This window comes from Shewanella maritima (assembly GCF_043643735.1).
GTDB classification, from domain to species: domain Bacteria; phylum Pseudomonadota; class Gammaproteobacteria; order Enterobacterales; family Shewanellaceae; genus Shewanella; species Shewanella maritima_A.
Map to the genome: position 1 here is coordinate 389,576 of NZ_JBHZSM010000001.1, position 115,343 is coordinate 504,918.

General features: G+C 42.3%; 81 protein-coding genes and 1 pseudogene (2 of these 82 running past the window's edge). 34 read left to right on the forward strand and 48 right to left on the reverse strand.

Annotated elements, in window-relative coordinates:
* The 4 genes from ACHUGF_RS01640 to ACHUGF_RS01655 form a co-directional block, all read right to left on the reverse strand.
* Positions 1 to 415, reverse strand: the beginning of a protein-coding gene (locus ACHUGF_RS01640; protein ID WP_394129027.1) for a hypothetical protein. Its footprint begins 713 nt before the window's first position; 415 of the gene's 1,128 nt are visible here — the first part of the coding sequence; it begins with the start codon at positions 413 to 415; its stop codon lies off the left edge, out of view.
* An 8-nt stretch (positions 416 to 423) separates the two neighbouring features.
* Complete coding sequence (locus ACHUGF_RS01645) at positions 424 to 1,329, reverse strand: hypothetical protein (RefSeq protein WP_394129028.1); 906 nt, start codon at positions 1,327 to 1,329, stop codon at positions 424 to 426.
* Complete coding sequence (locus ACHUGF_RS01650) at positions 1,329 to 2,033, reverse strand: hypothetical protein (RefSeq protein ID WP_394129029.1); 705 nt, start codon at positions 2,031 to 2,033, stop codon at positions 1,329 to 1,331. Before ACHUGF_RS01650 ends, ACHUGF_RS01645 begins: the two co-directional genes overlap by 1 nt.
* Before the next feature lie 476 nt (positions 2,034 to 2,509).
* Positions 2,510 to 2,851: a zinc ribbon domain-containing protein YjdM gene (locus ACHUGF_RS01655; RefSeq protein ID WP_394129030.1), complete on the reverse strand. Its 342-nt coding sequence runs from the start codon at positions 2,849 to 2,851 to the stop codon at positions 2,510 to 2,512.
* A 308-nt stretch (positions 2,852 to 3,159) separates the two neighbouring features.
* Here ACHUGF_RS01655 and ACHUGF_RS01660 point away from each other — a divergent pair, with 308 nt between their 5' ends.
* Positions 3,160 to 4,182 (forward strand): lipid A deacylase LpxR family protein, encoded by a 1,023-nt coding sequence (locus ACHUGF_RS01660; protein WP_394129031.1) that lies wholly within the window; start codon positions 3,160 to 3,162, stop codon positions 4,180 to 4,182.
* A 103-nt stretch (positions 4,183 to 4,285) separates the two neighbouring features.
* Here the strand turns inward: ACHUGF_RS01660 and ACHUGF_RS01665 are convergent, their stop codons facing one another.
* Positions 4,286 to 5,341, reverse strand: a complete 1,056-nt coding sequence (locus ACHUGF_RS01665; RefSeq protein ID WP_394129032.1) for an alkene reductase — start codon at positions 5,339 to 5,341, stop codon at positions 4,286 to 4,288.
* Between the two features lie 153 nt (positions 5,342 to 5,494).
* Between ACHUGF_RS01665 and ACHUGF_RS01670 the strand changes: the two genes are divergently transcribed.
* Complete coding sequence (locus ACHUGF_RS01670) at positions 5,495 to 6,073, forward strand: TetR/AcrR family transcriptional regulator (RefSeq protein ID WP_394129033.1); 579 nt, start codon at positions 5,495 to 5,497, stop codon at positions 6,071 to 6,073.
* 52 nt (positions 6,074 to 6,125) lie between these two features.
* On the opposite strand, the gene ACHUGF_RS01675 is transcribed toward ACHUGF_RS01670, so the two are convergent.
* Complete coding sequence (locus tag ACHUGF_RS01675) at positions 6,126 to 6,386, reverse strand: TIGR02922 family protein (protein WP_394129034.1); 261 nt, start codon at positions 6,384 to 6,386, stop codon at positions 6,126 to 6,128.
* Between the two features lie 389 nt (positions 6,387 to 6,775).
* Between ACHUGF_RS01675 and ACHUGF_RS01680 the strand changes: the two genes are divergently transcribed.
* A complete protein-coding gene (locus ACHUGF_RS01680; RefSeq protein WP_394129035.1) occupies positions 6,776 to 7,504 on the forward strand; it encodes a YebC/PmpR family DNA-binding transcriptional regulator in 729 nt (242 codons plus the stop codon).
* Between the two features lie 243 nt (positions 7,505 to 7,747).
* Here the strand turns inward: ACHUGF_RS01680 and hpf are convergent, their stop codons facing one another.
* From hpf to ACHUGF_RS01695, 3 genes are all read right to left on the reverse strand, one after another.
* On the reverse strand, positions 7,748 to 8,104 hold the full coding sequence (gene hpf, locus ACHUGF_RS01685; protein WP_394129036.1) for a ribosome hibernation-promoting factor, HPF/YfiA family: 357 nt from the start codon (positions 8,102 to 8,104) through the stop codon (positions 7,748 to 7,750).
* Between the two features lie 538 nt (positions 8,105 to 8,642).
* Positions 8,643 to 12,983, reverse strand: coding sequence for an alpha-1,6-glucosidase domain-containing protein (locus ACHUGF_RS01690; protein WP_394129037.1), 4,341 nt, complete (start codon positions 12,981 to 12,983; stop codon positions 8,643 to 8,645).
* Positions 12,984 to 13,044: 61 nt separating this feature from the next.
* Complete coding sequence (locus tag ACHUGF_RS01695) at positions 13,045 to 16,047, reverse strand: TonB-dependent receptor (RefSeq protein WP_394129038.1); 3,003 nt, start codon at positions 16,045 to 16,047, stop codon at positions 13,045 to 13,047.
* A 410-nt stretch (positions 16,048 to 16,457) separates the two neighbouring features.
* Between ACHUGF_RS01695 and ACHUGF_RS01700 the strand changes: the two genes are divergently transcribed.
* On the forward strand, positions 16,458 to 16,895 hold the full coding sequence (locus ACHUGF_RS01700) for an OsmC family protein (protein ID WP_394129039.1): 438 nt from the start codon (positions 16,458 to 16,460) through the stop codon (positions 16,893 to 16,895).
* A 131-nt stretch (positions 16,896 to 17,026) separates the two neighbouring features.
* Here ACHUGF_RS01700 and ACHUGF_RS01705 read toward each other — a convergent pair whose 3' ends face one another.
* Positions 17,027 to 20,293, reverse strand: a complete 3,267-nt coding sequence (locus ACHUGF_RS01705) for a S41 family peptidase (protein WP_394129040.1) — start codon at positions 20,291 to 20,293, stop codon at positions 17,027 to 17,029.
* A gap of 232 nt (positions 20,294 to 20,525) precedes the next feature.
* Complete coding sequence (locus ACHUGF_RS01710; protein WP_394129041.1) at positions 20,526 to 21,251, reverse strand: 16S rRNA pseudouridine(516) synthase; 726 nt, start codon at positions 21,249 to 21,251, stop codon at positions 20,526 to 20,528.
* A gap of 148 nt (positions 21,252 to 21,399) precedes the next feature.
* Here ACHUGF_RS01710 and glnD point away from each other — a divergent pair, with 148 nt between their 5' ends.
* The 3 genes from glnD (at position 21,400) to ACHUGF_RS01725 (ending at position 25,339) form a co-directional block, all read left to right on the forward strand.
* A complete protein-coding gene (gene glnD, locus ACHUGF_RS01715; RefSeq protein WP_394129042.1) occupies positions 21,400 to 24,066 on the forward strand; it encodes a [protein-PII] uridylyltransferase in 2,667 nt (888 codons plus the stop codon).
* Positions 24,067 to 24,393: 327 nt separating this feature from the next.
* Complete coding sequence (locus ACHUGF_RS01720) at positions 24,394 to 24,897, forward strand: YcxB family protein (RefSeq protein ID WP_394129043.1); 504 nt, start codon at positions 24,394 to 24,396, stop codon at positions 24,895 to 24,897.
* Positions 24,898 to 25,063: 166 nt separating this feature from the next.
* Complete coding sequence (locus tag ACHUGF_RS01725) at positions 25,064 to 25,339, forward strand: hypothetical protein (protein ID WP_394129044.1); 276 nt, start codon at positions 25,064 to 25,066, stop codon at positions 25,337 to 25,339.
* A 69-nt stretch (positions 25,340 to 25,408) separates the two neighbouring features.
* Here the strand turns inward: ACHUGF_RS01725 and ACHUGF_RS01730 are convergent, their stop codons facing one another.
* Positions 25,409 to 25,792, reverse strand: a complete 384-nt coding sequence (locus tag ACHUGF_RS01730; RefSeq protein ID WP_394129045.1) for an MAPEG family protein — start codon at positions 25,790 to 25,792, stop codon at positions 25,409 to 25,411.
* Between the two features lie 790 nt (positions 25,793 to 26,582).
* On the opposite strand from ACHUGF_RS01730, the gene ACHUGF_RS01735 reads away from it, so the two are divergent.
* The gene (locus tag ACHUGF_RS01735; protein ID WP_394129046.1) at positions 26,583 to 28,106 is read left to right on the forward strand and encodes a hypothetical protein; all 1,524 of its coding nucleotides are present in this window, start codon (positions 26,583 to 26,585) and stop codon (positions 28,104 to 28,106) included.
* 89 nt (positions 28,107 to 28,195) lie between these two features.
* Here ACHUGF_RS01735 and ACHUGF_RS01740 read toward each other — a convergent pair whose 3' ends face one another.
* Both ACHUGF_RS01740 and ACHUGF_RS01745 read right to left on the reverse strand, forming a co-directional pair.
* Positions 28,196 to 29,008: a cobalamin-binding protein gene (locus ACHUGF_RS01740; protein WP_394129132.1), complete on the reverse strand. Its 813-nt coding sequence runs from the start codon at positions 29,006 to 29,008 to the stop codon at positions 28,196 to 28,198.
* 249 nt (positions 29,009 to 29,257) lie between these two features.
* Entirely contained in the window at positions 29,258 to 30,301 is a 1,044-nt protein-coding gene (locus ACHUGF_RS01745; protein WP_394129047.1) for a DUF2235 domain-containing protein, read from the reverse strand.
* 149 nt (positions 30,302 to 30,450) lie between these two features.
* Between ACHUGF_RS01745 and ACHUGF_RS01750 the strand changes: the two genes are divergently transcribed.
* Positions 30,451 to 30,993, forward strand: coding sequence for a hydrolase (locus ACHUGF_RS01750; protein WP_394129048.1), 543 nt, complete (start codon positions 30,451 to 30,453; stop codon positions 30,991 to 30,993).
* 43 nt (positions 30,994 to 31,036) lie between these two features.
* The gene (gene bla / locus ACHUGF_RS01755; RefSeq protein WP_394129049.1) at positions 31,037 to 31,780 is read left to right on the forward strand and encodes a subclass B1 metallo-beta-lactamase; all 744 of its coding nucleotides are present in this window, start codon (positions 31,037 to 31,039) and stop codon (positions 31,778 to 31,780) included.
* A gap of 43 nt (positions 31,781 to 31,823) precedes the next feature.
* Here bla and ACHUGF_RS01760 read toward each other — a convergent pair whose 3' ends face one another.
* On the reverse strand, positions 31,824 to 32,360 hold the full coding sequence (locus ACHUGF_RS01760; protein ID WP_394129133.1) for a DUF4442 domain-containing protein: 537 nt from the start codon (positions 32,358 to 32,360) through the stop codon (positions 31,824 to 31,826).
* 174 nt (positions 32,361 to 32,534) lie between these two features.
* Here ACHUGF_RS01760 and ACHUGF_RS01765 point away from each other — a divergent pair, with 174 nt between their 5' ends.
* Positions 32,535 to 34,238: an RluA family pseudouridine synthase gene (locus ACHUGF_RS01765; protein WP_394129050.1), complete on the forward strand. Its 1,704-nt coding sequence runs from the start codon at positions 32,535 to 32,537 to the stop codon at positions 34,236 to 34,238.
* Between the two features lie 82 nt (positions 34,239 to 34,320).
* On the opposite strand, the gene ybaK is transcribed toward ACHUGF_RS01765, so the two are convergent.
* Positions 34,321 to 34,791, reverse strand: coding sequence for a Cys-tRNA(Pro) deacylase (ybaK, locus tag ACHUGF_RS01770; protein ID WP_394129051.1), 471 nt, complete (start codon positions 34,789 to 34,791; stop codon positions 34,321 to 34,323).
* Between the two features lie 322 nt (positions 34,792 to 35,113).
* Here ybaK and ACHUGF_RS01775 point away from each other — a divergent pair, with 322 nt between their 5' ends.
* Both ACHUGF_RS01775 and ACHUGF_RS01780 read left to right on the forward strand, forming a co-directional pair.
* On the forward strand, positions 35,114 to 36,172 hold the full coding sequence (locus ACHUGF_RS01775) for a hypothetical protein (protein ID WP_394129052.1): 1,059 nt from the start codon (positions 35,114 to 35,116) through the stop codon (positions 36,170 to 36,172).
* 2 nt (positions 36,173 to 36,174) lie between these two features.
* A complete protein-coding gene (locus tag ACHUGF_RS01780; protein ID WP_394129053.1) occupies positions 36,175 to 36,747 on the forward strand; it encodes a LemA family protein in 573 nt (190 codons plus the stop codon).
* 123 nt (positions 36,748 to 36,870) lie between these two features.
* Here ACHUGF_RS01780 and ACHUGF_RS01785 read toward each other — a convergent pair whose 3' ends face one another.
* From ACHUGF_RS01785 to ACHUGF_RS01840, 12 genes and pseudogenes are all read right to left on the reverse strand, one after another.
* Entirely contained in the window at positions 36,871 to 38,544 is a 1,674-nt protein-coding gene (locus ACHUGF_RS01785; RefSeq protein WP_394129054.1) for an Ig-like domain-containing protein, read from the reverse strand.
* Between the two features lie 639 nt (positions 38,545 to 39,183).
* On the reverse strand, positions 39,184 to 39,591 hold the full coding sequence (locus ACHUGF_RS01790; protein ID WP_394129055.1) for a hypothetical protein: 408 nt from the start codon (positions 39,589 to 39,591) through the stop codon (positions 39,184 to 39,186).
* A gap of 388 nt (positions 39,592 to 39,979) precedes the next feature.
* Positions 39,980 to 40,144: pseudogene (locus ACHUGF_RS01795) on the reverse strand (cob(I)yrinic acid a,c-diamide adenosyltransferase); the annotation flags it as partial.
* 11 nt (positions 40,145 to 40,155) lie between these two features.
* The gene (locus tag ACHUGF_RS01800; RefSeq protein ID WP_394129056.1) at positions 40,156 to 42,201 is read right to left on the reverse strand and encodes a hypothetical protein; all 2,046 of its coding nucleotides are present in this window, start codon (positions 42,199 to 42,201) and stop codon (positions 40,156 to 40,158) included.
* 423 nt (positions 42,202 to 42,624) lie between these two features.
* Positions 42,625 to 42,939: a hypothetical protein gene (locus ACHUGF_RS01805; protein ID WP_394129057.1), complete on the reverse strand. Its 315-nt coding sequence runs from the start codon at positions 42,937 to 42,939 to the stop codon at positions 42,625 to 42,627.
* Between the two features lie 326 nt (positions 42,940 to 43,265).
* Positions 43,266 to 43,877, reverse strand: coding sequence for a cob(I)yrinic acid a,c-diamide adenosyltransferase (gene cobO, locus ACHUGF_RS01810; RefSeq protein ID WP_394129058.1), 612 nt, complete (start codon positions 43,875 to 43,877; stop codon positions 43,266 to 43,268).
* A gap of 90 nt (positions 43,878 to 43,967) precedes the next feature.
* On the reverse strand, positions 43,968 to 44,609 hold the full coding sequence (gene cobU / locus ACHUGF_RS01815; RefSeq protein WP_394129059.1) for a bifunctional adenosylcobinamide kinase/adenosylcobinamide-phosphate guanylyltransferase: 642 nt from the start codon (positions 44,607 to 44,609) through the stop codon (positions 43,968 to 43,970).
* A complete protein-coding gene (locus ACHUGF_RS01820) occupies positions 44,609 to 45,394 on the reverse strand; it encodes an adenosylcobinamide-GDP ribazoletransferase (RefSeq protein ID WP_394129060.1) in 786 nt (261 codons plus the stop codon). The genes cobU and ACHUGF_RS01820 overlap by 1 nt, the downstream gene beginning before the upstream one ends.
* A 107-nt stretch (positions 45,395 to 45,501) precedes the next feature.
* Positions 45,502 to 46,551 carry a nicotinate-nucleotide--dimethylbenzimidazole phosphoribosyltransferase gene (cobT, locus tag ACHUGF_RS01825; protein WP_394129061.1) on the reverse strand — a complete coding sequence of 350 codons (1,050 nt, stop codon included), beginning with the start codon at positions 46,549 to 46,551 and terminating at the stop codon, positions 45,502 to 45,504.
* A 118-nt stretch (positions 46,552 to 46,669) separates the two neighbouring features.
* Positions 46,670 to 47,728: a FecCD family ABC transporter permease gene (locus ACHUGF_RS01830; RefSeq protein WP_394129134.1), complete on the reverse strand. Its 1,059-nt coding sequence runs from the start codon at positions 47,726 to 47,728 to the stop codon at positions 46,670 to 46,672.
* An 11-nt stretch (positions 47,729 to 47,739) separates the two neighbouring features.
* Positions 47,740 to 48,555 (reverse strand): ABC transporter ATP-binding protein, encoded by an 816-nt coding sequence (locus ACHUGF_RS01835; RefSeq protein WP_394129062.1) that lies wholly within the window; start codon positions 48,553 to 48,555, stop codon positions 47,740 to 47,742.
* A 327-nt stretch (positions 48,556 to 48,882) separates the two neighbouring features.
* Positions 48,883 to 49,677, reverse strand: a complete 795-nt coding sequence (locus tag ACHUGF_RS01840; RefSeq protein WP_394129063.1) for a histidine phosphatase family protein — start codon at positions 49,675 to 49,677, stop codon at positions 48,883 to 48,885.
* Between the two features lie 307 nt (positions 49,678 to 49,984).
* On the opposite strand from ACHUGF_RS01840, the gene metH reads away from it, so the two are divergent.
* A complete protein-coding gene (gene metH, locus ACHUGF_RS01845; RefSeq protein ID WP_394129064.1) occupies positions 49,985 to 53,731 on the forward strand; it encodes a methionine synthase in 3,747 nt (1,248 codons plus the stop codon).
* A 545-nt stretch (positions 53,732 to 54,276) separates the two neighbouring features.
* Here the strand turns inward: metH and ACHUGF_RS01850 are convergent.
* Both ACHUGF_RS01850 and ACHUGF_RS01855 read right to left on the reverse strand, forming a co-directional pair.
* On the reverse strand, positions 54,277 to 55,401 hold the full coding sequence (locus ACHUGF_RS01850) for an alpha/beta hydrolase fold domain-containing protein (RefSeq protein WP_394129065.1): 1,125 nt from the start codon (positions 55,399 to 55,401) through the stop codon (positions 54,277 to 54,279).
* A 164-nt stretch (positions 55,402 to 55,565) separates the two neighbouring features.
* Complete coding sequence (locus ACHUGF_RS01855; RefSeq protein WP_394129066.1) at positions 55,566 to 56,498, reverse strand: LysR family transcriptional regulator; 933 nt, start codon at positions 56,496 to 56,498, stop codon at positions 55,566 to 55,568.
* A gap of 383 nt (positions 56,499 to 56,881) precedes the next feature.
* Here ACHUGF_RS01855 and ACHUGF_RS01860 point away from each other — a divergent pair, with 383 nt between their 5' ends.
* A complete protein-coding gene (locus tag ACHUGF_RS01860) occupies positions 56,882 to 57,763 on the forward strand; it encodes a TolB family protein (protein ID WP_394129067.1) in 882 nt (293 codons plus the stop codon).
* 195 nt (positions 57,764 to 57,958) lie between these two features.
* Here ACHUGF_RS01860 and ACHUGF_RS01865 read toward each other — a convergent pair whose 3' ends face one another.
* The 4 genes from ACHUGF_RS01865 to pbpG form a co-directional block, all read right to left on the reverse strand.
* Entirely contained in the window at positions 57,959 to 59,161 is a 1,203-nt protein-coding gene (locus ACHUGF_RS01865; RefSeq protein WP_394129068.1) for a GGDEF domain-containing protein, read from the reverse strand.
* 196 nt (positions 59,162 to 59,357) lie between these two features.
* Positions 59,358 to 60,032, reverse strand: coding sequence for a cupin domain-containing protein (locus ACHUGF_RS01870; RefSeq protein ID WP_394129135.1), 675 nt, complete (start codon positions 60,030 to 60,032; stop codon positions 59,358 to 59,360).
* Between the two features lie 666 nt (positions 60,033 to 60,698).
* Positions 60,699 to 61,706, reverse strand: a complete 1,008-nt coding sequence (locus ACHUGF_RS01875) for a cytochrome-c peroxidase (protein WP_394129069.1) — start codon at positions 61,704 to 61,706, stop codon at positions 60,699 to 60,701.
* Positions 61,707 to 62,191: 485 nt separating this feature from the next.
* Entirely contained in the window at positions 62,192 to 63,079 is an 888-nt protein-coding gene (gene pbpG, locus ACHUGF_RS01880) for a D-alanyl-D-alanine endopeptidase (protein ID WP_394129070.1), read from the reverse strand.
* 586 nt (positions 63,080 to 63,665) lie between these two features.
* On the opposite strand from pbpG, the gene rpiA reads away from it, so the two are divergent.
* On the forward strand, positions 63,666 to 64,328 hold the full coding sequence (gene rpiA, locus ACHUGF_RS01885) for a ribose-5-phosphate isomerase RpiA (protein WP_394129071.1): 663 nt from the start codon (positions 63,666 to 63,668) through the stop codon (positions 64,326 to 64,328).
* A gap of 89 nt (positions 64,329 to 64,417) precedes the next feature.
* On the opposite strand, the gene ACHUGF_RS01890 is transcribed toward rpiA, so the two are convergent.
* Positions 64,418 to 66,280 carry a methyl-accepting chemotaxis protein gene (locus ACHUGF_RS01890; RefSeq protein ID WP_394129072.1) on the reverse strand — a complete coding sequence of 621 codons (1,863 nt, stop codon included), beginning with the start codon at positions 66,278 to 66,280 and terminating at the stop codon, positions 64,418 to 64,420.
* 253 nt (positions 66,281 to 66,533) lie between these two features.
* Between ACHUGF_RS01890 and ACHUGF_RS01895 the strand changes: the two genes are divergently transcribed.
* From ACHUGF_RS01895 to ACHUGF_RS01910, 4 genes are all read left to right on the forward strand, one after another.
* Entirely contained in the window at positions 66,534 to 67,073 is a 540-nt protein-coding gene (locus ACHUGF_RS01895) for an RNA polymerase sigma factor (protein ID WP_394129073.1), read from the forward strand.
* Positions 67,070 to 67,795 carry a hypothetical protein gene (locus ACHUGF_RS01900; RefSeq protein WP_394129074.1) on the forward strand — a complete coding sequence of 242 codons (726 nt, stop codon included), beginning with the start codon at positions 67,070 to 67,072 and terminating at the stop codon, positions 67,793 to 67,795. Before ACHUGF_RS01895 ends, ACHUGF_RS01900 begins: the two co-directional genes overlap by 4 nt.
* On the forward strand, positions 67,792 to 68,769 hold the full coding sequence (locus ACHUGF_RS01905) for a DUF4097 family beta strand repeat-containing protein (RefSeq protein ID WP_394129075.1): 978 nt from the start codon (positions 67,792 to 67,794) through the stop codon (positions 68,767 to 68,769). The genes ACHUGF_RS01900 and ACHUGF_RS01905 overlap by 4 nt, the downstream gene beginning before the upstream one ends.
* A 304-nt stretch (positions 68,770 to 69,073) precedes the next feature.
* Entirely contained in the window at positions 69,074 to 70,075 is a 1,002-nt protein-coding gene (locus ACHUGF_RS01910) for a LysR family transcriptional regulator (RefSeq protein ID WP_394129076.1), read from the forward strand.
* Here the strand turns inward: ACHUGF_RS01910 and ACHUGF_RS01915 are convergent.
* On the reverse strand, positions 70,070 to 70,969 hold the full coding sequence (locus ACHUGF_RS01915) for a LysR family transcriptional regulator (RefSeq protein ID WP_394129077.1): 900 nt from the start codon (positions 70,967 to 70,969) through the stop codon (positions 70,070 to 70,072). The two genes, ACHUGF_RS01910 and ACHUGF_RS01915, sit on opposite strands and share 6 nt — an antisense overlap.
* A gap of 439 nt (positions 70,970 to 71,408) precedes the next feature.
* Here ACHUGF_RS01915 and ACHUGF_RS01920 point away from each other — a divergent pair, with 439 nt between their 5' ends.
* Positions 71,409 to 76,424, forward strand: coding sequence for a S8 family serine peptidase (locus ACHUGF_RS01920; protein ID WP_394129078.1), 5,016 nt, complete (start codon positions 71,409 to 71,411; stop codon positions 76,422 to 76,424).
* A 37-nt stretch (positions 76,425 to 76,461) separates the two neighbouring features.
* Here ACHUGF_RS01920 and ACHUGF_RS01925 read toward each other — a convergent pair whose 3' ends face one another.
* Positions 76,462 to 77,373, reverse strand: coding sequence for a LysR family transcriptional regulator (locus tag ACHUGF_RS01925; protein ID WP_394129079.1), 912 nt, complete (start codon positions 77,371 to 77,373; stop codon positions 76,462 to 76,464).
* 503 nt (positions 77,374 to 77,876) lie between these two features.
* Between ACHUGF_RS01925 and ACHUGF_RS01930 the strand changes: the two genes are divergently transcribed.
* The gene (locus tag ACHUGF_RS01930; RefSeq protein ID WP_394129080.1) at positions 77,877 to 82,781 is read left to right on the forward strand and encodes a S8 family serine peptidase; all 4,905 of its coding nucleotides are present in this window, start codon (positions 77,877 to 77,879) and stop codon (positions 82,779 to 82,781) included.
* A gap of 95 nt (positions 82,782 to 82,876) precedes the next feature.
* On the opposite strand, the gene ACHUGF_RS01935 is transcribed toward ACHUGF_RS01930, so the two are convergent.
* Positions 82,877 to 83,824, reverse strand: a complete 948-nt coding sequence (locus tag ACHUGF_RS01935; protein ID WP_394129081.1) for a LysR family transcriptional regulator — start codon at positions 83,822 to 83,824, stop codon at positions 82,877 to 82,879.
* A 417-nt stretch (positions 83,825 to 84,241) separates the two neighbouring features.
* Here ACHUGF_RS01935 and ACHUGF_RS01940 point away from each other — a divergent pair, with 417 nt between their 5' ends.
* Positions 84,242 to 89,233 carry a S8 family serine peptidase gene (locus tag ACHUGF_RS01940; protein WP_394129082.1) on the forward strand — a complete coding sequence of 1,664 codons (4,992 nt, stop codon included), beginning with the start codon at positions 84,242 to 84,244 and terminating at the stop codon, positions 89,231 to 89,233.
* A 99-nt stretch (positions 89,234 to 89,332) separates the two neighbouring features.
* Here the strand turns inward: ACHUGF_RS01940 and rsuA are convergent, their stop codons facing one another.
* The 3 genes from rsuA to ACHUGF_RS01955 form a co-directional block, all read right to left on the reverse strand.
* Positions 89,333 to 90,025: a 16S rRNA pseudouridine(516) synthase RsuA gene (rsuA, locus tag ACHUGF_RS01945; protein WP_394129083.1), complete on the reverse strand. Its 693-nt coding sequence runs from the start codon at positions 90,023 to 90,025 to the stop codon at positions 89,333 to 89,335.
* 176 nt (positions 90,026 to 90,201) lie between these two features.
* Positions 90,202 to 91,110: a hypothetical protein gene (locus ACHUGF_RS01950; protein ID WP_394129084.1), complete on the reverse strand. Its 909-nt coding sequence runs from the start codon at positions 91,108 to 91,110 to the stop codon at positions 90,202 to 90,204.
* Positions 91,111 to 91,172: 62 nt separating this feature from the next.
* Positions 91,173 to 91,616 carry a DUF4339 domain-containing protein gene (locus ACHUGF_RS01955; protein WP_394129085.1) on the reverse strand — a complete coding sequence of 148 codons (444 nt, stop codon included), beginning with the start codon at positions 91,614 to 91,616 and terminating at the stop codon, positions 91,173 to 91,175.
* Positions 91,617 to 92,293: 677 nt separating this feature from the next.
* On the opposite strand from ACHUGF_RS01955, the gene ACHUGF_RS01960 reads away from it, so the two are divergent.
* The 4 genes from ACHUGF_RS01960 (at position 92,294) to ACHUGF_RS01975 (ending at position 96,790) form a co-directional block, all read left to right on the forward strand.
* Positions 92,294 to 94,384, forward strand: coding sequence for a M13 family metallopeptidase (locus tag ACHUGF_RS01960; RefSeq protein ID WP_394129086.1), 2,091 nt, complete (start codon positions 92,294 to 92,296; stop codon positions 94,382 to 94,384).
* 332 nt (positions 94,385 to 94,716) lie between these two features.
* Positions 94,717 to 95,502 carry a RelA/SpoT domain-containing protein gene (locus ACHUGF_RS01965; RefSeq protein ID WP_394129087.1) on the forward strand — a complete coding sequence of 262 codons (786 nt, stop codon included), beginning with the start codon at positions 94,717 to 94,719 and terminating at the stop codon, positions 95,500 to 95,502.
* A 305-nt stretch (positions 95,503 to 95,807) separates the two neighbouring features.
* The gene (locus ACHUGF_RS01970) at positions 95,808 to 96,209 is read left to right on the forward strand and encodes an SMI1/KNR4 family protein (RefSeq protein WP_394129088.1); all 402 of its coding nucleotides are present in this window, start codon (positions 95,808 to 95,810) and stop codon (positions 96,207 to 96,209) included.
* A 71-nt stretch (positions 96,210 to 96,280) separates the two neighbouring features.
* Entirely contained in the window at positions 96,281 to 96,790 is a 510-nt protein-coding gene (locus tag ACHUGF_RS01975; protein WP_394129089.1) for a DUF4447 family protein, read from the forward strand.
* A 126-nt stretch (positions 96,791 to 96,916) separates the two neighbouring features.
* Here the strand turns inward: ACHUGF_RS01975 and ACHUGF_RS01980 are convergent, their stop codons facing one another.
* Positions 96,917 to 97,555 (reverse strand): glutathione S-transferase family protein, encoded by a 639-nt coding sequence (locus ACHUGF_RS01980; protein WP_394129090.1) that lies wholly within the window; start codon positions 97,553 to 97,555, stop codon positions 96,917 to 96,919.
* Positions 97,556 to 97,704: 149 nt separating this feature from the next.
* Positions 97,705 to 100,293: a TonB-dependent receptor plug domain-containing protein gene (locus ACHUGF_RS01985; protein ID WP_394129091.1), complete on the reverse strand. Its 2,589-nt coding sequence runs from the start codon at positions 100,291 to 100,293 to the stop codon at positions 97,705 to 97,707.
* A gap of 243 nt (positions 100,294 to 100,536) precedes the next feature.
* Between ACHUGF_RS01985 and ACHUGF_RS01990 the strand changes: the two genes are divergently transcribed.
* The 4 genes from ACHUGF_RS01990 to ACHUGF_RS02005 all read left to right on the forward strand — a co-directional run bounded on the left by ACHUGF_RS01990 (position 100,537) and on the right by ACHUGF_RS02005 (position 105,051).
* The gene (locus ACHUGF_RS01990) at positions 100,537 to 101,094 is read left to right on the forward strand and encodes a PH domain-containing protein (RefSeq protein WP_394129092.1); all 558 of its coding nucleotides are present in this window, start codon (positions 100,537 to 100,539) and stop codon (positions 101,092 to 101,094) included.
* A 113-nt stretch (positions 101,095 to 101,207) separates the two neighbouring features.
* On the forward strand, positions 101,208 to 102,578 hold the full coding sequence (locus tag ACHUGF_RS01995) for a serine hydrolase domain-containing protein (RefSeq protein ID WP_394129093.1): 1,371 nt from the start codon (positions 101,208 to 101,210) through the stop codon (positions 102,576 to 102,578).
* A gap of 86 nt (positions 102,579 to 102,664) precedes the next feature.
* On the forward strand, positions 102,665 to 103,129 hold the full coding sequence (locus ACHUGF_RS02000) for a YehS family protein (protein ID WP_394129094.1): 465 nt from the start codon (positions 102,665 to 102,667) through the stop codon (positions 103,127 to 103,129).
* Positions 103,130 to 103,362: 233 nt separating this feature from the next.
* Positions 103,363 to 105,051, forward strand: coding sequence for an NAD-dependent malic enzyme (locus ACHUGF_RS02005; protein WP_394129095.1), 1,689 nt, complete (start codon positions 103,363 to 103,365; stop codon positions 105,049 to 105,051).
* 136 nt (positions 105,052 to 105,187) lie between these two features.
* Here the strand turns inward: ACHUGF_RS02005 and ACHUGF_RS02010 are convergent, their stop codons facing one another.
* Entirely contained in the window at positions 105,188 to 105,619 is a 432-nt protein-coding gene (locus ACHUGF_RS02010; RefSeq protein WP_394129096.1) for a DUF3069 domain-containing protein, read from the reverse strand.
* Positions 105,620 to 105,914: 295 nt separating this feature from the next.
* Between ACHUGF_RS02010 and ACHUGF_RS02015 the strand changes: the two genes are divergently transcribed.
* Positions 105,915 to 107,792 (forward strand): tetratricopeptide repeat-containing diguanylate cyclase, encoded by a 1,878-nt coding sequence (locus tag ACHUGF_RS02015; protein WP_394129097.1) that lies wholly within the window; start codon positions 105,915 to 105,917, stop codon positions 107,790 to 107,792.
* Positions 107,793 to 108,177: 385 nt separating this feature from the next.
* On the opposite strand, the gene ACHUGF_RS02020 is transcribed toward ACHUGF_RS02015, so the two are convergent.
* Positions 108,178 to 108,948, reverse strand: a complete 771-nt coding sequence (locus ACHUGF_RS02020) for a substrate-binding periplasmic protein (protein WP_394129098.1) — start codon at positions 108,946 to 108,948, stop codon at positions 108,178 to 108,180.
* A gap of 331 nt (positions 108,949 to 109,279) precedes the next feature.
* Between ACHUGF_RS02020 and queG the strand changes: the two genes are divergently transcribed.
* Entirely contained in the window at positions 109,280 to 110,440 is a 1,161-nt protein-coding gene (gene queG / locus ACHUGF_RS02025) for a tRNA epoxyqueuosine(34) reductase QueG (RefSeq protein WP_394129099.1), read from the forward strand.
* Positions 110,441 to 110,536: 96 nt separating this feature from the next.
* Here queG and ACHUGF_RS02030 read toward each other — a convergent pair whose 3' ends face one another.
* Positions 110,537 to 110,869, reverse strand: a complete 333-nt coding sequence (locus tag ACHUGF_RS02030) for a hypothetical protein (RefSeq protein WP_394129100.1) — start codon at positions 110,867 to 110,869, stop codon at positions 110,537 to 110,539.
* 946 nt (positions 110,870 to 111,815) lie between these two features.
* On the opposite strand from ACHUGF_RS02030, the gene ACHUGF_RS02035 reads away from it, so the two are divergent.
* Positions 111,816 to 112,718: a LysR substrate-binding domain-containing protein gene (locus tag ACHUGF_RS02035; protein ID WP_394129101.1), complete on the forward strand. Its 903-nt coding sequence runs from the start codon at positions 111,816 to 111,818 to the stop codon at positions 112,716 to 112,718.
* A gap of 50 nt (positions 112,719 to 112,768) precedes the next feature.
* Here ACHUGF_RS02035 and ACHUGF_RS02040 read toward each other — a convergent pair whose 3' ends face one another.
* A complete protein-coding gene (locus ACHUGF_RS02040; protein ID WP_394129102.1) occupies positions 112,769 to 113,509 on the reverse strand; it encodes an HDOD domain-containing protein in 741 nt (246 codons plus the stop codon).
* Between the two features lie 414 nt (positions 113,510 to 113,923).
* Positions 113,924 to 115,343, reverse strand: partial view of a TonB-dependent receptor gene (locus tag ACHUGF_RS02045; protein WP_394129103.1) — the 3' portion only. Its footprint extends 551 nt past the window's final position; the window shows 1,420 of its 1,971 coding nt (coding positions 552-1,971); its start codon lies beyond the right edge, outside the window; its stop codon occupies positions 113,924 to 113,926.

Below are 115,343 nucleotides of genomic sequence, written 5' to 3' on the forward strand. Positions count from 1 at the left end.
GAGCTACGGTTTCATCATCACGAGTAATAATTCTAAAACGATTAATTCCTGCAAATTGGTTTTCCAACATCATCAATAAGCGTTGATCATCAAATGCGGATAAAGCATTAACGCCCTCTCCTTCACCACCTACTCGGGCAACATCAAAGTACATACGCACAATAGGTTTCTTTAATGGGCAGCCTTCATTTTCATTGTTAACATCAAAGTTGCACCGCTCTAATCCTTGAGTGTCGAAGTAAGAAGGTACCCTGATATCACTGTCTTTGAAGTCATATGCACTCTTTGCAACTTCGGCATTAGAAGCTCGGTTACTTACCTTTTTCACTTGGGTATGTTGGGCGGGTTTACTTTGACAGCCCACTAATAGTGCTGCCGAGAACAAAGAAAGAGAAGCAAATTTAAGCAGTTTCATAACACATCCTAATGACTATCTAACATCCATTGACTAATTGGGGATTTAACTTGGGTTTGTAATTGATCTATTGCCGATTGTTTGGCTTTTTTGACAGAGCTTGCCGTTGCTTGTGCAGTTAATGTATGACGATATAACTCCTTAAATGGAGGCTCTGGCTCAGTTATCGTCAAATGTAAATTCGCAAGCACTTTCGGTTTGACACTCTGCTTGTCATATTTCCAGGTGAGATTGGCTTTTAACCAAAGCACGCTTTCACCCGTTTGCGGGAGACTTTTGAGTATGCTTGACTTTATTGGCGCTAACTCTTGGCTAGCAATCACTCGCAAGGTCACTAAGTCGAGGGCTGTTCGTCTCTCTTTCAACAACGGCGTAAGTAGTGCTACATATGAACTTGTATCTTCACCGAGTAAATCAAGTACCCGAATACGCCGATTGGCATCGTCGAGCTCTTGACCATAACTCAACGCCCAAATAAAACGTTTATTGGGGTTCTGTTTCACAGGGGACAAGCGAGAAAGAATCGTAAGCCTATTGTGTAAGCCTGCAATTAAGGTGGTTTTTTTTATTCCTAAGAGTAAAGCGAACTGTTGCTCATCCTTAGCAGAATTAAGCTCTTCTATTCCTTCAAGAGAAAATGGAATTGAGCTCATTTGGCTGGATTGCTTAAAGCGAACATCAGCAACAGCGTCGTTTGCACTAATTAATTGCACTTGTTTAACACTAAAATCGATACTAAGTTGTGAAACGATTTCGCTCAAAGCGGCGCTTTTAGCTTCCGCTCTGTCACTCCCAACCCCTACACCTAAAATGTACTCTTCATTTTGTGGTGGGTTTAACACCCACTCAGGAGTAGCATTTACGGTGAGGGGAAGTGAAATTGCCAATACACAAGCAATAACTCTCAACATCATTAGCTTTTCGCTTCTTGCTCTTGTTGCAGTTGTTGAATTGCTTGAATTGTATTTTGTTCTAACTCAATGATCTCATTAGCCTCAAGTGCGAGTGATAATTGATCTTTAGCTTTTAATAGAGCAGAACCAATATCTTGAGGTGCGTCCTTTTCTTTATCATCGCTCATTAATGAACTAAACATCGAAGCACCCATATTTACAGCAGTCGCTTGAGCAACAGCTGTACCATGCTCTGATAAAATTAAAGCTGATTTAGCCACTTCAGTTGTAATCGTAACTGCCAGCTCAGAATTCTCACTTACAATGACTTCGTTTGCTTCCGAGTAAGCATTGATTTTAGGAGCAATTTTTTCTTCTTCACTCATAGCGCTTGCATCAAACTGAGCAATAGCCTGTGCTAACTCTTCAGGTGTAGCATCTTTATAAGCGAACAGAAATGCTTGTACATCTCGGTAATGATCCGTTTGCTTGCGGTATTCTCCTATAACATTACGCTGACGCTTTAATATTGCTGCGGCCATGTTTAGAAACTCATCAACACCTGGTTGAATCGCAACTTGGTTATAGCCAACCTCATCCATTTTAGTTGCTAGCTCGCTTACAAGTTGGTTGCGATCTACTGTTGCAGCTTTATCATCCGACGTTGAGGCACATCCAGTAAACAGAGGTACACAAACTAGTGCATATATAAGTGACTTCTTCAAAGTTCCTTTCCTTTTTTTATTATTAATCCTGATACGAACATTCCCATAAATTAATTATGCATAAAATGTATAACGCAATGCAGAATACACATAACAACCAAGAAACATCCTCAACTAAATTATTACAAATATTTCTAGATATTTGGATAGACACATCTCAAACTTTGCCATTTAGATACAAAATGACACGTTATAAGAACATAAACCATTAATGACAAAGAGTTTATCCAGCATCAATGTAAGTCAGGAGTTAACTTAACATTAACAGTTTGATGCTTATACAATTAGAAGTAATGCATTAAGTTTGAAGGTGTAATTAATAATTATTACTCACTTAGAATATGGTGTTTGATTATTTCGAATAATATTATTTAGATAGGACTTAAATAAAAAAGCCAGCATTAGTAAATAACTAATACTGGCTGTTCACTTTTAATACAATTGATGTGTAATTTCTACACAGCTAAAATTTAAATTTAATTCTGTTTACGAACAAACTTCGATTTCAGCATCATTTGGCCGTGGCCATCAACTTTACAATCGATGTCATGGTCGGCATCGACAAAGCGTTTGATAACGGCTTTAGTACCCACTTTTAATACCAGTGATGAGCCTTTTACTTTTAGATCTTTAATCAAAGTGACCTTATCTTCTTCAGCCAGTAGGTTACCTACTGCATCTTTTAAGATGATGGCATCTGGGTCTTCAATTACTTCATTCGGATTCCATTCATGAGCGCACTCAGGGCAGATTAATTGAGAACCGTCTTCATATACGTATTCTGATTCACATTTTGGGCATGGTGGGATATTGCTCATGGCAGACTCTCTTTAATTAATAAGGCTAAAACAATTAGATTGGTGCGTTTCAGCGAAAGATGCACATTATTATAAGTAAATTCTGATACAAGGGCTAGGTGAGCAATACTCGCGACATCACACTTCTATTAGTCGATGAAAATTATCCAATTTGTATTCATCAACCGGAGCAGTGCCCACTGCCAAGGCTTTCAAATGAGGCAATTCATACTCCGTCCTCCTAGTGATACCTATTGTAACAAGGCTTAACTTGTCTACCGCATGGCATATCATGATGATAGTGATAGGTGCCAAATAAGGAGGCTGTTATGGGATTAATGCAACGTCGTATAAAGCAACATTTAGCCATGTCATGCCTGTGTTTGTCCATCAGTGTCCTAGCAATGAGTGCTCTAACGACCAGTAAAGCTTGGGCCAATCATTGGTTTTTTAACATGGACAACGACATCATTGTCGGCAGTGATGGTGACTTTTCTAATGGCATCCTACTCGGGTGGCAAACTGGTGCGATGAATGAACTTGATCAGGCCAGCTGGTTAATTAAGGGATTAAGCTGGTTAACGCTATCTGACCGCAGCCAACACTATCAATGGGGATATAATATTCACCAGCGAATGTGGACCCCAATTGAAATTGAGCATGACTTTCCCCAAGCCTACGACCGCCCTTATGCTGGTACATTGGAGCTCAATAGCTATTTTGGCAGCTTTAGTGATGAATTCGCTCAAAAAGTACAACTCTCTCTGGGTGTCATCGGCCCAGCTTCAGGTGCAGAGAAAAGCCAAAGTTGGGTTCACGATATCACTAACTCAGAGAAACCCAACGGTTGGGACTATCAAGTTCAAAACCAATTTATTGGCCAATTAACCTATGAAGCCGACTATTTAATAACTCGCCAACCCTTTTTTAAGCATACTCAGTGGGATTTTGCGCCTTATGCTCAGCTCAGTGCGGGGAATTTTAGATCTCAAGCGCTGGGTGGATTGTCGTTACGCTGGGGCAGTAATTTGGCTAATAGCTTTGGCAAATTAACCAGTATTGACGGCGCGTTGCAAAACTTCAGTAGCGTGGCGCAAACGAGTGGTGATTGGCAGGTGTTCCATCGTATTCAAACCGGCTACCGATTCAATGATTTAACCCTTGAAGGAGAAATCAATTATGAATCAAAGGCTAATATCACACATCATCAAACCCAAGTATTAACCGGTGTCGTTTGGGCTACGCCTACATGGTCAGCCGAATTCACTGTGAAATACTACACCAGCGAGTTTGAAACCGATCCATCAGATTGGCACGGCTTCGGTTCGCTTAGTTTTAGCTACTTGTTTTAGTATTTTACCCAATAAAAAAAGCCGCAATAGTCATTGCGGCTGTGAAAACTAATACCATCTAATTTGGGGTTGATGAGATATCAGCACTACTTTAAAACTGGGTTTACACTAGCTCAGCTAGCATGGTTTCACTGTACTCAACTAGCTCTGCGCCCGATTGCACTTTCTCCACATAATCTGGATTTGCAATAAATGGTCGACCGATTGCCAGTAAATCAAAACGATTATTTGCAATGGCTTCACTGCCGGTTTGTGCACTAAAGCTGCCAACACCGACTAAGGTATGTGGATATTGCTTGCGCATATAGTCCGATGCTCGCCCACCTAGATGCTCAAACTGCATAGCATCATCAAAAATGCCCACGTGTAAAAAAGCTAATTTACGACTGGCTAATTGATCCAGTAAATAATCAAAGACATCGCGATCTCTTGCATCCACTTGCATATTAAAATAAGCGCCAGGTGATAAACGCAATGCGGTTCTATCAGCACCAATACGTGAAGTAATGGCATCAACCACTTCTAGGGCAAAGCGCGACATATTTTCTGGTGTTTGACCGTATTCATCTTGGCGACGATTGGAATCGTAATGCAGGAATTGGTCGATGAGATAGCCATTAGCACCATGAATTTCTACACCATCAAAGCCTGCGTCAATCGCATTGGCTGCGGCTTGTGCATAGTCAGCAATCAGTTGGTTAATTTGTGCAATACTTGCAGGTGTAGGTGTTTGATAAGTGAGTTCACGCATGCGTGGCACGCTGCCTTCAATGGCGACATCTGATGCAGATAACACATCGCCTTCACCACTGTCACCACCAAAGAAATGAGGATGCGCGACACGACCAGTGTGCCACAGCTGAGCAAAGATTTTACCGCCTTGCTGATGCACTGCATCGGTCACAACACGCCAGCCTTTAATTTGTTCTGGAGTAAATAAGCCCGGAGTATTGGGATAACCTTGACCATCAGGGCGAATAATCACCGCCTCACTTATAATCAAACCAGCTTGTGCACGACGCGCATAATAATCGGCCATTTGCTGAGTTGGCACTAAGTCATTGTCTGCCATGCAACGAGTCAATGGCGCCATAAGGATTCTATTTTGCAGTGTTAAGGTTTCGTTTAACTGATATGGCGTGAATAAATTGGCAGTCATCGGGCACTCCGTTGTTGAATGAGCATTCAAGATAATCTTATTTGAATGAGCATTCAACAAATTTTTGAATGCTTATTCAAAATTAGATAGACTGTTTAGCTATAAAGCGTTAACTATCTGCTGATATTGCTGCAAAACAAAAGAGATAACATTATGAGAAATGCCGAGTTTGATAGAGAGTCAGTGCTTAGAGGAGCAATGTGCGCTTTCACAACTAATGGCTATGCCAAAACCAGCATGCAAGATCTCACTAAAGCCACAGGGCTGCATCCTGGGTCAATCTATTGTGCATTTGAGAATAAAAAAGGGTTGCTGCTTGCTGCTATCGAACAATATCAGTTAGACAAAACTCAGCAATTTGACACCTTCTTCAATAATACCTGCGATGTACAAGCTAATTTGCAGACTTACTTAAACCACATTGTTGATGAGTGTGTGAGCGGTGACGCTGCGCGAGCCTGTTTGTTAGGGAAATCATTAAGTGAAGTGGGCGAACAAGATGCGCAAATACGCCATGTTGTTGAGCAACATTTTCAAGGCTGGGAGTCGGCTTTAATGCAAGTAATAGAGCAAGGCAAACAAACCGGGCAAATTACCAACACGCAACCAAGTGAGTTATTAGCGCAATATTTGATTATGGGGATTTTTGGTTTGCGCACTTATGCTCATACACACCCACAAAAGCAGATGTTGATGCCGCTAGCAAACAAGCTGCTGCAAGATATTATTTAATCGCCCTGCATTAAAAAACGGTGCACTCAGGCACCGTTTTGTTATCTCTGATTTATACCACTATTTTATGGGCATAAACCCGTTCACCTAACGCGTTTAGAATACGACATTCACCATCCAATACGGCAATAATCGATTTACCACGCCTGAATGAATCTGGGATCATCACACGTCCAGATGCGCCAATATCTAAATCTTTCAGCACTTCGTTATGCATCTCTAGACTGACAGGCTCTTCGTAATACAACACGGTTACGGTTGCCTTGCCTGTGTCATTGGTTGATGACAGTACTTGTTGGGGTTCAACACTCATATTAAGACTCTCGTTGCCAGTATTTTCTGGGTGAACGTTGGTTACTGCTCTTTGTACGAGGAGCAACTGCGTTTTCTTGTTATATTTTTTGCCTATGCAGCGTAAAGCTGTTTCTAGACTTGTGAGACGTCCATGCCATCATGCAGCTAACCATAAGCAATGTATGCAAATGCAAACAAAACACCTCAAAACGGTTAACTTTTTACGCAACGTACAGTTTACATAGTCACGATTTACAAACAAGTGTAAATTAACCTTCCTTTGATCTGGTTGGCTTTCCTCAGCACTTTTTGCCACTTTTTTGGTAATGACGCTAAACAGCCCTGACTAATCCTGCTAGAATCGATGACAATTTTGAAATTACAAATTAGAAAAATACGAGATTTAAGATGGGCAGAGCATATCAAAACCGTAAAGAATCCATGGCTAAGACAGCCGGTCAGAAAACCCGTTTATATTCGCGCTACGGAAAAGAAATATACGTTTGCGCCAAGCAAGGTGGTGTTGACCCAGACGGTAACTTATCCTTACGCAGTTTGATTGCACGCGCTAAAAAAGATCAAGTGCCAGCACACGTTATTGAACGTGCAATAGAAAAGGCCCGTGGTGGCGGTGGTGAAGACTACGATACCGCACGTTATGAAGGCTTTGGTCCTGGTAACTGCATGGTGATTGTGGACTGCTTAACCGACAATGGTAAGCGTACTTTCACTGAAGTTCGTCAGTCGTTTGTTAAAAACGGGGCGAAACTTGGTGGCCCAGGCACTGTTGCACACATGTTTGATCATCAAGCTGTATTTGTTTTTGAAGGTGATGATGATGAAGCTATTCTTGAGTTATTGATGATGGCTGATGTTGATGTCACAGACGTTGAACTTGAAGATGGCATGATCAGTGTATTTGCGCCAGTACCTGAATTCAATAAAGTGCGTAATGCCCTTATCGAAGAAATGCCAAACATCGACTTTAAAGTTGAGCATTTGTCATTCGTACCGCAAACCATGGCTGAGATCACTGACGAAGAAGACATCGAGATGTTCGATAAGTTTATCGCTGCGCTGGAAGATTGTGACGACGTACAAAACGTGTATCACAATGCAGATATCCAAGACCACTAAGCATTTCACTGCCAACGTGTTGGCAGATAGGCATAAAAAAACGCAGCAAATGCTGCGTTTTTTATGCCTGATACCAATTTGGATAAATAAGTGAACAGAGATTGCGTAGGAAAAATCACTAAGAACAAGGCTTAAATTGCAGCTAGCTAGTTGTTCTAGCTTCAAAATTTATAACGAAGTTATAAGCGATTTTAACCAGTAAAAATGATCACATACTTGTGCTAATTGGTATTAATATCAGGATTAACGTAAGTCCATCTCTTGGACTTTTTCATAAGCAATTTCTGGTGCAGTGACTTCTGGCTTAGCGTGCTTATCCGCTTTTAATTGGCCTTTACGATGCTTTAGTGCAGCATCAAGTTTTTTGTTTGCAGCTGCAATTGCTGGCCACATAACAGGATCTTTGCCTTTCGCGGCAACGCTTGCACCTTCGTAATGGGTGCGGACTTCAACTTCAAACTCACCATGTTCTTTAGTAATGGTGACATCTAGAGAAATAAGGGTTGGAAAATGGCTAGCAATTTTGGCAAATTTTTCGTCGACGTGTTGCTTTACAGTGTCAGTAACATCTACATGATGACCAGAAAGATTTATTTTCATAAAGTGTCCTTAGATTCAGCTTGCCTATTATTCGTTTCATACATTTGCATGCTCTCATGGATAGACATTGGGGCATGTTAATCACTTATCAAGAGGTTAACAGGAATATGACAACCACAATTGATGGTTAGTTCACACTTTTTAATTCCTTGATATACGAAAGTGTCGCTTTGTTAAAAACTTCCTAATTCAGCGGGTTGATAGGCTTACAAGATAAAAGCTTGCAGAGTGTCCATTCGTTGGACTCAATTTCAGTATAGCGGTAAAAATCACTGATGGTTTGCAACTTTTAGTCTGTTTGAACAAAAAACTAGCTAAACAGGGTGCTTGTGGTGATATTTCAGACAAATATTTGTTAATAAATCTACTACTTTGAACAATTTAAATAACAAGCTTCATTTTTTATTGAAGAAATAAAATCATAGAAAATGCCCAGCATTATTGCTGGGCATGGAGATTTAATGGGTTAATTGGCGTGATTAAACCTACTTTAGTGCTCAGTAGGTTTATTCAAATAAAAACCAATCTGTCATTTATGTTAGTTTAACTGCTCAACTGATAGCATCGGCGCGTCTAATGACGGGCCACTTACCGTAAAGCGATAAGTTGCATCGTTGGGGACATCAAGCTTGATATTGGCACCTTTTTTAGCCAGTGCTTTAAGCTCGCCTAACACCACATTTTCATCCCCCGCAATCGCACCATAATCAACTGTAGACCAGTCACTGCTGGCAATTTTAAACTCAGTCGCACCTGCCGTGAGTGCAATATCCACATGATAAACGGATGAACCTTGGTAACTTAGCGCATCAACTTCACCCCAGCCATTCATGCCGCCGCGGATATAAACGGTATTACCGGCAAACATATCCGTTTTATCTATGGTTAATGTCGGCTCATTACGGTTACTCATATCAAATGAAAAGGTATAAACCTCTTCAGAATCAAAGTTATGACTTAAGTTTGCTCCCTTAATGGCTAACACTTTAGCTGCACCAGTCGTCACAACACCATCAGCCTCACCAGAGCCATAATCAACCGTACTCCAATCTTCTGAGGCAATTTTAAATTCATGGGTGTTCGCAGTCACCATGATTTCAGCCTGATAAATACTGCCGCCCATGTAGGTCAATTCATTATCCGTTGACCAGCCGTTCATACCACCACGTAAATACACACTGGTGCCGACAAAAGGCTCTTCGTTATACACGGTCAATACAGGGTTATCTTTATCAGATGCATCCAATGAGAACACATAAGTCCCCGCCAGCGTTGGGGTGAAACTTAAGTTAGCTCCACTGCGTGCTAATGCCTCAGCGACATCTTCATCAACACCGGCTTCTGCTGCGCTCACACCACCAAAATCAACGGTACTCCAATCTGCAGATGCTATTTTGAACTCATAGGTTTCAGTATTAAGCGCAATGGCTGCGCGATACTCACCACTACCTACATATTCAAAGGCATCGACTTCACCCCAGCCATTCATGCCACCACGAACAAAGACTGTGGTACTGCCGTATGGCACAACATCTGGCGCACCAGCCGTTGCATTGGCACTTAGCCCTTCGCCTTGCATATCGCCCTGTGTTTTAACAAACACGCCAGTTGTGAGTGCAGGAACGGTAAAGGTGCCCTCACCTTCACCTTGGGTGAAGTGCGCGTCAGACATACGGCTATCCATAGAATTAGCGAGTGTTGGATGCAAACTAAAACCAACTGCAGTATTGACTGTAATGGATTGTGACTCGCTTGAGCCATTAACCATGACCACCATCGCATCGACCATAGGGTCGATATCAGCCCAAGCATCTCCATCATCCACACTCATGACAATCACGCCTTGGGTTTGGTTTTTACCAATATTGTGGAAACCCACTCGGTCAATGATGTCTTGTGCGCTGGTTAAACGCAGTAGCGGGCTTTGCTGACGAATGGATAGAAACTCATTAAATACGCTCGACGCAAACTGAATCTCACTCATAGATGCTGCAGAATTTGGGTTTCCTGACAGCGCGATGATTTGCTCCATTTTAGCCGCATTATCTTGCGCTAGAGGTAAACCTACATTCCAGTTATTACTGCTTTGCGTAAAGTCGACCCAGTTAAACCAATCGCCTGAATCATAGGTGTTACGGTCCATGGATTTTGATCGCATTAAGTCGCCACCCATTTGTAAAAATGGAATACCTTGGCTCATTAACGGAATCGTTGCCGCAATGTTCTGTACTCTAACGCGATCTTCAAGTGACAAGCTAATGTTGTTTGAATATTGCAAGATATCCCACAGAGTTTCATTATCATGTTTTGACACATAGTTAATGCTATCAGCGGGGTCTTTGGCATACGCTGTCGGTTGGCTGTTCCAACTGAAGCTACTGCCAACGGCGGTATTACCGTTAAAGTCTTTCAGGACATAGTTTTCGATATTACCAGCCATCGATAAACGCAATGTGTCTTGGTCTCGAAGGTAGTCATCTTTTTGTTCTTCAGCGAATAAAGCACCACCCCGCACCGCTTCACGTATACGGTCGTTAAAGGTACCCACTTCACTGCCTGCCATGTTGGCTTGCGTCGCTTGCTCAAACAAACGGTTGTCAGCCACTTCACCAAAGTTCCAGCCTTCACCATAGAAGTAATTATCTGGGTCTACCGCTTGCACGGCTTCACGTGCGGCCAGAATACTGCTTTTTGGCATGTGCCCCATCACATCAAAACGGAAGCTATCAAAACCATATTGCTGGGCTAAAATCACCATTGAATCTGAGACAAACTTGTCCATCATACGATGTTCAGTTGCAGTGTTATCGCAACAGGTGGATGTTTCAATTTTGCCGCTGATTTCGTTATATCTGTGATAGTAACCTGGCACGACTTTATCAAATACTGAGTTGTCCCACAGACCTGATGCATTAGTATGGTTATAGACAACATCAAGTACGACTCTTAAGCCCAGTTCGTGAAGCGCCTGATTCATCGCTCGCAACTCTTTAATACGCGCGATACCTTCTGCATCATTGGCATAACTGCCTTCAGGCGCAATGAAATGATGCGGGTCGTAACCCCAGTTAAAGCTGTCATAGCCTCGCATCGCATTCACGAGGTTTTGCGCTTCATCTGAGCCGGCTAAAAAGCCTTGTAAAACACTTTCAATGGTTGCTGAATGATCTTGTGTACTACACGCATCAGCATTGCCATCAATTTTGTCGCACAAAGTGCCCAACGTGTCAGTAATATCTATGCGCTCTGCGGCATCTTCATTCACACTGGCAATATCATTAACCGGTAATAAATGAAAATGGGTCACACCGTGCTCAGCTAATAAGCGCAAATGTTCAACTGGGGCGCTGCCTTGCTCAGTGAAAGCAAGGTATTTGCCTCTATTTTGCACAGAAGTTGATTCATCACGTGCGCTGAAATCGCGTACATGTCCCTCATAAATAACTGCATCTTCAATATTCGTGATCGTTGGGACGCTATGATTATCCCAGCCATCAGGCTTCAGGTCGGCGTCAGCTAAATTAACAAACTGACTGTAGCGGCCATTGGTTGATACATTGAGTGAATATGGGTCTGTGGTTTCAAGCACTTCAATATTACCTGTGACCGGATGATAAACCGTGACCTCAAATCGATAGAATTGACGATCAAGTTCACTGCCACCAGCATATGACCAAATGCCCGTTACGCTATCTTCTGTCATCACATGGCTAGCCGTTTCATTTTTAGCGGCATCATATACTTTCAAGCTGACACTTTGCGCTGTTGGCGCCCACACTTTGGAAGTGATTTTGCTGCCATCATAATGAATACCCAGCATGGCTTCATCAGCATCATTTTCAGCTTTGGTATAAAGATCATCCAACACTTTAGCTACTTGTACATTGCTGGCAGATACTGGCTTGTTATCAGCATCATAAGCAGCCATCACCAATTGTTGCTTGGCCAATGCTTTAGCTGTTTCCTCTGAAAACTGCGCTGCATAAGCTGGCCAATCTGCTAAATGTGGCACTAGGGCTTTTTGTGCATCTGAAAGCTCTGTCGCAACGACTTCAACTTGTTCACCGCCAATGGCCGATGCATCTTCATTCAGCGTGGCTTGTGCCGAAGCAGAATGATGCACGACAAACTTAGCCACGCCATCAGGTTCAGCATTCCAAATGAAGGTATTTCTATCTAACCAATGGGCACTGGCACCATCAATTGAGAATCCCACCTCTAATAATGGGTAATCATACACATCGCTTTCACCGTGAATGGTAAAGTTTGCACGGTCAAACTGTGCCTCCGGCGCGCTCGCATCCTCATAAGCTTTGAGGTTCATGATTAAGTCACCATCGCCTAGCGCTTTACCTGAACCTTCAGTACCGATATGAATAATAAAATTGGCGCATTCACTGTGACCTTCTTTTAAATCTAAGATCCAATAGGCACCATAATTGGGGTCAATACCATCGTAGGTATGCCCATTGGCCCAGTCTGTGGCATCAAACGGTGGCGCATAAGCATCACAAGTATCATTATTCCAAGTGTGCAGCTTATAACCTGGGTAGTTAGGGTTAGATTCTGTATTGTTTTTGTCTTTGATACGGTTGTAATACAACACCGCTTGATTAGCGCCCGCATACACTACTGGTTCTGGTAATTCTGGGTTATAACCCACAATACACGATTCGTTTTTTGCATCTGGGAATTTAGGTGCAGGACAGTTTAATGGCGGTGGTGGTACACATTCTGTGCCCGCTGCATTTGGAACATTGGGGACATCACATGTCAGCAACACTTCCCCTGACTCGCTACTACTGCCGCCACAACCTGAAAGCAGTAAGGCAGCAGCACTAAGTACTGATAATTTAAGGCCACTTGATATGCGCTGCATGTGGTCTCTCTCCCTTTTATTATTATGGCTGGCGTTATCTTGATTAACTGGCTGAAGTTGATTACATGACATAATTCACCCCCAGATAGATCTCACGGCCAAAGTATTGAATGGTGCCGGTTTTACTTTCGGTACCGAAGTAGCTTTTAGTGGGTTCATCAGTAAGGTTGTTGACTTGAAATAACACACCTAATGAGTCGGTTGCTTGATAAGACGCTTGGAAATCAACGACTGTCTCGCCATCAAAATTCACTACTTGCTCATTAATCGCGACTTGCTCAGAGACAAACTCATCTCGATAACGGGCACTAATGCGTGTTTCGAAACCTTCGTATGAGTAGAACAAAGTGGCATTGGCGACATTTTCAGATAAACCGGGTAAGGACTGAGTCACACTGCCACCACCGAGACTGGTGATCGATTCCACTTCTGATTGGGTATATGAATAGCTACCACTGAAACCGAGACCAGACCATGCTGATGGCAAGTTGGCAAATACATGGGTATAAGCTAACTCTAGGCCACGAATGTAGCCGCCTTCGGCATTGTTTACTGCGGTTGTATAAGTGCCATTGGTCGTGGCAATTTGCTCACCGCTGTCTTCATCAATGATGTAATCAGGGACATTGAAGCCATTAGCTTTAAAGTCGTAATTTTCAATAGAAAAGGTATCAATAAAAGAATCAATATCTTTGTAAAATAACGCTGCTACAAAGGCTCCCTCAGCAAAATAGCGTTCATAAGATAAATCATATTGATTAGCATAAAATGGCTTTAAGAAGGGGTTATTGGTACTAGAACCATTAATTTCACCATCATCATTCACCGTGGCGCTGATATCCCCAGCAAGACGGTTAATCGGTGGGCGCGACATCACCTTGGCTGCCGCAAATCGAATTTGTGAGTCTTCGGTAATTTTAAAGTTTAGATTCAATGAAGGTAGGTAATCGGTATAACTTACCCCTTGTACAGTACGCGCATAATTTTGATTAACAATGCCAATTTCATCTGTGATGTTCTGCGCACCCAGTGTTGGATCGCCTTCCACATTTTGCAGCATAGTCGCAGATTGATCTGTATGTACAACACGCACACCGAAATTACCTGTAATAGGTAAGCCGCCCAACTCCATGTCGATGTTAGCCATCACATAACCTGAGGTGACTTCTTCAAATACATCACCACTTTGCAATACTGACCAAGAATAGTTAGTGGTGTAACCCATAGGGTCGATTACGCCACCGGCATTACCCCAAGTTTGAACCGGTTGTGGTGTGCCATCAGGGAACCATGCATTCAACACACTATTTAAATCAACGGCAAGATAGGATGGGAAATAACTAAAGTCCCCTTCCCAATCAACCACTGTTGCCATATCTTCAGTTAATTGTAATGGCGGTTCTGATTTTGAAAATGCCCCATCGTTACCATATTCAAAAACTGAACGGTCATTTGAATAAGTACGATCGGAATAGCGCGCACCAAACTCGATACTCGAAATAAAGTCATTGTCTAACGCGTAATCAAAGTCGATACGGTAAGCGGTTAATTCATCCTCGTTAACATACGGGTAGATGCCGTATTTACTGACCATGACTTTATCAATATCAGTAAATGCATCTGCTTGATTGAATCCAACATCGGGTAAATCTAACCCATTTAGAAGGTATGAAATAGAGACGTTGTCATCAAAAATGGCAGGGGTAGCATTGGCATCCATGGCCACATTCGACCACAATAAACCGTTGCGAAAATTACTTTTAGCTGAAGATAAAGACACATCTACATTCACATTGAGGTTATCAGTAACCTGCCAGTCAGCATTAATGCCATAGTTGTCAACTTCGTCGAAATCTTGGTTATCGTCATTGACCAATTCCACACGGGTATAACTGCCCGTTGTACGATTGAACGTCCCCCCAATGACGGCATTGCCATCCAATACAGGATTTGCCACCGCGGCACTTGGGCCACCTAACTTCACCCTGAAACCACGAGCAAAAGCTTCGCTATCAAAACGAGAAATGAAGGTATCGGCTTTCAATACAAAATTATCTACAGGCGCCCATTCAATTGCCCCCATATAGCCATTGCGTGTCTCGACACCACCTAAATGCTGTAGTTCGAATCCTTCACTGATGTATTCTTTGTGGATATTACTATCATCCCCATCATCCCCGACAGGCCCATTAGTATCATTGTCTAGAAAATCGACATCTTTGAGATCGTTATAAGCAAGGCCAATAAATTGCGTTGCCACGCTAGGCTGCTCTAATCTGGCATAGCCGATGGCAACCCCAAGCGTGTCCTCTAGAAATTTTCCTTGATAGGAAAAGCTAAGCCTATGACCATATTCTTCAGCACCATAAACCTCACTCGCTCTGTCGTTATACATGCCCCGTACGTTAGCGACAAAATTATGGGTTTCATCTTTGCTAAGAGGGCTAACTGTCGCTAGCTCAACGGTACCTGCAACACCACCTTCAATCAGAGATGCTTTTGGTGACTTATACACTGCTGCAGATGTGATTAATTCAGAGGGGTATTGGTCAAACTCAATACTACGAGAGCCACTGGTAGAAACTTGTTCTCGCCCATTCAGTGTTGAGAAAACAAAGCCTCCAGACATACCACGAATATTGATTTCGGCGGCCTGCCCCCCTGTTCGCACAGCTGAAATACCCGGCAATCGGGTTAATGCATCAGCCATGGACACATCAGGCAAGGCACCGAGGTCGTCTGCTGACAATTGCTCAGAAACAGTATCACTGAAGCGTTTTGCGTTTATTGAGTCAATCAAGCTGCGGCTATAACCTTTCACCTGTATAACTTCAATATCCTCTGTCGCGACAATATCGGCTGTTTGAGCCTCATTTGAAGCGTCATTTTCAGTTGTGTTAGCTTGATTTTCAGAGGCATCGGCAGTCGTTTCACTGGCGCTTGTTTGAACAGACTGAGTTTGAGATTCTGCTTGTGCAGCACTCACAACAGAAGGAACGAACATCACACTCATCCCAGCCGCTGCAATCGCCACAGTCAACAGACTGGGTTTACAGTTAAGCATTGGTTTCCCCTCACCTTACATAGGCTTATGATTCCCCAATGCTTCTTCATACCACTCATCCTAATGAGGCTATGGGGGTTTATTATTCAAATATACTAAGCACCGACAAAGAGCCGGGACAACTTACTGCATACGTATTCATAACAAACCCGCAACATTAAATTGGGGGTTAAGAGGAAAAACTTTATAAGATTATCTTTTATAAACAGGTATATACGTAATAATTATTTACCAATTAAAAATCTATCAACAAGAATAAGCTCTGAATATCCTGTTTTGGAATAAAAAAGCTATAAATGATGTCAAATAATCATAAAGCAATCATCATTTAGGCTTACTTTTACAGTCATTTTTCGAGTACACTCTTTGCTCATTTATTCCCGAAGCCAAAGTGCAAACTGGAGAATTCAATGGGATTTAAGTTAACCACGAGCTGGCAAACATCACCGAGTAATGAAGGTGAGTTTAATCGTGACCACCAAATTGAATTTGGTAGCGGCCAAGTAATCCAAGCCTCATCAGCGCCGGAATACAAAGGCAATGCAGAAAAAATCAATCCTGAAGAAAACTTACTTGCGGCATTGTCATCGTGTCATATGCTCACGTTTTTGGCGATTGCCCACTTAAAACGTTTACCTGTTGCAAGTTACCAAGACAATGCTTGTGCTGAACTCGGCAAGAATGGCGCTGGGAAAATTGCTGTCACTAAGATGTGCTTACAGCCTGAAGTGGTGTTCGCAGAAGGTGTTGAAGTCAGTGATGAAGTCATTGACCGTATTCATCAAAAAGCGCACGCCAATTGCTTCATTGCCAATTCGTTAGCGTGTGAAGTAGAAATCAAATACTAGGAAATTAAGTAACTGGCCTGTTCGCCATTGTGCCCGCAGCCAAATAACTTATCCGTATTACTTAAAAAAATGCCTATGTCGACACATAGGCATTTTTTATTGTTCACTCTTTCTTCATCAGAACTTGTGCACTATTTTGCGACGATATCGTCAGCTTTACCCGTTTCAGGGATAGGTAATGCCTTCAATGGCGTTATAGGTTGCTGGATCAACTCTTGTTTCAAGTAGCTGATTGCCGCTTCCAGTTGCGCATCGTGCCCTGTGAATGTTGCATAAGGTAAATTATCAACTTCAATGTCCGGCTCAACTCCATGACCTTCAACTACCCAGCGGCCATCAATAGCATATTGCGGGTATTCAGCCACGCGCGCCATACCTTTGTCAGTGAGTGAATTACGGCCTGATAACCACACTCCAGCCCCCGCAGTTTGCTTACCAATTAATGGCGCTAAGCCTAACGCCTTAACACCTGCAGAGAAGGTTTCACCGTCTGAGTAGGTCATTTGGTCGGCTAAAACCACTAAGTGACCTCTAAAGGTTTGTTGCATATTGGCATGGCTACTACCGTGTGTTGGCTGCCAAAATGCCCAAGCTTTGCGTAAGAGTTTTTCAATGATCCAGCTATCAATGTTACCCCCGCGGTTACGGCGCACATCAATAATTAAGCCTTGCTTGTCGTAGTTTGTATAAAACTCACGTGCGAAGTTTTCAATATCATTCGCCCCCATGGCATACAGGTGTAAATAACCAATATCGCCTTTACCTGCTTGGTTCACTTTGCTGGCATTGTGGTAAACCCAGTCACTATAGCGCTTGTATGCATCATCGCGGTGACTGTATGGCACAACAACAGTATTGTGTTGGCTGCGGCCTCGTTGCAGGGTTAATAACACTTGCTGCCCAGCCTGATTGCGAAGTAATTGCGTCACATCTGCGACATTCTCAACCGGTTTATTGTTGATGGCGACAATAATATCGCCTAAACCAGCATCGACACCGATTTTAGCCAATGGTCCTGCAAAAGCAGGTAATTCTGGGTCGCTTTGGTAGATGTGATCAATTCTCACGCCTTTTTTCGTTTGGGTTAAACGTGCGCCCAAAGATGCAGGTTTAGGCTGATTAGGATCTTTGCTGATGTCTCCCCCACGCACTTGCGAGTGCAGTGAGTCGAGCTCTCCCATCATTTGCTCAAAGATATCATTGAGCTCACTACGCTCGGTTAAGCGGGTCAATAATGGTTGATATTTGGCTTTTGTTGCTTGCCAATCAAGGCCACGCATATTGGTGTCATAAAACGAATCTCTGTGCATTAACCATGCATCTTCAAACATTTGCTGCCATTCAAGTTGTGGCGATAAATGCAGTTGCCATTGACTTGTATTCACTTTGGCATGGTCTAGATCCTTTGGCATTTTATCGCCCGCTGGCACAATCAGAATTTGCTTAGCATCACTTTGCTTTTTCAGCATGAGTTGTTTGCCATCTTTAGCAAGTTCAAACTGGCTAACATCACCCGCAAACACTTCTGCTTTTGGTGATTGGTTGGTCATTTTAACCGTCATCAACTGCGTTGCTTCACCTTGATCGTCAAGCATATACAAACGATCTTCAGTCACTTTTAATCCGTAAAAGTTACCTTGTGCAACTGGCACTTGCCATAAGCGTTCACTGAGCCCTTCCCACTCAAGTTTTACCCGTGACGCTTCCTCACTATCACTGTTATTTGCTGCTTTCGATAATTCAGTTTTAGGCGCAAATGGGAACGTGGCGTTCGGGTCTAAGGCCAGCGCATATATTTCGGTACGCTTATCAAAAACAGGCCCCATATTGCGGTCGCCCCATGGCGAAGTTGGTGTGGCAGTAAATGCACGGTTTGATAAGAAATACAACCATTTACCATCGCGACTAAAGCTAGGCGAATAGGACTCATATTTATCGCTGGTGAGCGCAACTTCTTTATCTTGAGACACAGAATAAAGCACAATTTGAGGACGTTGTTGGCCAATTTCGGATTTAGTCAGCGCGATGTAGCGGCTGTCATGTGACCAAACTATATCTGGGTACTCACCTAAGCCTTCACCGTTTTCAATGATTTTATTGTTGCGCCCTGTTGCAGTATTAAGCAACCACACATTGCCATGATAATCGTCGTGGGCAATATACTTACCATTGGGTGATAAATGTAAACCTGTGCGAAGCGTCTTACCGTCTTTAGTTAACTGCTCAGCAGCGTTTTGGCCGTTAACAGGGTAGCGCCAAATTTCTTGCTCACCAGACGCATCACTAATGGCATACACAAAATTACCATCATCGCTGAGTACCGCATGACGCACCCGCGCATCTTTTGGTGTGTTAACTTCAATTAAGCGACTGCCATCATGAGTCGCTACAACGATATGACTTCTGGCGGTAATGACGACTTTGTCACCTTGATGGGCAAACCTTACTGCAGTGGCATAATCCATCGGGTTATTCACCCACTTCTCACGACGATGCGGAAAATCGGACGTTAATTTTATGTCTACAAGGCTCGTGGTATTTGCGGCAATGTCATAGCGTTTAATATCGGCACCTTGTTGGAACACAATATTACCATCATGTAATTGCGCATCTCGTACTTGCCAGTCAGTAAACTGGGTATGTTGAATGAAATCCCCACCCGTTAATGCCATTGACCAGATGTTGTCATTTCCAGATCTATCCGAAATAAAATACACGCGTTGCTGCGATACCATAGGTTGACGAACAGAACCTTGATGTGCAGATGTCAGTTGCTGCGCTTCTTGTTCGCTGCCTAACTTGTAACGCCAAATCTCACCTTTGGCTCCGCCGCGATACACTTTTGCGTTATCACCACTGGCTTGTAGGCCAAACTGGGTAAAGTAAACGTATTCTCCTTGACTGTCGATTGCGCCTTCAATGGCATCAGCAAGCGGAATATCAGTGACCATCAAATTATCAGGATTAACGGTTTTCAATACCCAATAGTTAGCTGGGCCAAACGCATTGTCAGTGGAATACAGCACTTGACCATCATGACTCCAACCTTGCAAGCGCACGCGGCTATTTTCAAAGGTCACACGTTTAGCGACACCACCATCAATGCTGATGACATACACTTCTTGTGCACCATCATAATCGGCAATATAAGCAACCCACTTGCCATCCTTTGAAATACTCGCATCGATTTCTTGTGCATCTTGTGTCGTTAGGCGACTAGCCGTTGGCGAGGTTAACGAGGTTTTCCACAAGTCGCCTTCAGCAGTAAAAATGACGGTTTGGTCATGAAGGGCTGGGGCGCGGTAGTAACCTTGGCTTGGATCAGCTAACACACTGGTAGATGTTGAAAAACAACCTAATGCCAGCAATACACTGGCGACGGAATGGCGAAGTTTCATGCTTTACATTCTCTTAACTGTAGGGTGAGATTAATTAACCCACGTTAACAAAAATTACCGACAGGTGTCAGTGTCAAAATGTATCCAAAAGTATCTCAGCTAATGAAAACTAAAAGAAAATTAAAAGAAAAGTAGCGCTGAGGGGTGAGGTTTTTGAGCTTTGACAGGCAAAGCACCTTGGATCACTGTGCGGATAAAGCGGCAAGTGGTGTATTAACAAATAGAATAATGGTTATTTTGGCTTTGCATTCTGCCAAACGGATTGCACTTCCTCTGGGGTCAACGCTCGCCAATGAGATTCAGGTAAATCGCCAAGCTGTATATTGCCAATGGCAAAACGATGCAATCCAACCACAGGGTTACGAAACCGGCCAAACATACGCTTTATTTGATGATATTTACCTTCTTGCAGCTCAACAATCGCTTGATGCTCAGAGACAATCTTCAATATTGCAGGTTGAGTAGTGATGTCTTCGAATTCGAAATACATGCCCTTAGCAAAGCCAGATACATAAGATTCATCAATTGGGTTGGCTAAGGTGACCAAATAATGTTTGCTGAGCTTAGCTTGCGGTGACATCAATGCTTGCGACCAACGAGCATCATTGGTGATTAACAAGGCGCCGGTTGAATGTAAATCTAACCTACCTGCAATATGCAGCATATCTTGCGCTTGTATACTTTCATCAAGTAAGGCCAATGCTGTTGGGTGCTGCGTATCTTTGGTGGCGCTCACTACGCCGTCAGGTTTGTGCAGTAAATAGTAGCAAGGACTGCGTTGCTGCAATACTTGCCCATGGCATACAACAGTATCAAACTCATCAATCTGCGTATCGGCGGCAAATACAACTTGCTCATTTAACACAACATGGCTTTCTCGCATCCATTGACGAACACGCTTTTTAGGCTCTTGTAAGTGCTTGGCAATAAACTGATCTAACCGGCCACGCTTAGCCATCTTGAGTACCTTTCATCCAGCGAGGTTTGAGTTGCGCCATAGAATACCTTACTCTGTAGGCGGACCCATACCACTTTATTTTCACTCATCCATTGCCATTGCAATGCCTAGTGATCCGCCGAAGCGGTATCTATGTACAAGGAGCATCATGTTTTCGCAGCCTGTCATCTCTCAATTGCGTTCAGGAATGACCACCTCTGAACTAAAGCAAGCCATTGCCTCATTGGATCAATATTTACAAGCGCATATTTTGGATTACTCCATCAATGAAACCCTCGTCAAACGTGCGAAGTTCTTTGATGAATTGTTGACGATGCTCTGGCAGCAGCTGCAATTTAATGAGCTGAGTATTTCACTGAATGCGGTAGGCGGTTATGGCAGACAAACATTGCACCCATATTCAGATATTGATATCTGCATTATTCACTCTAAGGCATTAACGAAAAGTGAAGCAGAAAAAGTCAGTCTGTTTTTAACTCAGCTTTGGGATCTTGGCTTAGATTTAGGTCATGGTGTCAGAACACTAAAAGATACTCACAAAGCCTGTAAAGAAGATGTCACTATCGCAACCAGCTTGCTTGAAATCCGTCATTTAGCAGGCAATGTCGATCACCAATACCATGTATTAGATGCCTTATATGGCAACAAGCTGTGGAGCAGTCAAAACTTCTTCTCTGCAAAGAAACTCGAACAAGAAGATCGCCATACCAAGGCTGGCGGCACAGCTTATAGTATTGAGCCGAATTTAAAGAATAGTCCAGGTGGCATACGAGATATCCAAACCCTGACATGGGTTGCACGTAAACACTTCAGTGTGGCTGATATGCACGCCCTTAGAAGTCACGGTTTTTTCACCAATGATGAATATGCCGAATTGATTGAGTGTCGCAATGTGTTGTATCGGGTCAGGTTTGCGCTGCACCAAGTGGCCAAGCGCCCAGAAAACCGGATGTTATTGCAGTACCAAGCTGATGTTGCGGAAATAATGGGCTTTGGTGAAAGTGACGGCAGTAATATCGCCATCGAAAAAATGATGCGCCAGCTGTTTAGAGCCATGAAGCGTATTCGTGAACTCAATCAATTGTTAATGGCCTATTTCGAACGGGCTATTTTGCCGAAAAAGTCCATTAAAACTACCCCGATTAATGAGCAATTTGAAATTGTCGATAACCACATTAACGTGTGTCACGATGATGTATTTATTGACCGTACTCAAATCATGGCTTTATTTGAATTAATTGCTATCCACCATGATAAAATTGTCGGCATCTCGCCAGAAACATTGCGCTTGCTAAGACAAGTTCGTCGCCGTTTAATGGCTGACTTACAAGATTTCGCGGCTTGTCGTGCCAAGTTTTTATCCCTGTTTAATCACCCTCAAGGCATGGGATTAGCAATTTCTTTGATGCACCAACACGGTATTTTGTCGTCGTATTTACCACAATGGCGCGGCATTGTCGGCCAGATGCAATTTGATTTATTCCATGCCTACACAGTGGATGAACACACTCATAAAGTACTGAAAAACATCTACCGCTATGACAATACCCCTTCGCAAGAAGACGCCAGTAATTTAGATAATGCCAGCAAATTGGCTAGCGATATCTACAAAAAAATGACCAATAAATCGACACTGTTATTTGCGGCATTATTTCATGATTTGGCAAAAGGCAGAGGTGGTGATCACAGTGAATTAGGCGCTGTAGATGCCAATCAGTTTGCGTTATTTCATGGCATAAAAACCTCCCAACGTCAGCTAATATGTTGGTTGGTTGAGCAGCACTTGTTGATGTCAATTACCTCGCAGCGCATGGATATCAGTGATCCAGACATTGTCACCCGGTTTGCTAAAGCCGTGGGCAGTCAAACCCGATTAGACGCTTTGTATTGCTTAACCATTGCCGATATTCAAGCTACCAATGATGATCTATGGAATGATTGGAAAGCCTCATTACTTAGGGAGTTATATTTTTCTACCCGTAAAGCACTGCGTAATGGTGTAGAGAATATTTTGCAACTGCGTACGCTGGTTAGAGAGCACAAACAAGAAGCCCTATCTGTGTTATGCCAAACTGGCGAATGTGAAGCCCAAATAAAAGCCTTATGGCAACCATTACCGATTTCATTTTTCAGCCAGGCAGAAGCTGACGATATCGCAAGATACACCCAATCCTTATTAGCCCATAAACAAACCTTACCCGATACCAATAACCCCTTTGATACGTTGATTACGATTGATGATGTGGTGGTGAAAGGTTGTAGTGATGTGTTTGTTTACACCAAGGATAGAGCAGGACTGTTTGTTAAACTTTTCAATACTTTATCTGCTTTGAAAATTTCGGTTAATCAGGCACAAATTTCACGAACTAAAGATGGATATGTGGTCGAATCTTTTAAAATACTCGATTTTAATGAAAAACCCATAGCCTCAGCACAGCGACGTGAACTGATTGTAAACAAGCTTAGAAGTGTATTAGATAACAATGCCAAACCACCGAAACTGCGTTTATCAAGACAACACCAAAGCTTTGATAATCAGCCTAATGTGGAGTTCTTATATTCACGGCACTCAACCCGCAGTTTACTTAATGTCTCAGCATTGGATACACAAGAGTTCATGGGTCAAATTGCCAGCGCGTTCCGCACAATGGATTTAAACATCCACAGTGCCAACATTAGCACCGTGGGCGAAAGAGCCGATAACGTATTTTTGGTGTCCAATCATCAAGGACAACAACTATCGGCAGAAGAACAACAGCAATTAACCGATCTACTGATTAACACCATCAGTGATAATGAGACAGCTGCTCATTAAAGTAAGCAATAAATTAGGATTTAATGGTAAGCATTGGCATTAATAGTTAGGCCTTTATCATTGTCTCTATCATTACTGGGGGTATTAATATAATCCGAGACAATTAGTAGCCGATGTTCAGTGTTGCTCATATTATTCAGTGTTGCTCCTATAGGTTTACTAACCAAGCGAGTGTACCTGTATGAGCAATGCTAAAACTCGTCCAAGTTATTTCCCCCTGTTAACACTTCATTTAAAGCATCAGTAAGACATTAGATTTCAGCGGTACTTGCCTTACTGACTGGCTATGCGACAATACCGCAATTGTATGATTAAGAGAGCTAGAACGTGACCACGCAGCCACCATTTAAAACTGAATTCACCATAGATAAAGCCTACTTTGAAGAATGCTTTGATCAAACGGCTAACCAAACTACCGAACCAAAAATGTTTACTAAAGCTGCAATTTTCGGCGTGGTAGGTTTAGCTCTCATTACGGTGATAGGCTCGAATGCATCCGCTGAAAACCGTGAGATGGTGTATTACCTTGGTTACTTTGCCATTGGTCTTGCGGTATTAGAGTTGTTAAGTATTAAATTTAAACGTACTTGGTGGCTGTGGCGACAACAAATGAGTAAAGCTGCCAACAATAAGGTCACTGTAACTATTGATGAAACGGGCATTCATAGTCAATCGCAATATGTTAACCAAATGGTCAATTGGCAAGATGTGTATCGGCTACATGAATCAGAGGTCGGCTTTACCCTTCAGTTAAAGCAAACCCAAAGTTATTTATCTAAACGTGGACTGTCTGAAGCAGCCTGTGATTTCATACGTCAAAAACTCAAATAAGCGTATTAAAGGATAACTTCCAGCACGTCTTAAAGCAGGTCTCGATTAAGAGAAAGTAATCACTTGGAATGTGAAAATGTCGCCAAAATGCGATCAAAATCGCTCGCAGTGCAAACAATTTTAGGCTAAGTTAATTCAACTTTTAAGTTCTCATTAGAGGAACACTATGTTTGTTTGCACTCAGCGTCACACTCAATTTTCAATACACCGCCCATTGACATTAAGCTTGTCAGCCTTGATTTGTAGTGCAGGGTTATTCTTGAGCTCCCCTGTATTTGCTATGCCTAGCGCACCACAAGCCACGGTCGCGGATTTAGCAAGGGCATGTGAACAATTGGCCAGTGAAGAACGCATACATAGTGAAGAGAAAGCACAATTTATCTTAGAGTGCGTGAATGACCAGCTCACGGAGCTAGGATATGCACGGATCAATTCGCTGTAGTTCTAGCATTAGCTCTAGTAATAACACCAAGCACTACTGCTAGAGCTAAAAATAAAACTAGAGCTAAAGCTAAAAGGCTTGGCAAAAGATTGCCAGTGACGCTCCCGTCGATACAAACCAAGTTAGCGAGCGAGCATTGCTTTTATCCATCAAGTACAACACATGGTAAAGCACTCTCGCAGCAACATGGGTGATGGCCAGCATAGAAGTAGTCTGGTTGACGCTCTCGCTCACCATCGTCACTATGCAGGCGATGCCAAAGATTAATAACGACTCAAATGCATTTTGATGAGCAGCCAATGCCCGCGCACCAAAGCCCTGCAATCTAGCTTGTTGCTCTCTAGGGTGTTGATTGTCATAGCCACCTAAGGCAACCATCGCCTTTGCGACAGGCACTTTGGCAATATATGGCAATAACATGGCAATCAGTAAGCAAATTAATACCGTTTGCATTCATTCTCCTTTAATGATTTTTATTATTTACCGATATAGGTAATATCACTGATCAACTACTAGCGTTCGTCAGTTCTGAATCAAAACCAATCGTTACTACTATCGCAATAAAACCTATTCATAATAGCAATTAATCTATCACGCCGATCTTTTTGTCCTTGGAAAATCAATAGTCAAAGAACGGGGTTAGTTAAAAACAAAGGCAATGTGAATCCAACAATAGTGTGATCTACCAATGATTGATTATATCGATACCTTATACGCAAACAGTCCAATTGTTAACCATAAGTAAACAAAACCAACTATCAGCATACAGCGTTATGTGATGCCGCCACCCCTTGCGTTTTAATTCATCAATGAAAGAACTAACTAGGCAGTTATTAGTGCGACTGCACATCGTCCCAGAAGAAGCCTGTGTTTAAAACATGCTTAATCAGTATCTTATGATATTTTATAAAAATTATGTCAACGGTAATCGTAAAGCCCTGATGCTGAATGAAAGCACGTCAAACTAATCTCAGCTTAGAAAAGCTTACAATGAAGACTGCTCTTATCAAAGATGCCCTCACCTAAATGTAAAACCTTTGACATACTTGTTAATTACTTGTTAACTTAGAGTCCCAGCTCAAAATACCACTAAAGTATGGGAAGAAATTAAGGTTAATTCTTCCTCAAAAATGCTAAAGCGGAGGAGTCATCAATACCATGTTACTGCAAAGGAAGTTCAGTTCTACAGGTATTGAATTGAGTGTTATTAGCAATAATTTTCAATTTAAGAGGATGCACCCAAATGTACAAAAAATGGATTCCAGTATCATTGCTTCTTTTTAGCTTGCCAGCTTCTGCTAAATCACTCCCCCCGATTCTTGACTTTTTACCTAGTTGCTCACCGATAGTGATTGAAGGCATTTATGTCGAAAAGAAAGTAACTGGTAGCTCTAATCAAAAATTTATTGAGAGTAGTTTCAACGAAGTACGTAAAAAAGCTAAAGAGAAACGTGTCGATGCTGTGATCATAACCAACCTTATCCAAACGGATAAATTGATCATTACGGCTGACTTAATCGATTATTGTGACGATGATGATAGCTTGTCCTCAATCAGTACCGCTTATAACCAGTTAAGCCGTAAACCGATTATGTTTGAGCGCAGTCGCACTGCAAAAACAACAAATACCCGAGTCGCATCAACTAATAAAGCCAGCAGTGCAAATAAGCGTGTTGCAAAACCGGTTAATCCAACGCCTACGCCTTATATAAAAACAGCTCGTGTTACCAGCAAGCCAAAGCCGGCTCCGGTTCAACAAACTCAATCTGCGTCAGCCAAAGCGAGTACCATCAAACGCTCAATATCACCATTAATGACAGATCTTGAGTTAGCGAAACTGGCTGCAAAAGCACAGATACCGAATACCAATGTCACCCTATCAGGCGCATATGGCGTAAACATCAACAATTCAAAACAATTTCTGCTGAGCGTATTAGGTCCAGCTAGCGCTGAGTTTACTCTCGATGCAAAAACAGAAGCGTGGCTTTATGGGCGCGACCTCTGGTTTTACATTGATAACGGTAAGGTGAAGAAGATTACTTATAAAGAACGTTCGTTGCTGAACTACGAAGGCAAGAATGCCATTCTTTATGATGAAGACTTTGACAACACGTGGTTGATAGACGACAAGGCTCAGTTCCGTGATGATGTAAACATAGTCACTCAGAAGTTAAATTACTTACAGCAAAAATCGACATCTGAATATACAGTTTCTAATCATAATAACTTGTTAAAATTAGACTTTTCTGAGTACTCATCTTATAACGATGATAAACCAGAGCTGTTACTCAGTGGATTTACTTTCCACTCGCGTGATTATTACAAAGACAACATGAAGATTGAATACTCGATCCTTAATGACCATTTATTAGACGATATTCTTGTGCCTAACGGTGGCAAGCCAAATATCAAAATTCAAGATGTTGTGGCGCAGTATGTACCGAATATCATTAACTACTCAAGCGATGGTAGTTGGGAGATTTTGTCTAAAAACATACGTGTGAAGCATGAAGACAGCAAAATCACCCAAGTGAAGCTGTCTGAGAGTATCAATCACCCGGTTGAGTCTAATCAAGAGTTCTTAGATTTCCTCAACCAAATTAATGTTCCTGCCACGCGTGAAGCCATGTTGAACTACTATGGTTCTCAAGCTGAAAGTTGGTCTGAGGTCGTTGAAGTGAATAATGATAGTTATGAATTAAAAGCGGAATTTGAGTCTGAAGATGACGATGCCATGCTAGTGTCATTAGAGGTGCAGTACCTGTAACAGCTCAAGTGCGAGTGTTATCACAAAAATTGTACGTAAGCCCTGAATTAACCCTCAGGGCTTTTTAATGTGATTGTTCAATCCGGATGTCATCGTGCCTTATCTATCGCTTCACACATTGCTTTCACGCCTTCAATTGATCGCGGTGATGCGCGATGAATAAGATCTGCATCAAGCTGGTAGATATGTGCATTAGCCACGGCGGGCAATTGCGGCCACGCCTGCCAATCAATACCTAAAATGTTGCCCTCATCTTGTGACTGCACAATAACTTGCGCTTGAGTCAGCAACACATTTTCGATACTTAACTGTGGATATTCAGTGGCTGCGTCGTAAAACACATTCTCACCCTGACAAACCTCAATGATATTCTGAATCCAACTGCCTTTCGCCACCGTCATTAAGGGAGAAGACCATAATTGATAAAAAACTTTCACAGGCACTTTTTGCTGATGTGCTGACTTGATGCTTTGTAGCTCGCTAAGGTATGTATCAGCCGCTGTTTGCGCTTGCGTTTGATTAGCTGTCAGTTCACCCAATGCAATAAGGTCATCAGCGACTTGTGCTAGGTTTTTAGGTGATGAATCATAAACTGTAAAGCCTAAGTCGATTAGCCGATTAATATCATCAAGCTTATTACCACCTTGCCACACAACGACCAAATCAGGATTAAGTTCAACAATACGTTCAATCTGCACCCCATAATAGCCGCCAATTCGAGTAATAGATTTAGCTTGTTCAGGGAAATCGGCATGCTCAGTGGTCGCCACTATTCTATCACCCACACCAATAGCAAATAGCATCTCTACACTGTGAGGCGATAAGGCCACAATACGCTGTGCGCCTTGATTTTGCGCTACTTTAACTTGCGGTTGAGATTCTTTGGCAAACGCTGAATTCATGCCCATCGCGAAACAAATAACGATCAACAATGAGATATATAAATTTTGAAACACTGAGATACCTTTTTATGTGTAGCATGACAACAGCAAGAAAAACTACTGCTAGCAATAACAAGCATGAATACAACAGATTGTACATCCGCAACACTGTTTTTAATACTGAAGAAGCTTCACGGCGCATTGATACTTTAATCGCTAAATCAGCGTCAGCTCATACATCAACAATGGCACTATCTAAATGGATGACATTTACTCAATCAGGTCATTCTGTGCAGGCCAGCCAAATTGCTTGATGTACTCCGTTAAGTTTTTAGGTCGATAGTTAACATCCTCGTCCCAACGCTGTTTAACTGTTTTATGGATGAGTATTGGGGCAATGTTTGGATCAAGCGCACGATAATATTTGCGCTTCAAGCGATAAAAGCTCCTTCTAGACGAATGTAATTTGGCATAGGGCGCCCAAACTAAGTTATCTCGCAAGTGTGACTCGATATCTAAGCCTGCATTGATGCACTGATGAATTAACCATATCAAAGCATTGTCAGACAGCATTTCGCCATTGGCGTCGGGTAAGTAACTCCCACCAATATTGCTGTGTGCGCCACTAAACCATACTTGCTGCATATCTGTCACATGACTAGGTTGCCAAATGGTCGGCTCAAAGTCTTGCCTATGTTCGTCAATGGCTAAAGCATGTCGTGCGACTTTCACATTACGGCCAATTTTGGTGTCGTAAAACTCATCTTTATCCGCAAACAAACCAAGAAAGGAGCTAGGGATCCCCATCGCCCCCACTGTGTCCCACACACCAACAAATGCAATTTCACGACTGTCATGGCTGTGTTGCTGGCGAAAGTGAATAGACTTATCACCCTGAGGGGCATATGCGGGAGCTTGGGTCTTATAGTGATCAAATGCTTTTTGAATGAGCTTCGCATCCGCTCGTTTGACAATGCCACAATTATTAATCAGCCCAGACAAGCAGCGCACAGTGTACGCACCACGACTAAAACCAAACAAAAATATTTCATCGCCAGCGTGGTAGTTCTGCACCAAATAGCGATAACAATCCATGATATTTTTATGCAGCCCTCGGCCTGTCGCACCAGCAATTACGCCATCATGGTAAGAGCCAATTCCCCAATCATAAAACACTTGTTGAGCCGTGCCATCATGTGCGATGGGACTTATTGCCCTAGCAAGACGCAGTACATTGGTTGCCTGATCTTTATCAAGATCTTGTTCAGGTCGATTCCAAGTACCATCTGCGCAAATTACAATCCGCTTTTTCATTGTCCTTATCACTGTCATTGCTCCATGCCGTCAAATAGTAAGCGTAATTCATCTACCAAAGTTAAGCGCTAGACTAATGGCGTATTTTTGATTGTTATCTCAGCCTTTACACTAAACAATCATCTAAAAAAATTATATAGGGGCATGGCATGTTTCAAGCTAACGATTCAGTACTTATGGTGGTTGATGTACAAGGTAAGCTTGCGCAAATTATGCAGCAAGCTAATGGCTTGCAGCAGCAATTGAATGTGTTAATTCAAGGTGCACAGTTGTTTGACATCCCCATTATTTGGTTAGAACAACTACCTGAAAAGCTTGGGAAAACTACAGCCGATCTGGCCAACCTTTTAGAAAAATCGACCTCCCCTATTAGTAAACAGCACTTTAGTGGTTGGCAGAGTGAGCAAGTGCAACAAAAGCTAAAAGAGTTAAATCGGCGTCATATTATTCTTGCTGGCATAGAAACCCATGTATGCGTTTATCAAACCTGCCAAGATTTACTCAGAAATCACTATCAAGTTCACGTAGCAGCTGACGCGGTATCTTCTCGCAGTGTTGACAATAAAGTACTGGGAATTCAAATGATGATCAACCAAGGGGCACAGTTGACTAATGTGGAGTCACTCTTGTTTGAGCTGCAGCATGAAGCTACTGGCGATCGCTTTAAATCATTAATAAAACTGATAAAGTGACGTATTTCACCTAACATATTTTGACTCTTATATGGATGAATTTATGCCAAAGTTTTATCAAGTTATCGTGATATTTTTACTAATCCATTTACCGATTAGTGCTGCACAATCGAAACCATCCGATTTACAAATAAGTCAGTTAACTGAAAACTTGTATCTACATAAATCTTACCAACTGACTGATAGTTTCGGCCTAGTCAGCTCAAACGGTTTGATTTATATCGCAGCGGATCAACAGTCAGCCTATCTGATTGATACTCCATGGAGTGAAGCCGACACAATTAAGTTAGTTGAGTGGCTAGATGAACAAGGCTATGAGCTCAAAGCGAGTATCTCAACGCATTCACATGATGATAGAACGGCAGGAATGGGTTATTTAAATAGCCTTGGTATTAATACGCATGCCTCAACGCTCACCAATCAGCTGTTAACTCAACAAAATAAACCCACCAGTGTCAGCAGTTTTAATGGTAATAAACTTAACTTGCTTGATGAGTATGTCGAGGTCTACTTTGTAGGCGCCGGACACACTATTGATAACTTAGTTGTGTGGTTTCCTAAAACTAAGCTGCTATACGGCGGGTGTATGGTTAAAAGCATCAACAGTAAGTCTTTAGGTTATATTGCAGAGGCAGATTTACAAGCATGGCCGCAATCAATTGCCACCTTGAAGCAACAGTTTGGGCAGGCCAAACAAGTCCTGCCTGGGCATGGGAAAATAGGTAATACCGAGTTACTTACCCATACTCAAAAACTGCTTAAAGCACATAAAAGCATCAATCAATGACATCTTCAATCAAAAAAATCATCGACCAAAAACAGATTAAAACTCATGACTGAGTTTGCTCAGCCCGTTGTTGACGCTTTAGTTTGTAGTGTTGCTTGGTGGAGATATAAATGGTTTTACTGACTTCACAATATACCTTTGATTTATCTTTATTAGTGAGTTGTGTCAGCTTAATAATATTAATTTCTTTCTCACTCTCCACACGCTCAATAATGTCCTGCAATTCTGAATCTGTATAAACAAAATCGGCATATAGCTCCTCTCTTGCTGGCGCTTTAAAGGCGATTTCAGCTGATTTATCCCACACAATATATTGGTTATCGAGAATATTAATCAGCTGCACCATAGGAATTGGGTCGACAGCTGAAAACATACTGCCACCAAAAATTGAGCCGACATAGTTACGATTGCGATAACTAATAGGTAAGCGCATCTCAACTTTATGAAGGTCTTTAGACACCTTGGTTATTCTGCCTGTGCTGCGGCGATACATGGGCAACCAATTAAACCCATATTTAAATAAAGTATCACGGCCAAATATCTTGGGGCCAACTTTGGCAACCTGCTGATAAATCGTCATCAAAAAACACTCCATGTAGAATTAAAACACTTGTTTAAACCTAATCAAAACAGTGGCAAGAGTAAACGATTTTCGAAATTTAGATAAAAAATGTCTGAACGAGACTGATTAGAGCTGTTAACAGCATAGCCTTAGGGTAAAATAGCCCGCTTTCTAGGGGGAACAGAGTAAAGCATGAAAAATAATGATGCGTGTTTTAATCACTTTGAAGCAAGTGTTGAGCATATTCCCTTGCCAGATAAGTTTACCTTCCCGTTTTACTATCAAGCGCATCCATTGTGCCAATTAGCTGCGCAACAGCTGCAAGCCACCCTAGAGCAAAACCCATGGCAGCATAACTTTGGTTTACACAATACTGATATACAAGCTGACGCCATTGGCAAAATGTTTGGCGTATTAGTGGTAAAAGATAACCAGCAAAAGCTCGGCTTTTTGGCGGCTTTTTCAGGTAAGTTAGCTGATGCTAATCATCAAGCTCCCTTTGTGCCGCCCGTTTTTGACATGCTGCATCAAGACAGTTTCTTTACCCAAGAATCGGCTGAAATCAATCAAATTAATCAGCAAATAACCCTGCTTGAACAAGATGAACATCAGCGATTTTTACAACGCACTTTGATTGAGAATACCCAGCAAAGCCAGCAGCAAATTCAAGCTATGCAACGATCAATGGTAACGCAGCGTAAGCAACGTAAACAGCAGCGCCAACAAGCCCAACAACAACTTTCACAAGCACACATCACCCAATCTGAATTTGATCAACTGTCTATCGAATTGAGCCGTCAGAGTGTGCAGCAAAAACATCAGCTCAGTCAGTTAAAAGCGCATTGGCAACGAGAAATCAGCACGATTTCGGCAAAAGTCGCTGAGCACGATGCGCAGCTGGTTAAATTAAAACAAACGCGTAAGCACTTATCACATCAACTGCAACAACAGCTGTTTGCCCAGTATCGATTTCTCAATGCTAATGGTGAGATTCAGGATTTATCTGCTATTTTTGCCCAAAGCCCTAATCAGCAGCCCCCGGCAGGCGCTGGCGAATGTGCTGCACCCAAATTACTCAATTACGCCTATCAGCATGATTACCAACCAATTGCCATGGCCGAGTTTTGGTGGGGAAAGCCGCCTAAATCAGAAGTAAAGCAGCATCGAAACTTTTACCCAGCCTGTCATAGTAAGTGTCGACCTATTTTAGGCCATATGCTTCAAGGTTTGGATGTTGATCCCGATCCGCTACTTATCAATACTGCAGCAGATAAAGATATTGAAATTGTCTATCAAGATGATCATATTGTGGTGATCAACAAACCAGCAGACATGCTTTCAGTGCCAGGAAAACAGATTGCTGATTCAGTGCAACTGAGAATGAAACAGCGCTTCCCTGAAGCCACAGGGCCATTAATTGTACATCGTCTCGATATGGCCACATCAGGTTTGATGGTGATTGCACTTTCAAGTGCAGCCAATAAAGCATTGGTGCAACAATTTATTGAGCGTACTATTGAGAAACATTATGTCGCGTTAATTGATGGTGTGCCTTTGCAAAGTGCGGGTGATATTGATTTACCGCTAAGGGTTGATTTAGATGACAGACCCAAACAGCTGGTTTGTTATGAACATGGCAAAACGGCTCAAACCCATTGGCAGTTAGTCAAAGTAATAGCCAATCAAGCCTTGCTGAACTTATACCCCAAAACAGGTCGAACTCACCAATTACGCATGCATTGCGCACATCATCTTGGGTTAGGTATGCCTATTGTAGGTGATGATTTATACGGTAAACAGGCTGATAGACTGCACTTGCATGCCAAGTCATTACGCTTTCTCCACCCTCATAGCAAACAACAGATGCACTTTGAGGTCCCTGCAGCATTTGAATAGCCGAACGCATCTTAATTCAAATCCATGATGATTATACGTTGAGGCTTGTAGAGTCATTGAAATAGAATCATTGAGAATGACGTCATGGAGACTGTATATCAGCAAATTGTGCACGGGTAAGCGAGGCAAGATCGCCAGGGGCAAGTTCAATTTCTAGGCCGCGTTTACCCGCACTGACATGTATAGTTTCAAACTGCTGTGCACTGGCATCAATCACGGTTGTGAGTAATTTCTTTTGCCCTAACGGACTCACTCCGCCCATCACATACCCCGTACTTCGCGATACCGCTTGTGGCTCAGCCATTTGTGCTTTTTTTGCCCCGAGTGCTTTTGCTAATAATTTAAGATTCAGCGACGTCGCCACAGGCACGATGGCCACGACTAACTGTTTTACATCAACATTCACTACCAATGTTTTAAAAACCTGTTCAGGATTTAAACCCAACTTCTCTGCAGCCTCTAAACCATAGGATTGCGCTTGAGCATCATGCTGATATTCATGCAACTGGTAGTTAATGTTACTGCGCTTAGCAGCCATAATCGCTGGGGTCATGAATCCTACACTTACTATCGAGTGTTAATGAATAGCTGCTAAGTTAAACGTAAACTCATTTGTTAATCAACAGACTGAAAAAATAAAAAATGCACATTCAGGTCCTTTGCAATATACCAAGTTTAACAGTGAAACCTGTCGTTAAAACTACATCACAACGTCTTTTATTAGTCATAATTCTGAAATAAAACACCAACGAAACGCCTCTCAGATCACACTTTACAACATAGTGTTTCTTTATTGAACAATCAATTAAAACAATACTTTACATAGAAAGTCCTTTTCGTAACATAGCCAACATCATTCGAATCTAGGTTTAAAAATGTCTACAAATGAACCATCAACGGTGAAAGAAAAGACCATCGATAATAGTGCCCTCAACATCTTTATTAAACAGCTCAACGAAAAGGTCACTAACTCTGAAAATATTGAGGCCGTTAAAGAGTCTCTTGATGAGGTAATCAATTTTCCACATCAAATAAAGTTCAACAATATGGGGTTAATTCTTACTTGGATTGGTGCCATTTTGTTTGGCTGTGGTTATGTCTACTTTAAATTCCAACAATACAGGCCGCAATTTGACACACCAGACTTTGTGATTTTAGGTATTTGTTTTGTCACCTTCTTAACAGCACTAGGCTTTATTAGTTCGCGTAAGGAGAAAATTAAAAAGCTATCGACCTTATTTCGTAATGAAACCCTAAAACATCTCTACCGTTTGGAAGATTGTGACAAGAGCTTTCTTGCTGAAGCAGACAATAAATATGCTGACTTTCAACGTGGTAACCACTCACGTGCTGTGGAATGGGGTAAAGACATTGATTTTAACTCTCCAACGGGCTTGTTACGTGCCTCGATAATTCATCACCACTATGTTGATAAACGTGTTGAAACTTACACAGACTCGAAAGGTAAAACCAAAACCCGAACTGTGTATGATCATTACCACCGTGAAGGGGTCATTTTCCCACCCATTAACAAAACCAACTGCCTAGTGATCAGTACAATTCGTACCTCAAATCGCTGGGGAGATTCTTACATGCCGGCATCGAAAGAGTTTGAGCGTTTATTCTATGTACAAGCAGACTCTGAATTCACTGCTGCTAAGTTCCTAGAGCCTTCAGTGGTAATCGCTTGTGAAGAAGCAGCCAAACAAATCGACAAACTCACCATTGAATTTGCACAAGATGGCAGCCTATTGATTAACCAAAATAATGCCAATTTGCTTAACCCTGCAATGGATTTCGACATCACAGAGCCTGAGAAATTTAAGCATGAACTGCTAAACGATACCTCGCTATACACAGTTAATCGAATTTTTGGTTTTGTTAGCCAAATTATCCAACATACCGCTCCATCACATAAATTAAATAAGGAATAACCATGGAATACAATCTCATTATTGTAGGGGTCGTCGCCCTCTTCATTGGCTTAACTATCTTAGCCAAATATAACTTAATCGTTAGAGAATATAACTCAGTGACCCGTGGCTGGGCGGACGTGTTGACCCAAGAAAGGCAACGTAGCCGCATCATCCCTGAGCTAGATCGCGTATTGCAAGATCACAAAGATTACGAAAGTGAATTATTGCCAAAAATTACTGCATTACGTCAAGGTATCAATGCATTAGAAGACAATAACATTGATACAAAGCTACAAAGCGAAGTCGACAAAGCCTCGCAAGATTTAATGAAAGGCATTAATGTTGCTGTTGAAGCATACCCAGAGCTGAAAGCCTCTGAGTCGTTTTCAAAGTTTATGTATGAAATTACTGAGCAAGAAGAAAACGTGGGTGCAGCAGTACGTATCTTTAACCAAAATGTAGCTCACTTTAACTCTTGCATTCAGTCGTTCCCAAATAACATCGTCAATGCAATGATCAACAAGAAAAAAGTGATTGAAGTCTTTACTGACTCAAAAGCCGCTGCTGAATTTGAATATAAGCCGAACTTCTAAGTTACCTAAGCTAACGATAAAAAGCACTGAAGCGAGATAAGCATTCAGTGCTTTTTTAGTACTATTTAGTTACATTTACCTTTATCAAATCAATCAGTTCCAACCTCCTTAAGTAATCACACCTTACTTATGAATTTTAGGTAACATAGCAGCTTTATCAGCATAGTCATCATGGCATTCACCACAAGAATATTGCGCGGTAGACCATGGCATTTGGAACTTACCGTCTGTAGTGAACTGCTTAGCACTTGGATCTAAGTCAATAGTGAAGAGATGAGACCTAACATCACCAAACTTAGTTGTGCCATCTTTACCTAAGTGAGTCAGTGCACTTTTCGCCAGTTTAGGCATATGACAACTGGTACACTCGGCAATAAAGTTGTGCCCGTATGAACCACCGCCATCAGTGAATTCCTTGGTATGACAATCAGTACACTCTTTCACCGCACCTGAATGAAGGCCATCAGTACTTGCTTGATTCACTGTAGATTTATGTGAATCATGACAAGTGGTACATGCCATATCCTGCTTAGGTCCAATTTCGTCCCCAGCGCTATAGCTACCATGATCTTCTGGCACAACACCCAGTAATTCATCACCAGTTTGATGGTGTTTAGAAATACCACCACTCGAGATGATTCTGCCTCCAACCTTACTTCCATCTGGGAATGCAGCATTGTATGCACTAATGTAAGTCGGATAATCCTTCTCACCATCACGCGTATGACATTCAGCACATGTCACCGCTTTACCAAAGCCCATATCATCTGCTAAGAAATCTTCAGTTGTACGCGCTGTAGCAATTTTAGTGATATTAGTTTTGGACGGAGAGCTAACGTGTTCGCTACCCGCACCATGACAAGCTTCACATTGAACGCCTTGTAGTGCGAATGTTCCCCCCATTCCAGGAAGATTATCTTGGCGATCAGGATTACGAGTATCACCATCTTCTGTGGTTGTTCGCTTCCAACCAGTAGTATGGCAATTACCGCATTTGTATTGATAATTTATCTCTGTTGACTTGTAATCCCCCATCACATCAGGGTCAGTCAAATGATTTTCAGGAATATTCAGCGTGCCATCAGCATTACGAATGTTATATTGCACATTTTGTCCCGTCACAATATAACCATCAGCATCTAACCAGCGCATTTTCCAATGATAACCACCCACAACGTAAGACACCTCGTCATAGCTGGTTGGAGCGCCTAAAGCATTGTTAGTTGTGCCATCACCATCAGGTCCTGCAAATTGCAATAAATCAATTGCACCATCGATAGTCGTTTCTGGTGTGTAAGGAAAACTAGGCAGCTCACTGTTAGTGATTTTTTGAATTTTAAAGTTATGACCGCTTTTGCTGAAGGAATCGTGCTGACCGCTATGACACGTCGCACATGCAGAACTTCCCACATAACTTAATGGTTCCGGTTCTGGCGGCAGCTCAATGGTCACTGTGACTTGCGCCGTCGTTTCATCGGTGCCGTCACTAATGGTGTAATTAAACGATTCTTCGCCAGCGTCATCCCCTGCTGAAAAATCAATTTTGCCATCTTTAATCACGGCCATATCTGAATCAACCGACACAATAGTCAGACTGTCGTTATCTGCATCGCTATCATTGGCAAGAACATCGATTGTAACCATCTCATTGACCAGTACGGTCGCGGTATCAGCAACAGCTACTGGCGCGGTATTTTCAATCGGTGTAGTGGAGGTGTCATCATCGCTGCTACAAGCAAATAGCATTGTTACCATGCTAGCTACAACAAGCTTTTTATATGGAATTGAAGTATTCATAAGTTCATCCTTAATATTAAATCGCCTGATATACCCGAGTAGGCGATGGATATGTCTCTTTGGACATGTTCCCAGTATTAAAGACGTACTACTAAAGAGATAGATAAAGACAATTCACTAAAGCGTTACTTCTGTGAAGAATAGTTATCATAAAAACACTATTCACTTGTAATAATTGGCTTTTTTAAAAATTACAAAGTGCAAAACTATTTAGTAAAATGATATGGCTTTGTTAAAATTAGTGATGCACGCCTCATTTTGTAACCAACTGATGTTATGAAGGGAAAAAGCAATAGTGCATTTACAAGCGTTTGCTGACTCAAAAGCTGCTGCTGAATTTGAATATAAGCCCAATTTTTAAAGGCAACTTAAAACTCATTGATTAAAATTGCCACTAGTTCATAAAAATTGCCACTAGGCCACTGAAATAATCAACTTTTCATTGGCCTTTTTGTGTCATCTCTTAAACAAGTAAAACTTAGGATAGGACTACTTCTCAAACGAGTGTGAATATATATTTAGGTGACGTAGTGAATTTCAGCACTGCTGCTGTAATGCAACAATACCGCGACAGCAAAACTAACGGCCCTATGTTTAGAAGCGCTAGGTTTAGAAGCGCTAGGCCTAGAAGCCCTATGTTTAGAAGCGATAGTTCACACCAACGCCGGTGCCTAACTTGAATTTAGTATCATCGTGTAGTTGTAGTGCTGGATTCACATGTCCATATAAGCTCCAACCTTTGGCAAAGTGCCAATCTAAACCGATAGGCATTCGCACCCCAAAGTCATCGTCCCATTGCACGTAACCACCCACGCCAACAAAATAAGACACTGGTGCGTTTTCTGAGAGCCTGCCACGTTTAAAGTGGTAATCAAAAGCCGCACCATCATTACCTGCAAAAACATGATAGGTATTGTCAATTCTTACGCTCATACCTAAACCTTGATCAACGCCAAAACCGAGCTTTACTGCTGCATTAGCAGTTGCAGAAAGTGCTGTGCTAGACAATAGCAGAGCCGCTAGTGATAGTGACAACTTCTTGTTCATTCAAAATACCTTATAATTCGAGCACCGCAATGCCATCTTCTAATATTCAAGCTAATGGACGCACAATATATATAGATCCAATGAATTAGAAAAATTAAATATTTTAAATGATGGCTTAAGCTAAATTTAATAAACATGTCCCACAAAATATACTTGTTAAAAAAGCAACAACTAAAGCTAGCTTTGCAAAATGCCGACGCTCACAAAGGTATCATTAAACAATACTTACCATCCTTGCGATTCACGCATACTGATGGCAGATTGGTCTACCCTTTTGACTTGATAAAAACATAATAAAAAACCTCTTTAGATAACGCTCTAAAGAGGTTAGCTGCTTAATTCACTAGCCATAGTCCACTAGCAATAGTCCACTAGCGAGAATTAACAGTTAATAATCAAAACCTAACTGTGCTTTTACGCCGTCATTAAAGGCGTGTTTGATGGGTTGCACCTCACTCACCGTGTCAGCAAGTTCTATAATATCGCGATGGCAGGCACGGCCTGTAATGATCACATGCTGCATTTTAGGGCGTTTTTTCAAGGCTGTTAATAGATGAAATTAATTCACAACTCTTCCATGAGTTTTTTGGCTTGTTCAAAACCCGCATCGGCACTAAGTTGAATTAATCTTCTTCCTTCTTCAACATTTATACTTCCACCCACACCGCTAATAAACAGCTTGCCCAGTTCAAACTGTGCTGCAGGTAACCCTTTATGCGCTGACTTTTGAAACCATGAAATCGACTTTACTAAATCAACATCCACTCCTGTACCATCACGGTATATTTCCCCCAGATTGAACATCGCATATTTTGAGTTCAAAGAAGCAGATTTTTCGTACAATTCAATTGCCTTTGCAATATCTTCATCAACACCATAACCAAACCTAAATATTTCACCAAGGTTATTAATAGACTCAGCATGGTTATCTTTAGCTGCTAATTCAAAATAGTATTTAGCACGTTTATAATCTCTATCAATATCTCTTCCACTAAATAGCTTTCGAGCAATGTAATAATTAGAGTCCAATCCCTTTCTATTAGCTGTATCAGTAAAGTAAGCTAATGCTTTTTTTTCATTCTTAGATACACCTATACCGTTAAAATAGAAAACAGCTAAAACTTCTTTCACAACATCATTGTCTAACGCTAAAGCCCTTTCATACCATTCCACTGCTAATGAAGGCTGTTTGTCATCAGTCGAAAAATAATATAACCACCCAAGGTATGCAGCTGCATTGGAATTGCCTTGACTATAAGAAACTTCAAGATAATGAATTGCTTTTTCTTTATCTTGTGGAATTGCAGAACTTTCATAATATATCTTACCAAGGTAATAACTGGATTGGTTATAACCTGCAGCTGATGCTTTCTCTAAATACTCAATAGCTTTATAATGATTTTGTTGTACACCTTCCCCTTTATATAGCATTTCTCCCAAATGTTTATTGGCTTTGTAATAGTCCAATTGAGCAGCTTTCTTAAAGTAATTATATGCGAGTTCAGAATTTTTACCGGTACCATTTCCAAACCTATATATAACCCCCAAATTCATTAAGGCATAATCATTATCAAGCTCCGCAGCTTCTGTATATAGTTTAATCGCCTTACTTTTATCTATAGGAACTTCTATACCATTAAAGTAAAATGTTGCAAGATTATTGAGTCCTTGAGCATTTTTTTGTGCAGCTGAAAGCTGATACAAATAAAATGCCTTAGAAAGGTCTTTTTCAACTCCGTTTCCGGATTCATATTTATATCCTAAATCGGCTTGCGAAGCTCCATCTCCCAATGCCGCAGCTTCAGTGTATAGAGAAATAGCCTTCTTTAAATCTACAGGGACACCCCAGCCATTATTATAAATTTTAGCTAATCGCGCATAAGCTTTTCTGTAGTCTTGTTGAGCTGATAACTCTAGGTACTCTATGCCTTTTGGTACATTTTTTTCGACTCCTTCACCTAATGTATAAAATAGTCCTAAATAATATTGAGCTTCAGGTTCACTTAAATTTGCAGCTTTAATATACCAAGGAATACTTGACTCTATATCACCTTTTTCAAAATCATATATTACACCTATGTTTAAATAACAAGTTGGAAGTTGATACATAGCTCCTTCAAGTGAAAGAGACATGGCGAGTTCTACATTCTTATATTGACCTTCTCCCAGATACAGATCTGCAAGTTCACATTTACCATCTTCATAGCCCCCAGAAATTGACTTTTCATAGTATTCAATAGCTTTGTCATAGTTCTGCGATACATATTCGCCTTCTCGATAAAAAGCTGCCAAATTATAAAAAGCTTTTGCTTGGTTATTTCTAGCTGCCTCTGAGTACCACTTAAATGCCAGCTTATTGTTTTCAACCAAACCTAAACTACCGATATCGTATCGAAAGCCAAGTTCTAACTGGGCTTCAGGAACACCAGCTTCTGCTGATTTCTTTAGTAACTTTAGTGCTAAAACTTCATCTCCTTTATTTATTGCCCGTAAATAGGGACCTAACTTTTTTTCTGATTCTATGTCTGTTTTATACATAACATGTTGGTTAGTATTTGAACAAGCCATTGTGATAATGACCAAGCAACAATATGTTAATTTTCTTATCATCATTCTTCCAAACAGGTTTATATAATCCATTTATTAAAATTTAAATACATTATCAATTATCGTTTTAACACTTAAATCACGGGTATCAACGACATAAAACATGAATTCCGTATTGATTCACCCCTTCTTTAAAACATAGTTCCCTTTTCACACAACCTCCTTATTGTTTATGTTCTTAATTAAAAAATTGCTAAACTTAGCAGCAATATAAAACCAACCAAAAACTTTTAAATCATTGATTATCGTGATATATAGACTGAGTTATGTAAAATAACCTTCAATACGGTTTACTTACATGCTTATAGGCATAAAACTGTAAACTTGATATTCAATATCAGCCAGCAAAGCAAATATAAATTCCACTGCAAAATCAAAAAATTAAGATTATTACACCAATAAATGTGACACCACTTGTTTCACCAACTAATAAACCCCTGCAGAAATAGTATTGCCAACAGCCAATTTAGATAAATAAAAATCGAAGAGTAAATAAGGAGGAAGAGTAAAGCAGCACAAGCACTTTATATTGCAGTTATTGTTTCCTGAGCCAAGTAGGTTACTTGGAATACTCGCAGATAAGTATAACCAAAACCCTAGGTTGACCAAGATAATGACAATATTCCAGGAAAATTCAGTAAAGAATGGTACGCTAATCAAAACTACCGAAGTAAAACCAAAACTCAGTAACATAAAAGTATTAGTAAGGTAGTGTTCCGAAAACTCTTTCAACCAATCCATTAGTTATCCTTTTAGTAAGTCATCCTACTTACCAATTATAATTATTTCATATTATCGAACATTTCGATAAACCTTGTTTTCTAAACTGATAAATCACAATTTTTAATGAAGAATTTTATTAACTTAGCAGCCCTTTTTGGCTTGTTCAACTTTAATCTAAAAGAGTAAGCTCATTTATATGGTATGAAAGAATGTAAATACACCATCACGGCATCGGGCCTTAAAGCTCGCTGGTTAACATTTTTGAAAAAAACCTCTTTAGATAATGCTCTAAAGAGGTTGGCTGCTTAATTCACTCGCCATCGTTCACTAGCGATAATTAACAGTTAATAGTCAAAGCCTAACTGTGCTTTTACGCCGTCATTAAAGGCGTGTTTGATGGGTTGCACCTCACTCACCGTGTCAGCAAGTTCAATAATATCGCGATGGCAGGCACGGCCAGTTATGATCACATGTTGCATTTTAGGGCGGTTTTTCAGGGCGGTTAATACCCGTTCAAGTTCAATGTAGTGGTAACTTACCATGTAAGTTAACTCGTCTAATAAGACTAAGTTAATGGTGTCATCTTGCAGTAACGTTTCAGCCTGCTCCCACGCTTCCATGGCCGCTTGCGTATCTTTTTCTCTATCTTGGGTCTCCCAAGTAAAGCCTGTGCCCATGACATGGAATGCTACACCGGCTTTTTCAAGTAAATTTCGCTCACCGCACGCCCAAGTACCTTTAATAAACTGCACTACAGCCGCTTTTTGATCATGACCAACAGCGCGGGCAACAGATCCAAATCCCGCCGTCGACTTGCCCTTACCATTACCTGTGAGCACCACTAATACACCCTGCTCTTTATCTGCTGCGGCAATTTTGGCATCTACGCCTTGTTTTACTTTTTGCTGTCTTTGCTTATGTCGCTGCGCTTTTTGCTGCTCACGTTCCTGTGTCATGGTGTTTCCTGTATACGTTTAATTATTCTCTAAATAGCGGCCGCATTAGCTCACTTTAGTTTTTTGTCACTTGCTTATTTGGTTATTAGTTTATTGCTCATCAATGCTAGCGGCTTTTAACTGCAGCGGCATGCCTGCTACCACCAATGTGACCTCATCTGCCAGTTGAGCGATAGCTTGATTTAGCCAACCTGCTTGATCAACAAAATCTCGGCTCAATTCCCCTAAAGGCACGATGCCGCTACCGACTTCATTACTCACTAGCACCACATTACTTTGTAACCTGGGTAGTACCGCTAATAATCGGGATTTCTGTTCTTCCCAACTCACACTCAATGCATCAAATTGGCCTTGCTGAGCAGCATGGGATGTCGCGGCATCATTTAGCCAGCTTGATAGTTGATCATCCTGACCATCGCGGAGCAAATGTTGTGTTAATAATAAGGTGAGACAATCAACAAAAATGGTTTGATTGGGCGCATCAATCGCTTGCAGTGCTTCGGCAATAAACAGCGGTTCTTCAATCAATTGCCAATCAATCTTACTCTTGGGGTCAATCACATGGGCGCGATCATATTGATGCTTTGCAATACGTTGGCGCATTTCATCATCATTCCCAAGCGCCGTTGCCACATAAACACAGTGTTGGCCTAAACAAGCAAACTCGGCAACCACTGACTCGCCATAACGACTTTTACCACTACGAGCACCACCTAAAATGAGTTGGATCATTAATTAAACCCCACAAGCAATATAATTAAGTAACAGGCTAACTCGCCCACTTGTTGTGCTGCACCTAGGGCATCCCCAGTGTAACCACCGATTTGGCGTTTAAAGAACCAGCACAAACTAAACTTGATTCCAGCTAAGGCAATTAATAGCACAAAAGCCAATACGCCATCGACGACAGCTAACACCAATAATGCGGTCAACAAGAGGATAAATAAGTCACTCACATGCTGCTGATTCGCTACAGGCCGCACTTTACTGGCATCTGTATCTTGTACATATTGTTGCGAAAAAATCATACTTGAAGCTAAAACGCGGCTTAAACAATGCGCAATCACCAGCCCCGATGCAGCGACTAATGGGCTATATAGAGCAAGTTCCACCAGTAATTGCCACTTCAATAATAAGGCCAATACCAGCGCTAACGCACCGTATGTGCCAAGGCGAGAATCTTTCATAATGGCCAGCTTGGCCTCTACCGTCCAACCACCGCCAAATCCATCAGCAGTATCAGCTAAACCATCTTCATGAAAGCCACCCGTAACCAATACACTGGCTATCATTGCCAGCAATATCGCAACGCTAATCGGCAATACTAACTGACTCAGCCAAAAAACCGCGGCACTGATTGCCCCCACCAACAGGCCTACCACACCGAAATAGCGACTGGCACGATTAAGGTTATCATTGTCAAAACTCACCCAACTCGGAATAGGGATCCGAGTGAAGAAGCTAATGGCCACTAATAATAAGTTCAATTGCTTAAAGCGGCTGGCAGTGGTGGTCATCCATTTCCTTATCAAGTTATTGGTAACAATTTGATGTCAGTTGCATCATCGATTACTCAAACTTAGTTTGTGCTATCTAAGCATTCTAGAGCAGTTATATTGCGCTATTAAGATACGTTTTGTACGCCGGCTTGATCAAAACTAGCCATGTCGTTATAAAAATTAACGGCTGCCTGAACAAGCGGTAATGCCAGTGCTGCGCCTGTGCCCTCGCCTAGCCTTAAGCCCATAGATAATAAAGGCTTAGCCTGTAAATGCTGCAGCATCAATTTGTGCCCATGCTCTTCTGATTGATGCGCAAAAATCAAATATTCGCGTACATTGGAGTGCAGTTTTACTGCAACAATGGCAGCAGCCGTGGCAATAAAGCCGTCGACTAATACCATCATTTTTCGTTCTGCAGCGGCTAAGATTGCGCCGGTCATTTGCACGATTTCAAAGCCGCCTAAATAAGCTAAAACGTGCACAGGCGAAATTAAATGCTGCTTGTGTAATTTCAGCGCTTCATTAATCAGCGCCGCTTTACGTTCAAAAGTTTTATCATCAATGCCAGTGCCACGCCCCACACACTTATGCACATCAAGTTCTAATAACGATGCCATAATCGCCGCTGCAGATGACGTATTACCAATACCCATTTCGCCTAATGCGATTAAGTTACAGCCAGACAAGTGATGCCTTTCAACTACGTCTTCTGCAAATGCAAAGCCGTCTCTTAATTGTTCAAACGTCATAGCAGGCGCTAAGTGGATCGCTTGAGTGCCATTACCTAAACGATTATTGGTTACCCCTTTCTCGCCCACTAATGCTTGCTTAATACCGCAGTCAATCACTTCTAGTGCAAAGCCCATTTGTTTACAAAACACATTGATTGCCGCACCGCCGGACACAAAATTTTGCACCATTTGCGTGGTGACTTCGCTCGGCGCTATCGACACACCATAAGCGGCAATGCCATGGTCTGCGGCAAAAACCAACATAGCGGGCTGATTAATACTCAACTTTCGTTGGCGAGGCTCTGTGGCCAATTGCACTCTGGCAATTTGCTTTGCAAGTGTTTCTATTTGTCCAAGTGCACCTACTGGTTTGGTTTTTTGATTAATTTTATGGTCGATATCATCATCAAATTGATGACTCACTGGATCTACTGCAAACATCTTATCTCCACTACTTCAGGATAAACCCGCTGACATAATTGCAAGATTAATAAACACAACTTATTCGCTGACACACATGACAGTGAGCGTCATTTATCATGTGTTCAACACGTAAAACCTAATGACGGCCACGTAAAATAAATAGAAAAAATACACTGCCGATTGCTGAGGTAATAATACCCACTGGCAATTCTTGATTGGCCAGCATACATCTCGCCAGCACATCAATCCATAACATAAATAAGCCACCAACGATGGCAGTTAACACCAAAGGTTGTCGACCGGGCAAACACAGTCTCACCACATGGGGGATCATCAAACCGACAAAACCTATACCACCACAGCTGGCAACTAATACCGCAGTGATAAGCGAACATAACAGCAGCATATTGAGGCGCATTTTAGCCACGTTCACCCCTAAGGTATGCGCCGTTTCGTCACCCGCTTGCAGCGCAATAATATGACGTTTATTCGCCACGATTATGCCTAAAGCAATAAGCACTACTGTGGCAGGAATAACCAAGCCAGCCCAGCTTGCTTTAGCAAAGCTCCCTAGTGTCCAAAACAGCACAGAAGCTGAAGCTTGCGGACTTGAAAAATACAGCACTAAACTGGTCATCGCGCCAAACATAAATGACACAGCAACCCCAGAGAGCAACATGCGCTCAACCTGATGGTTCACACCCAAACCAGACAATGACAATACCAATAACACAGAAGCTGCTGCGCCAATAAATGCCCCTATTGGCAACACAAATTGTCCAAGATGCCATTGATTAGCACCTAGCTGAGTTAGTGCATTAATATCAAACAAACTGCCAAACACGGTAAACACGATTACCGCGCCAAAAGCCGCTCCGGAGCTAATGCCGAACAGGTATGGATCGGCCAATGGGTTGCGTGTGACCAGCTGTAATACGTTACCTGCAATGGCAAGCCCTGCACCGGCAATAAAGGCCAATATGATTCTCGGCATGCGCAGTTCAAATACAATACGCTCAGCAATTTGTTGCTCAGCGTTTGCTTGCACATCACTGGCCACAAACAAGTTTTGTAACGCTCGAAAAACATCAGCAAAACCTATGTTTGCCGCGCCCATGCCGGCTGATAACCAAGGACTGATAAGGGTTATCACGGTTAAGACAATGCAACTAATGACAAAGTTTCGTGAAGACATCACAGGAATATTCAAGATGCCTCCCCTTGCAAAGTTGTTGTGTGCGTTTGCTGTGACTGATAACCATAAAAGTACTGGATACATGGATTACCATGCTGCGGATGCGGCGTAACCTGACAACACACATCAAATACCTGAGAAATTTGAGTTTCAGTTAATACCTGCTCAGGCTCACCTGTCACCTTCAGTGTGCCTTGCTTGAGCAGCAAGAGTTGATCACACATAGCACTGGCAAGATTTAGGTCATGGATTGAGGCAATCACCGTGATGCCAAGCGACTTCACTAGTTCTAAAATTTGGATTTGGTAACGAATATCTAAATGATTGGTGGGCTCATCTAAAATCAACAATTGTGGGCGTTGCACTATTGCTCTAGCTATCAGTGCACGTTGCTTTTCACCACCTGATAATTGATTGAATTTTTGTTTTGCTTTATGGGTCAGTCCCACTTGCTCAAGGGCATGAGTGATTAATGCATCATCGTGCGCTGTTTGCCTTGCAAACATAGCTTTATGAGGCGTGAGCCCCATGGCAATTAATTGCTCGGTGGTGACATCTAAGGTGACAGGCGTGTCTTGCTGCACTACCGCGACATGCTGCGCTAATGACTGTGCAGAATAATCCTCAAGCGGTTGGCCAAATATCTCAATACGGCCTTCAGTTGGCACAATAAAACGATATAAACAGCGTAATAAGCTGGATTTACCCGCCCCATTAGGGCCAATCACACCTAACATACTGCCTTTATCGACAGTGAAATGAATATGCGACAACACTTGTTCATTGGCAACCTGCCAACTCAAGTTAGTCACGCGTAACGCTAACATAATTTTCTCCCCTGAGTAGACCCGCTCAGGTATTGAATCGTCACACTTTACACTGGTATCTGACTAAGCAAATTAGTTATTGCATCACAGTTGCGGGTACAGTTCGGGGTTGCCCGATTCCCATTATGTAAAGTGTTTATTAAAGGCTAAGCCTTGCATTTGACTTGAGAGTATACCCCAAGGCAATCGGCAAAAATGTTTTTTACAGTAAAGATTTGTACCATATGAGAAAATACACTTTTCATACAAACACCTGACTCATCTTTGCTGTGGTTCTAGCTCTGTTTTCATACATGGTCAGCTGGCAAACGTGGCTAATGATCAATCTTAACCAGTTATCAAACTGGGCCAGTGCAATTGAAACTGCAGCCCTTGCTTGGCAAAAAACTGCGTGTCTTCAATTTTGCTAGCTGCTTGAACACCCGACATCGCGTTAGTTTCATCGCTTAAATGAAGCTTAGACTCAGACATAATTGATTCATCATAAAACACATCAATTTCAAGCTGCGCAGCATACGGCAAGCTTAACTGACTGAAAAATGAATTACTTTCACCTAAGCCTAATAGTTGATTCATTAACAGCTTCATCACCCCACCATGAGTCACCAATAAGAGGGTTGGCACCTTATCCATGGTGGGCGGGTTTGAGCCCCCATTTGCATCTAATGCTGAGTTGGAAAATAAGTCGTTATCAGCAAAGCACTGTTGCAATAATGTCGTAAAACCGTGTGTCACCCGCTGAGCAAATTCAACCATGGTTTCTGCATTATTTGGTGTGACAGCCTTTGACCAAGGCTCGCGCCAGAATAGCTCCACCTCATCAGGATAGTCTTGATATAAGGCATCAAATTCAACACCATCCCAATCGCCAAAATCCATCTCAGATAACCAGCTCAAGGCTTGGGCTTGAATAACATGTTGCTTTGCATAGACTTGTGAAACCTTTGCACAGCGCTGCAACGGAGAGTGGTAAACCTTAGCAGGCACACAAGGTAGCGAATGCAATGCATGCTGCATTTGTTGCCAACCTTGTTCAGACAAAGCAACATCGGTTTTACCACGTAATATTTGCCCACCTTGGCAATGACCGTGGCGCAATACCCACAACTTTAATTGTTTCATTCGATTCACTCTTGCTCTTGGGCTAGTATCTCGCTTATTATGGACGTCTATACGTATATATGTCCAAACGTTAATAAGAATTCACAATCATCACTGTGTTGTTTCATTCGAGACAGTGAGATTGACAGGGTAACAAGGTTTTTATTCAAGTTGAGAATTAACACGGGTATTTTTCATCAGTTTAATGCCCATTAAAAACCAATAAACGCTATGCTGTCTTGCAGCCCAAACAGGCTGCTTTGCGATACATACAACAAGGTCATGTTACCCCACGACACGCATTAGATTATAAAGAAGGTCATCCGTCATGGTAAAAACGACTTCCCAAAGTCAGGTCACGCAAGTTCAAGTAGTGAACTCTCAAGCAAGTGAACAACTCACACAAGTATTACAACAGCGCTGTTTAATTCTTGATGGTGCTATGGGAACCATGATCCAGGATTACCAGCTTGACGAAGCTGCATTCCGTGGCGAGCAATTCAAAGACTGGCATTGTGACGTAAAAGGCAATAACGATATGTTAGTGCTCACTCAGCCTGACATCATTAAAGCGATTCATAAAGAATACTTATTGGCCGGCAGTGACATCATTGAAACCAATACTTTCAATGCCACCACTATCGCCATGGCCGATTACGACATGCAAGACTACTCGTCCGCCATCAATTTGCACGGAGCAAAGCTTGCCCGCCAAGCGGCAGATGAAGTGAGCCAAGAAACTGGCCGAGCTTGTTACGTTGCCGGTGTGTTAGGGCCCACTAACCGTACGTGTTCCATTAGCCCTGATGTTAACGACCCTGGTTACCGTAATATCCATTTTGACGACTTAGTTAAAGCGTATGTTGAATCGACAACAGCCTTAATCCAAGGCGGCGCCGATATCATTATGGTTGAAACCATTTTCGATACCCTCAATGCCAAAGCTGCGTTATTTGCCGTAGAAACCGTTTTCGACCAAGTTGGTGAGCGCTTACCTGTGATGATTTCAGGCACCATTACTGATGCATCAGGTCGTACACTTACCGGTCAAACAACCGAAGCTTTCTACAACTCATTACGCCATATTAAGCCATTATCGATTGGTCTTAACTGTGCACTTGGACCAAAAGAATTACGCCCGTATGTAGAAGAGTTATCGCGCATTGCTGAATGCTATGTATCTGCCCACCCAAATGCGGGTCTGCCTAATGAATTTGGCGGCTATGATGAAACCCCAGAAGAAATGGCTGAGGTTATTCAAGAGTGGGCGCAATCAGGCATGCTCAATATTGTCGGTGGTTGTTGTGGTAGCACCCCTGCGCATATTCGTGCGATTGCCGATGCAGTTAAACTGCACCCGCCGCGCAAACTGCCAGATATTCCCGTCGCTTGCCGCTTATCAGGTTTGGAACCGCTGACTATCGATGGCAACTCGCTATTCGTTAACGTGGGTGAGCGCGCCAATGTGACTGGCTCAGCTAAGTTTTTGCGCCTAATTAAAGAAGAGAAGTTTGAAGAAGCATTAGATGTGGTGCGCGAACAGGTTGAAAACGGCGCGCAAATTATTGATGTCAACATGGATGAAGGCATGCTCGATGGCGTGGCTTCAATGCAAAAGTTCCTAAACCTGATTGCCTCTGAACCTGATATTTCTCGCGTGCCCATCATGATTGACTCTTCAAAATGGGAAGTGATTGAAGCAGGGCTTAAATGTGTTCAAGGTAAATCCATCGTTAACTCGATTTCGATGAAAGAAGGCGAACAAGCCTTTATTGAGCAAGCGACCTTAGTGAAACGTTATGGCGCTGCCGCCATTGTGATGGCATTTGATGAAGCTGGCCAAGCTGATACCCGCGAACGCAAAACAGAAATTTGTAGCCGTGCTTATCACCTATTGGTCAACGAAATCGGCTTTGCCCCAGAAGACATTATTTTCGATCCTAATATCTTTGCCATCGCCACAGGTATTGATGAACACGACAACTATGCTGTGGATTTCATCGATGCCATTAAAGATATTAAAGCTAACTTACCTCACGCCATGGTGTCAGGAGGTGTGTCGAATGTGTCTTTCTCGTTCCGTGGTAACAACCCAGTACGTGAAGCCATTCATGCGGTGTTCTTATACCACGCTATTAAAGCGGGTATGGACATGGGTATTGTTAATGCGGGTCAACTTGCGATTTATGATGATATTGACCCCGATTTAAAGCAGAAAGTTGAAAACGTGGTACTCAATTTACCTTGCCCTGTGGCAGATTCAAATAATACTGAGCAACTGCTCGACATTGCTGAGAAGTTCCGCGGTGATGGTAAACAAGCGGCCAAAAAAGAAGATCTCGCTTGGCGCAGTTTGCCAGTTAATGCGCGTCTATCTCATGCATTGGTGAAAGGTATTACTGAGTTCATTGATCAAGATACAGAAGAAGCACGTCAACAAGCCACTCGCCCACTGGATGTGATTGAAGGGCCATTGATGGATGGCATGAATGTGGTTGGCGATCTATTTGGCGAAGGTAAAATGTTCCTACCACAGGTGGTTAAATCTGCCCGTGTAATGAAAAAAGCCGTGGCTTACCTCAACCCGTATATTGAAGAGGAAAAAGTAGAAGGTGAGTCAAACGGTAAAGTGCTCATGGTCACCGTAAAAGGCGACGTACATGACATTGGCAAAAACATTGTCGGCGTGGTACTGGCTTGTAATGGCTTTGAAGTGATCGATCTCGGTGTGATGGTGCCAGTTGAGAAAATCATTGACGTGGCCAAAGCGGAAAAAGTCGACATTATTGGGATGTCAGGGCTGATCACCCCAAGCCTTGATGAAATGGTGCACAATGTGAAAACCTTTGAACGTGAAGGTTTATCTGTCCCTGCCATCATTGGCGGCGCTACCTGCTCAAAGATCCATACCGCAGTGAAAATTGCCCCGCATTATCCACATGGCGCTATCTACATTGCTGATGCTTCACGTGCAGTGCCAATGGTGTCAAAACTCATCAATAAAGACACTCGCCAAGCGACCATTGACGCAGCTTATCAAGAATATGATGTCATGCGTGAAAAGCGCCTGTCGCAAACCAAGCGTAAAACTATCGTTTCCATTGCAGATGCGCGCGAAAATCGTTGCCGTCACGATTGGGATAACTACACCCCATTCACACCTAACAAGCTAGGTAAACAAGTCTTTGACGATTACCCATTAGAAGATTTAGTCGATCGTATCGACTGGACGCCTTTCTTTAGAAGTTGGGAGTTACATGGTCGCTTCCCAGACATTTTAGAAGATAAAGTGGTCGGTGAAGAAGCGCGTAAGCTCTTTAAAGATGGCAAAGCCATGCTTAATACCATCATTGAAGAAAAGTGGCTCACCGCCAAAGGCGTGATTGGCTTATTCCCAGCCAATACCGTCAACCACGATGATATTGAACTCTACACAGATGAATCACGCTCAGATGTTTTGATGACCACACATCATTTACGTATGCAATTAGAGCGTGTCGGTAATGACAATTTCTGTTTATCAGACTTTGTCGCCCCCAAAGACAGTGGTGTTGCCGATTACATGGGTGGCTTTGCAGTCACTGCAGGCCACGGCATTGATGAACATATTGAGCGATTTGAAGCTGCCCATGATGATTACAACGCCATCATGCTTAAATGCTTAGCTGACCGTTTAGCAGAAGCATTTGCAGAACGTATGCATGAACGTGTGCGTAAAGAGTTCTGGGGCTATGACGCAGAGGAAAGTTTAGATAACGAAGCGTTAATTCGTGAAAAGTACAAAGGCATTCGCCCAGCACCAGGTTATCCAGCTTGCCCAGATCACACCGAAAAAGGCTTGTTGTGGGATTTACTCAAACCTGATGAAACCATTGGCTTGAACATCACTGAAAACTACGCCATGTTCCCCACTGCAGCAGTATCAGGTTGGTACTTTGCTCACCCACAATCACGTTATTTTGGGGTGACCAATATTGGTAAAGATCAGGTTGAAGACTACGCCAAGCGTAAAGGCATGACGGTTACAGAAGCTGAAAAGTGGTTAGCACCTGTGTTGGATTATGATCCTGAGTAATCATAAAGTTACTCTATTTCCAAACTTCGTTTGGATGTTGATCGCAGGGTTCCACCCTGCACTGGCCAAGAGGGGATCAACAGCAATCCCCTCTTGGATCTCCCTTGCCGCCCCAACCAAGTTATTCTTTCAAAGCGAATAAGCTTCATACTTCAATAAAAAGACCTTATACGGCACATCCATGTGCCCCCGAGCTTTAACCATCATCTGATAGGCAGGATGTCTGAATGTCTTGAAGTGCATGGATGCACGAGAAAGACCATGATGGTTATACGGTATTTTTATATGCGTATTTCAGCAACTTGGAACGGGGAATATTGGAGGCTGCAGCGGTGTTTTATCATTAAGGGTTATAAGTTTACTCTGACCCCACTTAGTTGTGAATGTTCTCATTGAATTGAGGCCGCAAAGAAAGTGGCGTTACTTTTAGCTTTTACTTAAGTTTACTCTGACCCCAATTAATTTTAGCTTTTACTTAAGTTTACTCTGACCCCACTTAATTCTCGTATCTTGCATATATAGGCCTACTTCATGCAAAATTTGTATCAGCGACCTTCTGAAATCATTAGGTTTTCAAGGTTAAAAGTTGCATTAACCTCAGTGGGTGCAACTGCTGAATATCGAGCAAGGTGCTTATCAGAGAAGCGGTTCATTTCACCGTAGAAGTTTGTTCTATCCTTACCTGGGATGATGTAGAAACCATGGGAATGCCCCTCATAAATATGCAGGTCCGCCTCAGAGCCCGCATCGCGGATAGCGCGGTGCAGAAGCACTGTGTCACTCAGAAGTAGGTCGCGGGTGCCGCTGACTAAAATCGTTGGCGGAAAAGCGATGAACTCCCCATAAATCGGTGACAGGTAGGGGCTTTTCGGGTCTAAGTCTGCAATGTACTGTGCAACACTTGCCTCTGGGATGCCGTTCCAGCTTCCAAGGATAGCGTCAACACCATCATTAATGTGACGGCTATCGAGTGTCTCAACCAGATCGACCGAGGGTGTGCCGATGAATAGTGCCCCTGGTGTCGGCATATTAAGATCTTGCATTCGTAGTGTTGCAGCCGCGGTTAAGTTGCCCCCCGCTGAGGTGCCTCCCATCATGATGGAGTCAGCTTGACGCTGTTGAATTAACGTGTCCCAAACTGTGATGATGTCATTGAGTGCCGCTGGTGCAGGGTGAGCCGGAGCCTTACGGTAATTGATTGAGATAACGCTCATCTGTAGTTTGTGCGCCGTCAATGCCGCCTCTCGAAGGAGTGAGTCGCCTCCACCGAATAACCACGCGCCGCCATGGATATGGAGAAAGAGGTTATTTTTATTCTCCTTAGCTATAGTGGACGGAGTTAACTGGTATACCTCTACACCAGCAATGTGTGTGACTTTGTACTCTACATTGAACTCCTTAGCCACACTTCGGCCCTGTTCAATTCCATTACGATCGAACTCAACCACAAAATCTTTCCACTCTTGCTCTGTCTTTGGCAGGTTCACCTGTTTTGCCGTTTCTCGGCTTTGGGGAGCTGGCGCAACCTTCAATAGGTTTTGAATCGACTCCGCTGCATGGAAAGGAATTGGCAAGGACTTTTCGGATGTTAGCAATGGGTTTTGACCGCTTGCTAATACAGACAGTGGCATCAGTGCAATCAAAGTTACAAGTAGTGATCTCTTTTTCATAATGGGCCTCTATTGACTAAATTAAACTGCGATAAGGGAGAGTGAACTCATCAGTTATCGCGTCGATAGAGGCATTATGTCGATCCTATAAAATAATCCTATGAATTGGAGAAATTCATATCTGCATAGCGTTGCAGTCAAGATTGGGTTAGATAAGCTACTGGTTAAGGCTCGGGTTGAATAACTCCATCAAAAAATGTCTGCACTGTTTGGTGCAGTAGCTGGTTTAAGGGAAAGCCCCGCTTAGTTTGTAGGTAGCCACCGTTAACTTGCAGTGAGCGAAGCTCTTTGGGAAGTAAAGGTAGAGGATAGGTCGATACTTCAGGATCGAGTGTGCCCATATAGCTGCTACCAAACATGATAGCATCTGAGTGTTTTAGCTGGTTAAGCAGTATCCGCACACTATGGGTTACTAGGGAAAATTGAGCTTGATAACCTTTACTCTGATACAGCGCTTCAATAGGGGAGTGTTTGGAGTTAACACCATCGATGATGAGTCGCGTCACAGGCAGGTGGTGGATCGCTTCCCAGTCACTGGAGATAGAAAGCACAGGGTGCTCCCGCCTTGCGACTAAGCCCAGTGTTATCTCATGGAGTTTATGTTGATAAACTTCTTGAGGAAGCGGGAACTTAGCAAAGTGAATAAGATAATCGACATGACCACTAAGCACTTCAGATAAGGTATCTTCCTGCCAATAAACCATCTTCACGCTAGCGTTAGGCAGTGCATGCTTTATTGCAGAGAAAAGTCCATCACCAAATAACTCCAAAAAGTAGATATTCATGGCGACAGTGACTTCCCCATCGAATGCTAATGGCTCAAACTGCTGATAGGAATCGAGCACTTTTTGTAGCGGCGTCAACATCTCATCTGCGGCCTCGGCAAGCTTTTCGGCTAACTCAGAGGGCTCTACGCCGTGGGCTTTACGAATAAACAACTGATCGCCGAATGTTTCACGTAGCTTTGCAAGACCTCTACTGACACTGGTTTGTGAAATCCCAAGTTGCTCTGCCGCACTGTGTGTATTGCGGGTTTCGACAACGGCTTTTAGTAATTTCAGTAGGTTGAGATCTAACTCACTTAGTTCGTTTTTCATTGCGTCCTGCCTTAAATAAGTGGGGTCAGAGTAAACTTAATTATCCCTCCTAAAACTAAAGCACTCGGTGTTAATTCAAATTGAGTTTAAATAAATTCCGACTTGAGTTAATTGCAAAGCAATATCTGAATGCACCGAGGCAAATTTCCACAAAACAAAACATGAATCAAAATTCACATTTGTGTAGATTTTTACAACAAACATAGGTATTCTCCTGCGCCAACAACCTAAATATCACCCCGCTTTAGCTTATTCGAACGCACTGAGAGCGAGTAGAAACCATTACAGACAAGCTTCTGAGCTGTGCAGGTTGGTTCTATGGATTGTAAAAGTGTTATTGAGTTATATGCAAGGGGAATTCACAGTGAAAAGGAAAATTGACTATGTTCAGAGTATTGTTGGTGGCTTTAGTTTTAAGCTTCAATCTACAAGCAAGCACACTGCCCTACTTTAATGCAGCTGCAGAAAACCAAGCGGTAGAATTTGCACCTGATGTGATTTCAACTAAAGATCATTTTGAAATCAACACAGTGTTTAACCAAGCAGGTGACAATGTCATTTTTGCTCGCTGCCATGATGATTTCAGCATGTGCACCATGATGCAATCTGATTACAAAAATGGTCAATGGCAAGCACCCACAGCGTTAAGCATTTCTGGTGATTATCTCGATGCTGACCCTTTTTACAGCAGTGATTATAGTCAACTGTATTTCGTCTCAAAAAGGCCTATTCCCAATACCACTGACGAAGCCAAAGAAGTGAACATTTGGCGCTCTACAAAGAAAAATGGTCAATGGCTAACAGCGGAATACTTAGCGGACATAAACTCAGAAGCGATGGACTTATACCCATCATTAACAGATAGTGGCGATTTATATTTCCCGTCTTTTAGAAACAATGAACGCGCTATGTATGTGGCAAAACCTAGCGCAACTGGCTTTACAGAACCTAAAGCTCTGCCATCACATATTTATGGCGAAAGTGGCAGTATAGGTGACTCAGCAGTATCGCGTGATGGCAATACGATTATCTTTAGTCTCAGAGGTCGTGCCGATAGTGTTGGTAATGGCGACTTATATATTTCAACCAAAACCAACGGCCAATGGTCGGTTGCGAAAAGCCTAGGAAATAAGGTCAATACGGCCGAACATGAGTTTACCCCGATCATTTCACCTGATGGCCAATACCTATTTTTTACTCGAATTGAAAATGGCCGTGGCAACCTTTATCAAATAAAACTAGCGAGCCTGCTAAACGCACAATAAGCTGCTTCTAAATCAAACAAGGCCATGCAGACATTGCATGGCCTTTTTATTAGCTTTCTTCTTTGCCCGCAGATTATTACTAACGGGCTTTCTCACTTTCTGGCTTTCTTATGGGTTTTACTAACAGGTCTTTTTATAAAATTAGGGGCAGGAAAGCAGTACGCGCTACCTGAAAAAACCATGACTATGCAGCCCTTAAGTACACGCTAGCTTGTCGAGAACTAAGGCATCATCACCGTCATGAAAACTAATTTGGTTTCGTCCCTGCTCTTTAGAGTGATACAAGGCAAGATCTGCTCTATGTAGTAGTTCTTCCCAGTGTGGATCTTGCTGGTGCTGCACCGCGATACCGATACTCACCGTCATACTGATCGCTTCACCACGATATATCAAAGGCGAGCGTTCCACTCTTTCTTGCAGCCTTTGGGTCATCATATTCAAAGTCACTCTATCAACACCTGTAAACATCACTAAAAACTCTTCTCCGCCATAACGGAAAAAGTAGTCACTTTCGCGTAAAGATTGTTTAGCCAGCTGAGTGATGTGCTTGATTGCCATGTCGCCGCATTTATGGCCATAGTTATCATTGATTTTCTTAAAATGATCGACATCAAGCATCACCAAACTGAATTTATGCGTAGGGTCTTGTTTACCCATATCAAAAGCTTGTTTAGCAATGTCGGTTAACGAGCCCCGATTCATCCACCCCGTGAGTTGATCTGTGTTTGAAGCCAGTCGTAATGCAATCTCTTGCTTACGAAATACAATCAATCCGCAAGCCATATTGGTTAAGCTTAAAAAGGCCAAAATGGCTAACGTGCCAGAAGTTTGCAAAAACTCATTGCCCGCGCTGGTCAATGGCAGCTGCTGATCAAATAACACCATTAAAAAGCGCACAAACTGTTGCGAGAAAAACAACACTTCAGCAAACATCAATGGAAAATACGCTAGACGATATTCTGGCGACTTAGCAGTGGCTTTGACTAATACATACACAGTCACCACATTGATGATCATCAACAGTGGATACATGAACATTAACCTTGCTGATAAGGTAATGAGTAACCCTGGCACAAAGTGACTAATGAATATCAACATGGCGAATAATCTTGCCATACGCCAATGTGCAGTTAATTTGAGGTGACGCCTTACACCAATCAAAATACCGATATGGGCTAAAAAATAAAAGATATTCGCTAGACCAGGGCCAATGATATAAGGCACAGGGCTATAAAAAGCCCATAAGTTGATGCAACTATTGAGAAAGAAAAGGAAACCCGATAATGACCAGTCGAGCAGGCAGCGCTCTTTCGTGCCTGATATATATAAGGTTAATAAACTGAGAAACATGATGGCACTGGTCAAAGCCGTTGCCACATTTAAGGTATAAGCATCCATTGCCTAGTATTATTTCCTTTATTTGATAAGCCAACACTGCCTATATTTCAGTGCTAAACGTGGCATAACATAAACGAGGTACAGTTTATTTTCAAATGGTTTGCGCTTATCGCATCACTTAGTAAAAGTAATCACTGCCCTGCTTTGAGCCCATTTACATGCGCCCTAGCTTCCTCCAGTTTTATAAGAGCTCCGTTTATAAGTGACCGACTTTAACCCAAATTAGCGTATCTTGTTCAACATAAGGGTTATGTTCACTTAAGTGCGGATTACGAAGCCAGCTGCCTTGTCGATAACGGCCAAGCTCATCAATAAACTCGCCTTTGATGATGTAAATTTCTTCACCACCAAAATGCCTGTGCCGTTTAAATTGACTACCAGCAGGCCAAAAGACTAATGCGGTAGATTCAGTTAAATGCTGATGTAACGGCATCACCTGTAAAGGTTCACCAGCGCCTTCACTATAGCCTTGCTGCCAAGGCGCATGCAGAGTATCAATGCGAAGTTGTTGCGTATCAGTCGCTTGAAACTGATGCAACTTAACTAACAACTCACAACCTTGTTTACTAAAGGGGGCGTGACTAAATCCTTCAGGATTTCGAATATAACTGCCTTGTGCATAATCGCCGGTGTGATCTGAAAATACACCAGACAAAACCAGGATTTCTTCACCGAGTGGGTGCGGATGACTCGCAAACTTGGCACCGGCTTCATACTTCACAATACTAGTGGCATGGCCTGTTTCAGCATCTTCTCGCGCTAAACGTTTGCGCCAAACGCCTTTTGCTGGACTTGGCTGCCAATCCATTGATTGTGTATCAATGGCAATCCGCTGACTAAAATCCATATTCAAATTGTCATTTTGATTCATATCGATCCCTTGTAATCGCTCATAGTGAGTAAAAGCTTGAACACGATAGCCGGCAAGCCGCCAGTTGAATAAGCTATCTGCAGATATAGACCTCATAAGCAGTAGTTTTGGCACAACAGGGTATCTATAACACAAAAAAAAGCCTACTTATCAAGATAAATAGGCTAAACGTTCAACAAATTTTGAAAAAGTGATGGAGTAAAGTATGACAACAGCGAAACTGGATTGTGGAACAAGCAATACCAATCACTGCTGCCACCATACTTTAAAAACTTTGCTTAACACCGCTAGATAACTACTTAAAACAAGCAAATGTATTAAATGCACCTGTACTCAAAAAAAGCGTTAAGCATATAACGAATACCTTGGCTAACAGCCACAGGCACGAAACGCATAAGGTGATGAAGCTTATTCGAAACGGCCAATTATCATCCCTCGTCACCATCCTTGGTGACACCATCAATGGTTTATCTTCCATCATGCTAACCTTTTTAATCAGATTAGCTCCTTGTTGTGACTCCTTAAAGGCAAAGCCTAATCCTTGTCATAACTGCAGCGGCATCCTTTGCTTATATTGCTGACTTTGCTGGCATGCACCCACAAAGTCAGACTATTTCATTCACCATGAGCTTGGTATTATGACCACTCTCACTAGGTGCCGTTACCTTACTTAAATGGCACAGGGCGCGGTGTATTGGCATTTGATGGTGGCAAAATCGGCAATACAATTTGCGGCTGCTCACCCGTCAGGGTCTTCATAAACTCAACAACCTGTGCAGTCTCTTGCTCGTTGAATAGACGACCTAACTGAATGTCAGACATGGTGTTAACCGCTTCTTCCATGGTCCATACACTGCCATCGTGGAAGTATGGGTAAGTCAGTTCAATATTACGTAACGTAGGTACCTTGAACACAAACTTATCTGAATCTCTACCTGTGACCGCTTTACGACCAACAGATGGATTGTCGGTATGGAATGGCTTCACTAGACCCATTTTCATGTACATGGTGCCACCCACTGCTGGGCCGTTATGACAACTGACACAACCGCGATCTTTAAATAAGGCGTAACCCGCTTTAGCATCTTCTGAGATGGCTTTTTTGTCGCCCTCTAAATACTGATCAAAAGGGCTATTTGGTGTCACTAAGGTCTTTTCAAAAGTGGCAATCGCATCAGTAATACGGTCGATGTTCACTTCGTCAGTGCCATACACATCTTTAAAGCGCGCGACATAAGCAGGCATGGAAGCAACGGTATCAACAGCTAGCTCATGGGTGTAACCCATTTCCATTGGGTTAGCAATTGGGCCTGCAGCTTGCTCTTTTAAGTCTTTAGCACGACCATCCCAGAACTGCGCCAGCATGAAATCAGCATTTAACACTGTTGGTGAGTTAATTGGGCCTTGCTGCCACTCATGACCAATTGAAGTTGGCAATGCATCGACACCACCAAGAGAAAGGTTATGACATGAGTTACATGAGATAAAACCAGAGATTGATAAACGTGGTTCAAAGTACAGCATTTTACCAAGCTCAACTTTCTCAGGCTCAGTGATCACTGCAGGTTTAATCACAGAAATTGGCTCACTTGGGCTGGCAGTAGTTTTCACGACAGCAGTAATACCAACAATGGCTGTCAGGGCAACGGCGATGGTAGATAATGTATGTTTCATAACAACCTAATAACCTTATAATACGTGTGGGATTGACTGCATCTTAGACGTTGGTACTTTCTAGGTAAAATGACAAAATACGATTAGGTCAATCGCAAGTTTAGATGGAGGAAACAAGACGCAAGTCACTGAAAATTATTAACTAAATGCTAGGGTAGCTCGCCAGCGTGACCTAGTTCACCATTCATTGCTGAATACGGCTAAATAATGTGAAGCACATCACTATCAAACAGTCCGCTTTATCGCACTTTTCCAGTTAGAAACCACTTTTTTGATTGAAGATGATGAAAATGATTTTTATCGACAGTCACAAACCGCAACCATTATGACGGATAGATTACTGATATATATAGTTTGTTACTTGGAAAGGCACAGTAAAGCACTGACAACGAGTGGTAAGCGATTCACTGTGCATAATGAGAAAGAAGAAACTCATGACCTATAAATTAATGACCGAAACTCATCGCCTAGCTTAGCGACTGAGGCTATTGACTAAAACTGGCTTGTTTTTCAGCTTTATATTTTTTAGCCGTGGCCGGGACAACGGATACTTCTCCTGTTTCTAAATAACGCTTAAACCGATTAGCATCAGCTAGGTGAGTATATTTTCCATAAGCATCGAGTACCACAAAGGCCACATCTCGGCCGTTCATTTTAGCTAACATGACTAGGCATTGACCTGCTTTGCTAGTAAAGCCTGTTTTGGTCAATGCGATATCCCATTCATCTTTAGCCACTAGTTTATTTGTGTTATGAAAGTCCAGCTTATAGCGCGGTTTACTAAAAATCACATGACGCTTTGGCATTGCACTTAGCCTTGCTAGTTCTGGATACTGTTGTGCAGCTTTAAGCAGCTTCATCAAATCAGCGGCACTAGACACGTTATGCTCTGATAAACCCGTTGGTTCAAAGAAATGGCTATTATTCATACCTAAAGCTTTAGCTTTGGCATTCATTGCTTTTATAAAGGCGTTATAACCACCTGGGTAATGATGCGCCAATGACGTTGCAGCACGATTTTCTGACGCGATTAAGGTCATGATCATCATGTTTTCACGGGTGACTTTACTGCCAATTCGAATACGAGAATGAACGTTCCTCATAGTAGGAGACTCAGACACATCAACGCTGATCCGCTCAGTCAGCGGTAACTTAGCATCTAACACCACCATAGCTGTCATCAACTTTGTCACCGATGCGATAGGCGTAATATGCTGAGCATTTTCTGAGTGAAGTACTTTGCCAGACAGTAAGTCGACAATTAGCGCACTGTGAGCAGCGAGTGGTTGGGCAGATATAATATCTTGATTGTTTTGCGCTTTGGCTTCAGAAACGTGAATGAATAAGCAGGTAATCAGGCAAATAATCAGCAAAGGTCGAAACATAACAAATAGAAATAATAATCAATAAAAGCCAAAGTATACGACAATACTAACACTAATTGTGTGATTTATTCATGCCAATGACTTATCCCCTTTGGATTATTGATAACAAGGGCTCATCTGGTTAAATCGCGTGATAGTCATCAACTAAACGCAATTGAAACGCAAAAGTTAACTGACTAGCAACTTTTACATAGGGTCTATTGACCTTTGCTGATTAGATTTTGTTCGAATTAAAAGCACTTTAATCGCGGCGTGAGCGATGATGTCTAGTCACCTAAACCTGTGGTTTATAACCACAGTGCTCACAACAATCTGGCCCCTTAACTAAGAGCCTGGCGCTTTTAAACGAACCTTGCAGGCAGTACTTGTTGTCATTACTTCGGCGTTAACGACTTATCATGTGGAATAACCACACATCAAAGTCGTTGCCTTGCATAAATATCCAACAAGTCACTGCAAAAATAATCATGAAAGATCAACAGACCCTAACAGTTGCGCTATAATCTCTGCAGATTTTGACTATCCAGGTTTTTTGATTACCTAGATTTTTGATTACAAAAATGGAATCCAGATCATGACTCAAGATGAAATGAAAAAAGCCGCGGGTTGGGCTGCACTAAAATACGTTGAAGAAGGCGACATAGTTGGCGTAGGTACAGGCTCTACCGTCAACCACTTTATTGACGCTTTGGCGACAATGAAACATGACATCCAGGGCGCAGTATCAAGCTCTGAAGCTTCTACTGAAAAAATGAAACAATTAGGTATTGAAGTATTTGATCTGAACAATGTGCCTGAATTATCTGTATACGTTGATGGCGCAGATGAAATCAATGATCGCATGGATATGATTAAAGGCGGCGGCGCGGCATTAACCCGTGAAAAAATTGTCGCGGCAGTTGCTGATAAGTTTGTGTGTATTGTTGATAACACCAAGGAAGTACCTATTTTAGGTGAGTTTCCATTACCTGTAGAAGTGATCCCAATGGCACGCTCTTATGTGGCGCGTGAATTAGTTAAATTGGGCGGCGACCCAGTTTACCGTGAAGGTGTCGTTACCGATAACGGTAACGTGATTTTGGATGTGTACAACATGAAAATCATGGACCCAAAAGCACTTGAAACGCAAATTAACGCCATTGTGGGTGTAGTGACTAACGGTTTATTCGCTAACCGCGGCGCTGATGTATTACTCGTAGGTACACCAGATGGTGTGAAGGTTGTAGAACCTAAGTAGTTGCGAAACCTACATTGCAGCAACAAAGAGGCCTAACATCAAGTTAGGCCTTTTTAGTTCATATATGACAGAATTGATGATTAGGGCTGTTATACCTTAAACTGGCTGACCGCATCACTGAGCACTTGCGCACGTTGACGCATGTCTTCAGACGCTGCAGCATTTTCTTCAGCGGCTTGAGATGTTTCTTCTGCAATGTCACTGATCACCACCACGTTTTTATTCACTTCTGCAGCCACCATACTTTGCTCTTCAATGGCTGCGGCGATTTGGGTATTCATATCCATAATATTGGTCACATCATCATTAATTTGCGCCAATAAGGTACCCGCCTGCGCAGCTTGCTCAGCACTTTCACTGCCTTGAGTTTTACTGGTATCCATTAACTGGACAATTGAGTGCGTACGCGCCTGCAAGTTTGAAATAATCCCCGAGATTTCTTCAGTCGATTCTTGTGTTCGCATGGCAAGACTGCGCACTTCATCTGCCACCACCGCAAAACCACGCCCTTGCTCACCAGCCCGAGCGGCCTCAATCGCAGCATTTAATGCAAGTAAATTTGTTTGCTCGGCAATGCCGCGGATCACATCCAACACACTGCCAATGGTTTCACTGTCTTTCTCTAGCTCAGCAACCACTTGCGATGAATCATTAAGCTGATTGGCCAGTTGGCCAATTTTACTAATGGTTTGTTCAACGCCACGTTGGCCGTGGTCGGCATTATCATGGGCTTGGCTCGCTTTAGATGCTGCAAGCTCAGTATTCTTGGCAATTTCATCAATAGTAGCGCCCATCTCAGTCACTGCTGTGGCAACCATACTGGTTTCATTGAGCTGTCGGAAAACCCCTTCTGATGCTGTGGTCGCATTTTTAGACAGTTCATGGCTAGAGTGATGCATAGCGGATACTGATTCGTTTACCTGAATAATCAAACCTTGAAAACTTGACAGCATCATATTCAAGTCCCGAGCAATACTAGATAATTCATCTTTACCGCTCTCATCGCAACGTAGCGATAAATTTTTTGTACTTTCTATTTGGGAAATGACTGCCGTAATCTCTTCTACTGGTCGAATAATGCTGCGGATAATATAGAAAGTGAAAATCCCCATCGGTATCGAGATAATGATGAAAATGACTATGCCCATAATGGTGCTATTTCTTTCGGCATCTTCAATTTCGCTAAGTGTTTGCTCACGGATGATTTCAATATCAGCATCAGTACGGTAAATGGCGGTGCGCAGTTCACCTAGTTTGCCGTCATTTTCAGTCAAACCAAGCTGTGTTTCTTTTTCGACTAAGGAATTAAAATCTTTTTGATATTGGGCGACTTTTTGTTGTAGCTCAGAGATAACATGGCGAGGTAATTCAGAGTTAACGATAGCTTGCTGTAAGCCGTCAATATTATTGTTAAAGCGATCGACATATTTCGCATCACGGCGCAGCATGAAGTCTTTTTCGTTACGGCGCAGCTGCAACATTTGTACAGTCAATGCATCTTGATTGTATTGCTTTAATATTTCTTCCACCCCATGAACAGCTGCACGCAAAGTGCCATATAATCCGGTTGTGGGAGTGAAGCCAATCTTTTGCTGCAGTTGAACCAATTCTGAAAATTGATCGTGGTACTGCTGAATGTTGTTCAATAAACTATTTAATGCAGTGTCTGAGATGTTTCTTTCTCTCAGCACTGCAGCAACTGAGTTGATATGACCGGTTACGTCGTCAAGATTGATTTGATGACGATCGACATACTTCATATCTAAACGACTTAAAAAGTCTTTCTCTTCTTTCCTAAGTTCCATCACTTCTTTTTCGATGGCGACAATGTTTTCTGCTGCTTCAGAAAATTGTGCGTGGATGGCAGTTGTGTATTGCATTAACCCGAACATGATCACTACAGCAACAACTGACACAGCGGCATTCAGTAGTAGTTTGGACTTAATTAACATTGGCTCAACCTTTCTTGTTATTTGTACTGCACCAAATCATTTAATTAGCATGACTGACGATAGAAATATCCATATTGCTATATTACTTCTAAAACATTGATTTCAATCTTAATAGAAACAGGTTTAAGTATAGTTCGAGTTTTACTGTAGGGTACAAATTGTCAAAAACTTTATTTCTCGATAAACCTTTTATCGGCGTGCTAGTGTCTAATCTTTAATACTGATTAATTTTTTGGAAGTGTTAACAAAACGAATGGACACTGCAACAGCCGAATCCGCTGATGAATTACAGCTGATACAACAAGCCACACAAGGCGACAAATCTGCATTTCAAGCCTTATATCAACGCCATCATCAGCGGGTATATGCCTTATGTCTCAGAATGGCGGCAAATACAGAGTTGGCTGATGAGCTATGTCAGGACTGCTTTGTACGGCTGTGGCACAAGCTAGCGATGTTTGATGGCCGTAGTCAATTTAGCACTTGGTTACATCGTTTATGCGTCAGGCAGATCCTTAATAGCCTTAAAGCTCACCAACGATTCTGGCAACGATTTTTACCTGAAGACACGCTCAGTGCTGAACAAGTTGAGCAAATGCAAGTGAGTGAGCCTTATCATCAACTTGATAAATTGATCATGCAATTACCCGAGCGGATGCGCATGGTTTTCGTATTGTCAGCCATGGAAGGTTACCAGCACGATGAAATTGCAGTACTACTCGACATTGCTGTCGGCACCAGTAAAAACCAACTTTTTAAAGCGAAACAACAATTACAGGAGATGCTCAAATGAACAATAAAATGCCAGCAGATTCTCCATTAAAAACAGCAGAGCCTGAGCAAACGCTACAACAATTAATAGACTCCGCGCCACAGAAAATTAAGCCGAAGCGTGACTTATGGTCGGCGGTTGAACAACAAATATCAGACTCAGAGCAAAGTGCAGTCAACAGCAACGTGGTTGAGTTAGCAACCAAAAAGAAAGGCAAGCCTTTTAACGGTCAGTCACCCGTTTGGAAACCTTTAGCACTGGCGGCCAGCGTGGGGTTAGTGGCGATGTTTACTTGGCAATTGTCAGGACAACGACCTGTTGATAATAACCTTAATCAACAAGCCCAAATCCCCTCTTCTGAAGCGGACATGGGTATAGAAGGCGTGTCTGCTATTGGTGCTGAGCCTAATACGCAGCAGCTCCCCGCAGTGAATCGTAACTCCACGGCCTCTCTCACCGCTGTGGTGATTGATATTGCAAAGGCACATCAGCAGCAGATCGCACAGCTAGAAACGAGCTTACAACAGGTCGCTTGGCAAAGTGATGATGCGTTATTCCAAGGGATCAATGAGCTGCGTTTAGCCGCCGATAAAACCCAGCAAGCATTAATGTCCCAGCCTGAAAACCAAGGGCTTTGGCAGCTATGGCTTTGGTTACATCAACGCGAAATAAACTTACTGAAACAACAAACTCAATACTTACAATTTAAACATCAACAATCTACACAAGGAATGACTATATGACGCTTTCAAAATTATCCATGCCCGCGATGAACGTGGCAAAATCAGCCCAGTGCTTGGTTTTATCAACGCTATTGTCATTGGCTAGCTTTAGCGCAATCGCGTCTCAAAATGTGTCTGAATCAGCCAATGTAGATGCCAATAGCCGTATCGAATTAAAAGTACAGCGTGGCCAAGTTAATATCAGTACATGGAATAAAGATGAAGTCACTGTAGAGGGCACACTGGATGCGCTTTCTGAAGGATTTATCTTCAAACAAAGCGGTAATAAGCTCATCATCGAAGATAAGTTACCGCGCCGATATCAGAGTAAAAATGAACCCGGCTCAGATCTCACCATTAAACTGCCAGCCAATATCAAGCTTGAAGCAGAAGGCGTATCGGCAGATTACCGCGTGAAAGACATAGATGGCACGGTGAAATTTGAACTTGTTAGTGGTGATATAGAAGCGAATAACCTGTCGGGAAAAGTGAAAGTCAGTACCGTTTCAGGCGAAATCAAAGCCAATTCGCTAAACGGCAGCATTGAGTTAGAAACCGTCTCTGGCAAAGTATCAGACAAAAATAGCCAAGGTGAAATTAGCTACCGCCTAGTGAGCGGCGATCTTTCTGCAAAATCTTCTGCAGATAATGTCACCATAGATCAAGTGTCAGGTGAAGTTGATGCCAGCTTTGTAAAAGCCACAGAAGTTAAAGCAGTAATTGTCAGTGGCGACATAGAACTAGAACTTGGCGCAAATCTACAACGTGGCCGTATGGAATCTGTCAGCGGTGATATTGAACTTGAATTTACAGGCAAACCATCTCTACAAGTGGATATTGATGGCGGTCCAAGCGGTGATATCAAAAATGAACTCACCAGTGATGTACCATCGAAAGCCAAGTACACATCTCAACAACGCTTAATGTTCACCATAGGTGATGGCAGCGGCAAGCTAAACATCAACACCATCAGCGGTGACATTGAATTAAAATAACCTGAGAACGGGACAATAAATGGGTTGCTGACGGCTACTTTTGATTGTCTATTAGTAAAAAGAGGGGGGAAGCTACTTGCAATAGACTCGCTATTGACACGCAGCTTCGCCTTGAACTAAACAAAACTATCTCGCAAGAAACATAAAGCGAGGTTAAGTGCACGTGGGCTGAAGCATTGTCGGCACTTCTTTACCCCGAGTACAGGTTAAAATAGTGTTGATTATTTAAGCTTTGGTTAAACTACAACTGCTAAAGTATTAAGTCCATACAGTAGTTTAGCCAAAGTTAGCACCATTTCTCATTATGAAAAATACGCCATTTGATGTTTTAAACTTAAATTTAATCAAAGTCTTTCTGTCTTTATATGAAAGCCTGAATACACATCGAACGGCCGAGCAATTAAACCTCAGCCAACCTGCTATTAGTCGCCACTTACAAAAGCTCCGCGATGCCTTTAACGACCCATTATTTGTCAAAGTTCATAAAGGTCTGAAGCCGACAACGAAAGCCCATTTTTTAGCTGAAAATCTGCCCAAGATTTGGCATGAACTAGAAGCTGTGATTAATCATGAAGATGAGTTTCAGCTGGACAAACTTTCTGGAAAAATAAACATCGCTTTACACCCAGTATTCATCGATTTGCTCAGTGATAAACTATTTATGAAACTCAAGCATCACGCGCCTGATGTTGAGTTAGTGATATCAGTGTGGAGTAAAGATACTCAGGCCCAATTATTAGCAGGTCAGCTTGACTTTGGCATCACGATTGAGCCAATGGATTTATCAAAAGAATTGAGTCAACGTGCTTTACCAAAGCTATTTGCCAAACTCTATCTAAACAAGCAGCATCCTTTGATTAATGAGCAAATTAATCAGCACACTTTCTCAAAATACTCTTTGGCTATTTTACATGTGCCCGGTTGGAACGAGCACATTACGTTTACCGAGCGCTATTTATCTCGCTTTGGTGTATCGCCAAAGATTGAATATCGTAGTCCTCATCCTAATTCAATTTTAAATGTGGTGTCTCAAACAGAGTTGATACATCCCATCATTGCAAACTATCAGGATTTATCTGCTGATCAGGTCAGTAAGAAGTTCATCTATGTCGATGAGTCTCCCGTGATGTTAGAAAGCGCATTTTGCCACCATTACCGCCACCGAAACTCGCCTTTATATCAATGGTTTTACACTGCCATCACCGAGATGCTTGAGCATGAATATCAGCTTGATCAATCTCACTTAGATGAGAACATTCCACATGAGCAGTTTGCCCAGACTTCACATCGAGCAAACTGCCTATAAGGTTTGTTGAATATAGTGTACGAACGCTTTTTCAGATGGAAGAAGCTGTCTGTGCTTCAAATGCACAATACTAAATGACGCTTGAATAGCAGGCATGTCATAAACCGGTAGCACCATTAAATGACCTTCTTTAATATCCTTGGCAACAGAAATGTCTGGGGCTAAAGCAATTAAGTCACAATTATCTAGTGAGTCTTTAATCGCTTGAAATTGTTCAAACTTTATTAGACCTGAAAAACCTTCTCTCGTTTTCAAAAACAAATCATTGAACTGCTCTGACACTGTTCGTGGCATAGCACTAGGAATGGCTAATGGAAAGCGTTTTAAATCATCTAATGAAACCTGTGAAGACTGGGCTAATGGATGTGATTTTCTCACACAAAAGATGACATTAAATGGCGGTAATTGGATTATCTCTACATCTGTTTTCTTATCCAGTTCAGTGGCCTTGGTTTCTGCAATAAACAAGCCTATCTCAGCTTTACATAACTGGCGATATAAACTGTGCCATTGGCCCACCTTCAAATCGACACTCACTTTGGGGTAGGCTTGAATGAACTGGCCAATAACAGGCCCAACAATACTATTAAGTGGAATGGCACTTGCGCCAACATTTAACTCTCCACAATTGACTCCCTGTATTGCTTGTACTTCAGCTTTCATAAACTCAACATCCCGAACGATTCGGGTACCATGCGACACAACTATCTCTCCCATTGGCGTTAATGTCACAGATCTAGATGAGCGTTCTAATAATTTAACGCCTAACAACTCTTCCATTTTTTGAATACTTCTAGAAAGTGAAGGTTGCGCTAAATTTAATTGCATTGCTGCTTGGTGAAAATGTTTTGACTGAGCAACTGCCAAAAAGTGTTTTAAATGTCGCAGTTCCATCCATCCCTCTCAATAAATATGCAAATGGAATATATATTAATTACCGATTGATAACATTTACGACAAGATACCCAAATACAAAAATTAATCAACCACTGCAAAACAAATTAAAACCTAGCAATCAAAAACTGGTAAAAACAAATAACAAATAATAAATAAAATACAACACAAAACACATGCAAACCATTGTTTTTAAACAGTTAAAATGAACTACCGATACGTATCAAATCGTATCAATCATAATTAATACCATTAATTACCATTATTAATTGCTGCGATTACAAAAACAAATCAATCACACCAACCAATAAATCTAATTAATTACAAAATAGCATCAATAAGAGACGAATTATGCATTGGATATTCTTGTTACACGATTGTAATAATACCCGAGGGAAAATAACTTCCTGTACCCATAATAATAAATTAGGAATCATCCATGAAACTAAAGAAGCTCACATTAATGACACTGGCAGCAATATATGCTGCTGGTGCCGGCAATGTCGCAGCGAGTAATCATGCTACGACAAATGATGCCAAAGTGAATTTACAGTCTGTTGATATAATGGAACTATATCGCGTTCAACAAGAGTTAAAATCGCATCAAGTTGATGAAAATTTTAAACCTCTTCGTCGCTCGAATATGACAAACATTCAGTTTGCTCCCAAAAAAACAGAAGACAAAATAAAGCTAGAGCCCAATTTAACCGGTACTCATACTTATATTATTCGTCTGCACGGTAACTCTGTTGCGACTTATGACGGTGCGTTACCCGGCTTACCAGCAACCAAAGCAACAACGAATGGTAAGCGCGGTAAGCTATTCACTGCAGGAAAAGCAAACGGCGCACTATCGAGCGCCATTAATGCTTACACCAACCACTTACTCAATAACCAAAAAAGTGTTATTCAAAAAGCTGGCATCCAAGCCAAGCAGCAATTTACATTAGCCGCTAATGCAATTACCGCTGAATTAACTCAGTATGAGGCAGCACAAATTGCAGCCATGTCTGAAGTTGCTTATGTTCAACGCTCAAAAGTGTACCAATTACACACAGATATTGGCCCTGAACATGTGGGTGCGATGGGTGTTTGGGATGGCACTAAAACCAGTGATGGCGGAGCATACCAAGGCGAAGGCATGGTTGTCGGTATCATTGATACTGGTGTGAATACAGATCACCCGTCTTTTGCTGCAACGGATGCTGACGGATATACCCACACCAACCCATTAGGCAGTGGGAATTATTTAGGGGACTGTGCTTTAGAAGAATTTGCCAATCGCTGTAACGACAAGTTAATTGGTGTATATACTCATAAAGATGTCACTGATGAATTTGTTGATGAATGGGGTAATCAATTAGCACCTAAATTTGGTGAAGATTTCCAAGGTCATGGTAGCCACGTAGCCGGTACAGTAGCTGGTAACGTACTCTATGACGTTGACGTAGTAGGTTCTGAGCTTGGTGGTGGTACAGGCCATCCAGTTGGTGTGAAAATGCCGCGTATTTCAGGTGTTGCACCTCGCGCAAATATCATTTCATATCAAGTGTGTATGGTCAGTGGTGGCTGTTCAGGCGATGCGATGTTATTTGCCATTGAACAAGCGATTAAAGACGGTGTTGATGTGATCAACATGTCAATTGGTGGCGCAGAAAGCTTTCCTTGGGATGACGCTTTTGAAATGGCATTCCTTTCAGCACGTGAAGCTGGCGTAGCCGTTGCACTATCAGCAGGTAACTCAGGTGAAGCTTTTGGTAATGACTCACTGTATACCGTCGATCACACCTCTCCTTGGGTACTGAATGTTGCTGCAACCACCCATGCTCGTAGTATCAAAATTGCAGACAAAGCACTGGATAATTTCTCTGGTGGTGACGCCGCATTAATACCAAGTCGTTTAGATGGTGCAGGTATTTCTGAAGCTTTCACTGGTGAATTTGTATTAGCTTCCGATTACGGTGATGCCCGTTGTAATAACCCTTTCCCAGCAGGCACATTCTCTTCCGATCACATTGTTGTTTGTGAACGCGGAGACATTGCACGTGTTGAAAAAGCTGTGAACGCTGCAGCAGGTGGAGCTGGTGCATTTGTGTTGTATAACACTTGGGAAGAAGGCGACAGTATTGTTAATGATACCTATGCGATTCCAGGTATCCACATCACTGCCACACAATGGTACGGCAACTGGCGAACTACAGGTTTGCAACCTTGGTTAGCATCGGGTACAGGCCATCAAGGCACAGTGACGGCGTCAAATGTCAGCCGCGAGATCAACCCAGATGATGCAGATTGGCTAGCGAATTTCTCATCACGTGGACCATCAATCACAGTTGATGAGATTTTCTCACCGGGTATCGCTGCACCGGGTGTGGATATTTTTGCGCCTTGGAATGATGAGAACCCACTCAACCCACAAGCGGATACCCGTAACTACAATGCAATTAGTGGTACCTCAATGGCGAGTCCACATATTGCCGGTATCATGGCGTTAGTACGTCAAGCCAATCCAGATTGGACTGCTTCAGAAGTGCAATCAGCACTGCAAATGACCGCTGACAACCAAGCAATTAAAACCACACACCCACTTGATGGCAAAGTGGAAGTTGCCGGCCCTTACCGTGCTGGTCACGGTTTAGCTAATGCAGAACGTGCCATCAATGCAGGTTTAATTATGGATGAGTCGGCTGATAACTTTCGCCGAGCAAACCCTAAAAATGGTGGTCAAGTTCGCGAGTTGAATCTACCACAATTAATCAATAAAGACTGTGGCTTAAGCTGTAGTTGGATTAGAACCGTTACAGCCACTAAAGATGGTACTTGGAACGTCAATACAAACTTTAGTGACCGTAGCCCGTTATATTGGGACTTTACTCTGGACCCAACAGCAAAAGTGACCGTAACACCATCAACATTCACACTAAAAGCGGGTGAGAGTATTGATTTAACGGTACATAGTTTCTTCAAAGAATCTGACATGGCATGGTATGAGGGCACAGTGCAAACAACAGCTGGTCACATCGAGATTGTTGCTGATGATGCTAGTATTCCTGATTCACACTGGCCATTTCTAGCGACTTATACAGGTAAAACACTACCAAGTACCATCAACATCACTGCGCACGATGATCAATCGCGCCACGTGATTGCAGATGTACCATTTGGCGCGCCAGCATCAAGTTTAAGCGGTATTGTTTATCAAGCTGTTGAAGCGCAAACTAAGGCTATTGTATTGCCTCGTTATCAGTTCGGAGACATCGTTATTGATGACGAGTTTTACTGGAACTTAGATTTACCAAACATTCATACCACTGAAGTGACAGTACCTGAGAACACGGCAGTATTTCGTGCAGAATTGCTGGGCAGAATAAGTTCAGAACAAAATAGCCCTTTAAATCAGTATCTTGATACCAGTATCTATATTTTTAAAGATTACAATCAAGATGGTCGTTTGCACCAATCTGAAGCCATATGTGGCTCAATGAACGGTCAAACCACTAAAGGGGAGTATTGTGCACTGGAAAACCCTGATGCCGGTGAATACACTATTTTGGTCATGAGTGCGTATCCTCTGTTCCCATGGGACAATGTTGACACCATTGAAATGGCACATGTGATTATCCCTAAACAGGAAACAGGTGATATTACGCTGCAATTTGATGATAGCGCTGAGCGTAACTCTGATCTGACTATTGATTGGAATATGCCGATGGAGCAAGGTAAGCGTTACTACTCTGCTGCAGCCATTACTGCAGGTGACAATGCAGAAGGCTCACTTGCATTAGTACCATTGCAAATCACTCGTGGTGTTGACAGTGTGTCAATCGATAGCTCTCAAGATGCAGCGCGTGTCGGTGACATAATTAATGTCGATGTGGTTATTCAGCCTAACCTTTCAGGTAGTGATCGCAATGTTGAATTGACGGCAATGCTTTCAGACGGCTTACGTTTAGTGCCTGACTCTATCAAAGAAATGGAAGGATTAGCCATTACAGAAAGTGGTTTCTCATTACTGACATCTCAAATCAACACTGCTGATATGGCAACAAACTACAAGGTCACAACAAGCCTTGAAGACGCTATGTGTCGTACGCCACTAGATATAAACTATCCTGATGGCGAGCCAGTCAACGGTGGCTACTTGAATCTGTCGCGCTTTGGCATGGATGTCTCTTGGGGTAGCTTCTTTGAAGTCAACGAGTGGGGCTGGGGTAACTGGGTACATGATGTTGAAATCCCAGTTGCAGCAGGTGAAACCACACTACTTGATAATGCTGACTACTTCACTACAGATAAACTTGTTTTAAGTTCGAAAGGTTGGTTACAACTGGATTACCTACAGTACAACCCATGGGACTTCATACCGATGAACATGTACTTAGAACTGCCAAATACTGAGTACTCTACGCCACCTGATTTCATCGTAGCGCCTTTCTGGGGGGGTAAAGATGCCATGGGTGATATTTTTGGAGACCAAAAGTGGAACTTAGCCATGTACGAGCCAAACTGGCAGTTATCTGAGTCTAAAGGTGTCACACTCGCCTATGCTGATGACTACACCATTATTGAATGGAATAAAGCTGGTACACATGATCAGAGCTGGGATGAAAACTGGAATGAGACAATTACTCCTCGCGGGGATAGCTATGACTTCCAAGTATTCTTGAAAGCCAATACCGATCACAAACCGGGTCAGTACGAGCTGATCATGGCTTATGACAACATTGATTTTGCGGGTGAGCCTGGTGAAGGTTCTATTGGTGTGCGTGGTTACCATGGCCCTCGAGGCACGTATGGTCCATTACGCGGTCACACTGGTGTGAGCTATGCCTTCAATGACTTAACAGACAAACTGCAAGATGACTTAATTGTGTGTTATGACATTACCGGCCCAAGCGAAAGTATGATTGTGGTCAGTATGCAGGCTGAAGTGACTGACTCAGCATTAGGTATTGATCAAAGCGTGACACTGACAGGTGAAGTGGAAGGCATTAGCAATGCTAATCAGACGCAAACAATCACAGTTGCATCTAATATTGTTATGGCTGAGATTGCTGATCATGTCATGGAGGAGAACACGACATTGACTGGTATTAGCGTTAGCTATGCTGACAACGATGGCGGTTTATCAGGCAACACGATTACTGTGACCGGTGATAATATCTCTACAGTAGTGCATGGACATATTTCAGGCTCTACATTTGATATCACACCAGATGCTGACTTCCATGGTGAAACAATGGTAACGGTGACGGTTGCAGATAACATCTACCCTAATGATGCTGCAAGTACCACATTTATGTTAACGGTGAATTCAGATGGCATTGAGCCAGCTCCTGAAACGCCAGATACACCAGAAGTTGAACAACCTGAGTCTGACTCAGGTGGTCACATCGGCATGCTAGGCTTATTATTACTAGGCTTAGTTGCGGGTGGTCGCCGCAAGCTTCATTAATCGATTAATGTGAAAAAAAGGGCCTAATGGCCCTTTTTTAATGGTGTGAAGCTACTGTCGATTGCACAAACTCAATGAACTTTCTAACAGGCTCTTTGGTTGGCTTTCCTTTCATTGTCACAATGCCATACTCAACATCAATCTTCGGCATATTTTGAATGTCTAACAGCGCCAGTCGACCTTCTGCCACTTCCTGTTTGATGATCACATCGGGTAACAAGCAAATCATGTCACTGTTATACAAAGAGTGCTTAATAGTGTGGATCTCTTCAAAACGAACTAAGCCACAGAAATTGTCTCTTTCAGTATCAAATAAATCGTCAAACGCATCTATAATTTCCGAAGGCGTCCCTCGCGGTAAAGCAATTTGATAATCATTTAATCTGGGAGTGAACAGGTACTTTTCACTCATTAATGGATGCTCAGGCCGACAACAAAATACTGCTTTAGATTCACAATAAGGAATGATGTCAATATCTGGCATACTTTTCAGTTGCGTAATCTTGGTCTCAGCCAAAAAAACATCAATCTCACCTTTGAGCAATAAACCATAGAGCTCTTCAACATATCTGTAGCACAGTTCGACATTAAAGTTTGGATATTGCTTAGTAAAGTCAACCAAAATACTGTCATAAACATGTGATGCAACTAGGTTACCACCACCTAATACGATGTCATTGACCACTTCATCACGAGGTAGCTTGATTTCAGCCTCAAGCTCGTTTACTGATGAAAGGATTTTTTCACTGTGTTTCAGCACCACATTGCCAAAATAGGTCAATTTCACAAAGCGAGAGTTACGTTCCATTAGCTTCGCTTCTAATAAACATTCTAAGCGTTGGATGCTTCGCGTTAAAGATGGTTGTGAGATATTGAGCTCATTGGCTGCAAGGCTAAAGCTTTTAAATTCAGCCAGGGTTACAAAATGCTTGAGATGCCTTAACTCCATATCCGCCCCTATAATTTAATCAATCTTGTAATTGTATCAAGTCAGAGTTAAGCCCACCTTAAGTAACAAAGCTCAAGTAACCAACATATGGATTACCGACTTGTAACAAGGTGTCTCTTTGTCTGGGCTATTTCTCCAGCGCACAAAGTACAAAATAAAACTCCCACCAGCAAGCTTGCCCCTAGCCAGATGTAACAGTTTGCATCAATTATGTTGCACATTTGTAAAGCACTATTAACTAAATAATCTTAAGCTTTGATCAAACCCAAGCCTTTCGCGCTTTCTATAACATAATTAAGTCGAAAACAAAAACACAGTGTTCGCAAAATACCTTCATTACATCAAGCTATACCCTTTCCCTATTGGATTGTGCTGATACAAAAGCTTAACAATCTAGTAGCTGCCCACTCACTTTTGCAGCAAAAAATTAACGCAACTTTTCACAGAAGTACGTTTAATTCAAAAACGGGAAGGTTTTAATGAGAATAAAAAAGATAAGCCTGATGACCATAGCAGCAATGTATGCTGCTGGTGCAGGAGCTGCAGCCATTGCTACGCAGCCTAATGCTCCGCTTGCTTTGGCAGACATGGAAATAAAAGGAGTTGATATTTCAAATGAGGAATATCAACAAATGCAGCAAATCGCCAGCGAGCGACTTAATCGCCAAGGTATCACCTTAGGCCCTAACCAACATCGCGCAATAAGTACTGATGCAAAAACGCCGTTTCATTTTGAGGCTGATTTAGCCGCGGGTGAACATACATATATTATTCAACTTGCCGATCAGCCCGTTGCAACCTATGACGGTAGCATTGCAGGCTACTCTGCTACAGCACCTGCCATCACCACACAACAGTTTGGTAAGCAGACCAAAGCCAAAGTAAATACACAATCAAGTGCAAGTCGCAGTTACGTAAACTACCTGCAAAACCAACAAGCCAGTATCCAATCTGAAATTAGCACTAAGATTGGTGTCGCTGCCGATATCCGCCAATCATACAAATACGCATTCAATGGTATGAGTATGCAATTAACCCAAGCTCAAGCCGCTAAAGTTGCGAACTTAAACGGCGTTAAAGCCGTAACCCGCTCTATTGTTCAAGAATTACATACAGATGTCGGGCCGCAGCATATCGGTGCTGACCAAATCTGGAATGGTAATGTCACTGAGGGCACTGAGTTTACTGGTGCAGGCATAAAAGTCGGTATTCTAGATACTGGCATTAACTCTAACCATCCATCTTTTTCCGCAATGGGTGACGATGGTGTTGCCATTGTGAATCCGATGGGTTCAGGCAACTATATCGGTGATTGTGAGCTCGAAGAATTTGCCGACATGTGTAATGACAAGCTAATTGGTATTCGCTCTTACACTGAAATTACTGATACTTATGGTGACCCTGCATTTAAAGGTGAAGGCTGGTGGGGAAGCTGGGATAGAGCCCGCCCAGCAAATGGTGAAGACTATAACGGACACGGCTCACACACCGCATCAACGGTTGCTGGTAACGTGTTATTTGATATCGCATACCAAGTTTCAGAAGCGGGATACGGCGATGAGATTACAGGTCGTGACACTGATCTTGTTTTCCCTCGCGTATCAGGCGTAGCCCCCCATGCAAATATCATTTCATATCAAGTGTGTTGGGCCGGTGGTGGCAACGCACCTTACTCTGGTTGTCCTCAAGAAACGACTTTGAAAGCCATCGATGATGCGATTGCCGATGGCGTAGATGTGATCAACTACTCTATCGGTGGTGCAGAGCAATTCCCTTGGGAAGCGCCTACCGAACTCGCATTCTTAGCAGCCCGTGAAGCGGGGATTTCTGTCGCGACATCAGCAGGTAATGCAGGTGACTACTGGATGGATCATGTATCACCTTGGGTTACCACAGTTGCCGCTACAACTCATGGTCGTGTTATTACCTCCAACCCAAAAACCATTGATAATTTTGAAGGTGGTGATGAGAGCCCTAGCCCCTATGGGCCTATGAGTGCGGCATCAATCACTGGTGCATACACAGGACCTGTCGTATTAGCGGCCGATTACAACGCCGACAATGCAAGTTGTGATACACCTTTTGCTGCAAATACCTTTACCGCTTACCCTGATGGCAGTGCATTAACAGAGATGCCAATTGTGGTATGTCAACGTAGCGACCAACCTAGAGCAGCAAAAGCAGATAACATTTTGGCTGGCGGTGCAGGTGGGATGATCCTGTATAATATCCAACAAGATTGGGAATTTCCTGTCTACGAAGCCATTAAAGTAGAAGATTTCTACCCATTACCAACTGCACATGTTGGCGCTAATGACGGGACGAAACTTCTTAACTGGTTAGCTTCTGGTACTGGTCATCGTGCCAGTCTAAGTGATGCGTCACTTTATACTGAAATGGGCGAAGCAGATTTACTTGCTGGCTTCTCATCACGTGGACCAAGCACAACTAACCCAAATGTGATGGCGCCGACCGTTGCAGCCCCAGGTGTAGACGTGTTTGCCGCTTACGCGAATGACCGTATATTTACGCTTGATGGTTATGGTATGAACTGGGCAGCGATTAGCGGCACTTCAATGGCATCACCACATGTTGCTGGTGCAATGGCATTAATTAAAAATGCCCACCCGGATTGGACCCCTGCGGAAATTCAATCCGCACTTACCACAACCGCAACAGAATCTAACTTTAGTTACGATCAAGGTGGCGCTGGAGTCATTAATGTGGCCGCAGCAGTTAATGCGACCTTATTGCTTGATGAAACCATTGAAAACTACACCAACGCTAACCCAATGGCTGGTGGTGACGTATCAATGCTCAACACGCCATATATTGTTAATCGTGACTGTAAAGGAAGCTGCAGCTGGTTCAGAACAGTTACAGCAACCGAAGATGGTAGTTGGAATGTGACTGCAGAAGAAATGGGCTATATTGGTGCTTCATTATTAGACTTAACCGTCACTCCAGCAAGTTTCTCCCTGCAAGCAGGAGAAACCCAGCGTATAATGGTGACGGCTAAATTACCTGATCTTGATTTTCAATCAGATTCACCACTCGGCGCGGGTAACAGCGATGGTTATAATTTTTACGGTAAATTAACCTTATCACCTAGTGATACTAGCAAACCTGTTCAACGTATCCCGGTGATCACCACCTATAAGAAAGCTGACATGCCTGTAAATGTTCATGCAAAATTTGGTCGTGAACAAGGCACTATGTTGACAACGGATATGGTGTTACCAGTTTCATCGTCGGTAGCCGCCACCGTCTATGGTATGAGTATGGGTGAGTCAAAAGAATACCACTTAAAAATGAGTGAACTATGGCCATGGGAGCTTGAAGATTCATTACCTACTGCAGAGACTCAAATGGGCTACCGTATGTTTACGGTACCGGAGGGGACTAAGCGACTCGTGGTAGAAATCACCGATGAGGATAATGAGGTCAGATACGCATCTCGATTAGATCTTGGTCGTGATGTCAATAATGATGGCAAAATCCACTGGGGCAATGAGGCAATCTGTATCTCAGATTGGCGTTTACGAGACTACTGCGCCATCAATAACCCAGAGCCCGGTCAATACTGGTATACCGTGACTAATATGAAATGGGGCCAAGGTTGGTTTGACCCATATAATAAAGCGAATCGCATTGTGACGAACCTAGTCATGGTCAGTGACGAAGTAAGCTCTGAAGTCACCATTGATAGCGTTGAATCTAATGGTTTTGACCCAGTTAACCTAGCAATTAATTGGAACATGCCAGATGCTGCTAAGGGCGATATTTATCATGGTGTTATCGAATTAGGAACGGACTCTGCAAACTTGGATGACATTGGCATGTTACCATTGCGCCTTACCCGAACCGAAGATGAAGTGATACTAAATAGCAGTCATACAGGTGCTCAAGTTGGTGATATTGTCGACTTTGAAGTTGTTCACGAAGCTAACCTTAACGGTTTAGAACGTGAAGTGAACCTCAATGTAATGCTTCCAGAAGGCATGACCTTAATCGCTGACTCAGTGCGCGGTAATGAATTCTTTGAAACACTTGAAACCACAGTAGAAGCAAACCAAGTTTCTATTAGCGGTATCCAAGCCTCATCAAGAGATTCTGAACGCCGTTATGAGTTCACCACTAGCCTTGAAGATGAAATGTGTCGCCTACCGTTTTCTGATGCAACCCATTTCCTTGACTTGCAAGCTATTGGTGTTGATCAATTGCCAGGATTTAGTAATCAGTGGGACCAAAGTTTTGAAGTGCCAGACTATATTGGTTATGACAAATACTTCCCACACATTCCATTATATGGTGTAGCAGCTGAAGATACCGACAACATCATCACCATTCAAGGCGATGGCTTAATGAGATTTGATGCGCATGCCCTATTCTCATTACCTGGTGAGTCTTTGAAATGGGACGGTGCACGTGACTTATTGGTTGCTCCGTTCTGGTTCAAAAATGGAGTAACCATCAACCAATCTGGAATGGACTTGGCTACCTTTACTCCATATGAGTATGGCGTTTACGCTGCTGCACTTAATCAAAATCAGTATCTAGCTATCCAATGGAAACGCATGTATGGCTCGATTCCTGGTCCATGGGGTAATGAAGTCGATTACAACACCCACTATGAGTTCACCATGTTAGCGTCAGCAGACATTGATTTCACGCCTAACACGTATGAAATTATGTTCGCGTACAAAGACATGAATGAGGATAAGGGTAAACATACTGTAGGCCTTAAAGGTTATGAAGGTGTACGTGGTTTCTACTACCCAGTTAACGGTTATAACTTTGATGAATACGCAGTCAATGAACCAGAGAAGTTAGCCAGTGATATGGTGGTATGTGCTAACTACCAAGGTCCTGAAAGTACCCGTCTGGTAACACGTTTCTCAGCAATGGTGAACAATGCAGCAGTTGGTAGCGACAATGAAGTTAGCTTAACTTCAACGTTAACTGATGCTAACACTGTCATGCAATCGGTAACGGTTCCTGTGAGCAGCAACATTACCGTATTTGAAATGGCTAACCACACCATGGCTGAAAATACCGTGATGGAAGGATTAACCGTTGAATACATGCACAGTGAAAACCGTGCGGTTGCGATGATGGCATCGGGTGATAACGTATCAATCGAGGTTGATGATATGAGCTTTACTATCACACCAGATACTGATTGGTATGGTGAAACTGAAATCACAGTAACAGTGATGGATGCCGCGAACCAAAACGATCAGGCCAGCACTAGCTTCATGCTAACAGTGACCTCTGACGGTGTTGAACCAACAGCACCTGTGACACCTTCACCAGAACCTGAAACTGATTCAGACTCTGGCGGTAGCCTAGGTTGGTTAGCATTAATGATGCTGGGTTTAGTGGGCGTATCACGCCGTAAGCACTAAGCTAAATCTGCAATCGCAATTAACCTGAGTTAATTGACAAAGAATCAAAAAGGGCTTTCATTTGAAAGCCCTTTTTATGTATTTAACACTCAATACTAAGCAACGGACTCATTAGTTTCATTGGTTAGCGTATCTCTAACACTGGCAGCCTGACACAGTAAACATTCAATAAACTCTATTGCTGGCGCAGTTTGTTTTTTCCCTCGAAGTGAAATTACACTAAATTCGGCATAAATCTCTGGCATCAACAAAGGCGATAATTGCACCAAGCTTCCTTGTTCAATGAGGTTTCTCACTGCGATTTCAGAGGTCAGTGCCACAATATCACTATTTAACATGGCATCTTGTATCGTTGGGAAGTGTTCAAATCGCACTAACCCAGAAAAGTCATGACGCTTAACATTGAATAAATCACCAAACTCTTGCTGTACTGCCAGCGGTAAATGTTTAGGAATGGCCAATGGGTAGTCACGTAATGCAGGCAAGAATAATCGCTTTTGCCCAATTAAGGGGTGATCACGGCGGCAACTAAACACAGCTTTGAATGGAGATAATGGTGTGATATCCAATAAAAAGTCATGCTCAAGTTGAGTGACTTTGCTCTCTGCAATAAAAAAATCTAACTCGTGTCTCAATAGCATTTGGTAAAGATCTTTACCATCAGCAACTGAAACATCAATACTCAAGTTGGGGAAAGCCTGCATAAAACTGCCAACAATTGGCGCAACGAAATTATTAGCGGGTAAAGGACTTGAGCCAACTCGTAAACAGGCATCGTGAACACCATGAAATAGCGTCACCTGCTCTTCGAGTTCTTGCGATTCTTTTAGTAATCGTTGTCCATGCTTTAGCACGACAATGCCTAATGTCGTCAGTGAAACAACTTTTGCATTTCTCACCAGTAGCTGCCCACCAACCAAGGTTTCTAACCGCTGAATACTCCTTGTTAAAGTAGGCTGGGTGATATTTAGGATCCGTGCCGCTTTGTTGTAATGCTTTATTTCTGCTAACAGCACAAAGTGTTTAATCTGACGCAGCTCCATATATTGATTCCTCAATCACAGTGTTAATACATGCCATTGCAAACTTTTAATACATTTTCATTCGGAACTGAAACCCTATCAAATGAAATCCGACAAACAAGCAATAAACGTTAAGCTGATGTTAAATTTTGTATCAAATGTGAGTATTTTTTGAACAGAATAATGGGTGGGATAGAATCAATTTTTCATAAATAAATCAGCTTATATATGTTTCACACCAATAACTTATGAAATATAAAAGCGGCACTACATAGATAACAATCTACTTTCCAACTTGTGTCAAACACATACTAACAATGCACATTATGTATCAAAGAATGAAGCAATGTTATTGGAGAGAAAACAACCAGAGAGTCAACAATGTTAAAGCGATGTAAACACTGATCGCGATTAAAACAATAAAAAGGACGACTCTGCATGAAACTAAAGAAACTCAGTCTGATGACTGCTGCAGCGCTCTACAGCGTTGCTTCAGGCATAGTGGTCGCGTCAGCGCCACAAGACTATAATATGCGCTCGATTGAAATCACAGATGCCATTTTAAAACTCAATGAAGATTTATATAACAATAGAAATCGTAATGGCACTGATCAAATCAACAACAATAGCCACAAAACGAATGTTCACCGAGCGATAGCTCAAGCTAGCTCTGAAAAAGTCCCTTTTCAGTTCAATCAAGATATATCAGGCACTCAAACCTATATTATTGAATTGGCCGATACTCCAGTGTCTTTGTATCGCGGCGGGATTAACCAATTAGCAGCGACATCTCCGTCAATGAGTACGGTGCCAGCTATGCTCAGCCCTGGCCAACATAATAAACTCAACCTCAACAGCAATGCAGTAATACAATACAATCAGTATCTAAAGCAGAAGCAAGACAATATCATCAGCCAAGTTGACTCCTTGACGGCTGGACAGTCTGAGTTACTTCATCGTTATTCATTGGCATTCAATGGTATGTCAATGCGTATGACACAAGAAGAAGCTCAGCGAGTTGCTGCATTAGCGGGTGTAAGAAACGTCACTCTCGAAAAAGTATACCAATTGCATACTGACACCGGCCCAAAACATATTGGTGCTGACGGCATGTGGCTGGGTAACACATCTGATGAAGCCTATAAGGGTGAAGGTATTGTTATTGGTGTATTAGATACAGGTGTCAATACCGACCATCCTTCGTTTGCCGAAGTGGGTGGCGACGGTTATGTACACACAATGCCGAGTCGATACGACAACTATTTAGGTGATTGTGAGAAAGAAGCCTTTGCCAGTATGTGTAACGACAAACTCATTGGCGTGCGCTCTTATGAGGTGATCACCGACACCTATAGTGACCCCGTTTTCCAACCTGAAATTCCTTCATGGCAAGTTAAAGAACCAAAGCGACCGGCAAATGGTGAAGACTATAATGGCCACGGCTCACATACCGCATCAACAGCTGCAGGTAATGTGCTAAAAAATATTGATTATGTCGTTCCCCTCCCCGGCGAAATGGGTGATGGTGTACCCACAGGTTTAGTTTTTGCAGAAGTGTCAGGCGTAGCACCACACGCCAATATCATTATGTACCAAGTGTGTCACCAAGGTGATGGCTCATATGGAGAAACATTTGGTGGATGTCCCGGCTCGGCATTGTTAGCAGGTATTGAAGATGCCATTGCTGATGGTGTAGATGTGATTAACTATTCTATTGGTAGTACGTTTGGCTCATTCCCTTGGGAAGACCCGATGGAGCTTGGTTTTTTAGCCGCTCGTGAAGCAGGGATTTCTGTCGCTGCATCTGCTGGTAACTCATACAATCCAGAATATGCTAGTCAAGCAAGAGGCGCAATTGACCACCTTTCACCTTGGTTAACTTCTGTGGCCGCATCAACCCATGGTCGCGCCATTAGCGTTGAAGGTAAAATGGTGTCTAATTCATCTGGCGGTGAGCAAGACTTAGTTGCTATGTCTGGCGGCGGGATCACGGGTGAGTACACAGGCCCGGTAGTTGAGGCTGCGGCTTACGGTAGTGAATATCAGATGTGTAATGAACCTTTTGAAGCAGGTTTTTTTGATATGATGCCAGATGGCGTCACCCCGTTTGATAAAGCCCCTATTGTTGTTTGTCAGCGCGGTGAAATTGCCCGCGTAGCAAAAGCAGATAACGTGATGGCTGGTGGCGCAGGTGGTTTTATCTTATATAACACCGATAGAAATGACACCGTCAATAACGACCCGTTTGCCATTCCAGGTATCCACCTAGATTACAATAGTTATTATGGTCACTATACCTTGAACGAAAACTATGGTTTACAAGACTGGTTAGCACAAGGCAGTAATCATGTATTAACCATTACTGCATCAGAGGTTGTCGTAAAAGCTGATTTAGCGGATTATGTCGCCGACTTCTCATCGCGCGGACCAAACTTTGAAGCGCCAGATGTGATGTCACCTAATCTCGCTGCACCAGGCGTTAATGTATTTGCTGCATGGGCTGATGAAATGCCATTTAGTGCCTTTGGTCTGCCAGCAGACTACGCGGCTATCAGTGGCACTTCAATGGCAGCTCCTCATGTTGCTGGTTCAATGGCATTACTTACACAATCACACCCTGATTGGACTCCTGCACAAATTCAGTCGGCGTTGATGACAACAGCATCTATTGATGGTGTCACACGTTCACGTGACAGACACCCATACGATCCAGTTGCGGCAGGGTATTCGGATGCCGGTAGTGGTGTGATCAATGTATCACGCGCCAATAATGCAGGTTTGTTGCTCGATGAAACGGCTAGCAATTACCGTGCAGCTAACCCTAAAAATGGCGGTAATATTCATACATTGAACCTGCCTTATTTCTACAACGATAATTGTGAAACCCAATGTAGCTGGATGCGAGTCGTCACTGCGACTCAGGATGGTACATGGAATGTAGAAGCACTCACCAATGAAATGCAAGGTGCGGATATGCTTCACCTTGAGGTTTCGCCTAAAACCTTCACTCTAAAAGCTGGCGAGTCACAAGCCATTAGTTTAACGGCTAACATTCTGGAAGTAGAAGCTATTGGTGCAGATACCTCTCAAATCCAATTGTTTGGTGATGTGGTTATTACACCAGAATCAGAAACTATGCCACTACAGCATTTACCTGTCGGTGTGAGGTATGCTCCAGACAACTTACCTAAAGAAGTCAAAGGCATTATTCACCGTCAGCAAGGCCATACGTTAACTCCAGCCTTCCAAGCTGATGAGTTTCTTGAACTAAATGCCAGCACAGTTGGCTTAGTTAAAGGTCAATTCTACAATTTCAATTTACAAGGTGCATTAGTCAGAGACTATTCATCAGGGCTAACAGTTGAAGACATTCAGAATGATCCAGGTGCTGAAATTATCTTCTTTGAAGTGCCTGAAGGTACTCAACGAGTGGTTTGGGAAGTTGTCAGTGCAGATCCTCAGCATACTTATACATCGCTAGATTTAGGTATGGATGTCAACAATGATAATGAACTGCAGTGGAATGATGAGGCTATTTGTTACTCGTACACAGACGCGGGTGACTATTGTGCGATAAATAACCCTATGCCTGGTCGCTACTGGGCAATTGCTGCAAACTGGAAGTGGTTGTCTGAAGATCCTAAAGACAATGCCGATCCATTTAAAATGAGCCTTGCTATTGTTGCTGACACTGACGAAGCTAACCTTTCAGTTGAAGGTCCTACATCAAGTGATGGTCTTGAACCGGTTCAATTGAAGCTAAACTATGATATTAAGGATGCACAGGAAGGTGATATTTACTATGGCGTAATGTCCTTAGGCAGTGATGCCTACAATGCTGATAACTTAGGCAGCTTCGCGGTTAAGCTATCACACCAAGGTAATGATACTCACATTGAGTCAAGTCAAACCGCTGCGCAAGCTGGTGATATTGTTGACTTTACAGTAACTCTCGCGCCAAACCTACTGGCTGGAGAGCGCGAATTTAGCATCAATACTGAGCTAAGTGCAGGACTGCAAATCATTGAAGACTCTATCACCCTAGGTGGTATTAGTGATTTTGGTGATGGCGCAACCATTGCTGGAAATGTCATCAACCTCAATGGCGTTCAGGCCTCTTCTGCAGACATGCCTCGTCACTATGTATTCACAACTAACCTTGAAGATGCAACATGTAGAGTGCCATATGGTGATGATCCTACCTTCTATGATGTTGGTGCGACTGGAGCAGACCATTTAGGTATTTCGGGTCATCCACGTAATGCCATCTATCTGCCGATGGAACAAAATGGCTTACCACACGTACCTTTATACGGTAATGCAAAAGAATATAGCCGAGATTTCTTAGGGATTTCACCATTTGGTTTTGTCCAATTTGATCCTATGCCATTGTTCTTTAACCAGCACACCGCTTTTGATGAACACTTCCAAGCTTTCCCTGACACGATAGTTGCGCCACTATGGCGCGGTGATGTGGGGATGCCAGAAGCATATTTTGATTTTGCGACACTGCAATGGAAAAACGCGGTATATGGTGTCATTACTGACAACCACTACATTTTCCAGTGGAATGGTGGCCAAGAATTAGCCAACTGGTTAGTCGGTAATAATAATCCGGATCCCAATGCTGAGTTTAATATTCAGACGGTTATTGCGACTCAATTAGATTTTGCGCCTGAAACACCTGAAATAGTATTTGCCTATAAAACTTTGAAGTCAGCAAATGACCACTTTGGTTCCATTGGCCTTCATGGTTTCTGGGGTGAGCGTGGTTACTATGGACCTGTATACGGTTATCTCAATGATGGCTTTGCCTTTAACGATGTCGATGAGAAAGTCACTGAAGGTATGGTGGTATGTGCAGACTATCGTGGTCCAGAGCAAACTGAGGTGAAGATTAGCTTCTCTGCTCGCGTGTCAAATGAAGCAGCCGGTAGTGAATCTATGGTGAAAGTTGATTCTCAATACGCCGATTCAGAGATGATCACTGTCGAACATAAATTATCGACACCTACCAATATCAGCGTTGCAGCTATGGCTGATATGACGATGGCTGAAAACAGCACGCTTGAAGGGTTAGTGGTGATTTACAACGATCTGAAAAACACCAGCAATACTATCAGTGTTACTGGTGCCCATATCAGCGCAATGATAGAAGGCCACACTTCAGGTAGCCAATTTAGCATTACTTCTGAGCAAGATTGGTATGGCACCACGGAAGTGACTGTCACTGTTAGCGACATGGCTTACCCATCTGATGCTTCGAGCACTAGCTTTATGCTGACAGTTAATTCAGATGGCATTGAACCTGTCACACCTGAAGCGCCTGCCGAAGAAACAGTCACTGAGGATTCAGACTCTGGCGGTAGCTTAGGTTGGTTAGCATTAATGATGCTAGGTCTAGTAGGCGCAGCACGCCGTAAGCACTAATCTAAATCTGCAATCGCAATTAACTTGTGTTAATTGACAAAGCATCAAAAAGGGCTTTCATTTGAAAGCCCTTTTTATGTTCAATTAGCTTAATGCAGTTTATTTGACTGAATTGACTTCTTCATCCGTTAAATAGCGCCATTCACACTCTTCCAACTCTGGGTCCAGCTCAATATGCCCTATGGCTTCACGGTGCAAATTCACAACTTTATTACCTGCTGCGGCAAACATACGCTTAACTTGATGATACTTACCTTCGCTAATGGTTAATCTCGCTTGATGCGTATCAACTATGTCTAAAATAGCTGGTTTTGTTAAACCATCTTCGCCTCTTAATTCGAGGCCTTGTTTAAACAGCTCAACCAAATCTTCCGTTAAGGGGTCGGCAACTTCTACAAGGTAGCGTTTACCGCAATCTTTTTTAGGCGAGGTAATTTTATGTGACCACTTGCCATCACTGGTGATTAAAATCAGCCCAGTCGTGTCCACATCTAACCGCCCTGCAATGTGTAAAACTTCTGGCTTTTCAATGTCCATCAAACTAAATACCGATTGATATTCTTCATCTATAGAAGAGCAAATGGTATCGACGGGTTTGTGCATCATGATATAACGCTCACCAATTAACGTGAGCTCATTGCCATCAACCTCAATCAACATATCGGCTGATACTTTAAAGCTTGGGTCTTTAACTACCTCACCATCACAGGTAACTTCACCTGACTTCAATAGCTTTTTAGCCATTGAGCGGGTTAACTCGGTGCTTTCACAAATGAACTTATCTAATCTCACATTTTTACCCTACCAATTTACTTGCCGCTATTATGATGGATGCGCTTGATGACATAAAGCTATCTTATGTTTTTATTCCAGTGACGGGCTTTAACAAGGGGCTACTTTGAGGGGAATGACATTCAATAAAGCTTGCCAATAACACCATATCAGCAAGCTTTACACTAGAGTGGCAATTAATAAATTGTCCGAGGCGATTGCAACATATCCCAATAATGAGGAGAACCCGCTGCATCTTTATTAGCTTTCTCTTCCTCAGCGTCACCAGATGACTCTGCAGCAGGGCTTTCCAATATCCCCTGCTGTTGCGATGGCGCCTCTGACGGCGCAATATATTCAGGCTTCACTTTTTCCTGTTTAGAATCGGTCTTAAATACGGATTTAAACATACCTGTTAAACCAGATTTTTTAGGTGACTGCGCAACGGGATCTAACCCTGTCACTTTGCTATCGCATTCATCTTTAGCTGGCGCTTCGCTCTGATTCAAATCGGCTTGTGTTAACTTTGGCTTGAGTTCTTGTTTAAACCCAAGCTCTTGCTCAAGTTCACCAATAGGCATAGGTACGATGGCTGAGTTAACTAACGCTTCTATGTCTCTTAATGCCATGCGCTTATCAAACTCTAATACAACCTCACGAGCTTCACGCTTTGCTATCGCTAATGCCGCAACTAAATCATCATAGATACGATGATAATTTTTATAGTGCTGAACATAAGGATTGATGTTGCTCTTCATGCTTTCGTTTAAATTGGCAGTTAAGCGTTTGTATTCATTGACTTGTTGTTCAAAATCATTCAAGTATGTTTGCGTAATCTTAATACGTGCTTGTAAAGATTCTATGTGAACTTGAATAGATGCTTTCTTGCTGATGAATTCATCAATAACAACTTGAGAAATTTGCGCAGGTGGCGCAAGTGCAGGTACAAGGCTGGCAAACTCAGAAATAATCCCCACCGGCTTCCACTGACTAAAGCTAGGGTTCCACCCATAATATTGTGCATCATTTTCAACTATCTCAATCACTTCATTCGCTGAAAATGGCCCGCTAACACTTTTATTTTTTGACAAAAACCAAGTCTTCATTTTTCTATTCTTTTATTAGTCATGTTGTTCTTGCTTAAGCGTTGCTATACGCCTAAGCAAAGTTATGAATTTGAGGCATCTGCTAGGGTTTTCTGTAATGCCTTATATTGCTCACTGATACTCTTGATTGTTGCAGCAACTTGCTCATTCAAATGTTGAGTCTTGTCTTTGCTTCGTGTGGTATCACGATCTAAATCGTCGAGTGAGGCGTCTATCGTTTGCAATGCTGACTCAATCCGGCTTAAAGACGTATTCAGTGCTGTCTCTTTTGCAGATAGGCTATCAATTAAATCTTGTGGAACATCATGTGGGGGCGGAGGTGGGCTGAGCGCCATTTTGAAAGCAGCAATATCACTCACTGGCAGCCAATGAGTATAATTGGGTTGCCAAGCATAAGTGTTGGGGTATTTTTGAACAAATGCGATTGACTCTGTCAGCGTTAACGGCCCGAGAAGTTCGCCATCCTTTGAGAAGTACCATTCTTGCATAACTACACTCTTATCCATAAATAGTGCTAAATGATTTACTTTATAAAGTCATACTGCTGTGATGCCTTAGACAAAGAACACGAAGATGGCTGCCTAATGATGAAATGAAGTTGGCACAATATATCAGTACAATCAGGCAACATTACCTTACATCGAGTAACGCAGCCATAGGCCAGCTGAGTTTTTGCTCTATAACTTGATTTGTATCAATAATGCACAAGCATAGGAATAACTTAATTATAAATTGGGGCGGGATTTTGCATATAAAATCCTGTATGTCTTTATAATCATTTTCTCATTTTTAATACGATGAGTTATTAATACTCACAACGACTTAGAGTAAAATCATTTACATACCTGCCTGCTATTTTATTTCTCATTATGCAGTAGAATTTATATCAATAAAGTTCATACACTTAAGGTTACTTACATCCTTGTTGATGAGCTTTATTTACACCTAGTGACATAAAAAATCACAATAACCTTATGCAGCCCTTGTTAATAAGCACAAAAAGCCATTAACATGTCAGTCACAAAGTATGCTGCTTCACTAAATTGTTCAGTGAGTTAGCCGGAGTCATTTCTCCAATAAAGCCTAACTTTAACAGCAATCAGCCAAGCAAAAGCATCTACATCTCGTCAGGGATTTTCAAACCTTCAATTAGGTTTTTATCATTACAAGCAAGGGAAACAACATGAGAAAACGCGTTATAGGCGGACTTTGCGCCTCATTAATCGCAGGTCTAACGGCATGCAACTCAGACACTACGGCTACCACACAAGCCGCACCTGAAGCAGTAAAAACCCAAGCTGCTGCAGCCGTTGAACAAGCGTTAACTTCAGGCATCACCTTCGACAACATGGATAAAACGATTCGTCCACAAGATGACTTCTATCTATACGTTAACGGTGGCTGGATTAATACGGCTGAAATCCCAGGCGACCGCACAAACATTGGTGCATTTTACGACCTTCGTGAAAAAGCTCGTGATGATGTAAAAGCGATTATTGAAGATGTTAGCGCGTCTGCAGAATTAAAAATGGGTACTGATGAGCAAAAAGTAGCAGACTTGTATCGCTCATTTATGGATGTTGACACCCTTAACAAGCTTGGCGTGAGCCCAATTCAAGCTGAATTTGCCAAAATTGCAGCGCTCAAAGATAAAGCAGCATTAACCGCTTACTTTGGTGAAAACCAAGCCAATGGTGGCGGTACTCCACTGGCATTTTATGTCAATGTTGATGCCAAAGACTCAACACGCTATGCCACACATATTTGGCAGTATGGCTTAAGCTTGCCTGAAAAAGATTACTACTTTAACGAAGAAGAGCGCTTCGTTAATATCCGTGCGAAATATGTAGAGCATATCGAAAAAATGTTCGACTTAGCGGGTCTGCCTAATGCAAAAGAAGCGGCTGCAACTGTGTTAGACGTTGAAACGGCCATTGCGTCTAAGCATTGGGATGTTGTTGAAACCCGTGATAGCTCTAAGACCTATAACAAATTCTTAGTAAAAGATTTAGCTAACCTAGCACCAGACATCAACTGGAATGGCTACTTAGCTGCATTAGGTGGCGATGTACAAGATGACATCATCATCAACCAACCAAGCTTTATTGAAGGCCTAAATGAGGTTGTAAAAAACAAAGACCTAGACGCTTGGAAAACATATATGACATGGACTGTGCTAACCCATAGCGCTAGTTATCTGTCTGAAGCATTAGATGCTGAAAACTTTGATTTCTTTTCTAAAACCTTGAACGGTCAAGCTGAACAACAACCTCGTTGGAAACGCGGTGTGAGCACGGTAAGTGGCACCTTGGGTGAAGTTGTCGGTAAAGTATACGTAAAACGTCATTTTGTACCTGAAGCGAAAACTCGCATGAGCGACTTGGTTGAAAACCTTCGTGGTGCATACGCTGTTAGCATTGATTCATTAGATTGGATGAGTGATGAAACTAAGGTTGCTGCGAAAGATAAGCTAGCTAAGTTTAATCCAAAAATTGGCTACCCTGACAAATGGGAAGACTACAGCAAGCTGACTATCGCAGCAGACGATCTTGTGGGTAACCTTAAACGTTCATCTATACTTTCTCATCAAAAAGACATCGCTAAACTAGGTCAACCAATTGACAAAGGTGAGTGGCACATGACGCCACAAACCGTTAATGCTTACTACAATCCAACAATGAACGAGATTGTATTCCCAGCAGCAATTTTACAACCACCATTTTTCAACCTAGAAGCGGATGACGCAGTTAACTACGGTGGTATTGGTGCAGTTATCGGTCATGAAATGGGTCACGGCTTTGATGACCAAGGCGCTAAATTTGACGGTGAAGGTAACCTACGCGATTGGTGGACTGAAGAAGATTTAGCCGCCTTTACCAAAAAAGGTAAAGCATTGATTGCTCAGTACGATGGATACCAAGTATTTGATGATCTACACGTAAATGGTCAGCTGACCCTAGGTGAGAACATCGGTGATTTATCAGGTGTAACCATTGCCTATAAAGCCTACAAAATGTCGCTTAATGGTGAAGAAGCACCTGTGATTGATGGCCTAACGGGTGATGAACGTTTCTTCATGGGCTTTAGCCAAATTTGGCGAGTGAAAATGAAAGAGGAAGCGCTGCGTAACCGCGTGGCAACTGACCCGCATTCACCAGGTCACTTCCGCGCAATTGGTGCACTGTCTAATATGCCTGAGTTCTATGAAACATACGGCGTAAAAGAAGGTGATGCTATGTACATCGCACCTGAAAAGCGTGTAAAAATCTGGTAATACGCATAGCCAAGTTCACTTCAATAAGGCGCTGAGTAACAGCGCCTTTTTTATGTCTTAAATATGAATAATACCAATCACGATGAGTAAATGAACAAAAATAGCGTAGAAAAAATGCTTGAGAACAAGGCAGATTTTTTTGATAAGTATTTATTCTACAACCAAAAAAATATAACGCCGTTATCGAGTATTTTCACAAGCTAGGGGGATCAGTTATTTATTACGATTGGTATAAATAAACATTATTTAATCTAAGTTGGGACGCTTGTACAGGTTTGATTCAGATAACTCGACGTACAATGAATGCACTTTCAGAGTAAAGGGTTTTCTTTATGGTCGCATTATTTCGTACTCTATTTATCTTCTTAGTTTTATTGACCACTCGCGGCGCAGTCGCGCAAGCGCCACAGGTAAAAGCCAACCCGCTCGCACCTTCAAATTACAATCATCAACAAGCCACTCGCAGTGAATTAGACCAGTTAATTTCGCTGAAAGATTTTAGTAGTGAACAACCTAAACAAACCTCAGATAACCTTAATGAGCTCATGTTCCAGGCTAAAACTGCACAAGCTGAGTTAAGCAATCTTTTGGATGACATCAGCGATAAAACGTACACCCAAGCCCTTGTGCCAGAGGTAAAAAGCTATCAACGAGCACAACACAAAGTGACCCATAAATTAGGTGGCGATGCGAGTAAAATTACCGATTTAGCCCGCGCCAGTATTGTGGCCGATGATGTTGAAAGCTTGATGTACGCCTATAAAAAGCTTACCCAAAGATCTGAAGTGATCCAGCTTAAGAACCGTTTTGCTAACCCAAAACCATCAGGTTACCGTGACTTGAATACCTTGGTGAGATTGCCAGATACGCAAATGATTGTAGAAGTACAATTGCACCTTAACGACATTGCGAATATCAAAAGTGGCGCGGATCATGACACTTACATTGCTATTCAGCAAATAGAGGCCAATGCACAAACTGAACATAGACCGCTATCAGAATATGAGTTAAGCCAAATTACTCAACTGCGCCAAGACTCGCACAAGCTTTACCACAAAGCATGGTTGACTTACAAAAGGCAAAGCATCAACAACGCCAGTTTTAGCAATGTAGCCTAATGGTTTTAGGTTTTAACTCAGACTAATGCAGTATGAGCCAACTTCATAACCTAACACTGAAACCCAGAATCATCCCCTTGCGCCCTTTACGGGCGCTTTTTTTTATCTGCCCCCATTTTGCTTTGCATCTGCTATACTCGCGCAAAATTAATTTCTCAACGGTGAAGCTATCTTTATTTGGTTAACCAAAGGCTAACTGCGTTAAATAACAGACCAGCAATCCCATATAGAAATATGTAAATTCGCGTTAAGCAGCCTAAATAACAGTGCTGAAGCTAACGCCATTCAATTACGTTAGGCATACCATGAACGAAATTATTGATCATTTACGAGAAGTCAGTGAATCGGTACCTGTACCATTAGAACTCCCAACCTTTGAGCAACTAGTGGAAGTGGAAGAGCAAATCTTAATCCCCTTGCCTAACGACTTAAAAGAGTACTTATTATTTGCCAGTGATGTCATTTATGGCGCGATTGAGCCTGTCACAGTCACCGACCCATACTCTCATACCTATTTACCCGAAGTGACTAGCTATGCATGGTCTATTGGGATGCCGAGAGAGTTAATTGCCATTTGCCAACAAGGCGATAATTTTTACTGTATCGATCAAGAAGGCCAAATCCACTTTTGGCAAGATGGCGAACTCAATGAAGAACCTTGGGAGTCATTTTGGGATTGGGTTGAAGATATTTGGCTTGAGCACTAAACATTAAGTGAATATACAGCCAGCATCCCTTTTAAAACGTTATTAAAAATTCAAATTTAATAGAGGCATCCATGTCAAAAATTACCTTATTAAACGCCATTGAAATGCAATGCTTAAGACAATCATTTGCCTTAACCACTGAACAACTAGCTCAGTTAACCAATACCAGCAATGGCGATGTTATTGCATGGGAGGCAGGTGAAACTCAGGCGCCAGCACAAGTGCAAAAGAAACTACTCGAAATTGATGACATTATCGAAATGCAGGTGCTCAATACCACTGATGGCATTGAAGAGTTATTTAAGAAAGAACCAAAGCGTCGTTTAGCGTTTGTGGTTTATCCAACTCAAGCGGTTTACACGCAATATAACCCTGAATTTATTAGCTCACTACCTTTAACTGAACTGTACAATACAGCTGCGTGGCGCATTAAAAAAGAATGCAAAATTGTATTGGATGTTGAGGTTAGTTTAATCCCATTAGACGTGGAAGCATACAAAGCATACCGCGCTGACAACAACATGAGCGAAAGCCGTGAAAGTCGTGCGAAATGGGCCGCGACTCAGTTATCAGAGAAATAAATATTTCAATAAAATAGAGTTTAAGTTGTCAGCAAGAAGGAAGCCACATGGCTTCCTTTTTCATAGCATTGACGCTAAGCCACCTTCAAGTCACATATACAGACTCAATCGGCTTTAACGCTAACCTTATTCTGCCAAAGCCGCATCTGCTATCGCCTGCGTTTTTGCTAACACACTGCCTAGCGCCGGACGAAGTTGCATTCTGTCTCTAAAGGCGGTGAGTTTAGGCGGTAAATCTTGCTCAAATACTGTGGCCCACATTAAGGTATGTGCCAGTAAGATATCAGCAATGGTCACCTTGTCACCTAAAATATAACCTGATTCAGGTGTCCAAGATTCAGCAATAGCAGCAGCTCTGTCAAACTCAAACTTAGCTACGGGTAACATTTCAGCAAGACGCTGCTCTTCGGGCAACGCAAACCTATGCTTGCCCATACTCCATAAAGGTTGCTCTAACTCAGTGATAATAAAGCTCACCCATTGATGATGCTTTGCAGCCGATTCTGTACCCGGTTCAGGTAAAAAGGCACCATTACCATATCGCTCCGCAAGGTAACGCATAATGGCAGCTGATTCTGTAACCACCATGTCGCCATCAGTTATAACGGGCATTTTGCCACTAGGGTTCATCGCTAAAAAAGAATCTGAGCGATTATCCCCTTTGGCAAAATTTAGGAAACTAAATTGCCAATCAACACCTAACTCTTCTAACAACCAAGACACACGTAATGCACGACTTTTTGGCGTACCATATAAAGTAATCATGTTGACTCCCTGCCATATAAAATAAACGAAACAAAAATAAAGCGGCTTACGCCGCTTTATTGGTTGATTAAAGATAGCCTGTTTCACTCATAGCAACAATAGATGCAGTGTTAGCAAACCTTTAATGTCATTGTTTTTAAAAACAGGTATTAGAAACGATAGTTCGCTTTTACATACCAAAGTGCACCTATGGCTGAATGAGTTGCTTGGTCATACCCCATAAAGTCTGCGGCACTAAACGACGGCTCTTGGTTAAACATATTGTTAGAGCCAAGCGTGAAGCTCCATTGCTGTAAGCCAATATAAGTGACGTTGGCATCTACAGTTAGCATGGCATCAATCGTGCCATCAGCGCCTGCATCAATGTTGTCCATATACTCGCCAATATAGTTGACTCGTGCACTGGCTTGCCAATCAGATACGCCCCAGTTCATTCCGGCAGTCCAACGATATTCTGGATGTTGGTATTCACCAGCTAATTCTCGCTTAGTCCCATCTTCACGAATTTGATCGAAGGTATTGACCCATGTCATGTTATAGGTGAAGCCAAAATCTCCCATACCATCGGTTTCTAGTTGATATTTAATATCAAAATCAACACCATCTGTTTTCTGACTACCTAAGTTGCCAAACTGGTCATAGATTTCAATAATTCGTCCCGGCACGCCACCTGAAGACGGTTCACGTTTAACCACATCTGGGTTGTCACCTTGAGTATCAACCAAGTATTGCGTATCAGAAGTGATCAAGTCTTCTTGGTCATAATTCCAATAATCTAAGCCAACACTTAATTGGTCTGTAATTGCCCATACACCACCTACGTTGTACGAGGTTGATTCTTCAGGTTGTAAGTCAGGGTTACCTGAAAAAATAACCGTACGTTCTTGCGCTGTACAATCTTCTTCTGCTTGTGTTAATGGACAACGTACAGAATCCACAAGCCCTGGCGATTCTTGGGTTGAACCTAAACCAAGCTGCACCAAAGATGGCGCGCGGAAAGCCTCACCCCAGCTTGCTCGTAATGTCACGTTATCAAACGGGGTATAACGCAAAGCAATTTTAGGATTGGTGGTATTACCGAAATCGCTGTAATCTTCATAGCGTGCAGCTAGCTGCGCTTCAAGGTTTTCCATTAATGGCACGGCAAACTCGATGAAAATAGACGTTTGATCCCGCTCACCACTGGCTTCGGTAGCTTCTGTACCAAAAATTTCACCGCGCTTAAACAACTCATCAGGGGTATCAGATAGCTTCTCTTCGCGATATTCAAAACCTACAGCCATACCAACAGCCCCCGCTGGCATGTCAAAAAGATCGCCAAAAATCTTCCCATCTACCGCATGGGTTGTTGATTTGCCATTTCGCGTGGTACTGACACTAATATCGTCAATAACATGATCTGGTTGGGTGGTGGATAATGGGTTGAATTCACCAGCATTAATCGCTTCTTGTAATCGCGGTGTCCACACAAAACCTTGCTCGCCATACTCATGGTTGCGGTTATATGAATAGGTGTACGCCACTTCCCATTCCCAATCAGATAACGCACCATTTAACCCAAGCACTAATCGAGCACTATCCGACTCTGCAGATTTTTGTCGAGGGCCTGTTTCAGTCGTGCGGCGGCGCATAGTCAAGTCTTCACCGGGGAATGGGTTAACCGCAGCACCACTGGCAAACAGCGGGTTATCATTAAGCATGTAAAATTCGCCAAATGATGGACTTGGCGCACCTTTAATCACACTTTCATTGTGCTGGTACATCATTTCAGCAAACAGTTTTACATCATCATTGAATTGGTAATCCTGAAAAACAGATAATCCGACACGGCTTGATTCTGGCGTTGATGTCATTACTGGCGCGTAATCATAGCGACAGTAAGGGCCTTTCACCCTGTCATCAGGGCAATTAGGATCGGGCATCCAACTGTATTGATCAGACTTAGGCAGAATAGAACCATCAGCACCTATGGTTGCAGGGATATAAGAACCAGGGTTACCGGCTGATGAACGAAAATCCGATCCACCATTTGCGGTTTGATCAGCTGACTTTGAATAATCGCGGTCACCAAATAGGGTTTCACGTTCTTTAAAGTAATCGAGAATAATGGTGGTATGAGATTTACCATCTGCAGACTGTGTACCAAACAACATTGAAGCAGATTGCTGACCACCGCCATCCTCCACGGTTTCAGCCAGCTTGCCGTTCACTTCAAAACCTTCAAAATCTTTCTTCAGAATAATGTTAATCACACCGGCAATAGCGTCAGAGCCGTAGGTAGCAGATGCACCATCTTTAACAATATCAATGCGCTTTACTGCCGAGATAGGAATGGAGTTGATGTCGACAAAGGCGGTATCAATTGACTTTGCAAACGATGACACCGCAATACGGCGGCCATTTAACAGCACTAGGGTTGAATCAGCGCCTAAGCCACGTAATGAAACCGCTGCACCACCATTAGCAGTATCATCAGCATTGTTACCTTGAGTCGAGAACGTACCACTACCGGACTCAGGTAGTTTACTCAGTAATTGTGATATGTCTTGGGCACCAGAGCGAGCGATATCTTCAGCTGTCAGCACCGACATCGGTGATGCGCCTTCCATATCAGTACGTTTAATATGCGTACCTGTTACTTCAATGCGTTCAACATCTTCGTCAGCAGCAACTGCGACAGGACTCATAACTAACGCAACGGCAATGGCGCACGCGCTACGTACAAATGTATGTTTCATGTGACTATCCTTAATCAGTTTTAATAATGTGCATCCATGACTACCACATACTACAGCCATTTATTCTTATAAATCAGTGACTAAGTTATCTATTAATGGAAGGTTGTCAATCTGGCCAAAAGTATTAATTTAGATTTAACTTAATTAGCAAAAGTAATGTAAACAAATTTTATTTGGGCTGGTTTTATCAGATAAAGTTGATAGGGTATGAGTTATCGATAGTTAATACAGCAAGGATGTTGCATGCAAGATAAAACACTCGTAACGGCAGAGTTTCATAAAAACTTAGGCACCTATTGGTTGATGTCAGGCGCAATATTACTCGCCATCACAATCGTAGGCATCCCGCTGTTATTGATCTGGTTTCCGCTTGGATTACTGCTCACCAAAACCTACATCAACAATATGAGTGCAGAGCTTACCGAAACGAAACTGATCGTCCGCAAAGGCATTTTACAACGCACCGAGAACACCGTACCTTTGGATAAAATTACTGATCTCGCCTTAATTCAAGGGCCTTTAATGCGCCTGTTTGGTATTCATAAATTAACGGTAGAAACTGCAGGCCAGTCAGGCAACGGGGCGTTAATTAACCTTGTCGGTTTAGTTGACGTGGGTGATTTTCGTGCTCGCGTGCTCGAACAAAAAGCGTTAATCGCAGAGAAAAGCCAAAGCATGGCATCGACAATGCCATCAAAAGGGATACCTGATGAATCTTTAGTCTACTTACAACAAATTAGCCGCTCATTAGCCAATATTGAAGCAGCTATCTGTAAGGATAAAGACGTTAATGCCAGCTAATACCTGTTAATAATAAACAGCTTATTCCATGATAAAAATGACAATGACACTCCTTCATTGGCACATCACCTTGCACCTCTTGCATGACCACCTGCATTAAGGACAAAGCTTTCATGCTTACTAGATTTCTACCCGTTGGGTTAAGCGACTTTTCCATAAAAAAGTGGCTTACCCCAACCTATTTACTAACATGTTGTAACTACCTAGATTATTCACCAAAAACGTCTTTAAAGCTGTTGTTTACTTCTCTAGCCTTGATTGGAATAACAAGCATTAACAGTGCCAATACCGCTGCAAATGAAGCAACTAATAATTTGGGTAAGCAGGCTGCAACGAAAACAACAAGCTCGTCATTATCAAATACTCATTATGCTCAAACATCAAATACACTATCTAAAGCAGAGCTTAGACAAGGCATACAGAAAATATTAACGGATGCACCAAGAGGGTTTCATGGCAGTATTTTGGTGACTCAACAAAACGGATTGAACTATCACCTCACTCAAGGCGTGCCTGAGCTTAAACATGATTCAGTTCTGCAGATTCAAGACCCATCTCAAGAGAAAGTGAAAGAGCAGGCTCAGCCTATTCAACATAAGTCACTTCAACAACACCAATACATAATAGGTTCACTATCAAAGTTAGTGACTGCGGTGTTAATTATGCAAGCTATTGATTCTGGCAAGCTGACTCTCGATCAACCGGCCAATGAGTTATTAGGTAATCGGGTGCATTCAGATGTAACAATCTCACAGCTGCTCAATCACACCTCAGGCATCACCAATAATGCATTGTCTCTCAATACACCTGCTGGTGAGCAATTTCGCTACAGTAATTTAGGCTATCAGCTGCTGGGTAACATCCTAAGTTATATCCATCAACAACCCTTAACTGATGTATTCCAAACCTTTGCTATAGAGAATCAATTAGATATTCGCGCTGATTTTGGGACTCTCGCTAACATCCAAGCTGCAAATCCTGTGTTAGCCGCTCCTTTTAGTGAGCAGCCAGCACAACCTACACAGGCGGTGCCGACTCAGCAAACAATCACAGCCGAACCAGCAAGGTATGAGCGTGTGCCGCTTAACCCAAGTCATTTTTCTGAGGTCGAATTGGCCTCAGGTTATCTGCAAGCGACTCCAGAAGCTATCGCGCAATTGAACTCGCTATTACATCAGGGGCAATTGATGAGTGAAGTCAGTTATCACCAATTGATAACTGCCCATGTCAGGCGTGTGCATCGTTGGGGGAAACTGGGCTATGGTTTTGGACTGCAAATTTCTGACACTGCATTTGGGCCTGAGTATAGTCATTCAGGCTATGTACCCGGCTACATCAGCACACAAGTGTATTACCCGCAGTTTGGCGTCAATTTGGTGATTTTGGAAAACACTTCTTGGTCACTGCAAGATATCGAACGCGTATTCAGTATTCATGATCAAATTAGGCATTTAATGCATAGCCAATTGTCATCATTAATATGATGACAAAATAAACACTCTGTTCTCGCTCGTGTTCAGGTTATAATACGCAGCTATTAATCATGCTTCGCAGCCGCGTAAAGAGACCTATGTTAAATAACGATATTCTTCGTCGTATCCGTTTTGTATTCGATTTCTCAAATGCCAAAATGGTCGATATTTTTGCCAAAGCTAATAAATCAGTGACTACTGAGGAGGTAATCGCCTTACTGAAAAAAGAAGACGATAGCGATTACCAAGCTTGTAATGATTTATTAATGTGCCAGTTTTTAGATGGGTTAATCATTAATAACCGTGGCTTAAAGCCGGGTACAGATGTACCAGCGCCAGTTAAAAGCTTAAACAACAACTTAATATTCAAAAAGTTACGTGTTGCACTAGAGCTTCGCGAAGATGACATCATCGCCATTTTGAAGTTGGCAGAATTTAATTCAACAAAGTCTGAATTAGGTGCGCTATTTAGAAACCCTAACCACAAAAACTTCAAACCTTGTGGCGATCAGTTTTTACGTAACTTCTTGCAAGGCCTGTCGAAAAAACACCGTGGTGTGTAACCCATCGCAATAATCTTGTTTAAAACAAGTCCGACTCAATAAATTGAGTTGAATACCGTAAAAAAACGCAGCCAAAGCTGCGTTTTTTGTTATTTGCGCCAATGTGTTTAAAGTTTTTACAAAAAAACGTGAAATAGCTCACTTAACAGACCACAATATACAACAAACATGGTAATCTACGACCGCTTTTAAGAACCCAACAAATCGATAATACTAAACAGTAAGGTTCCCCCATGGACGATAACAAACGCCCCCTCTATCTTCCTTTTGCTGGCCCAGCCATTCTTGAGTCTCCTCTCCTAAATAAAGGCACAGCATTTTCTGAAGAAGAACGTATTTTCTTTAATCTTGAAGGTTTAATCCCATGGGAAATTGAAACCATTGAGGAACAAGCTGAACGTGCCTATTTGCAATACACCAGTTTCAATAATGGTCTGGACAAGCATATTTACTTAAGAAACATTCAGGACACCAACGAAACGCTATTTTACCGTTTAGTACGTAATCACATTAGTGAAATGATGCCTATCATTTATACCCCAACCGTTGGGTTAGCTTGTGAGCGTTTCTCAAAAGACTATCGTCGTAACCGTGGGCTATTTATTTCTTACCCAAATAAAGACCGTATTGATGACATTCTCAACAACTCTACCCGTCATAAAGTGAAAGTGATTGTTGTTACCGATGGTGAGCGCATTCTCGGACTGGGTGACCAAGGTATTGGCGGCATGGGGATACCGATTGGTAAACTTTCACTCTATACAAGCTGTGGCGGGATCAGTCCAGCATACTGCCTAGCCGTCACCTTAGATGTGGGTACTGATAACCCTCAGCTTCTTGAAGATCCGCTTTACATGGGTTGGCCGCACCAACGCATTGTGGGTGAAGAATACGACGCCTTTGTCGAAGAATTTATGCAGGCCGTGCATCGCCGCTGGCCTGATGCATTAATCCAATTTGAAGATTTTGCTCAGAAAAATGCCATGCCATTGCTTGAGCGTTATAAAGACAAATACTGTACCTTCAATGATGATATTCAAGGTACAGCAGCGGTAACAGTTGGCTCATTATTAGCGGCTTGTAAAGCGGCCAATACTCAGCTATCTAAGCAACGTATTGCATTTCTGGGTGCGGGTAGCGCAGGTTGCGGTATTGCTGAAGCGATTATTTCGCAGATGATTGCTGAAGGTATTTCAGAACAACAAGCACGCTCACAAGTATTTATGGTCGACCGCTGGGGCTTGTTATTAGATTCAATGCCAACATTATTGCCGTTCCAGCAAAAATTGACTCAGAAAACTGACGATATTGAGAAGTGGGACAATTACTCAGATCATGTGTCGTTATTGGATGTGATTAATAACGCTAAACCGACAGTATTAATCGGTGTGTCTGGCGCACCAGGATTATTTACCGAAGAAGTGATCCGTGCAATGCATAGCCATTGTGAACGACCAATTGTATTCCCATTGTCAAACCCGACCAGCCGAGTTGAAGCTAAGCCAAAAGACATTTTACATTGGACCAATGGTCAGGCATTAGTCGCCACCGGCAGTCCTTTTGAACCTGTGGTTGTCAATGAGCAAACATTTGAAATAGCTCAATGTAACAACTCATTTATTTTCCCAGGTATTGGCTTAGGCGTACTTTCTTGTGGGGCCACACGTGTATCTGATGAAATGCTAATGGCTTCTAGCCGAGCATTGGCTGAGTGCTCGCCGCTGGGTAAAACCGGTGAAGGTTCTTTACTGCCAAATCTTGAAGACATCCAACAAGTCAGCAAATACATTGCATTGGCAGTAGCAAAAGTCGCTATTGAGCAAGGTCTTGCTCTGCCAAAAGATGAAGAATTACTCAAGCAAGCTATCGAAGATAACTTCTGGGAACCTGAGTATCGCCGTTATAAACGTACTTCGTTTTAAGCTATTTCACCACAAGCAAAAAAGAGCCGATTTGGCTCTTTTTTATTGGTCATATTTGTTCGTTATAGCTCAACAACTGCAAAATAACTTACATTGCCTATGATGGTTAACAATCAAACCACAATACTGCGGTTACCTACTGCATCACCTGCTTGATACTGTTAAATAAAGCGCGATCTGTGCGAGCTTTTTTCAATTTACGCAAACTTTCTTTTAATGAGGCTTCAGCTAGACGGCCGAATACCCCATCATATTGATTGTCATTCATTTCTTCTTCAGTGTCAGCACTATCTGCTATTTCTTGTGCTACACGGCTGAGTTGCATCCAAGCATTTGCAATGTAAAATCCGTGGAACTCAGCCTGACTAAACAGTTTCTGCGCACTCGCGGGTAAGGCATTCCAAGCCTGCTCAAACGCTGAGGCTTTATCGGCAATCAACTCTGCAAATAAGCCTTCGTATGCCTCTAAAAGCGTCGCTGGCATTTTTTCCATTGGTAACACTTTATTAGATACGTTATAGGCAACTTGCTTAGCTGTGTCGATATATTGTTGTTTTTTATCAGTCATTTAACTATCTCTCAATCTTGCATAGGCAAGTAAATATTATTCAAGAAAACGCGTTTCTGTTAATTAGGCAGCATTATACATTAACTTCAATTTAATCGGCTGCATTTCATCAAAATTGCGATACACCACGGCGATACACACTTATACAATTGACACGCAAAAGATAAGGAATTTAACTTCATGTTATTAACCAATGAGGCTATACTTTATAATTATAAAAATACAAATACACACCCAGCTGCTATCACTGATTTTTCGTGGTTTCATACAGGCTGCCAAGAAAAGAGAAGTCAATTTGCTCAACATTCACATACGATTACTTCAGGCCAGTATCTTAGCCTTTTACATTATATCAATGAGTGTCACCTTCGCTTCTCCTGCTAATCAAGCACGCGCAGATGAGCTAATTGAATTGTTTTACCAGGGGTTAGTAGAAGACAACGATAAGGTGTTACTTGATGAGCTTAAAATGCTGGTTCAGGTAAATGACACAGAAAGACACAAACAAGTTGTACGTATTCAATGCTGGTATCAAGACAACAACACAACAGAAGAAATCAATGCCGCTATCGCACACGCGAGTAAGCAAATTTTATTATATTCTGACCCTTTTCCTTCGCCAATTCTAGCTGACCTGCATTTATGCCGTGGTTGGTTCAACCAACTCAACTCAAACATGGATGAAGCCTTTGCAGATCTGGAACTAGGGATCAACAGTGCTTATCAATTAGAAAATGCTCGCTTGATTGCCGACGGTCGCAGCATACGCGGTACCATGTATTCTTATCAGGGCAGTTATAGTGCAGCATTAGAAGACTTGATTACTGCTCAACAGTTATATGAATCACTCAATGCACCTTACTGGAAAACCTACAATTTATCAGAGCTTGCAGCAACGTATCGTAGATTTGGTGATCCTGTTACGGCATTAAAATATCAAAAGCAGCTTGAATCCCATTATCTTGAAAATAACCAACAATATGACGCTAATGAGGTTAGTACGCAGATTGGTTTTTCATTAGAAGAGCTAGGCCAATACCAAGAGGCGATTACCCGATTCGATAAAAGCCGTCAGTTTTGGCTAAAAAATGACTCGCCTGAAATGGCAGCCGATATGACAGTGAGTATGGCGGGGAGTCAGATTAAACTTGGACAATTCGCTCAGGCCAAAAGCCTACTGCTCGATGCCCGTAATATATTACCAGATGATTATGATTCGAGCTTAAGTTATCTGTATATGTACCTAGCCTATGTTTATGAAAATGAACAAGACTTCACCGCAGCATTAATGAATGCCGACCTTGCAATCAATCATTTTAACACCAGTAATAACGAACGTGGGATCAGTGAATCATACAAGTTAAAAAGTGATATTTTGCGAGCTAAACAGCATTGGCAGCAAGCTTACCAGCAGCTAAGCCAATTTGTTGATCTACATCTTGAAATGGATAAGAAAAACATTGCTGAACGAAATGCCGAAATGCAAGCGCGTTTCGATACCAACAAAATAAAAAATGAAAATGAGTTGTTGATTGAATCCGCAAAAATCAAAGAGCAACAAATTGAAATCATGCAACGCAATGATCTACTGCAAATAGCAGTTATCGTACTCAGTATTGTGATTTTAATCTTTGTCTCTATATTTGCTTATAAGCAGCTGCTAAGAAAGCGCACCTTTAGGCATCTAGCTCTTACAGATGAACTCACTGGTTTGTCTAACCGCCGTGATACCTATAACCAAGCCAACCTATTTCTCAAACAAGCTAAAGTAAACCAGAAGTCCTTCTCGGTAATCTCCTTTGACGCCGATCATTTCAAGAAGGTCAACGACCAACTAGGCCATGAAGTAGGTGATATCGTATTAGTGAAGCTTGCTGAACTTACAAGAACCATGATGCGTGATTCAGATGTCGTTGGTCGCGTTGGTGGTGAAGAGTTCCTTGTTCTACTGCCTAATATCAACAAGGTTACCGCAGTCGAAATAGCTCACCGCTTAGTGGATAGAATTGCTCAATATGACTGGCAGCAAATCGACCCAAGACTGCAGCAAACGATTAGTGCTGGGGTCAGTGAATACGACAATGAAGAACAATTATCCCCCTTGTTATTGAAAGTTGATGAAGCCTTATATTCAGCAAAGGCCGCTGGTCGTAACTGTGTGAAGCAGGTTTAACACTTAATTTATGCTGATAGCTTATCGCTTAAAAAGCAGCCATTAAATACCAATATCCCCGCAAAAGTAGTCACAATACTACATGCGGAGATAATTGTTTGTAAGTGAGCTAAAACGGCAATTTAAGACAAGTAATTTACCGTATTGCTGTCATTAGTCACGCTACGTTTCACCTGTTGCGGAAATTGATTAAGAAACTTAAAAAAGAGAGTTTGCTCTAGTGGCATTGCATAGTAATAGCCCTGAATAGCGTGACAATATCATTAATCCATTGTTGCTAAATTTCTTGTTTAAATTCACATGGCCACTTGATGTCATTGATAGTCATGAGTATTACCAAACTTCATTCCTTTTTTATTTAGCCTTGTTAAACAAGGCTATTTCACTATTGATAAACCTGAGTGTTCATGGGCACAGGGTTGTCATTAAACCATTTTTTGTACAAATGTCGATAATCTTCTGTGGTTTTATACTCGCTTAAAGCCTGATGCCACTTCTGAACAACTTGTGATGATGTACTTTTAGAAAAAGCAAAGTACAGTACCAGCGGCTTTATATGAAGGGCAGACTTAACCTGAGTAGGGTCTTCACCCAGTTTTTTAAACGTGTAATGGATCCCCAGATCAGCCTGACACCAAAAACGAATTCGAGACTTAATCAATTGTTGCAGTGTTTGCTTAGGAAAGCTTGCGACGGATAAATCGGTAAAGCCATTTTCTCTCAGATAGTGCTCACAAGCACCATCTCGATACACACCAATAGTGCCTAGCTGTTTAACCTGCTCTAACGAGTTAAACGAAGTATCATTATCGGCCCGAGTAAGCAATATCATATTACCTTGAGCAATGGGACCTAAAAAAATATGATGCTGCAGCCTGACATTATTTTTAGCCATGGCAACGATTAAAGTATTGGGTTTACTTCGGCCAATTTGCTGCGCCCTTGCCCATGGGAGGAATATCACTTTACCTTGTTCGCCCAAACGCGATTGAAGTTGTTCGACAAGCTCGACCGCGTAGCCTTTATGATGATCATCTTCAATAAAACTTATCGGTGGCCACTCTTCAGCCAGCACCATCACATCTTGATTAACTTGTGCCTGAGCATGAGGCAAGTAAAAGCAAAATAATAAACTAACCCAAAGTAAATTTTTCAATGTGCCCCTCTAATTCACCGCAACATAGAATCAATATGTGACTATGGATAATGCCAGCCCCTAGCGGCTTAGTCTTGCAGTTCTATAGCGACTTAACTGCTTAGTTTCGTAGTTGTATCTTTGCTGCCACTGCGACCGAAAGGCCGGCAAAGAAACTTGAATGGCCAGCTGCAAAGCCTGAGTTTTTAACAGTGAAACCTGAGCGACCTATCCATAAGCTCAACATAACAAAGGCTGATAAAGGTGATGAATAGTATAAATCAGGGTATAATTTACACCTTGCTCACTCCGATTAATGCACTCATTAGGCATACTGAAGTACCAATCAACCATGACAACCTCATACTTAAGTGTAACTGAACTTTGCCAGCTTGCCCGTGAAATTAAACAATGGGGTAAGGATCTAGGTTTTTCCGAAATTGGCATATGCGATATAGACTTAAGTGAACATGAGGCTGCACTTCAATCGTGGTTAGATAACGGCTATCACGGTGAAATGAGCTACATGGCTAACCACGGTATGATGCGAGCGAGGCCTGCTGAGTTACACCCAGGCACAGTGAGAGTCGTGACCGCTCGAATGGATTACTTGCCGCCCAGTGCAGGGTTTGCCAGTAATTTATCTGACCCAAACCTAGGTTATATCTCACGATATGCAGGCGGACGGGACTACCACAAACTACTCAGGCAACGATTAAAAAAGCTTGGCGACAAAATCGGTGAATATTGCAAGCAACATGGTTCTGTGGAGCATAACTTCAGACCCTTTGTCGACTCAGCACCAATACTTGAACGACAACTCGCCGACAAATCAGGCATCGGCTGGACAGGGAAACATTCGCTTTTACTTAACCCCGAGGCTGGCAGCTGGTTTTTCTTAGGTGAATTATTAGTCGATATTCCCTTACCTGTCGATATTCCTATTGCACAGCAATGCGGTAGCTGCGTTGCCTGTATTAAGTCCTGTCCAACTCAAGCTATCGTAGAAGATGGCATTGTCGATGGTCGTCGTTGTATTTCTTATCTCACGATAGAGCTACAAGGTGCTATCCCTGTTGAGTTTCGGGATGCCATTGGCAATCGAATTTATGGATGTGATGACTGCCAGCTCGTTTGCCCGATAAATCGTCATGCTCCACTGACAAAAGAGTCCGATTTTCATACCCGAGAAAATCTAGTACAACCGCAATTATTAAGCTTATTTGACTGGAGCGAAGCATATTTTCTCAAGACAACCCAAGGCTCACCGATCAGGCGTATCGGCCATAAACGCTGGTTAAGAAATATTGCAGTTGCTTTGGGGAACGCACCTTTTAGTGATGACATAGTGCAAGCTTTGCAAACTAAAAGGCAATCCGATGACGTAGATGACATCGTCATTGAACATATTGACTGGGCTTTGAATAAACAGTTAACCACACAGTATCAAGCAAGCCGCCTAACACAACGAGTGATCCGCGCAGTAGAAAAAGGGTTAGTCAGGGACGCTTAAGTTTTTTGCAACTCAGTGAGTTGATGGATAATAGAAGCATGCAAAAAACCTAAAACAAAAAAGTGAGCATTTATGCTCACTTTTTTATTGACGCTTTCAATGAGCAATCGCTCTGGGTCTCGGTAATCTAGGCAGTTTTAGCACCTGATATATCATCTTAATAGTGAGTGGAAATAAAGGCAGAATGAATATCCACAAAGTAAGCGGTAAAAAATTAGGCTCATACATGCAGTTTTGAACCGCTTGGCCTACATCTGCACAGTGAAGATGTGGAATCGTTTCAGAGCCCTGCAAAGTATAATCGATATACTCAACCTTTTTCGCCACCATACCTAAAGACGGTGACAATTGTACTAATACCGGGATCTGTACACTCATAGCAAAAACTAAGAGAACAAACCAAGGTTTCAATAGTTGCTTGAACTTCATTTCCCCTCCCCCTTTTTAATTGAATGTAATAAAATTAGCAATAATTGCTGCTCAATGAGGTTTCTTCGCTCATTAAAGCGTTATGTCAAAGTAGGAACGTTTGTTTCAGGGGTGAAAAAGCTGCTCTCCACCTTCAACCTCGACGTTTATTTCAACACCATTACGCTTACAAAAACTCAGTCGTATTGTTACGTAACCAATTGAGTATTCTTACAGTGCGACCAGTTATGGACGTAAGGTCGTCTACCTACACAGGTTATATTTAACTGTCAACCAGGCAAAAAGAAAAGCAGAATATTATTTGGAGTCACTAATTTTTGATCCACTAAACTATTCTCATAAAAAGCGTGCTAAACCTCACACCTTGTAATTTTGCTTCATCGTTGCGAATGTAAACAAAACACACATCCCCAGCACTTGATTTAACAACTCAGCTAACAGTTACAGAATGAATGTAAGCCTATACAGAACAACTTCCTGATTCTCAGCTTCGAGGCCAGCTTAATATCAACTCAATTGAAAACCACATAAACAGTATATTAAGACTAAAAATAGTATTAAAAATAGTTAATTAACGCTAAATTGATGATATGTACTTCACGACACTCTGACACACATATCATGAATTCATCAGAGCAAAGACGTCTCCATATCAGTGCCCAGCACCTTGTTTGGCTTTAGTCTCATAGTCTTGAATTGCAGAGTGCTGCATAATAAAGACTCACTTTAGGCAAGTTTCACATAATAATTCAATGTAGTAATCGTTCAGCTTTCGAGCGATTAATGTAATTTTAGTACTGTTTGCTTAACAGAATTCAGAAGTGTCAAACTTTCCCGTAAAAAAACTACAAGGCGTCTGGACGTCCAGAAGTTTATTGTGATAGTCTGATTTACGCTATGGGATAGGATTCAACAGGTATTGTGAATAGTTCATTTGGAGAGATGTATGATAGAGCTTAGACACCTTCGCACTTTAGTGGCATTGAAAGAAAGTGGTAGTTTAGCTGGTGCAGCCAAAAAGCGTTTTGTAACGCAATCGGCACTATCTCACCAAATTAAAGAGTTAGAGACCCGCATCAATTCGGCCATTTTTGTACGTAAAAGCAAACCACTCACCTTTACACATGAAGGCTCGCGCTTACTTAATCTAGCAGAAGAGATTTTGCCAAAAGTGATTGAGACAGAGTCAGATCTCAAACGAGGTCTAGAGGGAGAAGTGCAACAGTTCAAACTCGCCATTGACTCACATCAAGGCTATCGTTGGCTTGAACCTGTTCTGGCACAATTTAAACAAGCTGTGCCACAAGTACAAATTGAAGTCGTTACACGTACTGGGGCAGAAGCATTGAATGCACTTGATGCTGGCGAACTCGATATTGTATTAACCTCAACACCGACTCCTGGTCATACCGTGTCTTATCAACACCTATTTGATTATGAAATTAAGCTATTAGTTTCAAAGCAGCACCCACTGGCAAGCAAAACCGTGGCAACCGCAAATGATTTAGCTAACCAAGCTATCATTAGTTACCCTGCTAATCTGGCTCGATTAGACATTTACAAACACTTTTTAGAACCTGCTGGCGTTGCTGTTGGGGCACATAAACACTGCGAACTGCCACATGTACTATTACAGCGTGTTGCATGTAATGATGGTGTTACGACCTTACCAAGCTGGTCTGTTACCGAGGCACAAGCATTGGGCTTACACGCAATAAAACTCGGCAATGAAGGGCTAAAGAAACCACTTTTTGGTGCTTATCGTTGTGATGCAACTAACAGCAAAGTCATCCACAAATGGCTGCAATTAGTCGCTCAAGAAGGTTTGAAGCTACAACGTCCTAATTAACTCAGCGACACCTTAAGTGCGCAACTCACTATAAACAGTGGATAAATAGCTTAGAGGGGGTTAATCAATAACTCCCGCTTTGCTAAAACTTGCCGTAATAGTAAGCCTGACGAATCTGGGTTATCGGTTTGCTCTAAATTATGCGCAATACAAAACTCATGGTGTAATGCGTCATCTAAATCAAATGAATCAAACGCTTGAACACTCAATGGTTGCTGCTGTTTATCAATAATGCTTTTCACCATTCTTAACGACAATGGTCGCTCGACCACCTGATTCAAACTTGCAAATGCGGTTAGTGCAATCACTTTGTCAAAAACACTGAACAAGGCTAAAGTTTGTAACTCATCGGGATCTATCTTGGAAGGAGAAGCTTGTTCATTAGCTAAATAAAGCTTTGCCATGACTGCCTGAGTAATATCTTCATTCAATTGCCAATAGCCCTCAACAAGACTGCGATACGGCTCTTGCAGTAACTCCAAATTGGCTTTCAAATAAAAAGCGAGTGAATAGCGATAAAGATTGTCGTTCCCCAACCTAATTAAGGCATCCTTAAAGGTGCGATGTTTTGACTTAACCACGCCTGCATTCTGCGCAGTATTAGCTCGCATTAACAGATGAGCAGCAAGTGCTGGGTCAGTAGCAATAAGCTCAGTAATACCTTGAAGCTCAGCGGATTGGTCTATCGCTTTTTTGAGTGCAGTCAGTACACCACTACGAGCCAGAACATGCTCTTCATCAGCAATAATTGCCGATACTTTGCGATAAACCTCTTGCTCCAAACCCGTCATGATAAGTGTGTTTCCTTTATGGTTTTGCATTGAATTTATTCATAATGATAGCAGCCAAGTCAATATCGAGAAACAAAGCTAAGTATAGAATCCACCTTCTGAAGAAGGTGGCTTTCATTCAGCCCCCTAAAAGGGGGCGTTTCAGTTATTTTGTAGCCTCAGTAGCATCTATGAGTAATGATATTTAAAGCCGTTGAAAACATGGATGTTTTCGTCGAGCCCACAGGAATGTGCTTGCTGCGTGCTTTAAATATCATAGCATAGCTGAATCAACCTCAAGCTGGCATGCCATACAAACAAAGATACAGGCAACCCTAATTGATGATAACCACCTACTGAAGTAGGTGGTTTAGGGCTGAAAACAAAAAGGCCAGTCACCTTAGGTCACTGGCCTTAAGCGAGCATCATGATAACTTAGAAGCGGTATCCAGCGGTTAGCCTAATCTCACGGCCAGAACCAGGATAATAACCATTACCCCAAGATGAATAGTAACCTGCACCGATATACTCTTCATCCAGTAGATTGTCCACTCTCAAACTACCTTGCCAATTGTCACGGCGATAATTAAGCGCAAGATTCGTCAGCACGTAGCTGTCTAGCTGTTCGTCCACATTGGCATTATCACCTTCTATGTAACGCTCGCCGGTATAGCTGGCTTCAACAAACATTTGTAAGTATTGGTTGAAGTCAAAACTGATGAAACTGCGGCCACTGTGTTTGGCCACCCAAGATAACGCCTTACCTTCATTGCTACCTTCAACAAATTCGGCATCAATATAATTATACTCAAGCCCCCATAGCCAATCTTTAGCGAAGCTGAGTTCATACTGACCATTTAAGCCATAGCGTCTAGATGCATCGGCATTAACATTCGCACCATCAAAACCTCCACCAATCGGCTTTTCAGCACTTGGGTCAAACACAATTTCATCTTCTAAATCGAGGCGGTAGGCATTAAGGCTAAGTTGGCTATTACTTATCTGCCAATCCCAACCAAGTTCGTAAGAACGACCTGTTTGTGGATCTAAGCCAATGGTACCCGGTGAGGTATAAGCTTGTTCATCCACTTTGGCAAAGCGGAAGTTATCATCTGCGCGTACATAAAAACGATGTGCGGCACTAGGACGGTAATTTAAACCTAACTCAAAGGCATGAGCACTCTGATCAAGTTCAACCCCTTGAGGATATACACTGGCATCGACTAATTCATCTTCAGCCTTGGCATAGCGGCCACCGACCACATAGGATAATTGCTGAGTTAATGGTGCAGTCACTTGAACATAAGCACTGGTTTGTGTTTGTTCGTTACTACGAGACATGGATAAAAAGTCCGCTTTACCCAAGTTAATATCGACACCAGTCACAAGGGTTAACTCGCCAGCATCCAATTGGTAATTGGCCACCGCTTTAGGATTAATACTGAATAATTGACGCTCAATTTTACCGGGCGAGCCCCACTGTACGGTGTCTGTATCAGTATCGGCATAACTGACATCTACACCCAGTGACCATTGTTGATTAAGCTGATATTGATAACCACTGCGTAGCGCCGTGGTTTTCTCGTGCATGAAATCACCCACATTGAATGGGTTAGCTTGACGTGGATTTTCTGCTAATTGTTCAGCAGACAGCGCACCAGGGGTTTGGCGGTCATTATCGTAATAGCTCGACTCAAAGTAAAAGTCTTGATTTGTATCTTGATACTGCAGGCGGCCAAGTACATTGGCGGTTTTCTGCTCATTGTTATCACGGTAATTATCAGAGGTTAAATAACTGCCCGCCAAGAAGTAACGCCAGTTTTCATTAATGGCACCACCAAGGTCAAACTTACCT

Bases quoted from the DNA above. Each gene is read 5' to 3' on its own strand.
- ACHUGF_RS01645 (WP_394129028.1), bottom strand. From the start codon at position 1,329: ATGATGTTGAGAGTTATTGCTTGTGTATTGGCAATTTCACTTCCCCTC.
- ACHUGF_RS01655 (WP_394129030.1), bottom strand. From the start codon at position 2,851: ATGAGCAATATCCCACCATGCCCAAAATGTGAATCAGAATACGTATAT.
- ACHUGF_RS01660 (WP_394129031.1), top strand. From the start codon at position 3,160: ATGGGATTAATGCAACGTCGTATAAAGCAACATTTAGCCATGTCATGC.
- ACHUGF_RS01665 (WP_394129032.1), bottom strand. From the start codon at position 5,341: ATGACTGCCAATTTATTCACGCCATATCAGTTAAACGAAACCTTAACA.
- ACHUGF_RS01670 (WP_394129033.1), top strand. From the start codon at position 5,495: ATGAGAAATGCCGAGTTTGATAGAGAGTCAGTGCTTAGAGGAGCAATG.
- ACHUGF_RS01675 (WP_394129034.1), bottom strand. From the start codon at position 6,386: ATGAGTGTTGAACCCCAACAAGTACTGTCATCAACCAATGACACAGGC.
- ACHUGF_RS01680 (WP_394129035.1), top strand. From the start codon at position 6,776: ATGGGCAGAGCATATCAAAACCGTAAAGAATCCATGGCTAAGACAGCC.
- hpf (WP_394129036.1), bottom strand. From the start codon at position 8,104: ATGAAAATAAATCTTTCTGGTCATCATGTAGATGTTACTGACACTGTA.
- ACHUGF_RS01690 (WP_394129037.1), bottom strand. From the start codon at position 12,983: ATGCAGCGCATATCAAGTGGCCTTAAATTATCAGTACTTAGTGCTGCT.
- ACHUGF_RS01695 (WP_394129038.1), bottom strand. From the start codon at position 16,047: ATGCTTAACTGTAAACCCAGTCTGTTGACTGTGGCGATTGCAGCGGCT.
- ACHUGF_RS01700 (WP_394129039.1), top strand. From the start codon at position 16,458: ATGGGATTTAAGTTAACCACGAGCTGGCAAACATCACCGAGTAATGAA.
- ACHUGF_RS01705 (WP_394129040.1), bottom strand. From the start codon at position 20,293: ATGAAACTTCGCCATTCCGTCGCCAGTGTATTGCTGGCATTAGGTTGT.
- ACHUGF_RS01710 (WP_394129041.1), bottom strand. From the start codon at position 21,251: ATGGCTAAGCGTGGCCGGTTAGATCAGTTTATTGCCAAGCACTTACAA.
- glnD (WP_394129042.1), top strand. From the start codon at position 21,400: ATGTTTTCGCAGCCTGTCATCTCTCAATTGCGTTCAGGAATGACCACC.
- ACHUGF_RS01725 (WP_394129044.1), top strand. From the start codon at position 25,064: ATGTTTGTTTGCACTCAGCGTCACACTCAATTTTCAATACACCGCCCA.
- ACHUGF_RS01730 (WP_394129045.1), bottom strand. From the start codon at position 25,792: ATGCAAACGGTATTAATTTGCTTACTGATTGCCATGTTATTGCCATAT.
- ACHUGF_RS01735 (WP_394129046.1), top strand. From the start codon at position 26,583: ATGTACAAAAAATGGATTCCAGTATCATTGCTTCTTTTTAGCTTGCCA.
- ACHUGF_RS01740 (WP_394129132.1), bottom strand. From the start codon at position 29,008: ATGAATTCAGCGTTTGCCAAAGAATCTCAACCGCAAGTTAAAGTAGCG.
- ACHUGF_RS01745 (WP_394129047.1), bottom strand. From the start codon at position 30,301: ATGAAAAAGCGGATTGTAATTTGCGCAGATGGTACTTGGAATCGACCT.
- ACHUGF_RS01750 (WP_394129048.1), top strand. From the start codon at position 30,451: ATGTTTCAAGCTAACGATTCAGTACTTATGGTGGTTGATGTACAAGGT.
- bla (WP_394129049.1), top strand. From the start codon at position 31,037: ATGCCAAAGTTTTATCAAGTTATCGTGATATTTTTACTAATCCATTTA.
- ACHUGF_RS01760 (WP_394129133.1), bottom strand. From the start codon at position 32,360: ATGACGATTTATCAGCAGGTTGCCAAAGTTGGCCCCAAGATATTTGGC.
- ACHUGF_RS01765 (WP_394129050.1), top strand. From the start codon at position 32,535: ATGAAAAATAATGATGCGTGTTTTAATCACTTTGAAGCAAGTGTTGAG.
- ybaK (WP_394129051.1), bottom strand. From the start codon at position 34,791: ATGACCCCAGCGATTATGGCTGCTAAGCGCAGTAACATTAACTACCAG.
- ACHUGF_RS01775 (WP_394129052.1), top strand. From the start codon at position 35,114: ATGTCTACAAATGAACCATCAACGGTGAAAGAAAAGACCATCGATAAT.
- ACHUGF_RS01780 (WP_394129053.1), top strand. From the start codon at position 36,175: ATGGAATACAATCTCATTATTGTAGGGGTCGTCGCCCTCTTCATTGGC.
- ACHUGF_RS01785 (WP_394129054.1), bottom strand. From the start codon at position 38,544: ATGAATACTTCAATTCCATATAAAAAGCTTGTTGTAGCTAGCATGGTA.
- ACHUGF_RS01790 (WP_394129055.1), bottom strand. From the start codon at position 39,591: ATGAACAAGAAGTTGTCACTATCACTAGCGGCTCTGCTATTGTCTAGC.
- ACHUGF_RS01800 (WP_394129056.1), bottom strand. From the start codon at position 42,201: ATGATAAGAAAATTAACATATTGTTGCTTGGTCATTATCACAATGGCT.
- ACHUGF_RS01805 (WP_394129057.1), bottom strand. From the start codon at position 42,939: ATGGATTGGTTGAAAGAGTTTTCGGAACACTACCTTACTAATACTTTT.
- cobO (WP_394129058.1), bottom strand. From the start codon at position 43,877: ATGACACAGGAACGTGAGCAGCAAAAAGCGCAGCGACATAAGCAAAGA.
- cobU (WP_394129059.1), bottom strand. From the start codon at position 44,609: ATGATCCAACTCATTTTAGGTGGTGCTCGTAGTGGTAAAAGTCGTTAT.
- ACHUGF_RS01820 (WP_394129060.1), bottom strand. From the start codon at position 45,394: ATGACCACCACTGCCAGCCGCTTTAAGCAATTGAACTTATTATTAGTG.
- cobT (WP_394129061.1), bottom strand. From the start codon at position 46,551: ATGTTTGCAGTAGATCCAGTGAGTCATCAATTTGATGATGATATCGAC.
- ACHUGF_RS01830 (WP_394129134.1), bottom strand. From the start codon at position 47,728: ATGTCTTCACGAAACTTTGTCATTAGTTGCATTGTCTTAACCGTGATA.
- ACHUGF_RS01835 (WP_394129062.1), bottom strand. From the start codon at position 48,555: ATGTTAGCGTTACGCGTGACTAACTTGAGTTGGCAGGTTGCCAATGAA.
- ACHUGF_RS01840 (WP_394129063.1), bottom strand. From the start codon at position 49,677: ATGAAACAATTAAAGTTGTGGGTATTGCGCCACGGTCATTGCCAAGGT.
- metH (WP_394129064.1), top strand. From the start codon at position 49,985: ATGGTAAAAACGACTTCCCAAAGTCAGGTCACGCAAGTTCAAGTAGTG.
- ACHUGF_RS01850 (WP_394129065.1), bottom strand. From the start codon at position 55,401: ATGAAAAAGAGATCACTACTTGTAACTTTGATTGCACTGATGCCACTG.
- ACHUGF_RS01855 (WP_394129066.1), bottom strand. From the start codon at position 56,498: ATGAAAAACGAACTAAGTGAGTTAGATCTCAACCTACTGAAATTACTA.
- ACHUGF_RS01860 (WP_394129067.1), top strand. From the start codon at position 56,882: ATGTTCAGAGTATTGTTGGTGGCTTTAGTTTTAAGCTTCAATCTACAA.
- ACHUGF_RS01865 (WP_394129068.1), bottom strand. From the start codon at position 59,161: ATGGATGCTTATACCTTAAATGTGGCAACGGCTTTGACCAGTGCCATC.
- ACHUGF_RS01870 (WP_394129135.1), bottom strand. From the start codon at position 60,032: ATGAATCAAAATGACAATTTGAATATGGATTTTAGTCAGCGGATTGCC.
- ACHUGF_RS01875 (WP_394129069.1), bottom strand. From the start codon at position 61,706: ATGAAACATACATTATCTACCATCGCCGTTGCCCTGACAGCCATTGTT.
- rpiA (WP_394129071.1), top strand. From the start codon at position 63,666: ATGACTCAAGATGAAATGAAAAAAGCCGCGGGTTGGGCTGCACTAAAA.
- ACHUGF_RS01890 (WP_394129072.1), bottom strand. From the start codon at position 66,280: ATGTTAATTAAGTCCAAACTACTACTGAATGCCGCTGTGTCAGTTGTT.
- ACHUGF_RS01895 (WP_394129073.1), top strand. From the start codon at position 66,534: ATGGACACTGCAACAGCCGAATCCGCTGATGAATTACAGCTGATACAA.
- ACHUGF_RS01900 (WP_394129074.1), top strand. From the start codon at position 67,070: ATGAACAATAAAATGCCAGCAGATTCTCCATTAAAAACAGCAGAGCCT.
- ACHUGF_RS01905 (WP_394129075.1), top strand. From the start codon at position 67,792: ATGACGCTTTCAAAATTATCCATGCCCGCGATGAACGTGGCAAAATCA.
- ACHUGF_RS01910 (WP_394129076.1), top strand. From the start codon at position 69,074: ATGAAAAATACGCCATTTGATGTTTTAAACTTAAATTTAATCAAAGTC.
- ACHUGF_RS01915 (WP_394129077.1), bottom strand. From the start codon at position 70,969: ATGGAACTGCGACATTTAAAACACTTTTTGGCAGTTGCTCAGTCAAAA.
- ACHUGF_RS01920 (WP_394129078.1), top strand. From the start codon at position 71,409: ATGAAACTAAAGAAGCTCACATTAATGACACTGGCAGCAATATATGCT.
- ACHUGF_RS01925 (WP_394129079.1), bottom strand. From the start codon at position 77,373: ATGGAGTTAAGGCATCTCAAGCATTTTGTAACCCTGGCTGAATTTAAA.
- ACHUGF_RS01930 (WP_394129080.1), top strand. From the start codon at position 77,877: ATGACCATAGCAGCAATGTATGCTGCTGGTGCAGGAGCTGCAGCCATT.
- ACHUGF_RS01935 (WP_394129081.1), bottom strand. From the start codon at position 83,824: ATGGAGCTGCGTCAGATTAAACACTTTGTGCTGTTAGCAGAAATAAAG.
- ACHUGF_RS01940 (WP_394129082.1), top strand. From the start codon at position 84,242: ATGAAACTAAAGAAACTCAGTCTGATGACTGCTGCAGCGCTCTACAGC.
- ACHUGF_RS01950 (WP_394129084.1), bottom strand. From the start codon at position 91,110: ATGAAGACTTGGTTTTTGTCAAAAAATAAAAGTGTTAGCGGGCCATTT.
- ACHUGF_RS01955 (WP_394129085.1), bottom strand. From the start codon at position 91,616: ATGGATAAGAGTGTAGTTATGCAAGAATGGTACTTCTCAAAGGATGGC.
- ACHUGF_RS01960 (WP_394129086.1), top strand. From the start codon at position 92,294: ATGAGAAAACGCGTTATAGGCGGACTTTGCGCCTCATTAATCGCAGGT.
- ACHUGF_RS01965 (WP_394129087.1), top strand. From the start codon at position 94,717: ATGGTCGCATTATTTCGTACTCTATTTATCTTCTTAGTTTTATTGACC.
- ACHUGF_RS01970 (WP_394129088.1), top strand. From the start codon at position 95,808: ATGAACGAAATTATTGATCATTTACGAGAAGTCAGTGAATCGGTACCT.
- ACHUGF_RS01975 (WP_394129089.1), top strand. From the start codon at position 96,281: ATGTCAAAAATTACCTTATTAAACGCCATTGAAATGCAATGCTTAAGA.
- ACHUGF_RS01980 (WP_394129090.1), bottom strand. From the start codon at position 97,555: ATGATTACTTTATATGGTACGCCAAAAAGTCGTGCATTACGTGTGTCT.
- ACHUGF_RS01985 (WP_394129091.1), bottom strand. From the start codon at position 100,293: ATGAAACATACATTTGTACGTAGCGCGTGCGCCATTGCCGTTGCGTTA.
- ACHUGF_RS01990 (WP_394129092.1), top strand. From the start codon at position 100,537: ATGCAAGATAAAACACTCGTAACGGCAGAGTTTCATAAAAACTTAGGC.
- ACHUGF_RS01995 (WP_394129093.1), top strand. From the start codon at position 101,208: ATGCTTACTAGATTTCTACCCGTTGGGTTAAGCGACTTTTCCATAAAA.
- ACHUGF_RS02000 (WP_394129094.1), top strand. From the start codon at position 102,665: ATGTTAAATAACGATATTCTTCGTCGTATCCGTTTTGTATTCGATTTC.
- ACHUGF_RS02005 (WP_394129095.1), top strand. From the start codon at position 103,363: ATGGACGATAACAAACGCCCCCTCTATCTTCCTTTTGCTGGCCCAGCC.
- ACHUGF_RS02010 (WP_394129096.1), bottom strand. From the start codon at position 105,619: ATGACTGATAAAAAACAACAATATATCGACACAGCTAAGCAAGTTGCC.
- queG (WP_394129099.1), top strand. From the start codon at position 109,280: ATGACAACCTCATACTTAAGTGTAACTGAACTTTGCCAGCTTGCCCGT.
- ACHUGF_RS02030 (WP_394129100.1), bottom strand. From the start codon at position 110,869: ATGAAGTTCAAGCAACTATTGAAACCTTGGTTTGTTCTCTTAGTTTTT.
- ACHUGF_RS02035 (WP_394129101.1), top strand. From the start codon at position 111,816: ATGATAGAGCTTAGACACCTTCGCACTTTAGTGGCATTGAAAGAAAGT.
- ACHUGF_RS02040 (WP_394129102.1), bottom strand. From the start codon at position 113,509: ATGACGGGTTTGGAGCAAGAGGTTTATCGCAAAGTATCGGCAATTATT.